General features: G+C 51.2%; 88 protein-coding genes (1 of these 88 only partly in view). 10 read left to right on the plus strand and 78 right to left on the minus strand.

Going from position 1 to position 115343, the window contains the following annotated elements:
* The 20 genes from tnpA to ACFWUL_RS06400 all read right to left on the minus strand — a co-directional run.
* Positions 1-219: the 5' portion of an IS200/IS605 family transposase gene (tnpA, locus tag ACFWUL_RS06305; protein ID WP_416176733.1), read on the minus strand. It extends 201 nt beyond the left edge of the window; the window shows 219 of its 420 coding nt (coding positions 1-219); it begins with the start codon at positions 217-219; its stop codon lies off the left edge, out of view.
* 281 nt (positions 220-500) lie between these two features.
* The gene (locus ACFWUL_RS06310; protein WP_416178118.1) at positions 501-1673 is read right to left on the minus strand and encodes an MFS transporter; all 1173 of its coding nucleotides are present in this window, start codon (positions 1671-1673) and stop codon (positions 501-503) included.
* A gap of 409 nt (positions 1674-2082) precedes the next feature.
* Positions 2083-2814: an alpha/beta hydrolase family protein gene (locus tag ACFWUL_RS06315; RefSeq protein ID WP_416176734.1), complete on the minus strand. Its 732-nt coding sequence runs from the start codon at positions 2812-2814 to the stop codon at positions 2083-2085.
* Positions 2795-3709, minus strand: coding sequence for a lysophospholipid acyltransferase family protein (locus ACFWUL_RS06320; protein WP_416176735.1), 915 nt, complete (start codon positions 3707-3709; stop codon positions 2795-2797). Before ACFWUL_RS06320 ends, ACFWUL_RS06315 begins: the two co-directional genes overlap by 20 nt.
* A gap of 704 nt (positions 3710-4413) precedes the next feature.
* Entirely contained in the window at positions 4414-5436 is a 1023-nt protein-coding gene (lpxD, locus tag ACFWUL_RS06325; RefSeq protein ID WP_416176736.1) for a UDP-3-O-(3-hydroxymyristoyl)glucosamine N-acyltransferase, read from the minus strand.
* Positions 5437-5444: 8 nt separating this feature from the next.
* Positions 5445-5903 carry an OmpH family outer membrane protein gene (locus ACFWUL_RS06330; protein ID WP_416176737.1) on the minus strand — a complete coding sequence of 153 codons (459 nt, stop codon included), beginning with the start codon at positions 5901-5903 and terminating at the stop codon, positions 5445-5447.
* Between the two features lie 34 nt (positions 5904-5937).
* On the minus strand, positions 5938-6891 hold the full coding sequence (locus ACFWUL_RS06335) for a hypothetical protein (protein WP_416176738.1): 954 nt from the start codon (positions 6889-6891) through the stop codon (positions 5938-5940).
* A gap of 12 nt (positions 6892-6903) precedes the next feature.
* Complete coding sequence (locus ACFWUL_RS06340; RefSeq protein WP_296096075.1) at positions 6904-7419, minus strand: OmpH family outer membrane protein; 516 nt, start codon at positions 7417-7419, stop codon at positions 6904-6906.
* Positions 7420-7435: 16 nt separating this feature from the next.
* Positions 7436-8731 (minus strand): Tat pathway signal sequence, encoded by a 1296-nt coding sequence (locus tag ACFWUL_RS06345; protein ID WP_416176739.1) that lies wholly within the window; start codon positions 8729-8731, stop codon positions 7436-7438.
* An 18-nt stretch (positions 8732-8749) separates the two neighbouring features.
* Positions 8750-10735: a BamA/OMP85 family outer membrane protein gene (locus ACFWUL_RS06350; RefSeq protein WP_416176740.1), complete on the minus strand. Its 1986-nt coding sequence runs from the start codon at positions 10733-10735 to the stop codon at positions 8750-8752.
* Positions 10736-10992: 257 nt separating this feature from the next.
* On the minus strand, positions 10993-11574 hold the full coding sequence (locus tag ACFWUL_RS06355) for a hypothetical protein (protein WP_416176741.1): 582 nt from the start codon (positions 11572-11574) through the stop codon (positions 10993-10995).
* A gap of 161 nt (positions 11575-11735) precedes the next feature.
* Positions 11736-12350 (minus strand): sigma-70 family RNA polymerase sigma factor, encoded by a 615-nt coding sequence (locus ACFWUL_RS06360; protein ID WP_297020213.1) that lies wholly within the window; start codon positions 12348-12350, stop codon positions 11736-11738.
* A gap of 11 nt (positions 12351-12361) precedes the next feature.
* A complete protein-coding gene (locus ACFWUL_RS06365; RefSeq protein ID WP_416176742.1) occupies positions 12362-16759 on the minus strand; it encodes a translocation/assembly module TamB domain-containing protein in 4398 nt (1465 codons plus the stop codon).
* A gap of 216 nt (positions 16760-16975) precedes the next feature.
* The gene (locus tag ACFWUL_RS06370) at positions 16976-18505 is read right to left on the minus strand and encodes a TolC family protein (protein WP_416176743.1); all 1530 of its coding nucleotides are present in this window, start codon (positions 18503-18505) and stop codon (positions 16976-16978) included.
* A gap of 31 nt (positions 18506-18536) precedes the next feature.
* A complete protein-coding gene (locus tag ACFWUL_RS06375; RefSeq protein ID WP_416176744.1) occupies positions 18537-19694 on the minus strand; it encodes an MlaD family protein in 1158 nt (385 codons plus the stop codon).
* Positions 19691-20452 (minus strand): ABC transporter ATP-binding protein, encoded by a 762-nt coding sequence (locus tag ACFWUL_RS06380; protein WP_416176745.1) that lies wholly within the window; start codon positions 20450-20452, stop codon positions 19691-19693. The genes ACFWUL_RS06375 and ACFWUL_RS06380 overlap by 4 nt, the downstream gene beginning before the upstream one ends.
* 8 nt (positions 20453-20460) lie before the next feature.
* Complete coding sequence (locus ACFWUL_RS06385) at positions 20461-21222, minus strand: MlaE family ABC transporter permease (protein ID WP_297020224.1); 762 nt, start codon at positions 21220-21222, stop codon at positions 20461-20463.
* Between the two features lie 395 nt (positions 21223-21617).
* Positions 21618-23594, minus strand: a complete 1977-nt coding sequence (locus tag ACFWUL_RS06390) for a SpoIVB peptidase S55 domain-containing protein (RefSeq protein WP_416176746.1) — start codon at positions 23592-23594, stop codon at positions 21618-21620.
* Between the two features lie 9 nt (positions 23595-23603).
* Complete coding sequence (locus ACFWUL_RS06395; protein ID WP_297020230.1) at positions 23604-23897, minus strand: hypothetical protein; 294 nt, start codon at positions 23895-23897, stop codon at positions 23604-23606.
* 397 nt (positions 23898-24294) lie between these two features.
* Positions 24295-24945, minus strand: coding sequence for a ComF family protein (locus ACFWUL_RS06400; RefSeq protein ID WP_416176747.1), 651 nt, complete (start codon positions 24943-24945; stop codon positions 24295-24297).
* A 362-nt stretch (positions 24946-25307) separates the two neighbouring features.
* On the opposite strand from ACFWUL_RS06400, the gene ACFWUL_RS06405 reads away from it, so the two are divergent.
* Complete coding sequence (locus tag ACFWUL_RS06405) at positions 25308-26801, plus strand: ISLre2 family transposase (RefSeq protein WP_416176748.1); 1494 nt, start codon at positions 25308-25310, stop codon at positions 26799-26801.
* Here ACFWUL_RS06405 and ACFWUL_RS06410 read toward each other — a convergent pair.
* The 13 genes from ACFWUL_RS06410 to ACFWUL_RS06470 form a co-directional block, all read right to left on the minus strand.
* A complete protein-coding gene (locus tag ACFWUL_RS06410; RefSeq protein ID WP_416176749.1) occupies positions 26795-28888 on the minus strand; it encodes an ATP-dependent RecD-like DNA helicase in 2094 nt (697 codons plus the stop codon). The two genes, ACFWUL_RS06405 and ACFWUL_RS06410, sit on opposite strands and share 7 nt — an antisense overlap.
* Positions 28885-29172, minus strand: a complete 288-nt coding sequence (locus ACFWUL_RS06415; RefSeq protein ID WP_297020238.1) for a chorismate mutase — start codon at positions 29170-29172, stop codon at positions 28885-28887. The genes ACFWUL_RS06410 and ACFWUL_RS06415 overlap by 4 nt, the downstream gene beginning before the upstream one ends.
* A gap of 844 nt (positions 29173-30016) precedes the next feature.
* On the minus strand, positions 30017-31741 hold the full coding sequence (locus ACFWUL_RS06420) for a proline--tRNA ligase (RefSeq protein WP_416176750.1): 1725 nt from the start codon (positions 31739-31741) through the stop codon (positions 30017-30019).
* Positions 31741-32808, minus strand: coding sequence for a flavodoxin-dependent (E)-4-hydroxy-3-methylbut-2-enyl-diphosphate synthase (gene ispG, locus ACFWUL_RS06425; RefSeq protein ID WP_416176751.1), 1068 nt, complete (start codon positions 32806-32808; stop codon positions 31741-31743). The genes ACFWUL_RS06420 and ispG overlap by 1 nt, the downstream gene beginning before the upstream one ends.
* A 541-nt stretch (positions 32809-33349) precedes the next feature.
* Complete coding sequence (gene rseP / locus ACFWUL_RS06430) at positions 33350-34372, minus strand: RIP metalloprotease RseP (RefSeq protein WP_416176752.1); 1023 nt, start codon at positions 34370-34372, stop codon at positions 33350-33352.
* The gene (locus tag ACFWUL_RS06435; protein ID WP_416176753.1) at positions 34369-35529 is read right to left on the minus strand and encodes a 1-deoxy-D-xylulose-5-phosphate reductoisomerase; all 1161 of its coding nucleotides are present in this window, start codon (positions 35527-35529) and stop codon (positions 34369-34371) included. The genes rseP and ACFWUL_RS06435 overlap by 4 nt, the downstream gene beginning before the upstream one ends.
* A gap of 545 nt (positions 35530-36074) precedes the next feature.
* Complete coding sequence (locus ACFWUL_RS06440) at positions 36075-36884, minus strand: phosphatidate cytidylyltransferase (protein ID WP_416176754.1); 810 nt, start codon at positions 36882-36884, stop codon at positions 36075-36077.
* Positions 36885-36893: 9 nt separating this feature from the next.
* Positions 36894-37619, minus strand: coding sequence for an isoprenyl transferase (locus tag ACFWUL_RS06445; RefSeq protein WP_297020904.1), 726 nt, complete (start codon positions 37617-37619; stop codon positions 36894-36896).
* 1105 nt (positions 37620-38724) lie between these two features.
* Positions 38725-39282, minus strand: coding sequence for a ribosome recycling factor (gene frr, locus ACFWUL_RS06450; RefSeq protein WP_297020906.1), 558 nt, complete (start codon positions 39280-39282; stop codon positions 38725-38727).
* A 2-nt stretch (positions 39283-39284) separates the two neighbouring features.
* Positions 39285-40013, minus strand: coding sequence for a UMP kinase (pyrH, locus tag ACFWUL_RS06455; RefSeq protein ID WP_297020908.1), 729 nt, complete (start codon positions 40011-40013; stop codon positions 39285-39287).
* 113 nt (positions 40014-40126) lie between these two features.
* Entirely contained in the window at positions 40127-41005 is an 879-nt protein-coding gene (gene tsf, locus ACFWUL_RS06460; protein ID WP_297020911.1) for a translation elongation factor Ts, read from the minus strand.
* A gap of 95 nt (positions 41006-41100) precedes the next feature.
* Positions 41101-41874, minus strand: a complete 774-nt coding sequence (gene rpsB, locus ACFWUL_RS06465; RefSeq protein ID WP_416176755.1) for a 30S ribosomal protein S2 — start codon at positions 41872-41874, stop codon at positions 41101-41103.
* Between the two features lie 218 nt (positions 41875-42092).
* Positions 42093-43586 carry an ISLre2 family transposase gene (locus tag ACFWUL_RS06470; protein WP_416176756.1) on the minus strand — a complete coding sequence of 498 codons (1494 nt, stop codon included), beginning with the start codon at positions 43584-43586 and terminating at the stop codon, positions 42093-42095.
* 217 nt (positions 43587-43803) lie between these two features.
* Between ACFWUL_RS06470 and ACFWUL_RS06475 the strand changes: the two genes are divergently transcribed.
* The gene (locus ACFWUL_RS06475) at positions 43804-44103 is read left to right on the plus strand and encodes a hypothetical protein (protein ID WP_416176757.1); all 300 of its coding nucleotides are present in this window, start codon (positions 43804-43806) and stop codon (positions 44101-44103) included.
* Positions 44104-44122: 19 nt separating this feature from the next.
* Here the strand turns inward: ACFWUL_RS06475 and ACFWUL_RS06480 are convergent, their stop codons facing one another.
* Complete coding sequence (locus ACFWUL_RS06480; RefSeq protein ID WP_416176758.1) at positions 44123-45343, minus strand: ISAzo13 family transposase; 1221 nt, start codon at positions 45341-45343, stop codon at positions 44123-44125.
* A gap of 68 nt (positions 45344-45411) precedes the next feature.
* Here ACFWUL_RS06480 and ACFWUL_RS06485 point away from each other — a divergent pair, with 68 nt between their 5' ends.
* On the plus strand, positions 45412-45738 hold the full coding sequence (locus ACFWUL_RS06485) for an HTH domain-containing protein (RefSeq protein WP_416176759.1): 327 nt from the start codon (positions 45412-45414) through the stop codon (positions 45736-45738).
* 593 nt (positions 45739-46331) lie between these two features.
* Here the strand turns inward: ACFWUL_RS06485 and ACFWUL_RS06490 are convergent.
* The 4 genes from ACFWUL_RS06490 to ACFWUL_RS06505 form a co-directional block, all read right to left on the minus strand.
* Positions 46332-47441 carry an acyltransferase gene (locus ACFWUL_RS06490; protein ID WP_416176760.1) on the minus strand — a complete coding sequence of 370 codons (1110 nt, stop codon included), beginning with the start codon at positions 47439-47441 and terminating at the stop codon, positions 46332-46334.
* Between the two features lie 252 nt (positions 47442-47693).
* Positions 47694-49265, minus strand: coding sequence for a ribonuclease Y (gene rny, locus ACFWUL_RS06495; protein ID WP_416178119.1), 1572 nt, complete (start codon positions 49263-49265; stop codon positions 47694-47696).
* 1262 nt (positions 49266-50527) lie between these two features.
* Positions 50528-50830 carry a hypothetical protein gene (locus tag ACFWUL_RS06500; RefSeq protein ID WP_416176761.1) on the minus strand — a complete coding sequence of 101 codons (303 nt, stop codon included), beginning with the start codon at positions 50828-50830 and terminating at the stop codon, positions 50528-50530.
* Entirely contained in the window at positions 50830-51528 is a 699-nt protein-coding gene (locus ACFWUL_RS06505) for an MBL fold metallo-hydrolase (RefSeq protein ID WP_416176762.1), read from the minus strand. Before ACFWUL_RS06505 ends, ACFWUL_RS06500 begins: the two co-directional genes overlap by 1 nt.
* 550 nt (positions 51529-52078) lie before the next feature.
* Here ACFWUL_RS06505 and ACFWUL_RS06510 point away from each other — a divergent pair.
* Positions 52079-52333 (plus strand): GNAT family N-acetyltransferase, encoded by a 255-nt coding sequence (locus ACFWUL_RS06510; protein ID WP_297021904.1) that lies wholly within the window; start codon positions 52079-52081, stop codon positions 52331-52333.
* 68 nt (positions 52334-52401) lie between these two features.
* Entirely contained in the window at positions 52402-53025 is a 624-nt protein-coding gene (locus ACFWUL_RS06515; protein WP_416176763.1) for an HD-GYP domain-containing protein, read from the plus strand.
* A 77-nt stretch (positions 53026-53102) separates the two neighbouring features.
* Here ACFWUL_RS06515 and ACFWUL_RS06520 read toward each other — a convergent pair whose 3' ends face one another.
* From ACFWUL_RS06520 to ACFWUL_RS06535, 4 genes are all read right to left on the minus strand, one after another.
* Positions 53103-53270 (minus strand): hypothetical protein, encoded by a 168-nt coding sequence (locus ACFWUL_RS06520; protein WP_297041640.1) that lies wholly within the window; start codon positions 53268-53270, stop codon positions 53103-53105.
* 885 nt (positions 53271-54155) lie between these two features.
* Positions 54156-55526, minus strand: coding sequence for a glycosyl hydrolase family 18 protein (locus ACFWUL_RS06525; protein WP_416176764.1), 1371 nt, complete (start codon positions 55524-55526; stop codon positions 54156-54158).
* A gap of 33 nt (positions 55527-55559) precedes the next feature.
* Entirely contained in the window at positions 55560-56753 is a 1194-nt protein-coding gene (locus ACFWUL_RS06530; protein ID WP_416176765.1) for a hypothetical protein, read from the minus strand.
* Between the two features lie 365 nt (positions 56754-57118).
* Positions 57119-58609 carry an ISNCY family transposase gene (locus ACFWUL_RS06535; protein WP_416176766.1) on the minus strand — a complete coding sequence of 497 codons (1491 nt, stop codon included), beginning with the start codon at positions 58607-58609 and terminating at the stop codon, positions 57119-57121.
* A 409-nt stretch (positions 58610-59018) separates the two neighbouring features.
* Between ACFWUL_RS06535 and ACFWUL_RS06540 the strand changes: the two genes are divergently transcribed.
* Complete coding sequence (locus tag ACFWUL_RS06540; protein WP_416176767.1) at positions 59019-60791, plus strand: DUF4127 family protein; 1773 nt, start codon at positions 59019-59021, stop codon at positions 60789-60791.
* Positions 60792-61128: 337 nt separating this feature from the next.
* Here ACFWUL_RS06540 and recN read toward each other — a convergent pair whose 3' ends face one another.
* Both recN and argR read right to left on the minus strand, forming a co-directional pair.
* Complete coding sequence (recN, locus tag ACFWUL_RS06545) at positions 61129-62793, minus strand: DNA repair protein RecN (protein WP_416176768.1); 1665 nt, start codon at positions 62791-62793, stop codon at positions 61129-61131.
* 12 nt (positions 62794-62805) lie between these two features.
* On the minus strand, positions 62806-63261 hold the full coding sequence (gene argR / locus ACFWUL_RS06550) for an arginine repressor (protein ID WP_297023921.1): 456 nt from the start codon (positions 63259-63261) through the stop codon (positions 62806-62808).
* 279 nt (positions 63262-63540) lie between these two features.
* Between argR and ACFWUL_RS06555 the strand changes: the two genes are divergently transcribed.
* A complete protein-coding gene (locus ACFWUL_RS06555) occupies positions 63541-64035 on the plus strand; it encodes an S-adenosylmethionine decarboxylase family protein (protein WP_297023924.1) in 495 nt (164 codons plus the stop codon).
* Positions 64036-64462: 427 nt separating this feature from the next.
* Here ACFWUL_RS06555 and pheT read toward each other — a convergent pair whose 3' ends face one another.
* The 16 genes from pheT to ACFWUL_RS06635 form a co-directional block, all read right to left on the minus strand.
* Positions 64463-66934 carry a phenylalanine--tRNA ligase subunit beta gene (gene pheT, locus ACFWUL_RS06560; protein WP_416176769.1) on the minus strand — a complete coding sequence of 824 codons (2472 nt, stop codon included), beginning with the start codon at positions 66932-66934 and terminating at the stop codon, positions 64463-64465.
* Between the two features lie 19 nt (positions 66935-66953).
* The gene (pheS, locus tag ACFWUL_RS06565; RefSeq protein WP_297023948.1) at positions 66954-67967 is read right to left on the minus strand and encodes a phenylalanine--tRNA ligase subunit alpha; all 1014 of its coding nucleotides are present in this window, start codon (positions 67965-67967) and stop codon (positions 66954-66956) included.
* Positions 67968-68609: 642 nt separating this feature from the next.
* Positions 68610-69683, minus strand: coding sequence for an IS630 family transposase (locus ACFWUL_RS06570; RefSeq protein ID WP_416176725.1), 1074 nt, complete (start codon positions 69681-69683; stop codon positions 68610-68612).
* Positions 69684-69793: 110 nt separating this feature from the next.
* The gene (locus ACFWUL_RS06575) at positions 69794-70867 is read right to left on the minus strand and encodes an IS630 family transposase (RefSeq protein WP_416176770.1); all 1074 of its coding nucleotides are present in this window, start codon (positions 70865-70867) and stop codon (positions 69794-69796) included.
* A gap of 931 nt (positions 70868-71798) precedes the next feature.
* Positions 71799-72935 carry an acyl-CoA dehydrogenase family protein gene (locus ACFWUL_RS06580; protein ID WP_416176771.1) on the minus strand — a complete coding sequence of 379 codons (1137 nt, stop codon included), beginning with the start codon at positions 72933-72935 and terminating at the stop codon, positions 71799-71801.
* A gap of 338 nt (positions 72936-73273) precedes the next feature.
* Positions 73274-74488 carry an ABC transporter permease gene (locus ACFWUL_RS06585; RefSeq protein ID WP_416176772.1) on the minus strand — a complete coding sequence of 405 codons (1215 nt, stop codon included), beginning with the start codon at positions 74486-74488 and terminating at the stop codon, positions 73274-73276.
* Positions 74485-75195, minus strand: coding sequence for an ABC transporter ATP-binding protein (locus tag ACFWUL_RS06590; protein ID WP_416176773.1), 711 nt, complete (start codon positions 75193-75195; stop codon positions 74485-74487). The genes ACFWUL_RS06585 and ACFWUL_RS06590 overlap by 4 nt, the downstream gene beginning before the upstream one ends.
* A gap of 2 nt (positions 75196-75197) precedes the next feature.
* A complete protein-coding gene (locus tag ACFWUL_RS06595) occupies positions 75198-76304 on the minus strand; it encodes an efflux RND transporter periplasmic adaptor subunit (RefSeq protein ID WP_416176774.1) in 1107 nt (368 codons plus the stop codon).
* A 332-nt stretch (positions 76305-76636) separates the two neighbouring features.
* Entirely contained in the window at positions 76637-77887 is a 1251-nt protein-coding gene (locus ACFWUL_RS06600) for an IS256 family transposase (protein ID WP_416176775.1), read from the minus strand.
* A gap of 604 nt (positions 77888-78491) precedes the next feature.
* The gene (gene glyA / locus ACFWUL_RS06605) at positions 78492-79730 is read right to left on the minus strand and encodes a serine hydroxymethyltransferase (RefSeq protein ID WP_416176776.1); all 1239 of its coding nucleotides are present in this window, start codon (positions 79728-79730) and stop codon (positions 78492-78494) included.
* A gap of 281 nt (positions 79731-80011) precedes the next feature.
* Positions 80012-80566: a TIGR01440 family protein gene (locus ACFWUL_RS06610; protein WP_297023009.1), complete on the minus strand. Its 555-nt coding sequence runs from the start codon at positions 80564-80566 to the stop codon at positions 80012-80014.
* On the minus strand, positions 80559-81011 hold the full coding sequence (gene rpiB / locus ACFWUL_RS06615; protein ID WP_416176777.1) for a ribose 5-phosphate isomerase B: 453 nt from the start codon (positions 81009-81011) through the stop codon (positions 80559-80561). The genes ACFWUL_RS06610 and rpiB overlap by 8 nt, the downstream gene beginning before the upstream one ends.
* 625 nt (positions 81012-81636) lie before the next feature.
* A complete protein-coding gene (locus tag ACFWUL_RS06620; protein ID WP_416176778.1) occupies positions 81637-82689 on the minus strand; it encodes an L-threonylcarbamoyladenylate synthase in 1053 nt (350 codons plus the stop codon).
* Positions 82686-83561 (minus strand): peptide chain release factor N(5)-glutamine methyltransferase, encoded by an 876-nt coding sequence (gene prmC, locus ACFWUL_RS06625; RefSeq protein ID WP_416176779.1) that lies wholly within the window; start codon positions 83559-83561, stop codon positions 82686-82688. Before prmC ends, ACFWUL_RS06620 begins: the two co-directional genes overlap by 4 nt.
* On the minus strand, positions 83551-84633 hold the full coding sequence (gene prfA / locus ACFWUL_RS06630; protein WP_416176780.1) for a peptide chain release factor 1: 1083 nt from the start codon (positions 84631-84633) through the stop codon (positions 83551-83553). Before prfA ends, prmC begins: the two co-directional genes overlap by 11 nt.
* A 484-nt stretch (positions 84634-85117) precedes the next feature.
* On the minus strand, positions 85118-85369 hold the full coding sequence (locus ACFWUL_RS06635; RefSeq protein ID WP_008858969.1) for a type B 50S ribosomal protein L31: 252 nt from the start codon (positions 85367-85369) through the stop codon (positions 85118-85120).
* Positions 85370-85725: 356 nt separating this feature from the next.
* Here ACFWUL_RS06635 and ACFWUL_RS06640 point away from each other — a divergent pair, with 356 nt between their 5' ends.
* Complete coding sequence (locus ACFWUL_RS06640) at positions 85726-86700, plus strand: hypothetical protein (protein ID WP_416178120.1); 975 nt, start codon at positions 85726-85728, stop codon at positions 86698-86700.
* Between the two features lie 905 nt (positions 86701-87605).
* Here the strand turns inward: ACFWUL_RS06640 and nth are convergent.
* The 4 genes from nth to leuS form a co-directional block, all read right to left on the minus strand.
* Positions 87606-88262: an endonuclease III gene (nth, locus tag ACFWUL_RS06645; RefSeq protein ID WP_416176781.1), complete on the minus strand. Its 657-nt coding sequence runs from the start codon at positions 88260-88262 to the stop codon at positions 87606-87608.
* Entirely contained in the window at positions 88259-89179 is a 921-nt protein-coding gene (locus tag ACFWUL_RS06650; protein ID WP_297022281.1) for an NAD(P)/FAD-dependent oxidoreductase, read from the minus strand. Before ACFWUL_RS06650 ends, nth begins: the two co-directional genes overlap by 4 nt.
* 503 nt (positions 89180-89682) lie before the next feature.
* Complete coding sequence (locus ACFWUL_RS06655; RefSeq protein ID WP_416176782.1) at positions 89683-91332, minus strand: nucleoside kinase; 1650 nt, start codon at positions 91330-91332, stop codon at positions 89683-89685.
* A 263-nt stretch (positions 91333-91595) separates the two neighbouring features.
* A complete protein-coding gene (leuS, locus tag ACFWUL_RS06660; protein ID WP_416176783.1) occupies positions 91596-94064 on the minus strand; it encodes a leucine--tRNA ligase in 2469 nt (822 codons plus the stop codon).
* A 182-nt stretch (positions 94065-94246) separates the two neighbouring features.
* Between leuS and ACFWUL_RS06665 the strand changes: the two genes are divergently transcribed.
* A complete protein-coding gene (locus ACFWUL_RS06665; RefSeq protein WP_416176784.1) occupies positions 94247-94417 on the plus strand; it encodes a hypothetical protein in 171 nt (56 codons plus the stop codon).
* A 476-nt stretch (positions 94418-94893) separates the two neighbouring features.
* Here ACFWUL_RS06665 and ACFWUL_RS06670 read toward each other — a convergent pair whose 3' ends face one another.
* The 13 genes from ACFWUL_RS06670 to hslV form a co-directional block, all read right to left on the minus strand.
* Entirely contained in the window at positions 94894-96384 is a 1491-nt protein-coding gene (locus tag ACFWUL_RS06670) for an IS1182 family transposase (protein WP_416176785.1), read from the minus strand.
* A 425-nt stretch (positions 96385-96809) separates the two neighbouring features.
* Positions 96810-97367, minus strand: a complete 558-nt coding sequence (locus tag ACFWUL_RS06675; protein ID WP_297022270.1) for a gamma carbonic anhydrase family protein — start codon at positions 97365-97367, stop codon at positions 96810-96812.
* 362 nt (positions 97368-97729) lie between these two features.
* Entirely contained in the window at positions 97730-99010 is a 1281-nt protein-coding gene (locus tag ACFWUL_RS06680; RefSeq protein WP_416176786.1) for a diaminopimelate decarboxylase family protein, read from the minus strand.
* A 957-nt stretch (positions 99011-99967) separates the two neighbouring features.
* On the minus strand, positions 99968-101230 hold the full coding sequence (ltrA, locus tag ACFWUL_RS06685; RefSeq protein ID WP_416176787.1) for a group II intron reverse transcriptase/maturase: 1263 nt from the start codon (positions 101228-101230) through the stop codon (positions 99968-99970).
* 1142 nt (positions 101231-102372) lie between these two features.
* Positions 102373-103239 carry a transporter substrate-binding domain-containing protein gene (locus ACFWUL_RS06690; RefSeq protein WP_416176788.1) on the minus strand — a complete coding sequence of 289 codons (867 nt, stop codon included), beginning with the start codon at positions 103237-103239 and terminating at the stop codon, positions 102373-102375.
* Positions 103240-103581: 342 nt separating this feature from the next.
* The gene (locus ACFWUL_RS06695) at positions 103582-103749 is read right to left on the minus strand and encodes a hypothetical protein (protein ID WP_297041640.1); all 168 of its coding nucleotides are present in this window, start codon (positions 103747-103749) and stop codon (positions 103582-103584) included.
* A 793-nt stretch (positions 103750-104542) separates the two neighbouring features.
* Positions 104543-105391, minus strand: a complete 849-nt coding sequence (locus tag ACFWUL_RS06700; protein WP_416176789.1) for a transporter substrate-binding domain-containing protein — start codon at positions 105389-105391, stop codon at positions 104543-104545.
* A 44-nt stretch (positions 105392-105435) separates the two neighbouring features.
* Positions 105436-106296, minus strand: a complete 861-nt coding sequence (locus ACFWUL_RS06705; protein WP_416176790.1) for a transporter substrate-binding domain-containing protein — start codon at positions 106294-106296, stop codon at positions 105436-105438.
* Between the two features lie 298 nt (positions 106297-106594).
* Positions 106595-107374, minus strand: a complete 780-nt coding sequence (locus ACFWUL_RS06710; RefSeq protein WP_297023242.1) for a type III pantothenate kinase — start codon at positions 107372-107374, stop codon at positions 106595-106597.
* Between the two features lie 635 nt (positions 107375-108009).
* The gene (locus tag ACFWUL_RS06715; protein WP_416176791.1) at positions 108010-108561 is read right to left on the minus strand and encodes a biotin transporter BioY; all 552 of its coding nucleotides are present in this window, start codon (positions 108559-108561) and stop codon (positions 108010-108012) included.
* Positions 108562-108720: 159 nt separating this feature from the next.
* The gene (locus tag ACFWUL_RS06720; protein ID WP_297023248.1) at positions 108721-109710 is read right to left on the minus strand and encodes a biotin--[acetyl-CoA-carboxylase] ligase; all 990 of its coding nucleotides are present in this window, start codon (positions 109708-109710) and stop codon (positions 108721-108723) included.
* Positions 109711-110215: 505 nt separating this feature from the next.
* The gene (gene hslU, locus ACFWUL_RS06725) at positions 110216-111571 is read right to left on the minus strand and encodes an ATP-dependent protease ATPase subunit HslU (protein ID WP_297023250.1); all 1356 of its coding nucleotides are present in this window, start codon (positions 111569-111571) and stop codon (positions 110216-110218) included.
* Positions 111571-112101 carry an ATP-dependent protease subunit HslV gene (gene hslV, locus ACFWUL_RS06730; RefSeq protein ID WP_296097209.1) on the minus strand — a complete coding sequence of 177 codons (531 nt, stop codon included), beginning with the start codon at positions 112099-112101 and terminating at the stop codon, positions 111571-111573. Before hslV ends, hslU begins: the two co-directional genes overlap by 1 nt.
* 547 nt (positions 112102-112648) lie before the next feature.
* Here hslV and ACFWUL_RS06735 point away from each other — a divergent pair.
* A complete protein-coding gene (locus ACFWUL_RS06735; protein WP_416176792.1) occupies positions 112649-113116 on the plus strand; it encodes a PaaI family thioesterase in 468 nt (155 codons plus the stop codon).
* A gap of 261 nt (positions 113117-113377) precedes the next feature.
* Here ACFWUL_RS06735 and ACFWUL_RS06740 read toward each other — a convergent pair whose 3' ends face one another.
* Positions 113378-114664: an O-acetylhomoserine aminocarboxypropyltransferase/cysteine synthase family protein gene (locus ACFWUL_RS06740; RefSeq protein ID WP_416176793.1), complete on the minus strand. Its 1287-nt coding sequence runs from the start codon at positions 114662-114664 to the stop codon at positions 113378-113380.
* Between the last annotated feature and the right edge of the window lie 679 nt (positions 114665-115343).

Consider the following 115343-nt stretch of genomic DNA (forward strand, 5'->3'; position numbering starts at 1 on the left):
TACCGAAAGTTTTGGCGGGATTGCAATATACATATGAACGTGGTCAATGCAGACTGCGCCACCCAAGAGCTGGACTTTCTTCATCTCACACGACTTTCTAAGAATATCGATTAATTCCAAACGAATTTTGCTATACAGAATTTTCTTGCGATATTTTGGAATAAATACAATGTGATACGTGCAATTCCATCTCGTATGAGATATACTTTGGTTATCCATCTTGGATACCTCCTGTGTTTTATAAAGCGGATTTGCTAGACCCACTTTATTCTAACATAGGAGGTTTTTTGGTACTTTGGGTAACGCTACGGCTCCGCCGGTTCCCCCGTCTCAGACGGGGGGTTAGTATTTGGGGCAATTAAATTTTATGAATATGCTAAACAGTTTTTGCATTAAGTCCAAAATTATAAGTTCTATGCAGGGCTTCCAATTCTAAGGGCACGCAGACCTATGGGTATATAAATATTGCGGCGCTCCCAAATTTTGATGCGCCGCCACATTCACTCCTCCCTTCTCACTCTTCCCTCCTCACTTTTTCTCACTCTGCTCCCATATACGATAATTCCCAAAGCCAGCTGGATGAGCCCGGCTGCTGCATAGACTTCCCAAATGCCCATGGCCATGGAGATGGCGGAGGAAAGCAGAGGGCCCCACATATTTCCGAATTGCTGGGCCGTATTGGAGAGGCCGAAGACCCGCCCCCGGAAATCGGAGGGTGTGTACTTCACGAGGGCTGCATTAATGGAAGGGTTAGCACCGATAACGAAGCAGCCTGCCAAGAACTGGCAGAGTCCAAATCCTATGACCGAATCCGGCAGGGACTGGAGAATAGTAATACAGCCTGCCAGGGAAAGGGTGACGGTAATGGCCTTGTAGTACCCCTTCGATTGTCCAAATTTCCCCCAGAGAGTGGTGGTCAATGCACCGGCTACACCGCCGCTGGACATGATGATGCCGGAGACCAGCTCTATATTTCCTCTATGATTCATGAGGTCACTCACATAGAGAGCCGTCACCGGCTGGATCATGAGAAGTGTGGTCTGCAGGAAAAAGGTAATAAGCAGGAGGCCACGAACATGACCATTGCCAAAGGCATACTTCAGATCCGCCGTGATGGATGTCTTTTCTACCGGTCTTTCTACTTTCCCCTCTTTCTTTTCTTTGACGAGGAAAATCACTGCTGCTGCCACAATCCAGAGAAAAAGGGCAGACAGGTAAAAGGTATTTTTCATCCCCGCCACATGGGACAGGGCGCCTCCCATAAGGGGACCGCAGATTCCCCCTACCACCAGGGAAGTCTGGGCCATACCAAGAGTGCCTCCCAGTTTCTTTGGGTCCGCGCTGTCTGAAATAATAGCCATAGCCGCCGCTACAAAGCCATTGGCAAATCCCTGAAAAGCCCGGGCTGCCATGAGCTGGTACTGGTCCTGGCAAAGGCCACAGAAAAGGTAGGAAAATCCGAGCAGCACCGCTGCCCGGATGGCCATTTTCTTCTTTCCCCCTGTGTCCGCCAGTTTCCCCCACACCGGTCCCATGACCGCAGCCACCAGGAAGCAGCTGGAGAATACGAGCCCAGTCCAGAGGGAAATCTCATTATACGGCACTCCCATTTCCTCCAGGTACAGAGGCAGGAAGGGAATGACCATTGTGTATCCCGAGGATACAAGAAACATGCTGGCAATGAGGGTAATAATGTTTTTGTTGAGGCTCAGATGGCTCCCCTCCTTTGGAGAATAATGTTTGACCAATGTATATGAATAAAGAACGTTGGAGGATATAGAATATCACGTAGCAGTGAATGGGGCTGAGGGTTGTGGGTCGGGCGTCGCTTCGCTGGCTCGATCGGGTGGTGGGTTGACATCGCTGACGCTCGTCAACCAGGTGGGATGTTTCGCTCAAGTAGAAGAGAAAACTTATATAATAAACGCGGCTCCGCTACTCAAAGAAATTTGCCGCCACCGGCAGCAATACCACCTTATGCCCCCGGTGCGAAGCACCTACAACCCGGTGAACAAGCGAAGCGTAGTTCACCCGCCACCTTTAGCCCCTTTCACGCATATGTGGCCGTCTACTAACCAGAATCTACCTTACCCTTTCCATCCACTTCATAGCGTCATCCAGCATGTTGGTGGTCACAAAATGGCCAAGAAGAGGATAGGTAATGCGGGTCACGTTACCGCCTGCCTTTTCCATGACAGAAAAGAAATGGGCCTGGGCCCTGGGGTCGATGGAAATATCACTTTCCCCGTTTGTCATGAAAATGGGGATATTCTTCATGACCTCCACGTGGTTAATGGGCGATTTCTTTTCAATTTCATCATACATATCCCAGTCTTTGGGCACATAAAGGCCAAAACGGGCCTGAATGAAGAGATGGGTCAGAAGCCAGTCACCGGAGCCGTTGAAGGATACGATACCCTTCAGCCGTTCTCCATGGACACTGCCAATACCAAGAACAGACATACCGCCCATGGAATGGCCCAGGATGAATGGCTTTTCGTCGTAATCTTCATGGATACGGTCCGACAAAAGTGGAAATTCTTCCATATTGTGAAAAATAGTATTCCAGAAAATAGGATAGTCTTCCACTTTGTAATAATCATCAAGAGCTCCCCGCTCCCCATGGCTCTGGGCCTCCGGAATATAGACGGTGTAGCCATTCACCGCAAAAATGGCGGCCTTGGAATACTGGAAATCCGCCTCACTGCTCCAGCCGTGGTATAAAATCACCGGATTTCCTGTATCTTCAATGGGATGGACAACGGTGACCGGGATATCCCCTACCCTGATTTTTTCAGTCTTCAACTGCCCCATTTTTTACTCCTTTCAATTCCGGATAATATTTATCGGTCCATTTCCAACGGTTATGGAGCCAGAACCATTCTTCCGGATATTTGTAAATCCATGCTTCCAGACGCTTATTGATTTTGTCTGTAATATTCTGGATGGCCTCTTTCTTCTTCAGCCCTTCATCGGCGGTGATGGGATCATCGATGATGATTTCGTAATGCCAGGGCGACGTTTCATGGATAAAGGCGGTCATCACCGGCAGCTTCGTGAGAAGTGCAAAATGGGCAGGACCTGTGGCAGTCAGTGTACGCTGTCCGAGGAAATCAGAAAGGATGCCCGTGTCGCCCGGGTCCTGGTCACAGAGAAGACCTACGAAATAGCCCTGTTTGAGGCGTCTCAGCATATCCCGAACACCGGTCTTGTATTCTACTGTCTGTCCGGGAATGGATCGATATTCACAGAGGAACTTATCGAAATCCTTGTTCTTCTGTTTCATGGCTACCGAAAGAAGGGGATACCCATAGAGGGCCAGTGCCGCACCTTCTACCTCCCAGTTTCCGCAGTGGGTAGCCGCCAGAATACAGCCTTTCCCCTCTTCCTTAAGTCGGTCCAGCTTTTCCCTGCCCTTCACGGTGACATAGGAGTGGATATTGTCTTTATTGAGAAGAGGAAACCGGAACATGGAAATGCCAAGGGGTCCAAAGCGGAGGGAAGAATTCTTTGCAATTTCCTTCGCCCGTTTTTTGTCCTTCGTGACTCCCGCACGGAGAATGTTATTCACTGCCAGTACCTTCCGTTTTGGCGGCACAAAGGTCCAGAAAAAGTGGCCCAGCCCCCGACCGAAGGCCTGAGCATGGTCCGGAGACATATGGCAAGCCGCCCATCCCAGTATTTTCAGAAGTCTGTAAGTAGCACCCATAATAAAACCTCAAACAGAATGTATAAATAAAATAAAAGAAAAGACAAGGCCCATTCTAGAATAGATAAACCTTGTACATGGTGTGTAAATGTGAAATATGGAAAAGTTAGAAGTGAGGAGTGGTGGGGCGCCGCATAATATTTACAGAGCGGCGCGATTTTTATTGGAATGGTATGAACCACTCCGTGTGAATATGTTTGCCGCTAAAGACGAGAAGATAGAAGATAGTTGAAAGAATATGTTATCAGCTATCCACTTTCCGAAAGTCAGCCGCTTCGCGGCCACCCACATACAACTACACATTTTTTCCCCTCTGACGAGGGCGGACATGTGGGTACTGACACAACCTCCACCATCTATGGAGGAGGTGCCCGAAGGGCGGAAGGGGGCTCCCGCTGGAGTCGCTGCGCACATGCCCGGCCACAAGTCCTTGATACACGCCTTCACAGACTCTGCCTCTGCGAGGCAGATCCATCCTGCGGCTTTGCCGCGGCCCTTCTTCAAGGGCCTGCATGATTGGGGATAGATTTGAGAATTGAGTGAAGAGAATTGAGTTCCAGCGGCTTCGCCGCAAAATATGCAATCCACGGCGCCATATCATTTGTGCGTCGCACCTTCAGCCCTGGCCGAAGGCCATAGCCTTGCCGGAGGCAGAGCCATGACGAAGTCACAGCATCGGCCTAAGGCCGATGCCCGCTCCTCCTTTACTTTCCTTCCAGCTCCTTCAGTCTCTTTTCGAGCTGCCGGACTTTTTTCAACAGTTCCGGCAGATGAGTGTTAGCCACTTCTACCCTGCCCCACTGGGCGTGGGTGCGGGTGGGGTAGCCCATATAAACGCCCGGTTCTTTGATACTGCCTACTACGCCGGACTTGCCGCCCAGGATGACGTTATCCGTAATAGAAATATGACCATTCACACCGGTCTGTCCTGCAAGGATGCAGTGGTTTCCGACAGTGGTGCTTCCGGCAATGCCGGTCTGGGCGCAGAGGAAGCAGTCCGTGCCCACCTGTACGTTATGGCCCAGGTGGACAAGATTATCAATTTTCGTACCATTGCCCACGGTTGTATCGTTCAGGGCACCGTTGTCTACGGTGGAGCAGGCGCCGATTTCCACGTCGTCTCCAATCACCGCACGGCCAAGCTGGCGGATATGGTGGTGATGACCATTTTCATCCGTAGAGAAGCCAAAGCCCTGTCCACCAATGACTGCATGGGCACGAAGGACTACCCGGTCTCCGAGCACGCTGTTTTCATGGACCACGGATCCCGGATTCAGTTCGCAGTCTTTGCCGATTTTTGCATTTTTACCGATGTAGGTATAAGGATAAATGACGGTACCATCACCGATTTCTGCTCCCTCTTCAATGACGGCATAGGCCATGATGCATACATCCTTGCCGATAACCGCCTTGTCACTGACGATGGCAGTGGGATGGATGCCGGGGGTAAAGCGATTCTCCGGATGGTACAGGTCTACGAGATCCCCGAAGGAACGGCGGCAGTCCGGCACTACGATGAGATTTTTCGTGTAAGTCTTTGGCAGTTCATCCACCAGGATAACTCCTGCCTTCATTTCTTCAATGTGTTCCGCATAAATGCCTCGGGCAAAGGTAATGTGGGAAGGTCCCGCACTTTCAGCGCTTCGTACATCATCAATAACAACACTGCCGTCACCATACAGGGTGCCGCCTACGATTTTCGCCAGTTCGCCTGCTGTTTTTTTCATAGAATGCCTCACTTGGACTGAGATGCGGCAGCTTTCGATGCGCCGCCATCCATTTTAGCCAGTACTTCGTCCGTAATATCTACAGCTCCTGTGGGTACGGCCATCTTATTCATAACGATGCCGATATTCTTTTCCTTGGCAATAGCCCCAGCCTGGGACTGGACCATGGATTCAATCTGCTTCTGCTTGCTCTGGATGAAAATCATCCGTTCCTGCTGGGCAGACTGTACTTTCTTCTGTATTTCGTCATCGGACAGTCCGCTCTTCTGGGCTTCTGCCAGACGATTGCTGATTTCCTTGTCCTTATCCGTAATTTCCTGCTGGATGGCTTTGATCTTTGGGGACTGGTCTTCCAGTTTCTGGTAGTCCACCACTGCCACCTTATGTTCACTGCCGCAGCCGCTGAATACGGCGGCCAGGGCAATCATTCCTACACAGGCCAGTTTTTTCCACGCAGCCTTTTCCATTTCGTTCCTCCTCAATCTATGTTGAAGTGATTTCTTACTTCTTTATATTTACAATCCGATTGACCAGATCTCCGGTCACATCGTCTGCATTGATATTGGCTTTGTACTTGGAGAATATCATGTCCAGGTTCTTTTCGGAAGCCACCCTTGCCGCTTCCTGTTCGATGTCTGCCATGATTTCCTTCTTCACCGCAGCCATCTGTTTCTGCTTGTCATCAATTCGGGCCTGCCAGTTTTCATCCCATTCCTTGTGGGTTTCGGCAAAATCCGCTTCTTCTGCGGATATGTCTGCCTTCGTTTCCTGGGACAGGCTGTTTTTGATTTCCTCTGCCACGCTGTTCGAATAGTCTTCCAGTTCCGTCTGGGCCTTAGCCTTGGCGTCGGTCATCTGTTTGACTTCTTCGTCGGTCCAGCCGCCCATATCCGCCTTTTCCCGGGACGTGCGGAGATCCATGAGCTTGTGAAGTTCATCCTTCACCTGCTCCTTTTCTTCTCCCGTCACACCGAGGACGGTGAGCTTCATCTGGAGATTGGCCATCTTGGCCCGCTCTTCAGGAGTCAAGGTTTCCAGATTCATAGTTCCCGCCGCAGTGGTATGTTTTTTCTCAATATCCTTGTAAATCTTCTGGAGACCATCATTCAGTTCGTCCTCTTTAGCCTTCACTTTGGCCTGAAGCTCATTCTGGGCGTCTACCCGCCGGGATGTATCGGCCAGGGCGGCAGCTATCTGTTTCTGCTTCGAGGAAGACTGGATGAGCTTATTCCGCTCCGTCTGGTACTGCTCCAGCATATGGTTATATTCAGTTTCCAGTTTGAAATACTCACTGTACTTCGGATGGGCTTTCACCAGCGTTTCCAGATCTGCCACACCGTAGTGGACAGCAGGCGGCGGTGTTTCTTCTTTCTTCGTGCCGCAGCCGGAAAGGGCAAAGGAAAAAGCAATCATCACGGCGCAGGCAGCAGCGAGCAAGGGGCTGCGGTGCATCATGACAAGCCTCCGTTACTTGCTCTGGGAAGCGGCAGCGGACTGGGAAGCGGTGAGTGTCTTATTCAGGGAATCGGACACTTCCTTCGTAATATCGGTGCCACCATAAATGACAGCGGACTTATCCACCACCAGGGACAGACCTTTCTTGGAAGCCACAGATTTCACAGCGCCGGTGACCTGGTCTTCCATGTCCTTTTCAATGGCTGTCCGTTTCTGGTTGAACTGCTGCTGCATGTCGTTGAAGAGCTTTTCCTTATCCGCATCGCTCATGCCCTGGGACTTGGCATCGAAGTCCTTCTGCATTTCATCGGCGGTGTCCTTCATTTTCTGCTGGTAGTTCAGGGCCAGCTGGCTGTTATTGGAAATCACTTCCCGCTGGTCCACCACGCCGATATCGGACGTAGGAGCCGCATTGGCCGTATCCCCCATGGATACCACTGCCATCACCGCAACGGAGGCAATGAATACGCCAGCCAGGGCGAAGGAAAAAATCTTCACATTTTTCTTGTTTCCAAGAGTTGTCATCATAATAAAATCCACTCCTTTATAAATTGGCAATGATTCTCAGCCACTTGCCATCTTCATCATTATACACGTATTCCAGGGTCATGTAATTATGAATTTTATAGGAAAAGCCAAATTCATTGTCCCTTTTCTTGAAATCCCGGTCGTATCGCAGGGCAAACCGTTCACCAAAGGGAATGACACCGAATACATGGTTTGCATTATTCGTGAAATTGTACTTGTACCCCAGATCCAGAACAGAGCCGAAGTGATGGTACCAGCCACCGTAGATATCCCAGTCCATGGGGCCCGGGTAAAAACGGGCTTCCCCGAAAATCGTATCCCTTTTGCCCACATAGTGGCCCAGGAGACCTTCGAAGGCCGTATTCTTATTGCCGTCCCTGCCGGCATCGAGCCATACTTCAGTCCGTATGATCCAATGGTCCGTCAAAGCATTGATTTTTAATTCCGTCATCTCACCGGGAATCAGTCTTGTCTCTGTGGCTATGCCGTATTTCTTAATGAATGAATCTTCCTGGAGAATCCGGTTCATTTCTGCGGAAATCTCTCCCTGTTTGCGGGTGACAAAGTTCACCGGCAGCCCCTGCAAATGCTCCAGGGCAAACTCTGTTTCTTCAGAGGCCCTGAGCATAAGAAGCCGGGGTACCGTAGTCTTTTCAAAGGTCACTGCGGAAGACCGTACAATTTGTCCCTGGGGAATAAGATAAATCTTTACCTTTGTCTCTTCCCCTGAAGATACTTCGAAATTTGCCGTAAATTCGGGCAGCAGCTGGTGGAGCATATCCCTGCCCGCCGACTGGGATACGCTTTCCGCCCAACCCACGGAATCTACGGGAAGACCGATGAGGAGATTGCTCATAAGCCCTGGAATATCCTTTGTTTCCTCTTCCACGTACCGCCTGGCTTCAGGAGACAGGTTGCCGTAGTCGATTTCCGTGTCCACCTTATGGATCATGCGGCCCACGGGGGCCAAAGTCACGGACAGGGATGTATCACCGCCGTAATTCACGGTGAGATCAGATACCACATAGCCAATGACCACCCGGTTGATGATGTCCGCAAGTACTTTATTATACTCGCTGCTGTTCAGCCGGAAAAGGTCTTCTTCCTTTCCTACAAGAATCCGGTTGCCGATGGAAGAAATGCTGGATACAATCCGTTTTTCCACTGCCGGTGGCAGGTCCCCCTCCGTAACTCCCACATGGACGTCCACCTGCCTGATAGGCGCAGCTTCCGCGGAAAAAGGGAATGAAAAGGATGAAACGAGCAGGATAAACCCTGCCCGCATCATCCACTGTTTCAAGGAAGAATGCATGGTTCCTCCTCTCTGTTATCAGAACTGAGTACCAAAGCTGAAATGGAACTTATTCTGGTCACCGTGGCCGTAGTCCAGACGAATCGGTCCGATGGGCGTCTGGAGACGGAGTCCTACGCCTACGGACCAGTTCAGGGAATCATCGTCGTCATACCACGGAATCTTGCCCCTGTCCAAGCCCCATGCACTGCCGGCATCGGTGAAGAGGACGCCCTGTACCTTCTTCGCAATGGGGAAGCGGTATTCCAGGGTAGCGGCGTACATCTTCTTGCCTTTGAACTGGTCATCTTCGTAGCCGCGGAGGGTATTGGAACCGCCGAGGTCAAAGAGGTTGCCGTAGGATACATCGCCGTCGATATAGCCGCCCATGAGACGGAGAGCCAGGATATGGCCGTTGCCGAGACCCTTGTAGAAACGGCCTTCTGCGGTGAACTTGTAGAAGTCATAGTCCCCGCCCAGTCCGTGGCCGCCCCACTGGGCAGCGAAGGAAATCCGGCGGCCCTTGCTGGCATTGAAGTAGTTATCCCGGTTATCAAAGACATGGGTAAAAGTGAAGCTGTTGGTGGTGCCAAAGTTATCCATAATAGCTCTATACCAATCATCACTTCTATCCTTAGCATGATGCCCTTTATCTTCTGCTGTGCCACCCCAATCGAATCCGTCATGGTCATCATAGGATTCCTTGGTGCTGTCGAAGTTGAAGTAGTTGGTCCGATAGTCGTCGCTTACATGGCCCCAGGTGAGATTCCAGCCCTTTCTTCTCTTATCGTATTCCGCGATTTCATGGCCCTTGGCATCGTAGTCATCGTAGGTATAGATACGATTGAAAATGGAAGCACCCAGGGAATCGCCGTTGGAATTGATCCAGGGACGGGTATAGGAAATGGTGTAGTTCTTGCCGTCACCGGCGCCGCCGAATTCCCAGTGGAAGTTCACCTTATCGCCGGTGCCCCGAAAGTTCGTATCCCCCAGTTCCACGATACCTACGGTACCGTCGGAGTCGGAGTAACCGGCGCCTACAGTGACGATACCGGTCTTCTGTTCAATCACGTCGATTTCGATGATGACGTTGTGTTCATTTTCTTTGCCCGGCAGGAGCTTCATGTTCACATCTTCAAAGTAGCCGGTGTTGTAGAGACGTTCCATGCTGCGGCTGGCCAGGAATTTATTGAAGGGCTTACCCTTCTTCAGTTTCATTTCACGGAGAATGACCTTATCCTTGGTCTTATCGTTACCTACAATGGTGAAGTCTTCCACGATACCTTCGGAAATATTGACATGGAGAATGCCGTCAGAGCTGACCTGCACATCAGGAATGGAAACGAGCATGTATCCCTGCTTCAGGTACATGTCCTCGATTTCCTTCAGTTTCTGGTTCACCAAGACGAAGTTCAACACGCTGTCCTGGGGAATATTCATGACGGACTTCAGGTAATCACTGGTAAAGATCGTATTTCCCGTAAAAGATACATCGTGGACCACGGGGTTCGAAGCCAGCTGGTACGTAATGCCTACGCCTTCGGGCACTTCGGAGAAAGCCGGGGTAATCTGGGAGAACACGCCGGTGGAGCCGAGAGATGCCACATCGTTACGGACGCCCTCTTCCGTGAGCTGTGTACCGGGCTTGCTCTGGATCAGAGGAGAAAGCTTTGTCTTTACCGGTTCCGGAATGCCGGAAAAATCGACGGAGGTAATGGTCTTCCCAACCTCCGCTTCAATGGCATCGTTATCGGCCTTGGAGAGATACAGGGACGCATCGCCCACCGCCACGGTCTGCTGGGACTGCTGCACCGCCACCGACGGAGTTTCAGCGGTTTTTGCGGTCTCATCAGAAATGGAACCGCTGCCTACGGTCTGCCCATTTTTTACGCTGATCATGGAGCTCTGGGACATGCCGTTCGATCCTCCAGCAATAGTTGGAGCATCCGCAAAAACAGAAACCCCGGAAAGTGATGCAAGTACTGCTGTGAGCAGCAGCACTTTCTTGCTTTTCTTTGTAATCATAAAATCCTCCTCTTAATTGGCTTCAGGTAACAGGATTGTTATTTACCGGTTTGAATGGCCGACCTCCTCGAATTCATCGAGTAAAATCAGCACTTCTTTATATTATATGAAGAATGCCTCTATTTCACAAGGAAAAAAGGCATTCTTCATGAATAATTTATGAAAAAAATCTAATACCAAAGGCTGTAACTCCATCAGGGCTTGCAAAAGGTGGCTGAGGGGTAATGCCTTCAGCCACCTTCCCACTACCGGTTCACTTATCCCTGCCCACGAAGGGCCCGTCCGGCTTCTCCGACCACGCTCTGGATTTCTTTATCCGACAGGGCGGGCTTTGGCACTGCGGCAGCGGCCGTCCTCACCGGCGGCGCTGTTGGCTGAGATGCCGTCACTGCCGGCTGGGGAGCTGCTGCTTGGGGCGTCACTTCCGCCGGAGCTGTATAAACCGGTTCAGCCGATACTGAAGATGCCGGAGCTGTCGTTTTTACTGCTTCTGCCGCCAGGGCTGGATGTTCCGGTTCTTCCTGTTTTACGGCAGGTACGGTTTCCTTTTCCTGTACCACCTGCACAGGGACAACCGTTTTCTCTGAGGACGGTTCCAGCACCTGCCAGATGGCATTGAGCCCCAGAAATACGCCAAAAGCCGCAATGAGTGCCCCTATCTGCAATACCCGTTTCCGGCTTTTTGAATTTCCATGGGTTTCTTTCAGACGCTCCATTTCCGCCTGGGCCATGATGAGATTAATTTCACCGGTAATCTCTTTATGGCTGGAATAGGAATTTTCCGCTTTTTCCAGCCATTTCCGTACAGCCCGCAGCCGTTTGACTTTATCTCCTGACATAATACCTCCCAATAGGGATCCGGCAGGGAACCCCTATTCCCTTCGGTATCCTTTATTACATAATCATAAAAAGAGAAGTATAAGAAAACATCAGTAAATAAGAATTATTTCAATTTTTCGGCGTTTCTCGCCGGCTATTCCCTTTTTTCTAGGGTATCCTGCTACTTCCTGTCATGGATCAGTTTTGATAGCATGCCTCGGAGCCGACGGATTCCTCTCTTCTCAAGGCGGTACACATAGGCTGTGCTCACATCCATGGCAGCAGCGGTCTCCTGGGCGCTCTGCTCCTTAAGGTATACCATGCGCAGCACGTCCTGTTCCCGTTCCGGAAGGCGGCTCATGGCCCGATCTATGGTGGAATGGAGGACACTTTTGTCAGCCGATTCAAAGGCCGTATCCGGCACCGTCTCTGTGAGGTAGGCCTCTTCCTCCCCCTTGTCCAACAAAAGGTCTTTCCCGTTTTCCTGCAAGAAATCCACCATTCTTCCCCGCACCCGGTGAAGGGCGTAGAGCGAAAAGGCGACTCCCAGGGAGGGGTCATACTTTTCCACCGCCTCCATGAGGCCCACGGTGCCCTCCTGGATAAGATCCAACGTCACCGTTTCCTGGAGACCGTATTTCATGGCTTCCCGGAAGACCAGAGGCTGGTAGTGCTCAATGAGCGACTGCCTGGCTTCCAATAGGCCCTCTTCTTTATATTGTTTCCACAGGGCTGCTTCCTCTTCCCTCGTCAGTTTCCTGATGGTGGAAAGGAAGGCTTTATATTCGTCCAGCATATACACTGCTCCTAGAATTTGAAACTCCAGTCCGTCCCTACGTAACTGTCATGGTTACTATTATACCACGAGGAGAGCCCTACCCGCGAGTCCAGGTCGTAGTGGGCACCGACGCTCTTTTCATCATTGTTCATCCCCATGGTGGCGGTGAGCATGAAATCGTTGAACAGGTATTTCCCGATCTTGATATAGTAGTAGCTGTCGTTGTTATCATCCACATTATCGTAGTAATCGGTGAGGCTGGAAGTAATGGAGATGAGGTCCAGCCCGATCTTATCCTGCAGGAAATCCTGGATACCATTGCCGAAAATCATGGTGAGTCCCGCATTGAAGAGAGCCCCTTCCATGGCACCGTTATTATCCTTATTGTTTGGGTCCTGGTGCAGGGTAAGCAGCATGAGAATCTGGGAATCATTCAAGGCCGGATCACTGTGGAAGGTGGTCTTCATATTTCCCACCGGGCCTTCCAGTTGGGCCGTAATTTCATAGTGCCCCACCTTCGTGAAGGCTTTGGCATGGATCGAAGGCAGGAGGGAGCCCGGTTCTTCTCCCCATACAGCATTGGCCTGGTCCATTTTGAATTCGGAGGTATTGATCTTTACCGTGCCCTTATCCACGTTCACGCGCCCGCTCATGACGGGATCCGAGAAGGGACCCATCATACCGATATTTCCATGAATGGTCATATCATAAAGGGCACTGTTGTAAAGGCGTACATTCTCACCCACCTGCACATTGATTTTTGTAAGGAAATCCAGGGAAGAAGTCCCGGAATCGCCGAGGAGGGAAAAAGGAATATCAATGACGGCGTCCTGAATTTTCAGGGTTCCTTCCACGCCGGGTTTATTAAACCCGGCCACTTCCCCCAGCGTGAAATCCCCATCCAGACTGCCTTTGTAGTAGGTATCATCAATGGCAGGCGTATGGATATGGAGTTCCCCATTATACTGGCCCAGTTTGTAATGGTCCCAGGACAGGTTTCCTTTCGTAGTAAGGCTGCCACCGCCAAAGGAGGCGCTGCCATCCAGTGCGGCCGTATAGCCGGACAGGGTCAGAGAAAGGTTAATGGGCTGTACCGATTCATTCAGGGTCTTCACTGTCAAGACTCCATCCTTCACCGTAATGCCGCCCAGAAGCATGGGGTTATCCCAGCTCCCGGCCACCTTCACATGACCCTGGATAGGGCCGCTGGCAGAGGTGACCGGCTTTGCAAAGAGAGCCAGCATGTTCATATCTGCCTGGTCCAGGTTGATATCCAGATCCATGGGGACTGCCTTGTCTTCCGTATTGCGGGTAAAGAAATTTACCGGCATGGTCCCCTTCATGCTGGCCCGATAGGTACCTCTCTGGAGCAGGGCATTCTGCAGGGTCACCACATTATTGGACGCATTGGCCATAAGGGAGAAATTGTCAAAGGTAATATCTCCATACCGGGGATGGTCCAGACCCACAGACAGGTCAGCCACCGGATTGTCACGGGTGCCGGAGAGATTGAGGGCTGCCGTCAGCTTTCCCCCGATGGACATGTCCTTTTTCCCCAGGGCCTGGGGAATCCAGGAAACATCCATATCCCTGGCCGCCGCCTGGATATTGAGGCTGCCGTCTGTGGTCATCTGACCCTGGGCAGCGAGAACGCCATCACCGATAGGGATATAGAACTTACGAATGGAAAGGGCCTTGTTCATATAGGAGAAATCGATATTTCCCTCTCCCAACACCGCATCTCCCAGATGACCACCAAGGAGGTGGGCCCTGAAATCAACATTCGGATTGTCCAAGGTACCCGAAATCCGCATGCCCCCTTCCACAGTGCCATCGACGCCGTCGGCGGGCTGCTTCAGGAGAGTCATAATATTTTTTATGTTCCAGCCATTGAAATCGAGATAACCACTCAGGGCACCATCAGAAAGGTTATAGCTTCCCTTCCACAGGAAGGTCCCCTGTTTCTGCCGGAAAGAGCCTTCATCCAGGCTCACCACGTTGTCCCGGTAATGGATACCGGTAGATACATCCCGAAGTGTATTGTCACCGATGGTAATGGACCTGGTAGAGGCGGTGCCATCAAAGCGGGGGCTGTCAAAGGTATCGGAAACTTTTCCGTTCAGTGATACGATGCCCTTCACACCTTTGCCGGGCAGCAGCTGCTCGATACTGATATCCGTCAGGGATACCGTAAAATCAAGACCATTGGCCTCGCCGGCCTTTCCGCTCACCACGACTGTGCCATCATAGATATATCCAAGACCATCGGTCAGGGTAAGCTCATGGTTTTTATAGGTATACCTGCCGGAAATGCTCTGGAAGAGTTGTCCCATGACAGAACCGCTCCAGGCAGAGAAGTCACCTGTCACTTCCGGGTCATCCAGGGTACCGGTAAGGGTGAGTTCATTATTCATCCAACCGGTCACCGGATAGTGAAGATCTGCCAGAGAGAGAAGGCTTTCAATCCTTGTCTTATTCGTCTTTACAGAAAGGTTCATGCTGTGAGGCGCTGCCATACCAATGGTGCCGGTGATTTCATAATTCCCGGAAGCTCCCTGCCATTTCATGGACTCAATATTGAGATTTCCACTTCCAAAGGAAACCTTTCCATCGACACTGTCAAAGGATGCATTTCTTACATGACCATTCCGGGCGCGAAGTGCACCCTGCCCTTCCGGATGGTCTAACGTACCCGTGACATGGCCGCTGAAGGATGCATTGCCAGCCAGATCTTCCCCAACGATTCCGGATAAGGTGGAAAGATCAATATCCGATGCCATGGCGTCCAAATCCATACCGCCATGGCTGTAGAATCCTTTCACAAAGAAGGCGCCATCTCCCACAAGGCCGCTGGCATAGGGGATATGGATGACCTCTCCTTCCTTATCCAGGGAGAAGGCACCGTGATCCAATGTCATACCGCTATAGGACAGGTCCTGTCCATAGCCTGTGACGCTCCAGTTTCCATCAGTATAGCTGCCAAAACCGCTGAAAGAACCGGCAGACATGCCATCATAAGAGAATCCGGATAGGTCGCCGTTCCCGGAAGCCCGGTGGAGGGTAAGACTGCCGTCCAGATAATTTCCTTCCGCTACGCAGAAGCCGCTCAATGTGCCGCTGACAGCCGTGGAAAGAGGCATCTGTGCAAGATCAACCCCGTCTGCTTCCGCCTGCAGGGAGAAATCGCCACTGTTTTTATCGTAGGATCCCTGTCCCAGCACATGGCCGCCGGCAGCGTCAGCCTCCAGATAGGGAACAGAGAGGGCGCCATCGGTATAGGAGAAGGTAACGACTCCCTTCTTCACCTGGAGCCCCTGGTAACTGCCATCTTTCAGGGTTACGGTACCGGAGGCCGATGGATGGTCCGTGGTTCCAGAAAAGGAAATACTGCCATCCACCGTACCGGCTGCATCATAGTCCGGCAGAAGGGATGGAATATCCAGGGAATGGAGTTCTGCCTGTCCACGGAAGTAAGGGGTATCCCCTGATGCATTCACATGGATTTCACCGGTTACCTTCTGGCCATTCACTTTGGCAGAAAGTTTTGTGACATCCACATTTCCATTTTCTATATTAAAAAAAGCTGCCCCATCAGTTAAAACGTAATCGTCATAACCAAGAGCAGCATGATTAAAAGAACCGGTCACCCGGTAGGCGACGGTACCGTCACTTTTCCAGATTTTGGCATCCGTCACCTGGGTTGTCCCCTCTTTCAAGGTTAGTTTCTGCTCCACCTGGGGGAATTGCTTCAGCAGAGGCTGCAGGGAAGAAAGAGAAAGAGGATCGGTCTTTACATTGACTTCCAGATTGTTACTGTCAGTATATTTCAGATTTCCGGTAAAGGAGGTATCCAGGAACGTTCCGGACAAATCCCCCTTGATATGGGAATCTGCATCCCAGGCAAAGGAGCCCTGGAGACCAGAGAAATCAAAATCCCCCACAGATGTAGTCTTCACGGAAGCCTTACCGTCGTGAATAACAACCTTTCCGGTAAATACGCCGTTGTTTGAATCGGAGGATGGCTTTATGAGATCCGCCGCATTCCAGGTGCCGTCACTTTTCTGGGTCAGTGTAAGAACAGGGGTATCCACAGTCACCGTCTTTACCACAGAAGCCACGCCCTTGTGGCGCATGAGATAATCGGAAAGAGAAGACATGGTCCAGCCCACGGTTAAAGAAGGGGTCGTCAAAACTTCATTCCCCTTTTCATCCTTCAGTACGAGATTCGTAAAAGAAAGATCCAGACTGGGGTCCAGGTCCATGGCGTCCCAGGAAAGGGACCCATTGATATGACTCCCTGCCTGTTCCTGAAGGACCGGCTCCAGATTCTGTACCACGATAGGACGAATGAGCAGATAAATGGCACAGAGAATTATAAAAATAACCCCTGCAATGCCATTGATCCACCATTTCACTTTACTGTTCAATGTCATCTCTCCAATAGTATGTAATAGATTTAATATTTGAGGCAATAGGGACGGAGGACCTTAATGCCTAGATTTAGACCTGGATCTAAGACTACAGCTTCGCTCCGATAGTGCCCTATCCTACCCACTCCTTCGCAGCTGATCATCGATCATCAATCAACAGAAAACGGATAGCTGACTGCCGATATCTGTAAGCCGTAAACTGTCTGCCGTCTGTTACTTTCCTGCCTTTGCAAATTCCGGATGGATCACTGCCGGAATACCCATGGCATGTTCGAGGGTAGCCAGGCCAATGTTGTAATTATAGAGAGCCGTAATGTAGTTGGTACGAGCTGTATTGAGCTGCAGTTCTGCATCCAGCACATCCAGGTTGATACCTACGCCGCTCTGGTAACGGACGGTAGCGATCTTGTAAGCTTCTTCTGCCTGTGCCACAGATGCTTCCGTAGCACGGATCTGTTCTTTATAGGCAAGAATATTCAGATAATCCTGACGGACTTCCAGTTCCACCGATTCTCTCGCCTGAAGAAGCTGTTCTTGGGCCACTTTGATGGCTTCCTTAGCAGACTTGATCTTAGCCTGTGTAGCTCCCCCATCCCATGGATTCCAGCTAATTGTTCCTTTTGCAGACCAATCATCCTTATCAAACCCAGAAAGTCCCGCTGTATTCCAGCTATATCCTCCACCTAAAGCAATCGTCGGCATATAACCGGCTTTAGCAATTCTCAAGTTTTCGTTTGCTATTTTAACAGCGTAATCTTTTTCAATCAGTTCCCAACGATACTTCTGTGCCATGAGAATAGCCTGGTCCATGGTAATATCAAAGTCCGGTTCAGGAAAATCTTTATCCAATGGGTTGAGCTTTGTATTCATGGGAATCCGCATGATATTCTTCAGATTCGCTTCCGCCATATCCCGTGCGTTATGGGCCGCAATGCTGGACTGCTTTGCATTGGCCAGAGATACGTTAGATGTAAGCACATCGAGTTTGGCCACGATGCCCGCATCAAACTGCTGCTGTACATTATTCAGATGGCTGGCATAGTCTGCTACCGACTGATCCTGTACTTCGGCCAGCTTGATATTTTCCAGCCATGTATAGTAAGCCTTCACAGCAGATAATTTTGTATCCGCTTCTTTCATATAGTAATTCACATCAGAAACATTCTTCTGATATCTGGCAGAGTCAATCTGTCCTTCTACCGCTCCACCCGTCCAAATTGGCCAGGATACACTTACAGAATTCTGGTAAGAATGAGTACTGGAAGGCCCCATTCCTGCAATAGTAGAAACAGGATACCCATCAATATTTACTACTTTGGTCACTGGGGAACTTGCTGCTTTGTGGTCGCTACGAGTCCAACCATAACTTACGCTTGGATTCTTAGCTGCTGCCGCCTGGCTGACCGCCGCTTCCGCTTCTTTCCGCTGGAGATCCGCAATGGTGATATCCCGGTTATTCTTGATAGCCGTAGTCACGGCGCCGTGAAGGTCGATATCAAGGTTCGATGCTTCCGGTGCTGCCACATTTCCCAGGGAATCGGACAGGTTCTTCTGGACCAGCATGTTATTGAAATTAACGGTCTTATCTTTACTTACCTGGTTCATCTGGGCAGCCAGTGCCTTTTCTGTGATGGAAGGGTCAGTGGTTGTTCTTGTGACAGAGCCCTTCGCTTCGGCGCCCACCCCTAAAGAAAGCGCCAGTACAACAGTTGCTGCCAAAATACGGTAGGTATATTTATTCATAAATTTCATCCCTTCTAAGACAGATGTCTTATTAATAGTTGTATCCAAGACCGATATATTCTCCTCCGCCTCTGCGGCTGTGTGGGAAAATAGACTGGCCCGTGATAAAGAAGTTGTCATCCAGAGCGTAGCTTCCACGAATCCGCATGGTCAGATCATCCGGATTGAAAAGGTCTGCATTAAACTTCCACCTGTTTTCTTCATAGCTTACGCCGCCGCCGAGCTTATTCCGCATGATTCCTGCATAGACGCCGTAATTCCCTCTCATCCTACCAAACAGGGCATCATATACAGGGTCATTGGTCAGGGATTCAATCCCCAGAATCCCAAACCGGTCTTTGCCGACACGAAGAAACAGATTCGGTGAAAATTCATCCTTCTTAGTATTATATAACAATTCCCCCGAAACAGATACACCAAAATCATGATTCCCGGTCATTATTCCGTTAATTTTTCCGGAAATCTGTTTCGCATTGCTGGAAATATCCTTCGCATTTTGGGACGCCACAACAAGGTTATCCATAATCTGCCGGGCATCGGACGTAGCTTTTCCATCGCCGTTCAGCTGGTAAAGCATGGAATTAATTTGGGACGTGATGCCCTCAATTTCATTGGCAGTCTGTATACCCTGGGATGTGAGAATCGCCAGGTTCTGGGATACGGCATCAAAGTTGCTGATACTGTTTTTTACATTCTTCTGGGATGCCGGATCCGCTACCACCGTATTGATGCCGTCAAGCATGGTCTGGGCAGAGTTGATAAGCTTATCCATCTTATCCATGGCCTGGTCAATGCCCGGTGCTGCCTTGCCCTGCACCGTCATACCATCGGATAAATAGCCCCGGTCCTGATGCCCACCGGCCGCCTTGACGAACCGGCCTCCCATAACGCTGGAGGTCTGAATGGAAAAATCCGCATCCTTCGGTACTTTTGCATCTTTATAGAACCGAAGGTTCAGCACAGCTTCCCCATTTTCCACGGAAATCTTATCCACCATGCCCACTTCCACGCCGGCGTAGTGAATAGGATTGCCCGGTTCGATGCCCTCAGCTTCTTTAAAATAGCCTGTTACATGGAAACCGCTCTTACCGAAGAGCACCACGTTACTGAGTTCAATAATAATGGCAGCAAAAACAATAATCCCCAAAAGGGAAAAAGCCCCTACCTTCGCTTCTGTAGACCATTTCACAGGGCATCACCTTCTTTCAGAAAATCAGGATCCGACGGTTCCCCTTCCATAAACTGACGGACCCGGGGATCCGTGGAACGATACAAATCTTCCGGCTTTCCTATAGCCAGAAAGGAGCCTTTATAAAGAAAAGCCATTCTGTCTGCAATCATATCCGCTGAACGGAGATCATGGGTCACCACCACGCTGGTGGCATGCATGACTTTCTGTGTATGCTTGATGAGGAGACTGATATCGGTGGAACGGATAGGGTCCAGCCCCGCCGTAGGCTCATCATATAGAATGATTTGGGGTTCCAGGGCAATGGCCCTGGCCAGGCTTACCCGTTTTTTCATGCCACCGGACAGATTGGCAGGCATCAGGTTTTCAATGCCATCCAATCCCACCAGGTGAAGCTTCTCCTTTACAATCCGATCGATTTCCTCCTCCGGAAATTTCGTATGCATCCGGAGACCAAAAGCCACATTTTCCTTCACATTCATGGAATCGAAGAGAGCGGAATACTGGAATACAAACCCCATGTGCCGCCGCTCCCTGTTCAGTTCCTTTTCTGAAAGCTTTGCCATATCCTTACCATCCACCATGACCTCGCCGGACGTGGGCCGAAGGAGCCCGATAATGAGTTTCAGAAGCGTCGATTTCCCGCTGCCCGAAGCTCCGAGAATGACCATGGTTTCCCCGTCCCCTACGGTAAGGCTCACGTCATTCAGTATCCGTCTCGTACCGAATGTCTGGTACACATGCCTGATATCTATCATAGGACTCCTCAGAATAGAATGGACGACAAAAGATAATTAGCTGCAAAAAGCATGATAATGGAATACACCACGGACTGGGTGGTGGCTTTGCCGACCCCTTCAGCACCGGCGGTGCAGGTCATGCCCCGGTCGCAGCCTACAAGGGCAACGATCATGCCGAATATGACGGACTTAAACACGCCGATGTAGAGGTCCGAAGGCACGCAGAATGTATGGATAGAATGGAGAAATACATAAGAAGAAACGCCATGGGACAGGGATGCCACAATCATGCCGCCTCCCACGCCAATGGTCACACCGAATACATCAAGAATGGGAAGCATGCACATGCACGCTACGAGCCGGGGTACCACGAGGTACCCCACCGGACTTACAGCCATGCAGCGAAGTGCATCAATCTGTTCCGTCACCCGCATGGTTCCGATTTCCGCCGTAATCGCAGCTCCTACCCGACCGGCCAGTACTACGCCGCAAAGCACAGGGCCCAGTTCCCGTCCGATGCCGATGGCCACGATACCGCCTACGGTAAAATCAGCACCGTACTTCGTCAGTTCTCCCGCAATCTGCACGGAAAGAACCATACCCGTAAACAGGAGGGTCAGCGCCACGATGGGAAAAGACAGTACCCCAAGAGAAAGGCACTGATGGAATGTCTCCCTGCCACGAATGGCGGAAATCTCTTTCACCGCCTGGAAAAGGAGCAGAATCACCGCTCCCAGCTGGTGAAATATGGAAAGTGTCTGCCTTCCCAAAGATTCCAGAAATTCCATGGTCTTCCCTCCTTTCGGAATGCAATATTACAAATACTACACATACAGGTAAATATACTACGGTTGAATCGGATATAAGATCGAGATTAAGGAAATCAGCCGATGTTACGGTGATCCAAGGCTGCCGCCCCATGGTGCTGTATGGTTTTAAGGGTTGTGGATTGGCATCGCTGACGTTTGCCAACCAGGTGAGACGCCGAGCTTAAAAGGAAACCCCTTATTTATAACACCGATAAAGTCGGCTTAGAATTCTTGCAGGAAAGCATCTGATGAACCTTATGCCCCCGCTTCAACGAGCGTAGCGATGTTGAAGCCACAACCCGGTGAACAAGCAAAGCGACGTTCACCCACAACCCCTAGTCCCATCCACCTGAGATGACCATATGGTCATCGAATCACAGCGGATAATAGGAAGAACTGTACACAACGTCCGCTGTTTTCTTATTATCCGGCTTGTTTTCATCCTTTTTTCCGGTGCCATCATCTTTCTTGCCCTGGCCGCCGGAAATAGACTCCTTCCCTTCATTCTTCATTTCTGCCATGAGCTGCTTATTGGTTTTCGCCAGTTTCTTCAGTGCCCGGTCCCGGTCTGCCGGAGCCATAACTTTGAATGTAAACTGTCCGTCCCCATAAACCACGTAATCCGTATCTACGCTGCTCTTTGGTGTATCTTCTTCTTTGTCTCCCGCCTTTTCACTCTTGCTCTTATCCTTCAGATAATCAGGAGAATTGGACGGACGCTTGTCCTGGATTTCCGCCTTCACCCCGTTATCCTCGTCTTTGGCTATCATGCTGACATTGGGATCCAGGATTTCCACCACCACCTGGTTATTCTTATCTTCCTTTTCCAGCTTGTCAAAGAGATCGTCGAAGTCCTTGTACGTGCGCAGACGCTGGAGAATTTCGTCGGTGAGATTGAATTTCTGCTGCTGGATAAGGTAAGGAAGGGGCACTACACCGCCACCGCGAACCTCCAGAATCATATCTCCATAGGGCTGGTCTTTCGGTACGGTGAATGCCAGATCCTTGTAGAACACATCGCCCCGATAGGGAGCAAGCCTTGCCCGCACATAAATGGTATCTCCCGGGCTCACCACCGTAGGAGAAGCCGCAGCATCCAGGAGCTGGGCTGTCTTCCTTTCTCCTGTAACCTTCATGTCCACTGAAATATCCCGAAGCGTATAGGGTTCGAACCGGTTCTGCTCCAGAATACGGATGACATTGTACATTTCATCCACGCTGCGTTCTGCTATATCCTTGGAAGACCAGTACATGTTGGTCCGGGTGAAAGGTCTCTTCTTCATGTCCTCAGGGAACAGGGTGTAAGAGAAAGATACAGTTCCTTTTCCGCTACGATCCAGCACGTTGCTCATATTATTGTAGACGGAAGTAACTGAAAGCATGGGCAGCATCTGTTCATTCCGGATCATCCGGACGTTGAGGCTACCCACGTGGCCCGTGTCTTCATCGGTAACGGTGGAATGGAGACGTACAGATTCCGGTACCTTTCCGGAAAGACCGCTGATACCGGTTCCCCGGTCTTCATTCACTTCCCCGATTTCCGCACCCACGCTTCCCAGTTTAAAGGGAATATTATGGCTGGGCACTACGGTGAAAATATAGGAGTTATGCATGAAATAACTGCTGCTTCCTTTATCCATGAAAGGATGTCCAAAAGCCACCATATGGTCCCCATCCACATAGGTCACCGTACCGATAGCCCCCAGTTTCAGGTCCCCCGTCACAAGGGTAGCAGATACGGAACCACCAGCCTCCAGGGGCCGCGGTATTTCATCGGAACCATTGGAGACAGCAGCATAGGGGACCATGTGGAAATCTTTCATTTTATCCGCAAGAAATTCCATTCCCGCCGGCGTATAGCCGGAAGCCATGAGCGGCGTGGACAGAGGAATCAGATCCTTATTGTCTACTGTTCCTCCTGCCTCACTTTTAGTGTTGTCAATAGTCCAAAGACGAAGCATATCGGAAATGGGGGTTACCATGCCGATGCGTCCATTGGACTGGGGAAAGCCGTAAGCAATAGCCCCCAGCAGTTTGCCGTTGATATAAACCGGGCTTCCGCTCATGCCCTGGGCAATACCGTTAGTCTCATCTATGAGAGGCCCCGATACCTTAACAAGCACCAGATCTCCTCCGGTGGCTCCTTTGTGTTTCATAATACCAAGTACGTCTACATTAAAAGTATCAATCTTTGTACCATGGACTACGGTCTTGGCATATCCATGCATCCCTTCCTGTACCTCGGAAACAGGAAGGAAATCCTGGGCAGCCATGACCGGAGACACACACCCCACTGCCAGACAGAGGGACAACACCATCTTTTTCAGTTTACCCTTAGAAATTGCAAACATGAAATCTCCTTATTTTGTCTCAATAACCGCTACGACATCCTGTTTTGTAATCTTCTGTCCCTTTACTACGAGGACTTTCGTCACCACGCCATCAGAATCAGCCCGGGCAGCAGGCACCGGCCCTACCAGAGAATCTACCGTAGCCAGTACCTCTCCTTCCTTCACCGGCGTATTTTCTGCCACCACCGATGTTACAGTACCGGATAAGACAGCAGTCTGTGAAACTTCTGCTGCTTCTGCCGGCATAACTGCTGCAGCTGCCAGTACAGCAGCTGCCAGTCCCGCTTTTTTCCATGTATTCATTGCAATCCCTCATTTCAAAAGCATATAAAATTCGAAAGTATTTGGCTTTATTGTACCACGAGTCAAAAATTTTTGCTCCAAACCATGAGAAGAAATTAAAAATGGACATATCCCTTTGCAGGACTATGTCCAAAAACAAAGCCATTACACATGTCACCTTACTTGTCCAATTGTATTTTTGCAGACGCCACCCTCTGTATTCGCAACCGTAAAGACCCACTGTCCTTTTCTCGAAAGAGCCAACAGGATTATATGGTTCAATAAATAGTAAGATTCAGTTGTTTAAATGATTTTTTAAAAGCCAACAATTAAAACCATTCCCATTCATTTACTATTTTGCTGTTGTAAGTGAAAAGTACACCGTTCTCTGGCTGTTAGCCCGTAAATTTCATAACCATTATGTTGCCCCGCTGGCTATGGTGAGACCCATGACTTTTCCAGCCCCTGCCCGCATGAGTTCGTGGGCACAGGATTCCATAGTAGCCCCGGTGGTATACACATCATCCACTATGAGGATGGTTTTTCCGGTAATGGAAAGACCTTTTTGAATATGGAAAAGACCTTTGATATTTTCAAATCGTTCCGTCCGGGAAAGAAGGGACTGGGTCTCGGCACTGCGGATTCGGACAAGACCATTTTTCATATAACTTTTATGATGCCTTTCCATCCAGTCTTCAAACATCAGGTCCACCTGGTTGTACCCTCTTTTTTCCATTTTCTGTTTAGACAGGGGCACGGGAATGACATAATCAAAGGAACCCATTCTATCCCAGTAAGGAAACCGATCCAAAAGCGGCGGGAAGGCCCGCTTTTTCTCTTTTCGGCTGCTGTATTTGAGACCGATGATACACTCCCGAATTCCCCCTTCATAGCGGCAGAGGGTATAGCAGCCTTTGAGATGGCCGGTGTTAGAAGAATTGATCAACCGGGGGTCCCAAAGATGTTTGAGACAGTCTTCACACCAGAGGCCGCCGGATTCCATGACTTTCCCGCAGCCCGGGCAGGTAGAGGGGTAGATGATATCGATGAGATCCTCAAAAAGTCCCATGGAAGCCTCCTTTCGGCGGAAAATTGAAAAGCGGAAATAACTGTTCCTCTATACCGCAAGTTATGTATTCATGACTCTCCTGCGAGTTCTCTGTTTTCTGTGAACCCTAATCCTTACTCTTTCACTTCCCCTTTGAGGAGAGGCAGGAAAAGGGTATACCGATTTTTCATATCTCCCCGGGATACGGCTCTATCGATGGCATCTTCGGTAGAAATGAGAATCGTCCTTTTCTTGGCCCTGGCTTAGTGTAAAATGTTTCTCGGTAGAGGATTTCTCCCCTGCTGGATAGAAAAGGGAAGAGTCCCCTTTGATGGAAATGTTATAATTTCCTTGCAACAAATCAAAAGAAAGGACTCTTCCCAATGAGCATTTTATCAGAGAATATCGAACTTTTCAAACCTTTTATTCAGGAGGAAATTCTCAAGAGTATCAAGGACTCCAAGGATTCACTGGCCATGGAGCAGGTTCTCTGGCACCTCTTCACGGAACTCTTTGGCCTTCTTGTGGCGACGGCCTTCGAAATGATCGATGGGGAGCTGTATGAGAGGGTCTACAAGCCTCAGGGGTGGCGGATTTCCCGGCGGGATTCCAGAACCATATACTGCCTGTTTGGTCCTGTCACCTACAAGCGGAGGCGGCTGGAGATGGCCGGAAAGCAGGGATTTTACCCATTAGATAAGAAATTTGGATTTCTGCCTTCCCGTCACTATAGCATGGGAGTGATTCTGCGCATTGCCCAGGCTGCCCAGGTTACCCAGTTCCGTAATGTGAGCCATATCGTGAAAACTCTGACCCAGACGGATATTTCACATCAGACAGTTTCAAATCTCAGCCGCACTGCCGCCCAAATGGTTAGAAAATACGAAGCAGCAGATGCAGCCATGGAGCAGGCCGAGAAGAGAGTACCGGAGGACGGGCTGCTGGCTATTGAGGGCGATGGGATTGTAATGAAGCAGCAGGCGGACCCCGTCACCGATACCAAAGGCGGCCAGAACATAGAACTTCACCGAATCCAGGTCTATGAGGGCGTCGAGAAGAATGGAAAACGTTCGAGACTGACAGGGTACCACTGCTTCTCTGGAACGGATAGGAAAAGGCTGTTTGAACTCGTCAAGGTGTGGGTGCATGGCCGGTACAATCTGAGCGAGATTACAGTACTTTCCAACGGGGATGGCGGAGCAGGATATAATTTCGATGACTTCGACAATATTGTCGAGGGATGCAAGACACATTACCATTTCCGGGACAGATACCATGTGAATGAGAAAGTGCGGACCCGCCTCAGCTTCTGCCCACGTGGATTCATCGATAAATTCGTGCTTGAACTGAATAAGAGCAGAAATGTCATCACAGATATGAAGCCATATCTGGATACGGCTGCCAGCTACGCAGAAACAGAAGAACAGGCCGAGCAGGTACGGAGACTGGCAGACTATCTGAGCCGCAACGCCGACTATATCCCGGGCATCCGGGAGCGCGGAATCCGAACCGATATCCACCTGGGGGCAGCTGAAAGCGACCACCGACGCTATAGCTACCGTCTGAAAAAGCAGGGGCGCAGCTGGTGCAGGATAGGTATGGATTCAATAGGCACGCTGATTACTGCTACCCAGAATGACACTTTGGAAAAAGCCCTGATTTACTGTGCTGCAGGCAAAGCCTACAAGAAGATGGACCGGCAGATGCATAAGGCGGTCGTAGCAGCCGTAAAAACGAACCGCAAAGCCGCCAGGGACGCTAAATGGCACAGGAACGCACGGAATTACCGTCCCGGGTGCCTGGAAGGCCGTATAGGCGTATACGGAGCGACTTCAACTCCGATGGGCCAGCTTGCTAAAGCGATACAGATTTATTGAGAAAGCAGAGGCTGGGAAACCTGATAACATCGACTGTCAAATAAAGTACCGAGAAAACCTTGACACATACTGGCCCTGGTGACACCGGTGTAGAGCAGGTTCCTTTGCAGCATAATGTTCTGGGTGGGCAGGAGAATAAGGATCACTGTATCGTATTCGCTCCCCTGGCTTTTGTGGACTGTGGTGGCGTAAGCCAGCTGGAGACTGGCCCGTTCGTCGCCTTCAAAGGAAACATCTTTCCCGTCAAACCGGACGAAAACTTTATTTTTTTCTACGGACCACACGATTCCAAGGTCCCCATTGTAGATGCCCTTTTCGTAATCATTTTTCTTCTGCATCACTTTGTCCCCCACCATGAAATGGGAAGGCCCTTCAGGGATGGAACACTGGTGGATCCGTTCCTGGATGGCATGGTTCAGATGGTCCACTCCGCAGAGGCCTTTGTACATGGGGGAAAGAACCTGCATGGCCATTTTCATTTTTTCACTGCCGTAGTCGAAACCATCGCAGAGGTCCATGACCCGCTCAAAGGCATCCTGCTCGGACTGAGCATAGTAAATGGTGAAATCCTCTCTTTCATCGGGAATGCAGGGAGCTCCATCCCGGATGCGGGCCGCATTCTCAATGATACCGCTCCCCTCTTCCTGCCGGAAAATATGGAGGAGCCGCACCACCGGCACTTTACCCCACCGGATCAGGTCCCGGAGCGGAGAGCCGGGGCCCACCGGAGGCAGCTGGTCTACGTCCCCCACCAGAATAAGCCGAGCCAATGGTTTCAGGGCGGAGAGGAGATGATGGAACAGGGAAATGTCCATCATCGATGCTTCGTCCACGATGATGAGGTCTTCACTGAGCTGGTCTGATTCATTCTTATTGAAGAAGGTGCTGCCGCCATCATGCATTTCTGCTTCCAGGGCTTTATGAATGGTGTCCGCCTCCACGCCGCTGGCCAGGGACAGCCTTTTCGCTGCCCGTCCGGTGGGAGCCATGAGACGGACTTTCAGCTGGTTTTGGAGGGCAGCAGTGATGATGGCCCGAACGATGGTTGTTTTCCCGGTACCCGGACCGCCGGTAATAACAAGAAGTCCCGACTCCATGGCCTTCACCACCGCTTCCTTCTGCTCCTCAGCCATGGAAATCCCGTTTTCCCGTTCAAATTTTTCGATAGCCAGTTTCGGATTTCCCAGTTTTTCCGCGGAAAGCAGACTTTTCACCCGGCCTGCAGCTTCTGTCTCCGCTTCATAGAGAGGAAGGAGGTAGAGGTACCGTTCTTCCCCGACTACAAGAGAAGGGAGGATACCGGCAGCCACCGCCTCTTCCCCCGCCCTCCGAACGAGGTCCTCCGACACCCCCACGGCAAGGGCCGTATTCCGGTACACAGACCTGGCTGGGGCGCAGGCATGTCCCTGCCCCAAGGCGAGGGAGAGCATGTACTCGATGCCTTCGTCAATCCGGTCTTCATCGTCCGGGGCCACACCCTTGGCCAGGGCCATGCGGTCCACCTGCCGAAAGCCCAGGCCAGGAATTTCAGAAATCATACGATAGGGATCATGGAGAAGCACGTCTTCCGCATCGTCGCCATAAAATTTCCGGATTTCCAGGGCGAAGTGGTCCGGAATACCCAGGGACTGGAGAAAGAGAATAAGCTCCTGCTGCCCGGCGATTTCTGCATAGGAAGCTTTGATTTTCTCCAGTATCTTTGCCCCGATGCCCGATACTTCGGTCAGGGCGTCGATGTTGTGCTCGAAAATATCCAGCGTCTTCTTACCGAAGTGGTCCACAATCCGCTCTGCCATGGAAGGTCCGATACCATCGATGAGGCCGGAAGCCAGGAACTGTTTGGTTTCCTCAATTCCGTCGGGTTTCACATTTTCGATGCTGTCGCATTTAAACTGCATGCCAAAACGGGGATGCCGATTCCAGCATCCCCGAAGGAGAAGACTCTGACCGCCATAGGGCGCACTACCCCTGTAGGCAGCGGTGGCAATCTTCCCGGTTTCTTTATTTTCAAAGAGAAATACACAGAACCTGCCATCATCGCTGGAAAAAATAATTTTTCTGACGGTGCCATGCAGTTCTTCTGTCATTTCTTTACTCCCTGTATGAACTCGGTCTGTACTTTCTTGCTGATGTCCATGAGCATCCGATACCAGCGGATAAAATCCGGACGGAGGGATACTTCTTCAATCAGGGAAGAAAGGGCTTCAATATTCTTCTTTTCCCTTTCTCCGTCAAAAATCGGAATCTCCGCCGCCAGCTTCCGCTGGGCAATGGACCGGGACAGGGCCAGCCGCTTTTCGAAAAGGGCAGCCATATCTTTATCGATATTGCGGATCGAATCCCGCAGGACTTCCAGTTCTTTGTCTTCCATGGGTACCTCCTGATGGTGGATGAAGGATGACCAAAATGACGCCAAAAGTGAAATGGGAAAAGTTAGGAGTCAGGAATGAGGAGTGGTGGTGCGGCGCTCAAATTATATGGCGCAGCGGATTATTTATTTTTCTGCCTACAGCTATCCGCTTACAGCTTACCGAAAGTCAGCCTGCGGCAGGGCTGCGGCCTTCTCAACGCTTTCTTTGTAACACCGTCAGGGTCAACTATCTGATAGATCTCTCGACTCATCGAAGCTGTAGCGATTCTTAACGGCTCAGATATTACCATGCCTGCCACCGCTCGAGATGATGATATACGGATGCCGTCAACAGATAGGATACGGTAAGCGATTAGATGCAAGCCGCCGGAGACGGCGTTATATAAGGTCTCCCTTCCTTTTAAGCGAAGCGCTCCACCCGGTTGGCGAGCGCAGCGACGTGAAAGCCACAACCCTTACGAACCATTCACAGGCTTGGAACAACGGCTACGCAGTTACCGCCTCTCCGAGGCAGATCCATCCTGCGGCTTTGCCGCGGACCGTTTGGCCAAAAAGGAAGGCGCTTTTATGGGCAGGCTAAGCGCCTTTTATATTTCAGGCCAAACTTGGAAGTCCTCTGTGGGCATCCTGCAGAGGATGCCCAAGCCGGGCTCTTTTGCGAGCCGTTCCTGCACACTAAGCGAGCACCTTAGAGCCCGGCCGTAGCACTTCCATCTCCAAGGGCCTGCATGATTGGGGATAGATTTAAGAATTGAGTTAAGAGAATTGAGGCCCAGCGGCTTCGCCGCCATTGCTCTCGATCTCGGTCTCGACCTCGATTTCATCTCCCCTCAGCCACTTTTTATTACATATTCTTCTCGTGCAGTTCTTTCAGGATTTCCATAACTTTGTCATGGCATTCTTCCAGGGGCACTTCGATGACTTCGCCGGTGCGGCGGAGGCGGATTTCCACATTTCCTGTCTGCTGCCATTTCTTGCCGATGGTCACGCGGACAGGGTAGCCGATGAGGTCGGCATCTTTGAACTTGATACCTGCCCGTTCGTTCCGGTCATCCAGCACCACTTCGTCTGCCTTGTCTTCCATTTCGTCATAGAGTTTCTTTGCCGCTCCCATGACTTCTTCGCTCTTGTTGTTGGCAGGAACGATGACAACTTCATAGGGCGCAATGGCAACGGGCCAGATAATTCCGTCGTCGTCGTGGTTCTGTTCAATGGAAGCAGCCACGGTTCTTGTGACGCCGATGCCGTAGCAGCCCATGACCATGGGGTGGGATTTTCCGTTGCTGTCCAGATAGGTAGCTCCCAACTTTTCACTGTACTTGGTACCCAGTTTGAAGACCTGGCCCACTTCGATGCCTTTGGTAAGGACGATTTCGCCGCCGCATTCAGGGCATACGTCGTTGGCATCGATCTGTCGAATGGTGTCCACCCGGACGTCTCCAAAGTCTCTCTTCGGGTTCACGTGGATGTAGTGCTTATCCTTTTCGTTGGCACCACAGCAGGCATCCTGCATTTCCATGACCGTGGCATCGCAGATGATGTCAAAGTCCTTTGTCCTCTTGAGGCCGATGGGGCTGATGTAGCCGGCAGTAAGACCTACCTTCTCCAGGTCTTCGTCAGTAGCCATGCCTACGTTGATGGCGCCGTAAATGTTCTGGAGCCGTACTTCATTCACTTCATGGTCGCCGCGGACCATGGCGAGAACCACTTTATCGTCCAGTTTATAAACCACAGCCTTCACAGACTGTTTAATGGGGGCATGGAGGAAATTGCATACCATTTCAATGGTGTGCTGCCCTGGGGTTTCTACGATTTCCTTTTCTTTGTCATTTTTGATATCACAGGAAATGGTATTCGGTTCTACGGCTTCAATATTGGCAGCGAAGTCGCAGTGCTTGCAATATACGATATCTGCTTCCCCGGAGTCCGCAAGGACTTCGAATTCATGGGATGCGTTGCCGCCGATGGCGCCGGAATCTGCAATGACAGGGCGGAATTTCAGGCCGCACCGGGTAAAAATGCGAGTGTATGCATCGTACATGAGCTTGTACTGCTTATCCAGGCCTTCCTGGTCAGCATCGAAGGTGTAGCCATCTTTCATAATGAATTCCCGGCTTCTCATGAGGCCGAACCGGGGACGTTTTTCATCTCTGTATTTATTCTGGATCTGGTATACGGAAACAGGGAGCTGCTTGTAGGAGGTGGTATCCATCTGGATCAGGGTGGTTACCAGTTCTTCATGGGTAGGCGCCAGGCAGTAGTCCCGACCATGGCGGTCCTTCAGCTTGAACATTTCTTCTCCGTATACAGCCCAGCGGCCGGTTTTCTGCCAGATTTCCGCAGGCTGCACAATGGGCATCAGGATTTCCTGGGCACCGGTCTTATTGATTTCCTCCCGGATGATTTTTTCTACTTTCTGGATGGAGCGGAAAGCCAGGGGCAGGTAGGCATAGGTGCCGTTGGCGATTTTTCTCATCATCCCTGCCTTCAGCATGTACTTATGGCTCATTACCACCGCATCGGAAGGTAATTCTCTAAGGGTCGGGCTGTATAATCTGGATGCTAACATTATAATGATTCTCCTTCATTCTCAAATTTTTCAATTTCTTCCATGAGCGCGTCAATCAGCTCTGCTTCCGGGACGCTGCGGATGACCTTTCCCTTCCGGAAAAGAAGGCCGCTGCCTTTGCCGCCGGCAATACCGAAATCCGCTTCCCTGGCTTCTCCGGGCCCATTCACGGCGCAGCCCATGACGGCCACCCGGATAGGCTTCTTGAATTTCTGTATCTTTTCTTCCACTTCCCGGGCCATGTCAATGAGGTCCACCTGGGTCCTGCCGCAGGTAGGGCAGGAAACAAGGACCGGACCGTACTGGGCAATGCCCACGGAGCTCAGAATTTCTTTGGCCGCCTTCACTTCTTTCAAGGGGTCGTCTGTCAGAGATACTCTTATAGTATCACCAATGCCGTCCAAAAGCAGGGAGCCGATGCCGATGGCGGACTTAATAGTTCCCCTGTACAGGGTGCCCGCTTCTGTGACGCCCAGGTGAAGGGGGTAATTGACTTTCTCATGGAGCAGTCGGTTTGCTTTCACCATCATGGGGACATCGGTGGATTTCACAGAAATCACGATATCATGGAACCCTTCTTCCTCCAGGATCTTCACATGGGTCATAGCGCCTTCCACCATGCCCTCTGCCGTCGGATGACCGCCGTAGCGGTCCAGAATCTCCATGGGCAGGGATCCCGCATTGATGCCAATGCGGATGGGGATATGTTTTTCTTTGGCCATATCCACCACCTTCACCACATTTTCCCGTTTCCCGATGTTTCCCGGATTGATGCGGAGAGCGTCGATGCCCTGTTCCATAGCAGTCAGGGCCAGACGGTAATCAAAGTGGATGTCCGCCACAAGGGGTACGTCCACCAGCCGCCGAAGATCCCCAAGGGCCTCCACTGCCTTTCTGTCCGGTACTGCTACCCGCACAATGTCCGCTCCCGCTTTATGGAGGGCATTGATCTGGGCCGCTGCGTATTCCGTGTCTATGGGACTGAATGTACTCATGGACTGGATGGCCACCGGAGCTCCGCCACCGACAGCCACGCCACCCACGTTCACCTGTCTCGTTTTATCCATAGTGTCACCTGTTTCATTGAAAGAATTTTATTACATAGTATCATTATATGCTATTTGCGATGATTTGGGAAAGAAATAAAGTAGGGAGTCAGGAGTGAGGAGTGGTGGTGCGGCGCACAAAATATATGACGCCGAGAATTTTTGATTTCTTCCCCATCTCTTGACGATGTGCCGACGGATCCCACAATGATTTACTGATTTAACACCGTCAGAGATAACTATCTGATAGATCTCTCGACTCATCGAAGCTGTAGCGATTATTAACTGAAAAGACATTACTATGCTTACCACCGCTCGAGATGACGTTATATGGTTAGTGTCAACAAATTAGATGCGGTAAGCGATTGGAAGTAAGCCGCCGGAGGCGGCGTTATATAAGGTCTCCCTTCCTATTAAGCGAAGCGCCCCCCACCCGGTTGGCGAGCGCAGCGATGGGAAAGCCACAACCCTTACGAACCATTCACAGGCCTGGGCTCACTGCGCCGCAGTTACCGCCTCTTCCAGGCAGAGCCATAATCGCAGACCAGTACCCCCCCCTTTTTCACTTCATCAATCCACTGATATCATTGCACATGGCAAAGATGAAAAGTCCCAGAAGGATGCTGATGCCTACGGCCTGGATGTAGTACAGCGCTTTTTCCGGCAGTTCCTTTCCCCGGATACCTTCGATGATGGTCATCACCAGCACACCTCCATCAAGGAGGGGAATGGGGAGAAGATTCAGGAATCCCAGATTCAGGCTGAGGAGGGCAATGAAAAGAAACAGGGGAAGAATACCCGTATCCGCCACCTGGGCGCTCATGCGGGCTACGCCGATGGGGCCTGCCACATCGGCTTCATGGCCGGAAATCATCTGGTACAGTCCCACCACCATCATCTTTAAAAGGTAACCGCAACGGTCAAGGCTCAGGGAAATGGCCTTGAAGAAACCGGCTTTGTGGGTTTCCAGTTTCGGTGAAATCCCGATAATCGGCCGTCCTTCTTCATTGTTCTGGAGAAGAATGGTCAGCGTCTTTTCTTCCCCATTGTGCTCAATGGTGACCGGAATAATCCGCTTATCCAAAGAGCTGGTGGTTTTCCCGATATCCGTCCAGGTACCCACGGCTTTTCCATCCACCGAAAGGATCCGATCCCCAGGGGAGATGCCCTCTTTGTCTGCGGACGTTCCTTTCAGCACAGCCCCTACCACCGGCTCATCGGGAAAGGTCTGGTAACCGGAAATCATAAAGGCTCCCCAGAAAATGACAATTGCCAGCAGTACATTAAAAATGGAACCCGCAGAAATCACAAGGAGCCTGGCCCACACAGGACGATGGGAAAAGGCCCGGGGATCATCGGATTCGGAAGCATCCATCCCCAGAATCCGGTTAAAGCCGCCCAGAGGAATAGCCCGGAGGGAATACTCGGTTTCTCCCTTCCGGACAGACCCCAGCTTGGGACCGAAGCCTACGGAGAATTCTTCCACCTTCATGCCCGTAAGCTTGGCCGTAAGAAAATGGCCCCCTTCGTGAATGAGGACAATCACCGCAAACACGAAGATAGGTGCCAGTATACTCAATATCATACAGAAAACCTCCGAATAGCATCCTTCGCCATTTCCCTGGCATTCCAGTCTCCTTCCACCACATCTTCATAGCATGTAATGGGAGAAACCTGCCATTTATCAAGCACATCCTCTACTACATCAAAAATGGAAAGGAAAGACAGTCGGCCGGCAATGAACGCGCGAATGGCTTCTTCATTGGACGCATTGAAAGCAGCGGTCTCATCGCCTCCTGCTTTCCCAGCCTCATAGGCCATCTTCAGGGAACGGAATACATGAAGGTCCGGCTTTTCGATAAGAATAGATGCAATCCGGCTCCAGTCCACAAATTCATGGGACGGCGATGGAAGCCTTTCGGGATAGGTCAGCGCAAACTGGATGGGAAGGCGCATGTCCGGATTTCCGAGCTGGGCAATAATGGAGCCATCATTGTATTCCACCATGGAATGGATGAGGCTCTGGGGCTGCACAATGACTTCGATATCATCGTAATCGACATCAAAGAGCCAGTGGGCTTCAATCACTTCCAGTCCCTTATTGAACATGGTGGCAGAATCAAGGGTCACTTTCATGCCCATATTCCAGGTGGGATGCTTCATGGCATCGGCCACGGTGACCTTGGCCAGCTCTTCCCGGGATTTTCCCCGGAACGGACCACCGGATGCGGTGAGCAGGATCTTGTGGATTCCCTTCCTGTCCTGCCCCAGCATGGACTGGAAAATGGCACTGTGCTCGCTGTCTACCGGGCGGATGAGAATGTGATTCTTTTTTGCCGCTTCCAGTACCAGGGCACCACCGGCTACCAGAGTTTCCTTATTGGCCAGGGCCAGCTCTTTTCCTGCTTCTATGGCTTTTAAGGTAGGAAGGAGCCCTGCCGTGCCTACCACGGACACAAGGACCAGGTCCACATCATCCCGAACGGCAGCTTCGCAGAGGCCATCCTTTCCGATAATGACTTCCGCCGGTCCATGGTAAATCTCCCGGAATTTCTGCCCCGACTCTTCGTCACTGATGACAATAGCCTTCGGATGAAATTCCTCCGCCTGAGCCAGAAGTTTATCTACACTGCGGCTTGCCGCAATCACCTGGGCATGGAACAGGTCCGGATGGCACCGGATGACATCCAGTGTCTGGGTACCGATGGATCCTGTACTTCCCAGGACTGCTATTTCTTTCATAGAATCTCCTTTGCTATAAGACTGGGATTGTCCCCCAAGCAGATGAATGGGGCTTGTAAAAAGTGGCTGAGGGGTAACGCCTGACGGCGAAGTGGCTCAGGTGGCTAAGGGGATGGAGCGACGCATAAGATCAGGAAGCGCCGCGAATTTTGTATTTCGGCTGGCCGCTATCGCTTACAGCTTACCGTGGGGCAGCCGCTTCGCAGCGCCTCACCCGGTTGGCGAGCGATGCAATACTAACCCACAACCCTTACGAACCTTCCGCACGCTTGGGATAACGGTTTCACAGATTCCGCCTCTTCGAGGCGGATCCATCCTGCGCCTTTGGCGCGGCCCTTCTCCAAGGGCCTGCATGTTTTTGGGGGTATCTCCCATTGTGACAATTCCCTATACGATGACACTGTCACTCTGTAAGCAGTAAGCTGATAGCTGTAAACAGAATAAATACGCGGCGCTATATAATCTGTGCGCCGCACCACCCCCTCGGGCGAAGCCCGTCACCCTTCAGCCACCTTGCCCGCAGGGCATTACCCCTCAGCCACCTTTCAATTCAATATCGCCAATACCGCCGCTAAAGATGGTGCCACGAAGAGGAGGCTGTCGAAGCGGTCCATCATGCCACCGTGTCCGGGCAGGATATTTCCGGAATCTTTGATGTCACAGGCCCGTTTTATATAGGATTCAAAGAGGTCCCCCACCGGTGCCATGACAGCAGCAATAAGAGAAAGAAGAAATCCGTGGGTAAGGTTGTACTTGAATGCAAAAGACAGGATCATGCCCAGCACCACACAGCCCATGGCCCCGCCGATGAGACCTTCCACCGTCTTATTGGGGCTGATGTGGGGCGCCATCTTGTGCTTTCCCAGACTTCTCCCGGCCAGGTAGGCAAAGGAATCGCTGGCCCAGGTAGTGACAAGGGCAAGAAGAATGAGGAAAATACCGGGGTCCACGTTTACTGCAGCCGGCGGCAGAAGTTCATGGCTTCCCCGGAGAAGGGCCAGGGTGCCAAAGCCTATGCCGAAGTAAGCCGTGCCGAAGGATGTATAGATGAGGTTGGTCATCTCTTCCTTCTTAATGGCAAGAATCAGGAAAAGAAGGAGGCAGAAGCAGAGGAAAAAGGCCGCGATAAAAATCTTCACCGAATAGAAGCCCGCCGCCAGTATGGGTATGACCAGGGCCAGTGCTGCCGGTTTCTTGTAGACATGAATGGAAATATGGTCAAGCATCCGTACATATTCCCAAAGGGCAATGAGGGAAACGATAGCCACCGCTCCCGTCAGGAACCATCCACCCAGCCATACAAGGGCCAGGACGGCGATAATTCCCACTACCGCAGTAATTACACGAACTTTCATAATTCCTCCTTAGTGGTCCTTCTCCGTGAGACCGCCAAACCGACGGTCCCGGCCGGTGAACCAGTCCACCGCTTTTCTGAGCTCCTCCACCGTAAAGTCCGGCCACAATACTGGTGTAAAGTAGAGTTCACTATAGGAAATCTGCCAGATAAGGAAATTGGAGATTCTGGATTCTCCGCCGGTACGAATGAGAAGATCCACATCTTCCGCATCGGAGGGATACAGATGGGATGTAATGGTCTCTTCCGTAATAGCAGAAGGATCCAGCTTCCCTTCCTTCACTTCATTGGCGATTTCCCGCATGCCGTGAACAAGTTCCATGCGGCCGCCATAATTGATGGCCACATTCAGCACCATACCATCGTTAGCGGCTGTATCCTTTTCGCAGGCGGCGATTTCCTTACGAAGACCTTCGGAAAGGACAGACACATCCCCTACGATATGGACCTGTACATTATCTGCTACCAGCTCACGAAGCTGGCTGATGAGGTAATTTTTAAAAAGCTTCATGAGAAAACGGACTTCCAGGGACGGGCGCTTCCAATTTTCCGTGGAAAAGGCATAGAGCGTGAGCACTTTGATGCCCATATGGCCCGCAGCCCGGACAATGGTTTTCACATTGGCCGCCCCTTCCTGGTGGCCAAAAGTTCTTTCCCTCCCCCGCTGCCGGGCCCACCGGCCATTGCCATCGAGAATGATGGCTACATGCTGGGGAAAGGATTTTTTATCTGACATAGGTGACTCCTTAAGCGGCTGAGCCGCTGGAATTAGGAATTAGGAATTAGGAATTAGGAATTAGGAATTAGGAATTAGGAATTAGGAATGGTGGTGCGGCGCACAAATTATATAGCGCCGCGGATTATTTGAAAGCCGCTTCGCGGCCACCCACCCACCTGAAGGGAAGCGTGTCACTGGATTCTCAGTCACCTTCGGCTCCCTACGAAATCAGTTCGCTTACTTTTCCCTCTAAAGAGGGAGGGTTGGATGTCTGTTGTAACCTCCCCCATCTATGGGGGAAGCTGCTGACGAATACCATTTCGGCCGTATAACTATACAAATACATGCATTTGGAAATGCACCCCCTCAGTCGCCTTCGGCGCCAGCTCCCCCAGAGGGGGAGCCAAGTTACTTGCTGCCCCCTTTGGGGGAAGTCCCGCGAAGCGGGCAAGGGGGTGTATTGGGTGGCAGAGCCACCTGTTCAGCTTTTACGGCGAAGCTAAGATGATTAGCAAAACATAATTATTCATAATTTTGCCATTCGTCAGCAGCTTCCTATGGGGGAGGTTTAGGGTGATCGTACGGAGGATTCACGGCACTCTCAACGCTTTCTTTGTAACACCGCCAGAGTCATTCACCAGAAAGATCTCTCGACTCATCGAAGCTTCAGCGATTCTTAGCTGCAAAGACATTACCATGCTGACCACCGCTCGAGATGACGATATACGGATGGCGTCAACAGATAGGATACGGTAAGCGATTGGAAATAGGCCGCCGGAGGCGGCGTTACATACTGTCCCTTTCCTTGTAAGCGAAGCGCCCCACCCGGTTGGCGAGCGCAGCGATGCCAACCCACCACCCGCTTTCACGAGCGCAGCGACGTGAAAGCCACAACCCTTACAAACCATTCACACGCCTGGAACAACGGCTACGCAGTTACCGCCTCGCCGAAGGCGTTCCCTTTAAGCCATCTCGCCCGCAGGGCGTTACCCTTCAGCCACTTCTCACCAGCCTTGACACCAAGCCAAGTGCCCTCACCTTTTCGGTTACGAGTGAAAACGCGCCAATCGGAATCATGGAACCAATCGGCGCGTTTTTGCGAGAGCCTTCCGGCCTCCAGTCATTATACAGACATGATTTCCTTAATCTTCTTGTCTGTTACTGCTTCCACTTCTTTAATTTTCTTATCCGTCAGCTTCTGGATCTTATCTTCCGTATCCTTGATAACATCCTTGGATACGTCGCTATTCTTTTCTTCCTTTTTCAGGAATATATTTCCGTCCCTGCGGATATTGCGGACTGCCACTTTGGCTTCTTCCGACTTTTTGTTTACGATCTTTACCAGTTCCTTGCGCCGTTCTTCCGTAAGCTGGGGAATGGCCATGCGGATCAGGTTGCCATCGTTCATAGGTACCAGACCCAGATCAGACTGGAGAATCGCTTTTTCAATATCCTTCAGCAGCGATTTATCCCAGGGCTGGACGACGAGCATTCTTGCTTCCGGTACAGTCACCGAAGCCACCTGGGTCACAGGGGTACGGGTTCCGTAATATTCTACAAATACCCGGTCCAAGAGGCTTGCATTGGCCTGCCCCGTACGGATGGAGGTAAATTCATTTCTCAGGGCATTAATGGACTTATCCATTTTTTCAGACAGGGTCTTCAGTTCGTCTTCGTACATGATTATTTCCTTTCAATTAAAGTGCCCAGGGTCTCTCCCCTGCAGGCTTTTACAATATTGCCGGGAACGTCGATATTGAAAACGACAATGGGAATGTTATTGTTCATGCAGAGGGTGATGGCCGTATTGTCCATGACAGCCAGCTGTTTCTGCAGCACATCATTATAAGTGAGATGGGTAAACATCTTGGCTTCCGGATGGTATTTGGGGTCCGCATCGTAGACGCCATCGGTCTGTTTCTTGGCCATCAGCATCACATCAGCTTCAATTTCCGCGCTCCGGAGAGCTGCGGTGGTATCAGTAGTGAAATAAGGATTCCCTGTGCCGGCGCCAAAAATAACGACCCGACCCTTTTCCAGATGACGGATAGCGCGGCGGCGGATATAGGGTTCTGCAATCTGCCGCATTTCGATTGCTGTCTGTACGCGGGTAGAAACGCCCAGTTTTTCCAGGGCATCCTGAAGAGCTACCGAATTGATGACCGTAGCCAGCATACCCATGTAGTCTGCCGAAGCGCGGTCCATGCCGCCCTGACTGCCCTTCAGGCCCCGCCAGATATTGCCGCCGCCAACGACTACGGCGATTTCCACGCCGGACTCACAGGCTTCCTTGATTTCCCGGGCAAGACGGTAAACCACTTCAGGATCAATACCGAATCCCTTATCATTGGCCAGCGCTTCACCGGATAATTTTAACATGACTCTTTTATAGTGTTTCGTTTCAGCTGCCATTGTACACCCCCAAAAAAGAAAAATGACCTCATCATAATCCACATCTATTATATAGTAATTTTCGCCCATTTACAAAATAAGAGAACACTAAATAGTGTCCTCTTATATGTAAATTACTGATTCAGCTGTTTAGCAACTTCTGCAGCCAGGTCATCCTGTTTCTTTTCAATGCCTTCACCGAGCTGGTAACGGGTGAACCGGAGAACTTCCGCATTCTTGGACTTCAGCAGTTTGGAAATGGTGAGATCTCCATCCTTAATGAATTCCTGGTCTACAAGGCAGACTTCCTTGTAGAACTTGTTGATACGGCCGATAACCATCTTTTCGATGATCTTTTCCGGCTTGCCTTCGTTTCTTGCTTCCACAGCAAGAACTTCTTTTTCATGGTCGATTTCAGCCTGCGGAACCTGGGTACGGTCCAGGTAAGAAGGATTAGCAGCAGCTACCTGCATGGCAATATCCTTGCCCAGCTGGTCATCGCCGCCCTTCATTTCTACGAGAACGCCGATCTTGCCGCCGCCATGGATGTAGCTGTAAACCTTTCCTTCTGCGCTTTCGTAGCGAACAAAGCGGCGAACGGAAATGTTTTCACCGATCTTGGCAACTGCTTCCGTAACGGTGTCTTTTACAGACTTGCCGTTCATATCGGAAGCAAGGAGAGCTTCCACATCAGCCGGATTGGTTGCAAGAATCTGGTTTGCAATGGAAGAAGCCAGTGCTTTGAAATCGTCGTTGCTGCCTACGAAGTCGGTTTCGCAATTTACTTCTACGAGAGCGCCGGTCTTGCCGTCAGCGGAAATGGCAGAAACTACAGCACCTTCAGCAGCTACGCGGCTTGCTTTCTTGGCAGCCTGGGACAGTCCCTTTTCACGGAGAATATCCACAGCCTTTTCCATATCGCCGTCAGCTTCAACGAGTGCCTTTTTGCAGTCCATCATGCCGGCGCCGGTTTTGGTACGCAGATCTTTTACCATACTAGCTGTAATTTTCATCTTATGACCTCCATCATAAAACAAGGTGTTTGTCAAAAAATACAGGAGTCCCCCACGGGAACTCCCGTGGGAAATCCTTTATGTATGATTATGTATTATTCCTTTGCTTCTTCCTGTGCTTCTTCAGCCGGAGCTTCTTCGCCTTCAGCAGCAGCTTCTTCAGCGGCAGCAGCTTCAGCTTCCTGCTGGCCCTGGCGGCCTTCGAGGACAGCGTCAGCCATCTTGCTGGTGAGCAGTCTTACGGCGCGGATAGCGTCATCGTTGGCAGGAATCGGGAAATCGATCACATCAGGATCGCAGTTGGTATCAACGGTAGCAACAACGGGGATGTGGAGCTTGTGAGCTTCGGAAACAGCGATTTCTTCTTTCTTGGAATCAATGATGAACAGTGCGCCAGGCAGCTTCTTCATGTCTTTAATACCGCCAAGGTTCTTTTCCAGTTTTTCCAGTTCCCGCTTCATGAGGATAACTTCTTTCTTCGGATACTGGTCGGTGGTGCCTTCTTCAAACATCTTTTCCAGTTCCTTCAGACGGTTGATACGGGTCTGGATGGTGCGGAAGTTGGTGAGCATGCCGCCGAGCCAACGTTCGTTAACGTAGAACTGGTTGCAGCGGGTAGCTTCTTCCTTCACGGAATTCTGGGCCTGTTTCTTGGTTCCTACGAAGAGAATGGGTTCGCCCTTTTCTGCTACTTCACGGATGAAAGCGTAAGCTTCATCAACTTTCTTTACAGTCTTCTGCAGGTCGATGATATAAATGCCGTTCCGTTCGGTGAAAATGAACCGAGCCATTTTCGGGTTCCAGCGACGGGTCTGGTGACCGAAATGAACGCCTGCTTCTAACAACTGTTTCATGGATACTACTGACATAATAAAACCTCCTGTTAATAACCTCTGCCTGTTTCGTCTCCTGCATACACCCCCTGGGGGCACAGATACAGAATCCGCAGACATGTGTACTCAAGCTTTTTTATTGTATCAAAAAGAAATCCCCCATGCAAGGGGGAAGATGGGGAAAGTATGTGTCAAGGTTTTCTCGGTACTTTATTTGACAGTCGACGTTATCAGGTTTCCCAGCCTCTGCTTTCTCAATAAATCTGTATCGCTTTAGCAAGCTGGCCCATCGGAGTTGAAGTCGCTCCATATACGCCTATACGGCCTTCCAGGCACCCGGGACGGTAATTCCGTGCGTTCCTGTGCCATTTAGCGTCCCTGGCGGCTTTGCGGTTCGTTTTTACGGCTGCTACGACCGCCTTATGCATCTGCCGGTCCATCTTCTTGTAGGCTTTGCCTGCAGCACAGTAAATCAGGGCTTTTTCCAAAGTGTCATTCTGGGTAGCAGTAATCAGCGTGCCTATTGAATCCATACCTATCCTGCACCAGCTGCGCCCCTGCTTTTTCAGACGGTAGCTATAGCGTCGGTGGTTGCTTTCAGCTGCCCCCAGGTGGATATCGGTTCGGATTCCGCGCTCCCGGATGCCCGGGATATAGTCGGCGTTGCGACTCAGATAGTCTGCCAGTCTCCGTACCTGCTCGGCCTGTTCTTCTGTTTCTGCGTAGCTGGCAGCCGCATCCAGATATGGCTTCATATCTGTGATGACATTTCTGCTCTTATTCAGTTCAAGCACGAATTTATCGATGAATCCACGTGGGCAGAAGCTGAGGCGGGTCCGCACTTTCTCATTCACATGGTATCTGTCCCGGAAATGGTAATGTGTCTTGCATCCCTCGACTATATCGTCGAAGTCACCGAAATTATATCCTGCTCCGCCATCCCCGTTGGAAAGTACTGTAATCTCGCTCAGATTGTACCGGCCATGCACCCACACCTTGACGAGTTCAACCAGCCTTTTCCTATCCGTTCCAGAGAAGCAGTGGTACCCTGTCAGTCTCGAACGTTTCCCATTCTTCTCGACGCCCTCATAGACCTGGATTCGGTGAAGTTCTATGTTCTGGCCGCCTTTGGTATCGGTGACGGGGTCCGCCTGCTGCTTCATTACAATCCCATCGCCCTCAATAGCCAGCAGCCCGTCCTCCGGTACTCTCTTCTCGGCCTGCTCCATGGCTGCATCTGCTGCTTCGTATTTTCTAACCATTTGGGCGGCAGCGCGGCTGAGATTTGAAACTGTCTGATGTGAAATATCCGTCTGGGTCAGAGTTTTCACGATATGGCTCACATTACGGAACTGGGTAACCTGGGCAGCCTGGGCAATGCGCAGAATCACTCCCATGCTATAGTGACGGGAAGGCAGAAATCCAAATTTCTTATCTAATGGGTAAAATCCCTGCTTTCCGGCCATCTCCAGCCGCCTCCGCTTGTAGGTGACAGGACCAAACAGGCAGTATATGGTTCTGGAATCCCGCCGGGAAATCCGCCACCCCTGAGGCTTGTAGACCCTATCGTACAGCTCGCCATCGATCATTTCGAAGGCCGTCGCCACAAGAAGGCCAAAGAGTTCCGTGAAGAGGTGCCAGAGAACCTGCTCCATGGCCAGTGAATCCTTGGAATCCTTGATACTCTTGAGAATTTCCTCCTGAATAAAAGGTTTGAAAAGTTCGATATTCTCTGATAAAATGCTCATTGGGAAGAGTCCTTTCTTTTGATTTTGTCGCAAGGAAATTATAACATTTCCATCAAAGGGGACTCTTCCCTTTTCTATCCAGCAGGGGAGAAATCCTCTACCGAGAAACATTTTACACTAAGATGGGGAAATTTGCCAAATCGAATGGGGAGCAATTTCGAAATCGAATGGGGAAGTGGGAAGTGAGAAAGGAGTGAGGAGTGAGGAGTGAGGAGTGTTGGTTAAACTGGATCCCGAGGAGTGGACACGTCCGAAAGTGAGGCCCCCATATTTTGGACACGTCCTCACAGTTTTCCTCCCCACTCCAGGCGCCTTTAGGCGTGACGCAGGTCTGGATGGCGCGCCAACCATGGTCCGGCCTGTTAGACACAACCTCGGTGCCTATGGTATGCTCAATCTACATCATTTCAAGGAGGATGCACATGAGCAAACAACTATTTACCGACAAACAGATAGCCAATTTAATCCTGAACCCCAACGTTTTCAGCGTTACAAGGTCAACATTGATGCTGACTAAGGATCTGTGCATTATTAAGCTATTCATATGATGGCCTGATGACATAATTCCAATCAGGATGAAATTCATTTCTTAGCAGATTAATGCCAGCAAATTCCTTGTCAGAAACTTTAGTGCCTTTAGGGTAGACTGCGGTATCCGCTTTACACCGAACCACAAGCCCATTATCGGTAGTTGTTGAAGCGATCAGATTAACGATAATTTCAAGCGTTTCCAAAGGACGGCCTCGCCAGTTCTTTGTAATTTGGCTGAATAGTCGATGCTCTATTTTATTCCATTTGGATGTTCCGGGCGGGAAGTGGCAGACTTCGATTTCAAGGCCACTTTCATCAGCAAATTTTTGCAGCTCAAATTTCCAAAGCCGGCTATGGCTTCCATTGCTTCCACCACCATCTGCCGTAATTAACAGACGGGTTGCTTCAGGATATCGTGGTTTACCCATCTCATCCCACCAGGAGCGGATCGAATTCACTGCGAACTGCGCAGTATCTGAGCCTACTCCCACATTCACAAACCCTTCATTGGCTGCAATATCGTAAACGCCGTAAGGAGCAGCTTTTCCCTTGTCAGGAAGAGGAAAGTCATGGTCAAGAACGTTTACCGGATTTCCTTTTTTGGCATATTCGGCTCCGCTATTTTTGAAATTTCCAATGTTTTCCTTTTTCTTACAGTCTATGGAAATAACAGGAAACCCGTTTTCCATGTATTCTTCAGCAGTTTCGTTGATGTGCCGGAACTGTGCGTCCCTGTCTGGGTGCTGACTTCCAACCTGGTTCATTTTTTGATTGATTTGGAGGCTGTAACCCATATCTTTCAAGAGGTATCCGATTTTACGATATTTAATCTTATAACCACGGGCATTCATTTCCGCTTCGAGGTTACGCAGGCTCTTTGTCGTCCAACGCAAAGGTCCTTGGGGATCTCCAAAAGTGGAATTTTCCATAAGGCTTTCAAGTGCTTCTATAATTCCCGGCTGAGTAACCTCTATGGGCTTACGACCGCCGCCTTCCCTTCGGATACGAGGGGAAGGTGCATCTTGAGATAAATAGGGATGTTCAGAATTCAGATCTTTTATGCCATTCGTTATGGTTACCCGGGATACGCCAGTGGCTTTGCTGATAGCAGTAATTCCACCGTGGCCGAGTGCTTCGGCTTCAGAGGCCAGATATACTCGTTTCTGCGCCTCGTTAAGCAGTGGAAGCATCTTATTGATTTTATCTACAGGGACTTCTTTAACCATGCTGATTTCCTCCTTGGCATCAGCATAGCATTTTTTACACTTTTAATCAATTAAAATGTAAATATTGTTTGTGCACAATTCCTAAGAGTTTCAAAGAAAAATTCTATGCCGAGTACCAAAAGGGCGCATTGCCAAGGGACATTCTGAAGCACCATGGCTTTTCAGCCGACGTCATTGGGCAGAGAAGGATTTGGAGTATTACTCAGCACATCAAGGATGAGTACGCCAAATACGGCGAATTCCACGAGGGGCGCAAGCCGCCGGGCCCCTCCAAAGGCCCGGCGGCTGTCAGCGGGCAAGATCCTCTAAGCCGTCTCGAAAGCAGGGTGGAATACCTGCAGCAACAGGTGGAGTTTTTAAAAAAAATTACATCTGTAGGGATTTCGAGAAAATAGGTGCAGTGCTCATGAATGACTCCTCCAGTATATTTGAAATCATCTACGAAACTACGCAGGCGTCGGGGAATCGGCTCAACATCAAAGATCTCTGCAATATAGCCGGTGTCTCCCGCAGCGGATACTATGCATGGCTGAACGCCGCACCACTCCGTGCAGCCCGTGAAGAAAAAGACCGTCGGGACTTTGACCTCATTCTGCGTGCATACAACATGGATGGATATCCCAAGGGGGCCCGGGAAATCCATATGACCCTGCTGCATATGACCCCGCCGATCATTATGAACCGGAAGAAAGTTTTACGGCTGATGAACAAGTACAATCTCATATGCCCTCTCAGAAAGCTGAACCCACGAAGAAAGATTCTGCGGGATTTGCAGACAGGAAATGTGGTTGCAAACCTGTTGAAGAGACGGTTTGAGGAATTTGGCCCCAGAACGGTTCTACTGACGGACATTACCTACCTGCCATACAATGGAATTGACGCTTCCAAATTTTGCGCGCCGCACCACCCCCTCAGCCACCTGAGCCACTTCGCCGAAGGCGTTCCCCTTCAGCCACTTTTCACCAGTCCCAGCCGCTGCCCTCCCCCATCATATGAGCCGATTAAAGTATGGTATCTTCTTCAGGAGCCAGGTGATGATGATACCGAGACAATAGGCGATACAGATCCAGATGACCGCATCGATGAAAGGAATGCGATAGAGGTACTTCAGAAGGACATGGGTATAAATGATATGGGTCAGGTTTCTGGTGATTTCTTCAAAGAGCATGACACCGAAGGACATGCTGCCCAGGAAGATGAGAACTTTTCTTGCACTTTCCGATACCCGGTGATGGGCAAACCACCAGCGGCAGGTACAGAAAATGAAGGAGGTGTTCAGAAAGAGGAAGCAGTCGTAAAACCGTTCCGATATGGCTTCAGTCATACCGCCGGCCACCACGCCATGGTACCAGGTCATGCCGCCGGCAATGGCTGTACCAAGGATGGCAAGGCACCCCAGTTTCACAAGGTTCTTCTTCGTAAGCCAGCTCATAGGAAGCACATTCTCGATCCAGTAGCCCATGAGGAAATAGAATGTCGGTTCACTCACTGCCAAAAGGGGGTTCAGGAAATAATTCATTTCCGCTGTCCCCTTGAAAATAAGGAAGGAAATGACCGGGATGCAGCCCACGAAGAAAAGATTGAGACCGATCAGATAAAGGTACAGGTTCTCCCCCATCACCTTCACCAGCTTTCGCCAGATGGGAAGCATAAGGAGGAAAGATATATATATGTATAAGAAATAATAGGCTGTAGCCAGGTCCGAGGTATAGAGCATGGTGAAGAACTTGGCGATATGGCCGGGAATGGTGAGAGGCAGGTTATGGTAGAACCACACGTAGTTAATGAGAGAAAATATAAAGATCACCTGAAGGAACCGCCAGATCCGCTTCTTCCATATTTGGGAAAGGGGCTCTTCCCTGCCCAGGAGCAGGGCTCCGGAAATCATGAAGAAAATCGGTACCGCCGTTTTCACCCAGAACGGCACTGCCAGATATAAAGGATAAAACAGGGATGCCGGACGAGCGATATACAAAGAGAAACCTGCAGTGGATGTATGGGTAAACATGACCAGCCAGATACAGAGGGCCCGAAGGAACTCGATATGCAGTTTCTTCGTCTTCGGCCGCTTCTCTCCCACTTTTTCCGTGGATTCCATGATAAAACCTTCTTTCAGAAAATATACAGGTTTATCATACCACAGGAAGGAGGAGAGAAAAAGGGGGCCAAGGCCGGGGCTGTGCCCCTCGGACAAGGCTCTACCTGCGGCATAGCTGCGGCCTCTGGCCGGGGCTAAGGCTTCGCCTGGGCTTGAGGAAGGGGATATGGGATGCTCGACAAACCTTCCATACAAAAAGCTGTGAATCAGCGGTTTCCCACTTCTTCACAGCTTTTGGTTCAACCATATTTATTAGGCAAAGTCCGTAGCCCTTGTTTCGCGGATGACCACCACTTTGACCTGTCCCGGATACTGGAGTTCTTTCTCGATTCTCTGGGAAATATCGTGGGCCAGGATAGTCGTCTGATCTTCGGAAATCTTTTCCGGTTTTACAATGACCCGAAGTTCACGACCCGCCTGGATAGCATAGCAGTTATCCACACCGGGGAAGGATTTCGCAATGTCTTCCAGCTTCGTAAGCCGTTTGATATAGTTCTCCAAGGTCTCCCTGCGGGCACCGGGGCGGGCAGCAGAAATGGCATCGGCTGCAGCTACGAGGACCGATTCCACGCAAGTCGGTTCCGTATCGCCGTGATGGGATGCGATGGCATTCACCACTTCCGGCGGTTCATGGTATTTCTGGGCCAGTTCTACACCCAGTTCCACATGGGTCCCTTCCTGTTCCCGATCCACCGCCTTGCCGATATCATGGAGGAGACCGGCCCGTTTGGCCAGATCCACATTGGCGCCGATTTCAGCAGCCATATTGCCGGCAAAGTAAGAGGTATCAATGCAGTGCTGCAGTACATTCTGTCCGTAGCTGGTCCGGTATTTCAGACGGCCCAGAATTTTGACAAGATCCGGATGGATACCGCGGATACCGCATTCCATGACAGCCTGTTCTCCGGCTTCCCGGATGGCCTTATCCACGTCCTTCTTTGTCTTTGCCACCACTTCTTCAATGCGTGCCGGATGGATACGGCCATCTTTGACGAGGCTTTCCAGTGCCAGCCGCGCCACTTCACGGCGGATAGGATCAAAGCAAGACAGGATAACCGCTTCCGGCGTATCATCGATAATCAGGTCTACACCGGTCAGGGTTTCCAGTGCTCTGATGTTCCGGCCTTCCCGGCCGATAATGCGGCCTTTCATTTCTTCATTTGGCAAAGATACCACGGAAACTGTAGTTTCGGAAACTGTATCTGCCGCATTTCTCTGAATGGCGGAAGCAATGATTTCCCTGGCCTTGGTATCCGCCGTATTTTTGGCTTCTTCCAAGGCACTCCGAATGCGGACTGCCTTTTCATGGGTCAGTTCTTCATCCACCCGGGATAAAATCATATCTTTGGCCTGTTCGCTGGAAAGTTGGGAGATTTCTTCCAGTTTCTTCTGCTGTTTCTCGTAGAGACCGTCCAATTTCTCTTTCTGTGCTTTTACCTGGCCTTCCTTTTTGTCCAGCTGGGATTCCCGCTGTTCCAGGTTTCCGCTTCTCCAGTCCAGGTTATTTTCTTTCTGCACCAGCCGTTCTTCATACTTCTGCAGTTCATCACGGCGCTGTTTGTTTTCCTGTTCCACCACATCCCGAAGTTTGTGGATTTCTTCCCAGGTCTGTACCATGGATTCCTTTTTCAGGGTTTCCGCTTCCCTGGATGCATTGTCCAGCAGTTTCTTGGCATCTTCAGCAATCTGCTTTGCCTTTTCTTCTGCTGATCCGATCCGGGCTTCTGCAATCCGTTTACGAAGCATGTAACCGATTCCGGCACCTACGGCAGCCGCTATAATGCATCCCACGATGACATAGAGTAAAACTTCATCCAGTGTCAAATCATTCACCTCTCTCTTTCTTTTTTGTTATTATGCAGGATTATACTATAAAAAAAGCACCCCCATGAGGAGATGCGAAGGCCGAAGCAGATGGATTTCCTTTGATTGAAAACTCTTCTGTTCAATACAATGAAAGCCTCCCGGGTATACAAAAAGCCCGGGATACAGCTATACCGTCGTTACGATTTATTCCGCTTTTCCACGGTTCCCTGGCGCAGCCGGCATGGGATGCACCTTAAGATAGGCATTGGTAAAAAACGAAATCCGAATATGCGAAGGAATCAGCTTCCTTTATTATATAAATCAGAATCAATCCATGAAAGGAATGTTCACTTGGTCCAGCATCTGATTCCATTCTAAAATCTTTACATTTTATTGTCAAGAGAATGTATGGAATTGGGACTGGGGCCAGGGTTATGGGTATGGAGTGGCTTCGCAGCTGCCACTCCATCCGTGTATATGGGGCTAAAGGTGGTGGGTGAACATCGCTTCACTCGTTCACCGGTGCGCAGCGAACTGCAGTCACAGCAGCGAACGCAAGTTGCACCAGCGAACATGATTTGAAGGAGCGTTAGCGACGCACAAATCATCGTGAGTCGGTGACAGCCGTAGCGGAGGAGCGAAGCGACGCTCAAATTGTTGTGAGTCGCTGATAGCCGTGCTGTAGGGAGCCGCCAGGCGATCGAGAATGCAATGAGTCGCTTTCCCCGTGGGGTTGTGGCTTTGCCGGGGCAAAGCGGGGGCCGTTGGTACATAAGTCGACGGAGGCGGCGTTATATGAGGTCTCTCTTTCCTTTTAAGCGCAGCGCCCCCACCAGCTTCAACAAGCGAAGCGGCGTTGAAGCTACAACCCGGTGAACAAGCGTAGCGATGTTCACCCACAACCCTTATGAACCATTCACAGGCCTGGGCTCATTGCTTCGCAGTTAACGCCTCTTCGAGGCGGATCCATCCTGCGCTTTGCCGCGGACCGTTTGTCCGAAAAGGAAGGTGCTTTTATGGACAGGCTAAGCGCCTTTTATTTTCAGGCCAAACCTGGAAATCCTCTACAGGACTTTCATCTCCAATGGCCTGCATACTTTGGGAATATCTCACAATTATCTTACGATGATGCTGATGCCCTGTCAGCTGTAAGCGGATAGCTGTAAGCAAATGAATAGATAACCCGCGGCGCTATATAATTTGTGCGCCGCGCCTCCCCCTCAGGCGAAGCCCGTTCCCCCTGAGCCACCTTGCCACAGGAATTAACCCTCAGCCACTTTTCATTTTCCCCTTCCCCCGCCGAAGAAGGACCAGACCAGTAGGGCGATGAACGCAGCCCAGGACATATGGTAGGAAAGGATATCCAGGGCCGTAAGGATATTGATTACCGTCAGTCCTCCAAGGAAAAGGATATTCGGCCGGTCTTCTACCCGTCCGTCATGTCGGATCAGGTAGGCGCCGATACCAAAAATCAGGAGATTCACAATAAATACAGCAGGAAAATAAATAAGAAGGGGCATCATCTGCAGCACGAATCCCCCCACCAGAAGAAGGAGGGTAATATAGATCCAGGTCATGGACATCAGGTATTTCCTCCATAGCTGTCTCCCTCTTCCTGAGGAATCCAGATATTCTGGTCCGGATAGAGCCAGCGGAATTCATAGGACGGGCTCCAGCGCTGTCCAAAGGCATGCATGGGCACCAGAAGGTCCACCGTGAAATGGGACAGGTACTGCTTTACCCCCCATTCCCGGGCCACCTGCTGCCGGGCATCTACAGGAATAAAGGCGATGTCCACCTTCTTTTCCCGGATTTTGGACAATTCTGAAAAGAACTCATCCCGGGCCTCCCGGTTATCCCGGTCATCCTCCCCGGCCCAGTGCCACCAGTTCAGATCGCCGGCATGGAAAATAGTGAGGCCCTCTGCCTCCACCATAAACGATCCACCGGCATCGGTGGATCCATACATGTGGACCTTGAGATTTCCTTCGGCCACCGTATCTCCCACATCCATCTCATGGAGGAGAGATGGATTCCGGAGAAGAAGGCGGCAGTCCCGATGGAGAAAGTATCCCTTCGCTCTTCCCTCAAAGCCGGCAATGGCAGGATTGAAGTGATCCCCGTGCACGTGGCTGACTAAAAAATAAAAGGGCTTATCCGAGGATTTCATGAGTTTCTCCACCGTCCCCGCCGGATCCAGATAGTAGTCAAATACAAGAAACATGGATTCCATTTCCACCAGAAATCCGCTGTGATGAAGAAAATAAAGCATCGGTTTCATACTGCTCTCCCCTGTCCTCTTTCGAACTGATATTTGTGAAATATAATTTTATGATGGTCTTATAAATTTTACCTTTACTGTGTCTTTCCCAAAGACACTGTATAATGATTATAGCATATGAGGTAGAAAGGTGGCTGAGGGGTAATGCCTGCGGCAAGGTGGATTAAGGGGAATGGCCTGCGGCCAGGGGGAAAGTGCGGCGCAGACAATTAGAAAGCGCCGCCAATTATATTTTCTGTCAGTGGTTTCGCCACTGATTCGGTCTGAAACCTGACCATATGACGCCTGAGATTTCCATCCTGCAGCCGCGAGAATTCTATCAACCGTAAGCAGATAGCTTCAGTATCAAAAACTCGTGCCGCTCTATAATTATTGTTGCGGCACACCTTCCCTTCGGGCGTAGCCTGTTACCCTTGAGACACTTCGCCATCACGCGTTACCCTTCGGCTGCTTTCTTCATCCCCAAACTGATTATCCCCAAATATATATTCCTTTGACCTTTCCGGAAAGAATAGGTAAAATAGCATTGTATATTTTAACGAGGTACATCATGATTACACATAACACAAAGACCCATCGATTTGAAATTGAATATCCTGAAGGAACCGCCTACCTGGAATATGAAGACAAAGACGGTGTTGTTACCGTGCTCCACACCATCGTTCCCGACGCCCTTTCGGGACAGGGAATCGCCGCGAAACTGGCCAAAGCCTTTTATGACTGGGTTTCGGAAAACCACTATCCCATGAAATCGGACTGCTCCTATATGACGGCCTGGCTGAAGCGGAATAAAATCAAAATCTGAAGGCTCCTTTGACATAACCCAAGCAGCCTCGGAGGCTGCTTTTTTATTCGTGCTCGGATAGGAGTAATATGTACAGTTCATCACTCTTTCAAAGTCCTGGCACATTCCAGGATACACAAAATACACTCGATATGATTACCAGCCATTTTACGGAATTACTGCGTTTGAAATCAAAAGAACTCTATGAACACTCGGTGCGGGTCTCCAACTACGCCGGTGCCACTGCCGTCTACATGCGGCTGCCGGCCAATGAAATCACCCTCATCCGGTATGCCGGCCTTCTTCACGACATCGGCCTTCTTTCGATTCCAAACCAGATTCTTTCCAAGGTCCCCTACCTTTCCCGGCGGGAACTTTCCCTCTACAAGAAACACCCGGAACTGGGTGCCAACATGCTGGAATCCATACCGGGCTGCCAGGACCTGCTTCCCTATATCCGCTGCCACCATGAGCGCTGGGATGGCACCGGCTATCCGAAGCACCTGAAGAATGTAAACATTCCCCTGGGAGCACGAATCATATCGGTAGTCACCTACTACGATGACACCATCTACTCCGCTCCTGACTTCAAGACAAAGACCACCGCCGAAGTTTCTAGAGACGTTATGACGGGCTCCGGCATCCTCTTCGATCCGGAAGTGGTCTCCGCTTTTTTGAAAGTCCTGTTTCATAGCAGCACCATACCGAGATAACATATCGAGTAGGAGGCGGGCTTCGGCCCGCCGACCTCTCACACCACCGTACGTACCGTTCGGTATACGGCGGTTCTTTAGTTTTCGCATTCCTGCTTATGCAAGTCTGCGATGATGTTGTTGTTTTCAGCAATCCTCACATGGATGGGCACTCCGGCATATCCTTGCTGTTCTGCAGCTGCTTTCTGCCAGTAGTCTTCTTTCTGAAGTTGTCTGCCTTTAAGCCCATGGTTGGTTACTTTCATTGACTAACATCTCCTAAAGTTCGGCCCTTCCCAGATGCCTATGAGCCATCTGGTACTATGGCCTCTGCTGACTTCTCACGGCAAATCTTATTTCAACCACAGCACAGCCCAGTAAATACAGCCTTATTCTGCTGTGTCCGTGAGACCTCCCCAGGTAAGAACGCACTCTTTCTCTCCATATATCCGCCACATGTACTCTGCAGGATTCCGTACAGCTATGGGACTTCAGTTTGTCATGCAACCTTATCCATCCTGCCGTAGCCTTATGTGGTTCTTGTACATCGGACCGGAGATTTGCCTGCACCTTCCTTCAGATTCCACCTCACGATGGACACCCTTGGTGTTCGGCTATGACCTTCCCGCTGTCGGGCGGTCTAGGGACTTTCACCCTTAAGAGTGCGCCCATGCTGGGCGCACATGAAGATAAAAAAGACACCATCCGGTGTCTTTTTTAGTGGATAATGCGCATCCCCAGGCAAATGTATGGGGCTGAGGATGGTGGATGAACTTGCTTCGCTCGTTCGCCGGGTGGCAGCTTTGCCAAGGGCAAAGCGGGGGCATAAGGCTGCACTGCCGCCTCCCGTGGCTAATGACCTTACGTCCCCTTCAGTGAGCGCAGCAATGCTGAAGCCACAACCCTTAAGAACCATCCACACGCTTGGACCAGCTGCTATGCAGTTACTGCCTCTTCGCGGCGGATCTATCCTGCGTCTTTGGCGCGGACCATTTGGCCTGAAGGATGAGGGATAGAGAAATATTGGGAGTCAAGTTCTGTGATTACTACTGATACTCTGTCAGTTGTAAGTCGAAAGCCGAAAGCCAAATTAATCATCCGCGGCGCTATATAATTTCTACGCCGCCACTCCCCCCAGCCACCTCAGCCACTTAAGTCCTCCCAGCCACTTTTCCCCCTTCCATCTTCCCATAGATATCATCCGTCTCAAACCCATGACGCCAGAAGGCGAGGCCAGCCAGGTTATATTTCGAGAGGAGTTCCACCTTAGCGGCAAGGGATTTTTCTTCTTCCAGGTATACCCGATGGAGAATTCCCTGCTCCCGCCAGGTGAGGGTGTACTGCCGGGCGTCAGGCTGCCATACAGGCTTTGCATGGGTCTTTCGAAGAAGGCTGTCCTCATCTTTCATGGCCAGTGTTTTCGATGTCATATACCCCGGGTTTCCGGAATAGATGCGGGTATAGAAAGGAAGGCCCAGGATAAGCTTTTCCGGAGGTACCATGGCTGTGAGGACCGGGATATTTTTATCAAGCCAGGAGCAGGAGGAAACGGAGCCCGCATATTTGCTGGTACGGGGCGTTTCATCGTAGCCCATGATGATTTCATAATCGCAGTATTCGGAAAGGGCAGTCCGGTCATAGCAGAGACTCCAGGTGGGAGAGCCCGCGTTGTATACCGTGATATCGGCAGTGAGCTTCATACCGTTATCATGGAGCGGTATAGAAAGTTTTTTCATGAATACGGTGTAGAGGTCCTTATCCTTCGGATCCATATTTTCGAAATCCATATTGTATCCATAGAGGCCATACACTTCCCCCAGAGCCGCCATGGTGGAAATAACCCGATCCTGCCGCTTTTCGTCCCTCATGAAGGCCGCTGTCTTTTTCACTTCAAAATCATTATGGATGAGGGGCATCACAGAAAGGCCATGGTCTTTGGCTTTCTTCAGATAGGAAAAATCCCACTTGTATGTCCCCTTTTCCATGTCCCCATAGCTGCCTATGGAGGGGGAAAGGATATGGTTTCCCTCAAGACTGTCAAAGCCCCCTTTGTCGGGGTCATAAAGAAAATTCACATCCCAGAGTACCAGGGGCCGGGAAGACAGGTCCATGGCGTTGTCTTTTTTATGGTTCTTCTCCTTTTTGGCCGGTTTCTTCTTCTGTATGGTCAACTCTTTTTTCTTGTCTTTATAGGTATACGTCAATCCGGCAGCATCACCGAAGTAAGAAAGGTCTACATACTTTCCCCCGTTAATTTCGGTATAGGGAATTTCTACCCTCTCTTCAGCAGAAAGGCCCTTCGGCGTCACATAGACATAGAGACGGTCTTTTTCCCAGGACAGTTTCCAGGTGCCCCCTTTTGTCAGCACCACCGGTGCCGTATAGAAGGATCCATCCATTTCATAGGCAGAAAAATCCTTCAGTCCATCTCCCTTGAGCTTTACAGGGACAGGGGACTGTGCCAGGGACACAGAAGAAACAGCCATCAGGGCCGCCAGGGCAGCGGCAATTTTTTTCAGCAAAACAGACTCCTTTCCAAAGGACAAAACGATTGATTAACGACCACCGTGAACAGCAAAGCGGCGCATAAGGGGCACCAGGTTCTCCGTTTTGAGAAGAGCCATCATATCCCTTCCCCTTTCCAGAGCCCCAGGTTCTCCGGAGAGAAAACGGAGGAACCCGTCCATAACCCTTCTTTCCTTTTTCGGAAAACCGGGCAGCCGGATATTCTTTCCCATGACCTCTTCCATGATCCATTCCATGAGAGCCGGTCGGAAATAATATTCAGCCATGTAATTTTCAATCCAGTAATCGTGGACAGTCTTACGGAACCGGGCCGTGCGGGGCATGAAATCCATGTACAGCCGAAGGCCATCATGGATGCCGGCCCAGAAATCGCTGAATCCGTAATCAAAATCCCCATCTTTCTGGGAGTCCACATAACGGAGAGCATCGCCGGAGATGATATGGATTTTATGGTTGTGGGGAAACTGGGGCAGCAGTTTCTCCTGAAAGAGTGAAATTACATGGGGATTCAGCTCCACCACCGTCACAGAATCCACATCCTCCTTTTCCGAAGCCATGAATGCATAGTATCCCAGACCGAGACCATAGGTAATGACCCGGCCCTTTGCCTTCGCAATGGCGTCCCTCATGGATTCGATTTCGCTGAGTACCAGGCTCATCCATACTTCCCCATTTTCCAGGAGCACCGGGAATTTGACTTTCCCATCAAAAAAGCCCGCCGTCTGGGCCCTGAAAGGGTCATCCTCCGAGAATCCTTCATGGTAGGTCTGGATAAATTCGCCTGGAAAGTAATCATTCACCGTAAGCGCCAGGTGGTGGGCCGCCGTCTTCCCTTCCACCCGGATATGGCGGAAATAGGGATTATCCACAATTTCCCGGGGAGAATGACAGGTGATGCGGGAAGAAATCATGCCAAACAGGGCATCCCCCAGTTCTTCCTCTCCCATATATTGGGACAGGTCCGACCAGGGCCGGTATTCACCGGCTCTTTCAGACAGGTCATAGGCCGCTTCGTCCACCAGGTCCCCAAAGGCGGTCTCCGTCACCGAGGAAATCAGGTAGTCCTCCCCCTCTGCCGAGAGCGCTTTGAAATCCATATCCGACAGATACAGGTGGTCCGCCACCTCCCCCATCAGCATATCTTCCGCCACGGCGGAAAGGAGAAACTTCTTCCAGAGCTCCCCTGCCGTCTGCCTTGTATCCTTATTTTTGCGTATTTCCATATGTCACCGGTCCTGCTTGTAAATGTATTGAACAGTTTTATTGTATCAGCAGTTCCCCCTGTATCTCAAGGGGCAGTGAACAACCTATGTGTCCAACTGATTGCTCACACCTATAAACGAGACTAATGGTTGTGGGTTGGGCGCCATTTGACTGGTCCAACCACTGCGCACCGGTGAATGAGCGAAGCGACGTTCACTTACTACCGTTAGCTCCATTCATACATATGGGCAAATGCAAGTGGGGTACAAGTGGCAAATACAAGTTTCCCCACTGCCTGTCAAGCATTTTTGAAAATGTCCCGAGAATTGTCATTTAATAGCCCCGCAATAGTGGGGCTATTTTGAGTGGTTAGGCCAGTATGTTACTAAAATATGTTACGCGATGCAAGTTCTTCTGGATCTTGTCTGGAATGATGCGGTCTTGTAAGGACGTAATGACGGAAAGATGCCTGCTTCCATGGGTGACTCATCGGTGGAATCCAGTGTTTCTGAGGCTTTGGTTTGGTATAGTCAGCATCAAGCTCAGGAGATTTCTTCTGGCGCAAAGGGATGGCTTCCAGCGCGTAGATACTGGTATCGTTAACACTGCAGTAGAGTTCGCCGTTGAAAGCCCGTATGACTAGTACTTTGGTTCCGCTGGCATAATGCACCTGATGGCCTTCTGAATCAAGCATACGATAGTACTGACGCTGGAAACGGATGCAGTGGCCTCTGTCTACCGTACGGCCTGTAAGTACAGCCAGTATCAGGTTGATCCTCTCATCTGACGGTTGCGTCACAAAAGCTGATTTGGTACTATTGGGAGGAAGTGCAAACTTCGCATTGAATTCTTTTAGGTAGGACTTGAGGAATTCATTGGCGTCTGCAATAGTCGTGATGCCTGCCTGTCTCAGCTCAATCGGCAGGCGCGACTGCAGCGTCTCATTGAGCCGCTCAACCCGGCCTTTGGCCTGTGGTACGCTGCTTGACTCAAGGTGTATCCCCAGTTGCCTGCAAGCGTAACCGAACTGCGTATAGGTATCCTCGTCGATGGACGGGGATCCTTTTTGTTTGTAAATGAACACAGTGCGTTTATCCGTGAAGATTTCCACAGGGATTCCGTAATCTTTGAGAGTCTGCCAGAGGACATGGTAATAGCCGTTCAGGGTCTCCTGGGTGTCAAAATAGCCGCCAGTCACGATGCCAGTAGCATCATCAATGAAGAGGTGGAGATGCCAGATCTTCCCGGGAACCCATTCATATGGAGTGGCATCACCCTGCAGCTGTTCCCCAAAGTAAGCATGCCGTGGACGCCGGCTGTGGGCATCTTCAGCAGCCACAAGATTGACTTGTATTTCCATCTGCTTTTTCTTGGATTTCGTGTTGCTTTTCATTGCTTCCAATTTTCTCCTGATCCGTTTTCTTTTGGCCCGTGTAGCCTTAGGAGAGAGAATAAAGGCTGCCTCAAGAATGGAGGCTACAGAGGAAACGGAGACATGGATATTCTCATGTCTGTCCAGAAGTTCGGTAAAGTGGGTAAAATTGGCGCCATAGTACTCATTCTGGTAAAGGGCCACAATTTTTTCTCTGAGTGAGGCTGGAAGTGTTGTTACGGGCTGTCTACCCCTGTTCCCGTGGACAAATGCTGCTTTACCTTCCTGACGATAGCGCAGGATTAACCGGTTCACGGTGCGGACAGTGCACCCCAGCCGGACAGCTGCTGCGAGCTTGTTGCCATCTGGATGATTAACAAGAGATTTGATTGTTTCATATTTGAACTGCTCGTCCATCGTTAATTCAACCTTTCTGATAAAAATTCCTCCCATCACTTGCGTTAAGATTGTGATGAGATTATACCATGACTGGGACATTTTCATTTGTGGTTACTTGAGACAATATCACTTGTGGTTCATAGTGGCAAATACAAGTTTCCCCACTGCCTTTAGACCCATTCATGGGTATGATATAATAAAGATTATTGAGTACAAAAAGAACAGTCCATCATCTACTGTTTCTAAGGAAGCACTGATTAAATCGTTGTCAGATTTTATTCTTGGATTTTTATGCAATGCGAGGAATAATTCGACGCGAATAGCGAGCTATTTAAGGCAGCAGTCCTGCATAGGACTGCTGAGCCAAGGTAAGTTGGCGCTTTCTCTGCACATAAAAGCGCCTTCCTTTTATCCTTGGCCGGATTATGACGAAGCAGTGCATAAAAATCTTTATGAAATCTGACTCTGCGATTTAATCAGCGCTTCCTTAAACCATAAAGGGAGGGATATACCATTGCGTTTCCATAAAAAAATCTGTGCCCTGGCAGCAGCGGCCTTTCTATCCGCCTTTGCGTCCACCGTATCTGCCAGGACGATTCTTCTTGTTCCCCAGGATGACCGGCCGGTCAGTCTGGACTATACGGTAAATACAGCTGAAAGAGCCGGATATACGGTACTGACACCGCCAAGAGCCTACCTTTCGGGGAAGAATTTCCGGGGCAGCCCTGACCTCATCTGGCATTGGGTGGAGCAGAACATGGTCCGTGCCGATGCGGCTGTCCTTTCCACAGATACCCTGATTTACGGCGGTCTCGTGGATTCCAGAAAACACAATGAACCCCTTTCTACACTCATGGCCAGGGAAAATAAAATCCGTACCCTCCATGCCCAGTATCCGAAGATTCCTATTTACGGATTCGGCACCATCATGCGGACTCCCTATGCCTCCAGCGGCGGCGTAGAACCCTACTACTACAGCAAATACGGCAATGACCTGTACCGGCTCTCCGGGCTTCAGGATAAGATGGATGCCGGAAAAATTACCCCCGACGAAACGGCAGAACTCCTGTCCCTGAAGCTGTCCATTCCCTCCGAATACCTGCAGGACTGGTTCAAACGGCGTACAAAAAACAACACCATAAACCGTATGCTCATCAAAGATACGAAGAGCGGCGTCTTTACCTATTACAGTGAAGGCCACGATGACAACAGCAAGAATTCCCAGTCCACCCTGGAATCCCGGTACCTTGCAATAGATGCCAAAGGATTGCCGGAAAGCCGGTACGGTTCCTTCCCCGGCGCCGACCAGCTGGCGCTCCTCCTCATCGCCCGCTACCACGACGATGTGAACCACCTGAAACCATCGTTCTCCGTCATTTACCCCCTGGGCCGGGCAGAAAATACGGTACCCAGCTATGAAAACCAGTCCATTGGGAAGACCATCAGCGAACATATCACCGCTGTCGGCGGCGTCATGGCAGGCAAAAATGTGCCGGACATCGTGCTGGCTGTCAATACACCCATCGCCTCCACCGGCGAGTCGGGACAGTTCAGCAACTTCGGCATGATGAAACAGAGCACCACGGATTTCATGAATGAGGTCAAAAGTGTGATTGGCCGGGGTATCCCTGTGTCCATGGTGGATGTATACTTCGCCAATGGTTCCGACAATACCCTTATGAACCTCATGATTAAAGACGACCTGCTCTACAAAGTAGCCGCTTACAACGGCTGGAATACGGCATCCAACACCATCGGCTACGCCATCGCCCAGGCCATCCTGGCGCCGAAGATGTCGGAAGCAGACCACAGGAATATGCTTACCGAGCAGTACATCGATAACTGGGCTTACCAGGCAAACGTCCGGAAAAATATCACTCGCATGACTGAGTTGGAAACGAACAGCACCACCCCAAATGCTGCCATAAAGCAGGAAATGATTGCGGAAATCCAGGAATTTGCGAAAAAGAAAATGGGCCTTGACCCGGCCACGGTATCTGCCGACTTCCCCTGGAACCGGCTCTTTGAAATCAATGCCCTCGTTTCCACAAAGCCAAAGTACCCCGTATACCTTACCAGAGCAGAACAGCAGCGGATAGCGGAAGAAAAGGCAAAGGCCGAAGCAGAGGCCAAAGCGAAGGCAGAAGCGGAAGCAAAGAAAAAAGCGGGCCAGCAGGCAGCATCCGCCGGACAGCCCGCACCGACGGACCAGGCTGCCCCTGACCAGGGGACTGATGCCCCATCCGATGACGGCGGTGACATCTCAACGATTGTAATCAATAAGTGAATAAGCTTCGCTGGATAGGGGGCTTAAGTGACTTAAGTGACTTAAGTGACTTAAGTGACTAAGGTGGCTGAGGGGGCTCTCGCTGAAGTCGCTCTGCTTGTGCTTCGCCATACCCCCAATTCCTTCGAGGCCACCCCTCCACCGCTGACGCGGTTCCCCTCCCCTCTAAAGAGGCGAGGTTGGGTATTTAACAGCGAAACCGCCATCGGATATAAACCGCTGAAGGCTGGCCTGCTCAAGGCCCAAGTCTGAAGGCTCAAATCACCGCCCCATTCATACGCCTATTCACCCACGCAAAAAACGCCATGAAAAGAACTTTCCTTTTCATGGCGTTTTCTTATACACCTTTCACTTTCTTCTTCATTTCCGCCGCCGACTTCAGGGCACTTTCTGAGCTGTCGCTGCCGGAAATCATGAGGGCTATATCCCGGAGATGTTCCTCCGGATCCAGGAGTACCGCCTTTGTAGCCGTCCGCCCCTTGGATACGGTCTTCACGATCTTGTAGTGCCTGTCTGCAGCGCAGGCGGTCTGGGGCAGATGGGTAATGCAGAGGACCTGGATAGAATGGGACAGGAGGGCAATTTTCCTGGCCACCTGGAGACCCACTTTACCGCTGATGCCCACATCGATTTCATCGAATATGAGCGTCTGCTGCCGGAGAAGGTTGGAAATCACCATCTCAATGGACAGGGCAATCCTCGATATTTCACCGCCGGAAGCAGTATCCTTCATGCTGCGGAGTGGTTCCCCCAGATTGGCGGAAAAGTAGAATTCCATTTCCGCCGCCCCATTGGGAAGGGGCGTCTTCTGGGGCAGGAGATGCAGTTTCATCCTGGCGTTTTCCATGCCCATGTCCTTCAGGGAAGCCACTACTTTCTCCAGAATGGTTTCAGAAGACCGGATCCGCGCCGCATTGAGGACTTCTGCCTTTTTCATGAGCGTTTCCGTGAGGTCCTCATAATTTTTCTGGAGTGCTTTATTGTCGTAGATAATTTCCTTCAGGGAATCGTATTCCTTCTGTGCCTTCTCTGCGTAAGAAAGGACATCGGACAGTTCCGGTCCATACTTCCGTTTCAGTTCCTGGATCACTTCATTCCTGTCCTGCAGGGCTGCCAGATCTTCTTCCGAAAAATCGCTGGTGGACAGGTAATCTTCCATGCTGCTCACCGCATCTTCCAGTGCAAAAGAAGCACTGCGGACCGATTCGAGGACTGGATTCAGGGTCTCGTCGTACCGGGACGCCGTGGACAGTTCCTTATCCGCCTCCGCCATGGCATCCTGGGGTCCCCCGTCAGCGGTAATGGTATCCAGGGCATTATGGATGGAGCGGATGATTTTTTCATGGTTCTGGAGGACCTGAAGCTTCCGCTCCACTTCCTCGTCCTCTCCCTCCTGGAGACCGGCCTCACGGATCTGGTTCAATTCCCATTCGAGTATGTCCAGCCGCCGTTCCCGTTCCTGCTTCCGCTCCTTGTAATCTTCCATGGCATCCTTCAGCTTTTTCCATTCCCCATAGGATTCACGGTAAGACTGATAGGCCTTTGCTGCCTCTTCGGTACCGGAATCCACCATCCGTTCACAGAAGGGAATAGACAGGAGTTCCATATTATCATTCTGTTCATGGAGGCGGACCAGTTTCTTTCCCAGTTTCTGCAGCTGCTTCACGGTACAGAAATTACCGTTGATCGTGCAGAGTCCCCTCCCGGAACGGTTCAGCTTCCGGGAAAGGATGACCTGGCTCCCCTCTCCTTCAAGGCCCTCTTCCCGGAGCTCTTCCACCGTTTTCTTGTCCGCGTAGAAGACTCCTTCCACCTTGAAGAAATCGGCCCCCGTGCGGATGAGGTCCGTCCGGGCTCTTCGCCCCGTAAGCACGGCCAGCGCATCGATAAGAATGGATTTCCCTGCCCCCGTTTCACCGGTAAAGACAGTGACCCCCGAGCCGAATTCTATGACCGTATCCTCAATGATGGCAAAATTGACGATATGCAGACTTTGAAGCATGGCTCCCCCTCATCAGGACTTCAGCATGCCCTGGATCCGTTCAAGAAGCACTGGTACATCTTCCGGCTTCCTCAGGATGATGAGAACCGTATCATCCCCTGCCAGGGTGCCAATAATGACATCGTTCTTGGAATGGTCAATGGCGAAGGCCACGGAAGACGCGGATCCCGGAATCGTATGAAGTACCACCATATTCATGGCAGAATCGATCTTCACCACCGCCTCCTGGAACAGGATGGCCGTATGGCTCTTAGACATGACGCTCTGTTTCTCATTGGACAGGGCATACCGGTAATGGCCATTCTTATAGGGGATTTTAATGAGCATGAGATCCTTGATATCCCGGGACACCGTAGCCTGGGTTACGGCGATGCCCTCCTTCCGGAGAGCCGCCGCCAGCTCCTCCTGGGTCTCAATGACCTGGTTCTGGATGATTTCCTTAATTTTCATGACTCTATATCGTTTCATGGAACTGCTCCTTTTGAAATATAAATATGCATAATTGGAATAAAATCATTGTATATTTTCTCAATTCTATAGCATTTTCGCCGTTTGGTCAATTGATTTCCTGCATAAAAATAAATATTATTCAATTAAACGGCTAATTCTTGCAATTCTCCGATTATTTATTCATCATCTGCAGCAAGAAGTCGATCTGATGCAAATGGATTGCATTAAAGTTAATGCATAAAAAGGGGAACTCTGTTATAATGAGGAAAACATATTAATCAAAGAGGGACATTCAGTATGGATAATTACATCGGAAAACATTTACTCATTGACTGCTATAACTGTGACTCCGACAATATGGAATCACCCCAGAAAGTACAGGCCGCCATCCACGATGCTGCTGACAAGATTGGAATGGTGGTAAACGACACCTTCTACCTGGACGGAGAAGATGAAATCATTGCTGCTGCCTACGGCCCGAAATCCCACATCTGCATCCACTCCTACCCCAAGTTGGGGTATGCAGCCGTAGACATCTACAGCTTCGACCAGGACCTGAAGCCAGCCCGCACCATGGCGGTCCTCCGGGCTTCCCTGCATCCGGAAAAAATCCGGGCCACCTCCGTGAAACGGGGCAACATCAATCCGGACATGAAGCCAAATATCAAGTCCAAGTCCACTACGCTCCACAAGTTCAAGAATACAAGAAACCAGATGAAAAACGCCGGCCAGAAAGTGGCGAATTATATGCGCCATAAAAATGAAAAACGGGATACCCTGGGACCGGAGTAAGAATGACGAAAGCCGTGAAAGAAAAATCTTTCACGGCTTTTTATGTGAATGAGCGTCGTACGGACGGATGGGGCTTTGAGCCTTCAGCAGGACGGGTCCTTCAGGCCTGGTGGATGTATGGATGTGTGTGCGTAGGAACAGGCGGGGCTTCCAGATATTAGCTTTCAGAAAAACCAGCCCGCCTGCGGCGCTTCCTTCACCATTTCTCAGTCCATTGGCCCTTTATCCCTATGTGCCCTCTCCCCCTGTGCATGCAGGCCCATAGAGAAATGGCGCGCCAAAGGCGCAGAATGGATTGATGGATGTGCCGCAGGCTGGTCACATTTCCCAGGAGCTGGAAGCCCCATCCGTTCAAACGACATTTAGACATATTTCCACAGCAAAAAACCTCCTGCAGAGACAGGAGGTTTTCGCGTATTTCGAAGTCTTACGCTCTCAGCGTAATGCCTTCTTTATCCAATGCTTTCACGATGTTCTCGATCCAGCCGTCCACTTCTTTATCTGTCAGGGTACGGTCTTCCGCACGGAATGTGAGGTTATAGGCCATGCTCTTATAGCCTTCCTTCACCTGTTCGCCCTGGTAGAGGTCGAAGAGTCGGAGGAGTTCCAGATGTTTGCCGCCGGCCTTACGGATGATGGCTTCCACTTCATCGTTGGTCAGTTTCGCCGGCACCAGGAGGGAGAGGTCCCGGGTGGATGCCGGGAATTTTGGGATTCTGGTGTAATCGATGGTTTCATCCATGATAGACATCACATGGGGCATGAAGATAACGAAGCCGTAGACTTCTCTCTTGATATCCCACTTGTCCAGTACCGCCGGATGGAGCTGGCCGAAGGACATGAGGACCTTGCCGTCTTTCACGAAGTCCGCGGAAATACCGGGGTGGAATACGGGGTACGTGGATCGGCGGATTTCGTAGTCCCTTACGCCCAGGGCGGAGAGTACGTCTTCCATAATAGCCTTCACGTCGAAGAAATCATATTTTCTTCCTTTGTTCGGGTAGCCCGCTTCTTCAGGGCTTCCACAGAGGAGGCCGGAGAAGAGGAGGTATTCATAGGGCAGCTCTTTCAGGGGCAGTTCCCTGGGCTGATATACGTGGCCGGACTCGAAGACCGCCACTTCGTCGTTCTTCTGGGACAGGTTGTACACCAGGGTATGCATGAGGCCCGGGAGAAGGGTGGTCCGCATATCCGGATATTCTTCGGAAATGGGGTTCATAATGGGAATGGCATTGTACACCTTGTGTCCCCAGGGGAAATTCAGCTTTTCCAGGTCCTTGGGATCCATAAAGCTGTAGTTCACCACTTCCGACAGACCGTCAGCTACAAGGGCATCGGTGACCCGGAAAATGGCGTCCTGGTCAGTGGTCATGGCGCCTTTGGCGATGGCGCTCCAGGGGGTGGTGATGGGGATATTCTTATAGCCGTACACCCGTGCCACTTCTTCTGCCAGATCCGGCATGCCCTCCAGGTCCAGACGGAATTCCGGTACTGTAACCGTGAGGTTTCCATTGTCCTCGTCCACCTTGAAATAGAGGTCTTCCAGGATTTGGATCATCTGGTCCTTCGGCATGCTGATGCCGATGTATTTATTGATTTTATCTACTGTAGTTTTAATGATCTGGGGTTCTGCCTTTACGGGGTATTCATCCAGCATACCTTTAGCAGTGGTAGCAGCGCCTTCGTCTTCCAGAATCTGGCAGATCCGGTTGATGGCCATTTCCGTGCGGGCCGGGTTGATGCCCTTTTCATAGCGGCCGGAAGCTTCACTGCGGAGGCCCAGGCGGCGGGATGTACGGCGGATAGAAGCAGAATCAAAGACCGCTGCTTCCAGGAAGACATTCTTTGTGTTTTCAGTAACTTCCGAATCCAGTCCTCCCATGACACCGGCTACGCAGGCTGCCTTGTCATCACCATCGGCAATGACCAGATCCGCCGGAGTGAGATCCCGTTCCTGTCCGTCCAGGGTTACCATGGTTTCCCCTTCATGGGCGAAACGGCAGGTCAGGGAATGGCCGGCTACCTTGTCGTAGTCATAGGTATGAAGAGGCTGGCCGATTTCCAGCATCACGTAGTTTGCCGCATCCACTACATTATTGATAGGACGGATGCCGTTGCTGCGGAGACGGTTCTCGATCCATTCCGGGGACCGGCCGATCTTCACGTTTTCCAGGAGCCGGCCGCAGAACCGTTTGCAGAACTTCGGATTATCGATATGGACAGAAGCCCTTCCTTCAATGGGAGCCCCTTCTTCTTTCACTCTGATTTCCGGAAGGGTTACTTTCCGCCGGAAAATAGCGCCGGTTTCCAGAGCCATGCCGATCATGCTGAAGCAGTCCGCCCGGTTTGCGGTGAGTTCCATTTCATAGACCACATCGTCCAGGTCGTAAAGCTTATGGATATCCTCTCCCACCGGTGTATCTTCCGGAAGAATGAGGATGCCCTCTTTATTGAGGCTGGGGAACAGGTTATCATCCATGCCCAGTTCGCCAAGGGAGCACATCATGCCGGCGGACTTTACACCCCGAAGTTTTCCAGCCTTGATTTTGATATCCCCGTAACGGAGGCCGCCGGGAGCTTTGTTATCATGGGCTGCCGGCACATGGGCACCGTGAAGGGCACAGGGAACGCTCTGTCCCACCTTCACATTGGAAGCGCTGGTGACAATCTGAACCGGTTCTTCCTCTCCCACATCCAGCTGGCAAATGAGGAGGTGGTCAGCGTCAGGATGTTTTTCCACGGACAGGATTCTGCCTGTCACCACACCCTTGATGCCGCTGCCCGGGCGAATGACATGCTCCACAGGGATGCCGTCCACCGTCAGGGTTTCCGCCATGTCATCGGGATTCATGCCTGTAATATCGACTAAGGTGCTTAACCATTTCAAAGATACGTTCATCTATGTATTCTCCCTTCCATTAGAACTGCTTCAGGAACCGCACGTCATTTTCATAGAAATTACGGAGGTCATCAATTCCATAAAGCAGCATGGCGATACGTTCAATACCCATGCCGAAAGCAAAGCCGCTCACCTTTTCCGGATCGTAGCCATTAAGCTTCAGCACCATGGGATGGACCATGCCGCATCCCAGGATTTCCAGCCAGTCCGGATCTCCGTCTTCCTCACCGGTCCTGGCGGCAAAGGAAATATCCACTTCCGCCGACGGTTCGGTGAATGGGAAATAGCTGGCCCGGAAACGGATCTTCGTATCAGAGCCGAAGAGGTCCTTCAGGAAGATTTCCAGTGTCCCCTTGAGGTCTGCAAAGCTGATGTCCTTATCCACCACAAGGCCTTCGACCTGATGGAATACGGGAGAATGGGTGGCATCGTTATCCCAGCGGAATACCTTGCCCGGCGCAATCATGCGGATCGGGGAATTGGGAGTATGCTTCCGAAGAGTTCTTGCCTGTACCGGAGAGGTGTGGGTACGGAGAAGAATTTCCGGCGTAATGTAGAAGGAATCCTGCATATCCCTCGCCGGATGGTCCTTCGGCAGGTTCAGGCATTCGAAATTGTAGTAATCCTGCTCGATTTCCGGTCCCTCTTCTACAGAGTAACCCATACGGATGAAGGACTTCATGATTTCCCGGAGCGCCTTGTCCAGGGGATGGAGATGGCCGATCTTCTGGTGACGGGCAGGAAGGGTGATATCCACGGTTTCGTGCTTGATTTTCTCTTCCAGCCGTTTGGCCTTCAGTTCTTCCATCTTGGCGGCCAGCGCCTCTTCCAGATCAGTCCTTACCTGGTTTGCGAGAGCACCGATTACCGGCCGCTGGGCAGCAGACAGGTCCTTCATACCCCGGAGTATAGCGGTGAGCCGGCCCTTCTTGCCCAGGAAAGAAACGCGGGTATCCTGGAGAGCCTTTTCATCCGAGGAAGCAGCGATTTTCTCCTTCGCGTCGGCCTCCAGGGATTCCAGATCACCTTTCATAAAAGAAACGATTTTATTCCGTACTTCCTCTGCCAGGCCGTCCAGCGCCTTTTTGTCATCGCCATCCAGCTTCTTCATATCGTTCAGGAAACCGGCGAGCTTTCCCTTCACCGATTCATAGGCTTCCTGCTTCCTGCTGTCATCACTGCAGATTGTAAGCATTTCCTGAGCTTTGGCTTTCAGCTCATCCAACTTATTGTCCATTACTGTACCTCCTGTATATTCTACAAGTCCCGTTATGCCTTGGTGAAATCGGGAAATAAAAAAAAGACCCCGCCCCGAAGGGGCGAAGTCATATCCGCGGTACCACCCTGATTTGTACTCAAAAGCCATAACGCAGCCCTGCGTCCGACCTACTCCGTTCAGCCGGCAGCTCAGAAGTGAACTAAGCTCACCCGATTCTTTCCGGTGTTCCACTATCGCCGGATCCCTGCGTAGAATCAAAAGAAAGCTCTTTCTTCCTCATTGCTTCATGTATAGGACTATTTTAAAATCTCCCATGATATTTGTCAATGGGGAAATAAAGAGGCTGCTGAGTGCACGTGCGAACGGCTGAAGCCTTGAGCCTTGAGCCTTGAGCTCATCAGCCTGCGGCGCTTATGTGGTTGAGTTTGCGTGCGAACGTATGGGGGCTTCTAGTGTCTAATTTCGTAAGTTTCCGATTGTATCCCTAAGTTGCGAACCCTTGACCTCACGTTTTTTCCAGCGGAACGGTTCTGCATGCTCATTGTAGGCAGCAATAAACTTTTTAATCGCTGACACAAGATCCGAAACAGAGTCAAAACTTGCCCCTCGGAGCACTTTTCGCGACATAATGTTAAACCATATTTCCACTTCATTCAGCCAGCTTGCTGACGTTGGTGTGTAATGAAAATGGACATTAGGATGCTTTTCCAGCCAGTCGTTTAAGCGCTTGTGCGTGCAGTAATTATCGACAATAATATGATATTGCACTTTGTCTCCACCCGGCTCACTTTTCAATAAGTCATCTAAAAATTCTTCAAAGTCCTCTCTGGTTTTTCTCTTTGTTGTCTTTCCATAAATTTGTCCGGTAGCTACCTCCAGTGCACCGAATAAATTTATTGTTCCATTCCTCCGATATGTGCTTTTCAACCCGCGCACAATTTTCTTGTTATGAGTAAGTACATATCCTTGGGCTCTACTTAAGGCCTGTATCGATGGTTTCTCATCAACGCTGATTACGACAGCATTCTCTGGCGGGTTCAAGTAAAGTCCCACGATATCAGCAGACTTTTTAGTAAACTCCGGATCAGTACTGACACACCAGGAACGCTGCCTTGCCAGCTGTATTCCTTCCTTTCTCATAAGTCGCCAAATGGCAGCCTTTGAGACATTCAGAACTCTTGCCAGTGTAGGACCATCCCAGTGTGCTAGCCCGTCTGGAGGCGCTTCCTTCAGCTTATTTAACACCATTTCGCGGAATTCCGGTCCATATTGAGCAGTACGGCCCCGCCTTTTCTTATCCTGTAGTCCAGGGATGCCCTGTTCAGCGAAACGATTCCGCCAAAGGCTAACGGTATTGGGGCGTTCCCCCAACTTAGCCGCGATATCCTTGATTTGCATTCCATCAAGACATAGAAGAACCATTTTTGCACGTCTTACAATGCGATGCTCTGTTTTTTGAGAGTTTACGATTTTATGCAGTTCTATGCGTTCGCTTTCGGAGCAGCGTATTTGCTTAGCAACTTTTGGCATAACGTTATCCCCCCCTGCAATTTGCATTTATCTGGAATAAGTATACCATTATTTGCTGTGTCCGGCAATACAATCTATTATTTATGAAATTAGACACTAGCTGCTAGTGTCTAATTTCGTAAGTTTCCGATTGTATCCCTAAGTTGCGAACCCTTGACCTCACGTTTTTTCCAGCGGAACGGTTCTGCATGCTCATTGTAGGCAGCAATAAACTTTTTAATCGCTGACACGAGATCCGAAACAGAGTCAAAACTTGCCCCTCGGAGCACTTTTCGCGACATAATGTTAAACCATATTTCCACTTCATTCAGCCAGCTCGCTGACGTTGGTGTGTAATGAAAATGGACATTAGGATGCTTTTCCAGCCAGTCGTTTAAGCGCTTGTGCGTGCAGTAATTATCGACAATAACATGATATTGCACTTTGTCTCCACCCGGCTCACTTTTCAATAAGTCATTTAAAAATTCTTCAAAGTCCTCTCTGGTTTTTCTCTTTGTTGCCTTTCCATAAATTTGTCCGGTAGCTACCTCCAGTGCACCGAATAAATTTATTGTTCCATTCCTCCGGTATGTGCTTTTCAACCCGCGCACAATTTTCTTGTTATGAGTAAGTACATATCCTTGGGCTCTACTTAAGGCCTGTATCGATGGTTTCTCATCAACGCTGATTACGACAGCATTCTCTGGCGGGTCCAAGTAAAGCCCCACGATATCAGCAGACTTTTTAGTAAACTCCGGATCAGTACTGACACACCAGGAACGCTGCCTTGCCAGCTGTATTCCTTCCTTTCTCATAAGTCGCCAAATGGCAGCCTTTGAGACATTCAGAACTCTTGCCAGTGTAGGACCATCCCAGTGTGCTAACCCGTCTGGAGGCGCTTCCTTCAGCTTATTTAACACCATTTCGCGGAATTCCGGTCCATATTGAGCAGTACGGCCCCGCCTTTTCTTATCCTGTAGCCCAGGGATGCCCTGTTCAGCGAAACGATTCCGCCAAAGGCTAACGGTATTGGGGCGTTCCCCCAACTTAGCCGCGATATCCTTGATTTGCATTCCATCAAGACATAGAAGAACCATTTTTGCACGTCTTACAATGCGATGCTCTGTTTTTTGAGAGTTTACGATTTTATGCAGTTCTATGCGTTCGCTTTCGGAGCAGCGTATTTGCTTAGCAACTTTTGGCATAACGTTATCCCCCCCTGCAATTTGCATTTATCTGGAATAAGTATACCATTATTTGCTGTGTCCGGCAATACAATCTATTATTTATGAAATTAGACACTAGCTGTTAGCCTCCAGGAAAACTGGTCCGCCTTCGGCGCTTCTTACTGGTGAAGCCACCAGCTTCCTCAAGCCGTAGGCTGTCGAGCCATCCTAGAAGCTAGTAGCTAGAAGCCCCATATGGACGCATGCCGCTTATCCACACACACCAAGAAGACCCGGTGTCCGTAGGATGCAGGAATTTGTCCAGTGAATCAGGCGCCGGCGTAAGGATGAAAACCGAAGTTTTCCCAAAAGCCGAACTAGTCGTCAAAGAGGCAAAAGCATGAGCTATCAAAAAGTCCTTGGGCCTTCTATTGGTATTGGATTGTGAAATTTTTCCGATATACGGACGGTGAAGCATTGCGTGAGGATCGAGGTCGAGGAAATTTGCGGCTTCGCCGCTGGCCAACTCGATCTCGGTCTCGCCACTCGGTCTCACACCTCGCTGGCCATCGAGCCGAGGGACTCAAGTGGACATCCATGGCTGTATCCATCTCCATAGAACCTTCCCGTAGCTAGCAGTTGGGAAATATGAAATTGGATTTGCCATTCCTGGAACTTTTTTGTCCCTCTACTATATACATTGCAAAAAGTGTGATTTTGTGAACATGGAAAGAAAAATTTTTTCAAAAAAGTGTTGGAGTGACTGGCCATGTGCGGGTAACCGATGGAGATCGAGGTCGAGATTGAGGGAAACAGAGCCTTCAGCCATCCACATATAACTTACTGCTTACCGTGGTTTAACTGCTTCCTGGCTAGACGGCTAAATGCTCAAGGCCCTCATACGCTCACGCCTGCAATCGACTGCCTTTGCCACTTAAAAACGGCGCTGAAGCGCCGTTTTTCTGTTTTCTCAATAAATAGCCGCATTGGCGATGACGAGCCGCTGGACCTGGTTTGTTCCTTCGTAGATCTGCATGATCTTGGCATCCCGCATGTATTTTTCGTTCGGATTTTCCCGGGAGTATCCGTTGCCGCCCATGACCTGGACAGCGGTAGTGGTGACTTCCATGGCTGCGTCGGAGGCGAAGCACTTGGACATGGCGGAGAAGAGGGCCGCCTTTTTGTCTCCGGTCATCTGCATGATGCAGGCTTTATGCACAAGGGCCCTTGCCGCTTCAGTCTTCATGACCATGTCCGCAATCATTTCCTGTACCATTTCAAAGGAAGCAATTTTCTGGCCGAACTGTTTTCTCTGGTGGGCATAGTGGATGGCATTTTCCAGGGCTGCCTGGGCGATGCCTACGGAGATGGCCCCCACCACGGGGCGGGATTTCTGCAGTGTTTCCATGGCGATACGGAATCCCATACCTTCCCTGCCTACCCGGCATTCGGCGGGAATAAAGCAGTCGTCGAAAATGATTTCCGACGTAGCGGAAGCGCGGATGCCCATCTTATCTTCTTCCTTGCCGATGGAAACGCCCTTGGTGTTCCGGTCTACGATGAATACCGTAAGGCCCCGGATGCCGCCGGATTCTCTTGTATTGGCGAAAAGGGTAATCTTGTCTGCAATGGGGGCGTTCGTAATGAAGCACTTGGTGCCATTCAGCACATAGCCGCCGTCCACTTTCTTTGCCCGGCATGAAACGGCGCCGGCATCGGAGCCGGCCCCCGGTTCGGTCAGTGCGAAGCAGGACATACCGCCCTTATTCAGGCAGTCAAAGTAGGATTTTTTCTGTTCGTCACTGCCGGCGATGAGAACCGGGAAGGAAGCCAGGGAATTGGCAGCACACACGGTGGCTACACCGGCGCAGCCTTTGGCCAGCTCTTCAGCGATGAGGGCCACGGTGAGAAGGTCCAGGCCTGCGCCGCCGTATTCCTTCGGCACCGACAGCTGGGTCATGCCGGACTGTTTCAGGATGTGGAGCAGTTCCTCGTCCATAATGCCGCTTTTATCAATATCCAAAGCTCTGGGCGCAATTTCTTTCTGTGCAATTTCCCGGGCCAGGGCTACCAGTTCTTTCTGCTGATCTGTCAAGTTAAAATCCATGTTCGTCCCCCTTGCAGTAATATAATGACCCTGCGGTCTATCTGTTGGCTGTACATTATCTTCTTTATTATACCAAAAAACCGGTGGATGACCACCGGTTGTGATAGGAAAATATGGTTTGATGGCTATTTGGCTCATAAGAGTGAATGGGGCTAAAGGTTGTGGATGAACATCGCTTCGCCCGTTCACTGGGTGGTGGGCGCTTCGTGCCGGGGCCGTTGGTGGGTCCGCCACCGAAGGCAGCCATAAAATCTTATGCCACCGCTGCGCCAAGGCTTATGCCTTGGCATGCAGTCACAAACCATACGAACTCTTTACACCCTTGGGTCACCGCTCAATCACTCGTAATGCAGTGCGTCAATCGGATTCAGTTTTGCCGCTTTCTGGGCGGGGTAGAGGCCAAAGACGAGGCCGATGAATACGGAGAATAGGAAGGAGCCCAGGATCGGCGTTACCGAGAGAACGGTGGTGAGGGTGCTCACGTGGGGAATGACCTTGGATATACCGATGCCAAGGAGTACCCCGATGAGGCCCCCTGCCACGCTGACGGTGACGGATTCGATGAGGAACTGCACCACGATCATGGAGTAGGTCGCTCCCAAAGCTTTGCGGATACCGATTTCCCTTGTCCGTTCGGTGACGGAGACCAGCATGATGTTCATGATGCCGATACCGCCGACCAGGAGGGAAATGGCGGCGATGCTTCCGAGGAATATGGTAAGGGTCTGGGTGGTGGATTTCATGGTTTCCATGATTTCCTGGGAGTTCTGGATGGAGAAATCATCTTCTTTCCCCGCCTGGATGCGGTGGCGGGTGCGGAGAAGGTTTGTCACGTCCGACTCGATCTGGGTGAGGTCATCGGCGTTGTCGGCGGAGATGACCACGTTATTCACATAGGTAATGTGGAGCATCCGTTCCTGGACTGTGGTGAAGGGAATGAGAATCCGGTCATCCTGGTCCATGAAGGAGTACCCCTTCTCGTCCAGCACCCCGATGACTGTGAAAGGGTCCCCGTGGATGCGGACTTTCTGTCCCACCGGCGATTCATCGCCGAAGAGGTTCGTGGCCACGGTTTTCCCGATGACGCAGACCCGGGACCGGTTATTGTATTCCTTCTCTGTCCAGAACCGGCCTTCCGCCACGTCAAGGCTGGAGAGGGTGGCATAGTCCCTGGTACAGCCGTAGATGCGGGTGGTCCAGTTCTTATTGCCGTTCACGATGAGGTAGCTCGTATTCACAAGGGGCGCTGCGAAATTGATATTCGGCAGGTTCTTGATGGCCAGGTAATCCTTATAGGTCAAGGTCTGCATGGATCCTGCCGCCGGACGGACCCCCGGTTTCCTGCCAGTGCCTGGGGTGACGGTGATGGTATTGGAGCCGAGACTGGAAATATTGCTTTCAATCTGGTACTGCACCCCGTAGCCGATGGACATGAGGGCGATGACGGCGGCCACGCCGATGATGATGCCCAGCATGGTCAGAAGGGACCGCATTTTGTTGCTCACAATGGAGCCCCAGGCCATGAGGACGCTTTCGAAGTAAATGTTTGTCATGGCAGGGGCCCCCTTATATCCTTACTGATATGGCCGTCGGACAGGATGACATGGCGGGATGCATAGCCTGCCACATCGATTTCATGGGTGACGAGGATAATGGTCTTCCCCTCCTTATAGAGGCGGGAAAAGATTTCCATTACTTCCCTGGTGGACTTGCTGTCCAGGTTCCCCGTCGGTTCATCGGCCATGATGATGGCGGGGTTATTGATAAGGGCCCGGGCAATGGCCACCCGCTGCCGCTGGCCGCCGGACATTTCCGCCGGCATGTGGTGGATGCGGTCGCCAAGGCCCACGGATTCCAGCATTTTCGTGGCCCTTTCTTTCCGTTCGTTTTTGTAGAGGTTCCCGTAGATCATGGGAAGGATCACGTTATCCAATGCGGAAAGCCGGGGAAGAAGATTGAAACTCTGGAATACGAAGCCGATTTTCCTGTTTCTTGTATAGGCCAGTTCGCTGTCCGAGAGGTTGGCCACTTCATGGCCATCGAGCTCGTAGGAGCCCCTGGTGGGACGATCCAGACATCCCAGGATATTCATCAGTGTGGACTTCCCGGCACCGGAAGGCCCCATGATGGATACAAATTCTCCCTTGTGGATGTCCAGGTCAATATGAGTCAGCACCGGCACTTCTTCCTTGCCGATGTAGTAGCTCTTGCCTATGCCCCGGAGTCTGAGGACTACGGGGCTTTTTTCTTCAGCAGCCATGATTACATGGGTCCCGGGCCGCCACGGTTGATCTTATTGGTGGGCGTGGACTTTTCCGAAGAAACGGTGCCGCTGACTACGATTTTACTGCCTTCCTTGAGACCGCTCAGCACTTCCACTTCCTTGTCCGTGGTAATGCCGGTGGTGATATAGGTCTTCTTTACGCCGTTCCCGTCTTTTTCATAGACATAGGAGCCTTCCGTATCGCTTCTGACGGCGGTAACCGGAATGACGAGGGCATTATCGCTTTCCCGGCCTTTGATGGTGGCCCGGGCAGTCATAGACGGATAGAGACCATCGAGCTCGTCCTTATTGATTTCTACATACACCGTGTAGTACACCACGGAGCTGGAAGAGGAACTGCTGGAACTGGAAGAGGAACTGGAGGAATACTGTTTCTTGGAAATATCGGTCACAATGCCGTGGAATGTCTTATTCGGATAGGCGTCTACCGTAAATTCTACGCCTTGTCCCACTTTCACTTCACCAATATCCGTTTCATCTACCAGGAGTTCAATGCGCATGGAAGAAAGGTCTGCCACCTTCACGATGACCATCTGGCTGGACAGGCCCTGGGAAACGGTCTCCCCTTCTTTCATGGGTTCCCCGATGACAGTGCCATCCATAGGCGATGTAATGACCGTATCGTTTACGTCGGCCTGGGCCTTGTCGTAGGCAGCCTGGGCATTCAGGTAATCGAGGCGGGCGTTATCCATGGTCTGGTAGGAAATGGCGCCCTGCTGGTACAGGGAATTCAGCCGTTCATAGTAGGATTCCTTGTTTTCCAGGGTATTCTGGGTCTGCTTCATGGTGGACGTGAGGGCCTTGGACTCGATGGTAGCCAGGACCTCCCCCTTCGTCACCTTTTCATTCTGCTTCACGTATACTTTTTCCAGGGTACCGGAGGCGGTGGCGGACAGGTCGACGCTGTTATCCGGCTCAATGGTTCCGGTGGCATCGATGGTGAGGGCAATATTGTCCCTGCCTACGGTGCCCAGGGTATAATTATCCTTCTTTGTCTGGTGGGTCTGGTGGTACCAGTACCATCCCCCGCCGCAGGCAAGGATCAGTATGATGATAATGGCAATGAGTGCCTTGTGTTTTCCCAATGGTATAGTCTCCTTTATGGCTGAGCAAATCCAATCTCCCTTTGGATTGCATTTATTATAACACGCCATGGGGATTCTAAGAATAGTTACGAGCAATAAATATACTGGAGGCTGGTGCAGGGGCAGAGTGAGCAGGGTAAGTGGCCCAAACCGGTGAATGGGGCTAAGGGTGGTGGGTTGGCATCGCTGCGCTCGCCAACCGGTGCGCAACGAACTGCAGTCACAGCAGCGAACACAATTTGGAGGAGCGAAGCGACGCTCAAATTGTCGTGAGTCGCGGGACTGTCAAGTACTTTGTGTAAATTTTTTCCACTAAGTTAAAATTATTCTAATCAAATAGATTCCAAATCCCTCGGCTGGATACGATCAGGGTAGTAAATCACCAACTGATTGAGGATTGTATTCCAATTGTTTACCCTTCCGGTCCATTTCTTCGTAATATTCTTCATGGCCAGGTACAGCGCTTTCTCCAAGGCTATTTCATTGGGGAAAATGCACTTGGCCTTGGTATATTTCCGAAGGCCCCGGTTGTAGGCTTCAATGGCATTGGTGGTATAAATGAGCTTCCTGAGTTCCACAGGCAGGTCGTAGTATGTTGAAAGCTCTGCCCAGTTGTCTCTCCAAAGCTTGATGACGCTGGGATAGCGCTTTCCCCACTGCTTCTCGAATTCATCTAAAGCCAGTTCCGCTTCTTCGCGGGTCGCAGCATTATAAATTGGCTTCATGTCTCTTGCGACGGCCCTGCGGTCTTTGTAGGGAACCAGCTTGAAGCAGTTCCGCAGCTGGTGGACGATGCACCGCTGGATTTTGGCATTTGGGTAAACTGCCTTGATGGCCTCAGGCAGTCCTTTCAAACCATCTACGGCAAAGAGTAATACATCCTCTACTCCTCTGGACTTGAGCGAGTTTAAGATCCGCCCCCAGTAGCTGGCACTTTCAGCATCTCCAACCCACATGCCCAGGACTTCACGCTGCCCAAAAAGGTTGACCCAAATAGCTGAGTAATTGGCCTTCTGTGCTATGCGACCGTCTTCACGGACGTTAAAGTAAGCTGCATCCATATAGATGTAGGCATAAATACGCAGCAGGGGACGGTTCTGCCATTCTTTGATCAGCGGGATGATAGCATCGGTAATCTCAGAGATGGTCTGGGCGGACATTTCAATGCCGTACAATTCGCGGATATGATTGGAGATGTCCCGGTCAGTCATCCCAATGCCATAGAGGGATATGATCTTGTCATCAAGACCTGAAACATCCACTTGGTTTTTCTTCACAATCTTGGGATCAAAGGTCCCATCCCGATCTCTCGGAATATCCAGCTTAATTGGGCCATACTGGGATTTGACGGTTTTCTTGCTGTATCCGTTGCGGCTGTTGCTGGTGGACTTTTCCTCTCTATTGTATTTGCTGTATCCAAGGTGGTCGTCTCTTTCCGCTTCCAGAGCCCGGCTCATGATAGCCCTGCACATTTCTCCAAGTACGTCCTGGGGAATGGGTGGCTTTCCTTCCGCTCTAAGCTGCTCAATGATAAGATCGGCAGCTTTGTCGAATACAGTGGGTACATGGTTTCTTCTGGGCATGGTAAATTCCTCCGTGTAGTGTTCTGAATAAAGATTCTATCATAAAACAGCTTGTCCCCACTACCGTAGTGGAAGGGTTTACAGGGAGGGGCAATGTGGTAGCCTTGCGGGCCCGCAGCTGCCTTCAGGCATTGCTGCCTAGAGGCAAAGGAACCACATTGCCGGAGGCTCCCTGTCAACCCTGCAACGGTTTCTTTACAGGGGTCAAAATACTGGGCTTTATTAATGGAATTTTTATTTACACAAAGGATTTTACACTCTCTGAGTCGCTGATAGCCGTGCTGCAAGGAGCCGCAGGCGACTGAGAATGCAGTGAGTCGCTTTCCCCGTGGGGTTGTGGCTGCATGCCAAGGCATACGCCTTGGCGCAGCGGGGGCATAAGGTTCTATGGCCGCCTTTGGCGGCGGATCCACCTCATGCCCCCGGCGCGAAGCGCCCACAACCCGGTGAACAAGCGCAACGGCGTTCACCCACAACCCTTAGCCCCATTCACCTGCTCAAGCCGCTGTCCATCCCACAGCCTTAGCCCCATTCACCTGTTTAAGCAGCTGCCCATGCCAAGCAAAAAGAGCCATGATGGCTCATGGCTCTTTTCCGGCATCTCTTACAGATCTTCATAAAGCGGATACTTCTTGCAGAGGACAGCTACTCTCTTTGCGCAGTCCGCCTTGATGGCAGCGTCTTCAGGATTCTTCACAACGGAAGCGATGATGTCGGCGATTTCCTTGAAATCGTCTTCCTTGAGGCCCCTGGTGGTGAGAGCCGGGGAACCGAGGCGGATGCCGCTGGTAACGAAGGGAGACAGGGTTTCGAAGGGGATGGTGTTCCTGTTGGCGGTGATGCCGATTTCATCAAGCACGTTCTGGGCTACCTTGCCGGTGATGCCGATGGCTTTCATGTCGGCCAGGAGCACATGGGTATCGGTGCCGCCGGAAACAACGCGGATGCCCTGTTTCTGCAGTTCATCGGACAGGACTTTTTCGTTCTTTTTGATCTGCTTTGCGTACTGCTTGAAATCATCGGACAGGTCTTCACCGAAAGCGACAGCCTTGGCTGCGATGACGTGCATGAGCGGACCGCCCTGCATGCCCGGGAATACGGCCTTATCAATGGCTTTGGCATATTTTTCTTTGCACATGATGATGCCGCCACGGGGTCCGCGGAGGGTCTTGTGGGTGGTGGTGGTGACGATGTCCGCATAGGGCACAGGGCTCGGATATTCCCCGCCTGCCACGAGGCCGGCAAAGTGGGCCATATCCACCATGAACAGGGCTCCCACTTCATGGGCAATGGCTGCCATCCGTTCGAAGTCGATAATCCGGGAATAGGCACTGGTACCACCGATAATCAGCTTCGGATGCACTTCTTTGGCAGTCTTTTCCATGGCTTCGTAGTCCAGGAGTTCATCGTCCCTGCGAACACCATAGGGAACGACATTGAAGTAGTTGCCGGAAATATTGACGGGGCTGCCGTGGGACAGGTGGCCGCCGTCGGTGAGGTTCATGCCCATCATGGTATCTCCCGGCTTCAGGAGGCCGTAGTATACAGCGAAATTGGCCTGGGATCCGGAATGGGGCTGTACATTCACATGGTCTGCGCCGAAAAGTTCCTTGGCCCGGTCAATGGCCAGCTGTTCGACTTTATCCACAAATTCGCAGCCGCCGTAGTATCTCTTTCCCGGATATCCTTCGGCGTATTTATTGGTGAGTACGCTCCCCTGGGCTTCCATGACAGCGTAGCTGACAATATTTTCGGAGGCAATCATTTCCAGTTTGTTTCTCTGCCGGTTCAGTTCTTCCTGGATGGCTTCATAAACTGCTTTGTCGTCTTTTAAATGGTTCATACAATAAACTCCCTTCCTGCACAACGGGCCCTGCCTTCCAGGCAGCGCCAAAACTCCCTTATATTCGATACCTGAAATACTTCAGACCATCGACCCATTTTTAGTGTCACTCTTTAAGTGGCAAGTATGATGTATATGTATCCATTATATACAAAAGAGGTCCACTATTCCACTGATTTCGTAGAAATAATGAACCTCTTCTTTGAGTCTGTATAAATTTGGAAAACCATCAATGCACATAGTATACCACAGGCAAGCCCAAATGGACAGGGCCGGGAATATTACTTTCCCTCTTCCCGGTGGTAATGGGCCCGTTCTCCGCCGATCAGGGGCGGACGGGTGCGGGCACCGGTGACGATGGCTTCCCCGATGCGGTTATGGGTAAGGTGGATAGGCACGGCCACCCGTTTCAGGTGCATGCCGATCATGGTGAGGCCGATATCAAGGCCCCCATCAGCTTTGATCTCCTCCACTGCCACGGGATCTTTGAAATGGTAGTAGGCATTGGTGGCAAAAGCGCCGCCTCCATGGAGCCAGGGTACTACAGTGACTTCCTGGTATCCATATTTCTCCATGGTTTCCCGCTCCACGATAAGGGCCCGGTTCAGGTGTTCACAGCACTGGAAGGCCAGGCGGAGATGATGCTTTGCTGCCAGCTCCATCAGTGTCTCCACCACCGCCGTCCCCACTTCGTAGGAACTGTCTTTCCCGATCTTACCACCCCGGATTTCACTGGAAGAACCGCCGATGACAAGAAGGCTGCCTTCCCTGAAATGGGCGGTGTCCAGCAGTTCTTCAAAGGCTGCTGCCGCTTCTTTCTTTAAATCCTCATACATGAGACTCCGCTTCCTCTATTTTTGCAATTTTACCGATCCTCCGGGCGTGACGGCCACCTTCGAAGGGGGTCTTCAGGAATTCGTCCAGAATGAATTCCGCCAGCCCCGGCCCGATGACCCGGGCGCCCATGGTAATCACATTGGCATCGTTGTGGGCCCTGGTGAAATGGGCAGAGAACGTATCTCCGCAGAGAGCGGCCCGGATGCCTCTCATTTTGTTGGCTGTAATTTCCATACCGATGCCGGTGCCGCAGATGAGTACGCCGTAGGTGACTTCCCCCTTCTGCACCAGCCGGCAGGCCTTTTCTGCAAAGTCCGGATAATCGCAGGACTCTGTGGAATCGGTACCGCAGTCAATATACTCGATCTTTTCTTCGTCCAGATGTTTCTTCAGGGATTTCTTCAGTTCAAATCCCCCGTGGTCACTGGCAATGGCAATTTTCATAAAGGTCCGTCCTTTCCTTTACCAACGATACTATCGTACAAATGTAGTATACATCACAGAATGAGGGGATGTAAAGGAAAGTGACAGGTGGCTGAGGGGTAACGCCCGGATGCAAAAGGAAAGCGCCTTAGTGTGCAGTATAGGCGCCAACTTAATCCGAGCTCAGAGGTCCTATGCAGGACACTCTGCCTGACAGCGATGTGGCTCAAGGGAAATGGACTGCGGCCAAGGGGCAGGTGCGGCGCAAAAATTGTATAGCGCCGCTTTTTGATTCCCAATAGCGGCAAAGCCGCAAATGAAAAGTCCCCCTTTTCCAAAGGGGGATGTCACGCAGTGACAGAGGGATTCTGATGGGTTCTCTCGCTATCGATAGTAACGGTCTGTGCGAAGAACCCATAACCATCTCTCAGCCCGGTGGGCAGCTCTCTTCTGGGAAGAGAGCCTAGTGTAGAGTCAATTGCACGTTTTTGGGACAGAGTATTTAGGATTCCATCCGCGGCGAAGCCGCTATCGTGTATCATAAGGCGACGCTATATATTCTGTGCGCCGCTACCACCCCCTCGGGCGAAGCCCGTTCCCCCTGAGCCACTGCGCCAAAGGCGTTACCCCTCAGCCACTTTTAACATCAATCCTTCTTCTCCACCACGATGTGGTAGCCGGAAGCTTTCGTGAGGCGGTTCATGATGGCCAGTCCCAGGCCTTTGGAGTCTGTTCCTTCGCCGATGATCTGGTCCACCGGGTGTTTATTGAAGTACAGGAGTCCGGAAAAGAGGTTATGGGCAAAGCTTTCTTTGTCTTCCCGGCTTCCCCAGATGAAAAGGGGCAGCCCCTCCGGCAGCCTGTCCGCCGTTTCCCGGCTCACGAAGAAGCCGTATTTCTTATCCTTCTTTTCCACAAAGGAGAGGATTTCCTTTTCCACCTTATCCCTGTTTCCGGTATACACCGTAAGAGGCGCACTGGGGGCGTAATGGCGGTATTTCATGCCCGGCGCTTTTGGGTGTTCTCCCGCTTTGACGCCGCCGGAAAGGATAGCTTTGTCCACCACCGTGGGGGCATAGGCAGAGAGCATTTCCAGCGTAATGCCGCCAGGACGGTAGATGATGATGGTCCCCTTTTCGATGCCGATGACCGTGGATTCCAGGCCCACTTCACAGGGACCGCCATCCACAATAGCCGGGATGCGGCCATCCATGTCGTGGAGCACGTCTTCCGCCGTGGTGGGGCTGGGGCGGGTGGAAATATTGGCACTGGGCCCGGCCAGGGGCACCCCGGCCGCCCGGATCAGGGCCCGGGTGGCTTCATTTCTGGGGCAGCGGATGGCAATGGTCGAAAGGCCGCCGGATGTTTCCAGGGGAATGATATCCTTTTTGGGGAATACGATGGTCAATGGTCCCGGCCAGAAGGCGTCCATGAGCTTCTTTTCCAGGGGCGTCACTTCTTTCACATATTTTTCTACCTCCGAAGGTTCCGATACATGGACGATGAGGGGATTATCCGAAGGCCGTCCTTTGGCGGCATAAATCCGCTTTGCCGCTTCTGCGTCCAATGCATTGCCGCCAAGGCCATACACCGTTTCCGTAGGAAAGGCGACGAGGCCGCCGGCACGGATGATTTCTCCCAGGGCGAAGACCTTATTCTTATAGTAGTCTTCGTCCACCTTTACCATTTCTGTGTTCATTCGTTTTCCTTCTTCCTGCAGTACAGGGCCCGTTCAATGCCGCCGTAGTCTTTAATAATCTCAAAGGAGTCGTACTTCCCGGTTTCTTTGAAAAGGGTAAGCACCGGCTCTGCCTGGTGGATGCCAAATTCCATGGCCAGGAAGCCTCCCTCCTTCAGGTGGCTGTCGGCAGATTCCGCCAGTTTTCGGTAGAAATCAAGGCCATCTTCGCCGCCGTCCAGGGCCAGCGCCGGCTCATGCTGCACTTCCTTCTGGAGCCCCGGAATGTCACCGGAGGGAATGTATGGAGGATTGGAAAGAATCCCATCGAACTGTTCCCCCTCTTCCAGAGTGGTGAGGTAGTCCCCCTGCCGCCAGACCACCCGGTCATCCAGATCCAGGTTCTTTCCATTTTCCTTCGCCACCGCCAGGGCTTCTTCAGAAATGTCTACCCCCACACCGGTGTCCTCTTTGCAGTAATAGAGGAAACTCAAAAGGATGGCGCCGCTTCCGGTTCCCAGGTCCGCCACCTTGAGGCCCGGTTCACTCCTGTGGTACTGGATCACCTTTTCCAGCCATGTCTCCGTATCGGGACGGGGAATCAGTACATGTTCATTCACCCGGAATGTGAGGCCCATGAAGTCCTTCTCCCCGATGATGGCAGCCGTAGAAAAGCCGCCCACCCGCTTCTTAATGTATTCCCGGTACTGTGCCAGCTCCGACGGTTCTACGATTTCATCAAAATCGGTATAAAGATAAATCCGGGACTTGTGGAGTACATGGGCCAGCAGCAGTTCCGTATCCAGCCGGGGGGACTCGAGGCCGTGGTTTTTGAAATACTGGGTGGTCCAGATGATGAGCTTCTTGATGGTCCAGATGGTGTTACCGGCCATTGGCTTCTCCTTCTTTCATGCGGCGCGCCAGGTCTTCTTCCATGAGCCGGTCCAGGATGGGATCCATATTGCCGTTCATGAAATCGTCGAGCTGGTAAATACTCATATTAATGCGGTGGTCCGTCACCCGGCCCTGGGGGTAATTGTAGGTACGGATCCGTTCACTCCGGTCCCCGGAGCCTACCTGGCTCTTCCGGTCCGCCGCTTCTTTGCTCAAGGATTCCCTCATGGCCTTGTCGTAGAGACGGGACTTCAGGATCTGCAGGGCCTTTTCTTTGTTCTGCCGCTGGCTCCGTTCATTCTGGCAGGTCACCACCATGCCCGTGGGGAGGTGGGTAATACGGATGGCAGAGGAGGTTTTATTGATGTGCTGGCCGCCGGCGCCGGAGGAGCGGTACACGTCGATGCGCAGGTCTTCCCTCTTAATATCGATATCCACGTCTTCCGCCTCCGGCAGCACAGCCACCGTCACCGCCGACGTATGGACCCGGCCCTGACTTTCGGTTTCCGGAATCCGCTGCACCCGGTGCACGCCGCTTTCAAACTTCAGGATGGAATAGGCATTCTTCCCTTCAATGGTGCAGGTCACTTCCTTGAAGCCGCCGAGGTCCGTTTCATTGGCATTGGCGATTTCCAGCTTCCAGCCCTTCCGCTCGGCGAATTTAATGTACATCTTCAGGAGATCCGCCGCAAAGAGGGCCGCCTCTTCCCCGCCGGTGCCGGCACGGATTTCCAGAATCACGTTCTTGCCGTCATTGGGGTCTTTAGGAATGAGCATCTTATGGATAGCAAGATCCAGGTCTTCCTTCTTCTTCTCGTTCTCCTTCAGGTCTTCCTTTGCCAGCTCATGGAGATCTTCCTGGGACTTGTCCTCCAGGATATCCAGGGCATCCTTGCAGGCTTTGTCAGCCTCCTTGTATTCACTGTACTTGGAAACGATTTCTCCCAGTTCCGCATGTTCCTTGGAAAGGGCTCTCCATTTATTCTGGTCCGCAATGACCGAAGGATCGCTGAGCTGGTCCTCCAGCGTGATATAACGGGCCTCCATGCTGTCCAATTTATCAGTCTGCATTGTATCACCTTTTTGTTATTTATATATATGAGGATTAAGACCAAGTAGGTATATGGGGGTAAGGGTTTTGGGTGAACGGCGCTTCGCCTGTTCACCGGTGCGCAGCGAACATGAGTTGCACTAGCGAACACAATTTGGAGGAGCAAAGCGACGCTCAAATTGTTGTGAGTCAGTGACAGCCGTAGCGAAGGAGCGTCAGCGACGCCCAAATCATCGTGAGTCGCTTTCCCCGTGGGGTGGTGGCTTTGCCAAGGCAAAGCGGGGGCATAAAGGGGGGCGCCAGTCGCCGCAGGCGGCGTTACATAAGGTACCCTTTCCCTGTAAGCACGGCGCCACAACCCGGTTGGCAAGCGCAGCAGCGCTAAACTGCAGCCCGACCCACAACCTTTACGAACCCTCCATATGCCTGGGCCCTACGCCCTGGGCTGCCTATCTGCCCCACCCTCCGGCAGGGCAGAAAAAAACAGGGCTGCTGCCCTGTTTCTCAGTCGGATGTTTTTCCGTAACGTTTGTTGAACTTTTCGATACGGCCGCGAGCCTTTCCGAAACGCTGCTGTCCTGTATAGAACGGATGGGATTTGCTGCTGATATCAATATTGATCAGCGGATATTCATTACCATCTTCCCATTTTACAGTCTGGTTGGAAGTTGCTGTAGAACGGGTCAGGAAAGAGTAGTCAGCACCGATATCACGGAAAACGACTGGATGATAATCCGGATGGATTCCCTTCTTCACTTCTTGCACCTCATTTCAATACCAAAGATAATTCTTTGCTATTATAACAAACTGTGTCCTCCATTGCAAGGAAATATTTTAGGAAATAAATGAATGGACTTTGACCAGGGTTTTGGCCTACGTCCAAAACAAAGTCTATCTCCTGGGCTCAAGAAAATATATGTTTACTCCTTTAAGGCCAATCGAAGCTTTCGTCCTGGACATAGATTGCCTTGACGCAGTCACAATTCTGACGAACCTTCCGCCCGTTCAGGGTAATATCCATCCCACACAGTCTCGATTTCCCCTGACTCCTCTCTCTTGCGCCATTTCTTTTTAACAGGTATACTAGTAGGGAATTGTTTTATTTAAAGGAGATGGATGTTTTGAATTTTGGTGACGCACTCGTGGCCTTTTTGAATATCGGCCTTTTCAGTTCCCTGATCAGCCGTTTTACGGGAGCCAATACGGCAATCCTTGTTTTCTGCTCCCTGCTTTACCTGGGAAGCACGCCCCTGGAAACGGTGGGGATCATGCTGACGTACCTGGTCTTTATGCGGCTCACGATTTATACCCAGAAAAAGAAGCTGAATTTCAAGCGTATGCATGTATTTAAGGGGTACCGGGTCATTCTTCCGATTGTCCTCATTATCATTTCCCTCTTTATCTATCCCTTTGCGGCACTGGCTATTTTCCTCCTTCTTTTCATGACGGAAATCCTTTACCAGATGTGGCAGGATGTGCCTGAGGAGCACCGGGCTTCCCGGGGGCAGCTGACGGGCTGGATCATTGCGGGCGCTGTCCTTACCACCATCGGTATGGTGGCTGTGAAGTTCATCCCCGGAAGCATTTACTACATCATCGGCGGCGTTGTGGCCCTGCTGGTGTGCGTCTTCTTCTGGTGGCTCGGCCAGGACCGGGAGCGGCTGGAAGGGGCCTGGGACAAGGTTGTGCTCTTTTCCTTCCTCTTCCTCGGTCTCTTCGGCTTCGATACGGCGGACTGGCTGGACGATATGCGGCGCCAGGTGAACAGGACCCCCATTGCCTACAACCTGCCCTTCGTTTTCCTGCCGGTATTCTTCATCGGCTTCCTGATGGCCAATGTGCTCTTCGGCATTTTCTCCCTGTCCGGTCTGGTGATCACCTTCTTCGGTGCCATTTCCATGCGCCTCTTCGGTTACTACGAAGTATCCCGCAAGGGCAAGGCAAACCTGGTGTCCCTGGGCTTCACGGTACTGGCTATCCTGCTGCTCCTCATCACGGCTCCGGAACCTGCCGGCATTTCCCAGGCAGTGGATGCTTTCCTGCCGGCCAATACCTATGGATTTCATGGAATTCTGAATATGTTCTGATCATGAATTGGATAGGCTCTGTCCTGCGGACAGGGCTCTGCCTGCGGCATGGCTGTGGCCTGGCGGCCAGGGCTGAGGCTGCCGCCTGGGCTTAAGATTGAATGTTATATAATAAAAAACTCCCGGTACGGGAGTTTTTTATGTCCATAATCCGGTGAACGGAATCCGGCTAATAGAAGTCAGACGGTCAGACGTCAGGGGGCAGACAGAATCAGCCCCTTTACGGCGGGGACTGTGGCGAGTGGGATTGAGGGGATTCGCCTGCGGCGAATCAGTAGCTAGTGGCTGGATCTAATAGCCAGGTGACCAGGCCCTTTGGGCAAAATCCATCAATTCCCATCAGCCAACCCCACCCCGTTGGGGAGCTCCGGCCGGGCGATAAAAGGAAGGCTCTTTAATGTGCAGTATAAGAGCCAACTTGCGCCCGGCTCAGAGGTCCTCTGCAGGACCTCTGCCTTCCCGGGGAAGGGGACTCGGGTTGAGTCATTTTCACGTTTTGGGGACAGAGTCGTTAGAACCCGCTCCGCGGCGAAGCCGCGGAGCCTCAACTCTCACCCCTCAAATCTGCCTTTTTCCCGTCACAGTCATTTACCAGGGAGATCTCTCGACTCTTCGTAGCTGTAGCGATTTTTACAGACAACATCACCAAGCATGCTACCACCGCTCGAGATGCAGCAGTCCTGCATAGGGACTGCTGAGCCGGGCCCAAGTTGGTGCCTTTACTGCACACTAAGGCACCTTCCTTTCAGGGCCCGGCGGTGGCGCCGTAGGCGACGGATGTTAGCCAATGGGTACGCCACAGGCTGATTCTCTGCGGCGAAGCCGCTTTTCGCCTCGATCTCGGTCTTGACCTCGATCTCACCTGCGCCGCCACCACCATTCCTCATTTCCTGATTCCTGACTTCTCATTCCCCTTTCCAGGGTGTCACTTTCACTGTACAGGAGGGACAGACGTTCTGGAGGAAGCAGGTCTCGCAGTCCGGTTTCCTGGCGTGGCATACTCTTCTTCCATGCCAGATGAGCCAATGGTGGGCAGCGGACCAGTCTTTTTCGGGAATGGCCTTGTGAAGTCCCATTTCCACTTCCAGTAGGGTCTTCCCTACCGCCAGTTTCAGACGGTTTGAGACGCGGAATACGTGGGTGTCCACGGCAATGGCGGGGTGGCCGAATCCTACGCTCCACACTACGTTCGCTGTTTTCCTGCCTACGCCGGGGAGTTTCACCAGTTCGTCGAAATCTTCCGGCACTTCTCCATGGTACTTTTCCAGAAGCATGTGGCTCATGGCCAGGATATGCTTTGCCTTGGAATGGTAAAGGCCGCAGTCATGGATTTCCGTTTCCAGCTGGGGCAGGGTGAGGGCTGCCATTTTGGCCGGCGTGTCGAGGCGGGGAAAGAGGCGCTGGGTCACCACATTCACCCTTTTATCGGTGCACTGGGCAGAGAGGATCACCGCCACCAGCAGGGTAAATGGACTGGAAAAATGGAGCATGGGACCGTCATTTTTATAGACCTCCGCCAGCCGGCGGAGCTGTTCGTCCTTTACTTTCTTTGTGACTCTCATGGTTCCGTGCGGAGCAGGTATTCATGTGCTGCCAGCGCCGCTGCTGCCCCCTCTCCCGCTGCTATGATGATCTGTTTGTTTCTGGTGTCTGTTACATCGCCTGCTGCAAAGAGGCCATCCACCGTGGTTTCTCCTTCCTTATCGGTCATGATTTCTCCCAAGGAATTGGTCTTCACTTCTTTGGGCAGGTAGGAGTTGTTCGGGATGCCGCCGGCCTCAACGAAGACGCCATCCACGGAAATATCGTGAAGGGTTCCGTCGGCCTTATTTCTTACGGTGAGGGCGGTTACTTTCTTTTCGCCCTTCACTTCTTCCGGTGTGTAGCCGAGGAGCACTTCCACGTGGTCTTCCGCCTTCATCCGTTTCACCAGGATTTCCTGGGCCCGGATGCGGCTTCTCACCACCAGGTACACCCTGGGGCAGAGCTTTGCCAGTTCGATGGCCGCCTGTACGGCACTGTCCCCGCCGCCGACGATGGCCACCGTTTTATTCCGGTAAAACAGGGCATCGCAGGTGGCGCAGTAGCTGACGCCCCGGCCGGTATATTCCTTTTCTCCCGGGATATCCAGTGTACGGCTGTGTTTTCCGGCTGTCACAATGCAGGTCTTTCCCCGAAGTTCTTTTCCATCATCCAGATGGGCGGTAAAATATCCATCTTCATCCTTTGTCAGGGATTTCACGCCGGCATAGACGAAATCCACGGGATACTGTTTCACTTGGGCTTCCATCTTATCGGCAAGATCAAAGCCGGAAATGGAAGAAAAACCGAGGTAATTTTCAATCTTTCCGGTGAGAAGCATCTGGCCGCCGATATCGGTGGTCACCACTTTCACGGTCAGTTCTTTTCTTGCCGCATAGAGAGCCGCATTCAGCCCCGCCGGTCCGGCACCAATAATCAGTACATCTGTCAAATCCATGGGGATTCCTCCTTTAGCATATCGATATTCATCGTTTCATATATTCATTATATACGATAGGTCAAGGAGATGCAAATGGGCTGCGGCCGGAGTATGTGGTCCGGGTTTCTCCCTATACGTATGTATGGGGCTAAAGGTGGTGGGCGAACTGCAGTCACAGCAGCGAACACAATTTGGAGGAGCGAAGCGACGCTCAAATTGTTGTGAGTCGCTGATAGCCGTGCTGTAAGGAGCCGTCAGACGACTGAGAATGCAGTGATCCCTTTCTCCGTGGGGTGGCAGGTGCTTCGCGCCGGAGGGCCGTTGGTGGAACAGGCTGCGGCCTTTTGCCTCTGACCATGGGCAGGACTCCCCCACTACCTTGGTATCCCCATACACAGAGAAGGCGGGCAGTAATTCGCTTACCATTGACAAGCCGCTTTGCGGCACACCTCCCCTTCTCCCGAATGGCGTTACCCTTGCGTCACTTTGGGCGGAGCCCATTCCCCTTGCGCCGCCTTTCATTATCTATTCAAAAAGGACTTCCCTATCCCCTTATATCCCACGAATTCCCGCAGCAGGGATTCTCCGGGGACGATGGAGGCGTCCAGTTCCCTGAATGGCCGGAGAAACCGGAGCATCCGCAGTGCTTCTCCGTAGGCGGGACTGTCAGGCGATATGCTCTCCAGAAGGGGACGGGCCAGTTTTTTCAGTACCGGGATTTCATAGAGAAGGGCCGTATTGAAGACCACATTGGCCCGGTTCTGGTACTGGAAAATATTCCGTTCTTCCCCTTTCCGCACGTTGTCCCAGGTGAGGAGGGTGTGTTCCGGTCCGTTTCCCCGGAACTGGAAATCCCGGACCAGCCGCCGGAGGAGCCGGCTGTCGGAGGTGGAAATCCGGTTATGGTCATTGATGGTGAGCTGGGTCAGGGCGGACAGATACACCCGAAGGCACTGGTATCCTGGCACGAAGTAGGTAAGCTTCGGGTTCAGGGCATGGAGTCCTTCCACCAGGATGGGCTGCCCCTTCCCCAGCTGTACTTCTTTCTCTTCCCATTCCTTCTTGCCAGTGATGAAATTGAAATGGGGCAGGTGCACTTTTCTCCCCTCCAGGAGGGCGGACACGGTATTTTCAAAGAGTGTAAGGTCCAGGGCCTCCAGGTTCTCCCAGTTTTCATTCCCCATTTCGTCCCGGTTCCGGAAATAATCGTCCAGGGACAGCATCACCGGCCGCACTCCATTCACCCAAAGATGGACAATGAGGCGCTTCATAAATGTGGTTTTTCCGGAAGACGATGGCCCTGCCATGCATACGAGGCGGATCGGCGGTTTCTGGCCGCAGATGGTGTCTGCCAGCTGGGCCATCTTCTTTTCCTGCAGCGCTTCTGCCGTAGCTACGATGTCATAGATCCTTCCATCATCGATGGACCGGTTCAGTTCCTCCAGGTTATGGCAGCCGATGAGTTCGCTCCAGTCCTGAGTTTCCAAAAATACCCGGGCATAAAGAGGATCATCTTCCTGGGGCGTGAGTTCTGTCTCCCCGGGGCCGGGAATCTGCAGTAGGAATCCGGGGGCATAGGAATGGAGGGCAAAGGCCCGGATAAATCCCATATCCGGAAGCATGGGGCCGAAATAGTAATCGATGAGGCTGCCGCACTGGTCTACATTGAGCTCGGAAACGTCAAGCTGGGAAAGGAGCTCCGCATCCTCCATGCGCCCTTTCATGCGGAGAAAGGCAATGGCCCGGTTTCTCCCCACCATGAGCTTCGTGATTTTCCGGTGTTCCGAAACAATGGATGCCATCCGTTTTTCCAGGGATGCCAGTTCTTTGGAAAGGGGGGTATGACCATCCTTGAATTCGCAGTAAATCGATTTTCCCAAAGAATGTTTGACTTTAATATCTGCCTTTTCCCCGTATACTTCTTTGACTGCACAGACGAGGAGCATAATGGCGGTTCTCCGATAGGCCTGGTATGCCTGCTTCGAGGAGAGGGGAATCCATTTGACATCACAGTCTTTAGTGAAGGGTGTCTGGAAATCCAGGATTTCTCCGCCGCAGTCGGCCAGTACCGCTTCTTCCCTGTCCCGGCTGCCCCGGACGATATTCCACAAATTCTGGGGAGAAGCGCCGTCAAACAAATCAAAGCTTCTTCCTTCACAGGTTATATGCATAGGATTGCCTCCTTACAGGTTCAAATTGAACTGGGTTGATTAGCACCCCAAATGGAGTGAAAGGAGCTAAAAGTTGTGGGCCTTCCGACGCTGCGGCGGCTTATGAACCTCATGCCCCCGCTTTGCCTTGGCAAAGCCACAACCCTTATGCCCCATCCATTTGAATAGCCCACCAGCCAACTCCCATTGATCTATATTTCCTATTCTAGCACACCGGAAAGGAGGCAAACAAAAAGAGCCCGGAGGCTCTTTTTGTTTGTTCTTTATTTCACTACGATATTGACGATTCTCTTGGGAACTACGATGACCTTTACGATGGTCTTTCCATCGGTGAATTTCTTCACTTCCGGCAGTTCCTTCGCCTTTTCGCCGATTTCTTCGCGGCTCATGGATACGGGAACTGTAACGGTGCCGCGGACCTTGCCGTTCACCTGTACACCCAGTTCCACGGTGTCTACAACGAGGGCAGAAGCATCGCAGGCCGGCCAGGACGCTTCGTGAACGCTCTTTTCCGATTCACCGAGGCCCTGCCACAGTTCTTCGGTAATGTGGGGAACGAAGGGCGCCAGCACGAGGAGGAGGTTTCTCAGCAGTTCATGGGACAGGCTCTTTTCAATGACATCATGGCTTTCTACGAAGCGGTACATGTCATTCACCAGTTCCATGATGGAGGAAATGGCGGTATTGAAGGCAAACTTGCCGTCCAGGTCTTCCGTCACTTTCCGGATGGTCTGGTGAAGCCGTCTTCTCAGGGCAAATTCATCAGGAGAGAGTTTTCCTTTTTCTTCCTTCTTGAAGTCCTGGTACTTTCCTACAATCGCCCAGACTCTCTTCAGGAAGCGGTAGGATCCTTCCACGCCCTGGTCGGACCATTCCAGGTCCTTTTCCGGAGGCGCTGCGAAGAGGATGAAGAGGCGGGCCGTATCGGCGCCGTACTTTCCGACAATTTCTTCCGGGGAAACGACGTTGCCCACGGACTTACTCATCTTGCCGCCATCCTTCAGCACCATACCCTGGCAGAGCAGGTTTGTGAAGGGTTCCGGATAATCCACCATGCCCGCATCCTGGAGGACTTTCATGAAGAACCGGGAATAGAGGAGGTGGAGGATGGCATGTTCAATGCCGCCAATGTACTGGTCCACAGGCATCCAGTAGTTGGCTTTCTTCTTGTCGAAGGGTTCATTTTCGTTGTGGGGATCGCAGTACCGGAGGAAGTACCAGGAAGAATCGATGAAGGTATCCATAGTATCGGTTTCCCGGGTAGCATCTGCGCCGCACTGGGGGCACTTCACGTGGAGGAAGGTCTCACTGGTTTCCAGAGGGGACGTAGCGCCGGCTACGAAATTGACATCTGTCGGCAGTTTGACGGGCAGGTCCTTTTCCGGTACCAGCACATTGCCGCAATGGGGACAGTGGATAATCGGAATGGGGCAGCCCCAGTAGCGCTGGCGGGAAATCAGCCAATCCCGGAGACGGTAATTGACTTTGCCCTTGCCGATACCCATGTCTTCAAATTTCTTTGTAATGGCTTCCCTGCCCTCTTTGGAGGTGAGGCCGTCGAATTCGCCGGAGTTCACCAGGTAACCGTCGGCATCATAGGCCTTGTCCATATCTTCCAGGACCAGGGTCTTTGCTTTGTTCTGGACAACCAGTTTCATGGGAAGGTGGTATTTCTTTGCGAAATCCCAGTCGCGCTGGTCGTGGGTCGGAACGGCCATGACGGCGCCGGTGCCGTATTCATAGAGGACATAGTTCGCAATCCAGATGGGCACCCGTTCCCCTGTAAGCGGATGGATAGCATAGCTGCCGGTGAACATGCCCAGTTTCGGTGCATCTTCTGCGGTGCGGACAATATCGTTCTGGTTTCTCATTTCCGTAATGAAGGCTTCCAGCTTATCCTTTTCCGGGTTATTGGCAATCAGCTTTTCCACCAGCGGATGTTCCGGAGCCAGTACCATGTAAGTGACACCGTAAACCGTATCAACACGGGTGGTATATACGGGGATGGTATCATCCATGCCTTCTACCTTGAAGGAGAACTGGGTGCCCGTGGAACGGCCGATCCAGTTCCGCTGCATGGTCTTTACCCTTTCCGGCCAGCCCGGCATATGGTCCAGGTCTGCCAGGAGACGGTCAGCGTAGTCCGTAATCTTCAGGAACCACTGGGACAGGTCTTTCTTCACCACCGGGTTCTTGCAGCGCCAGCAACGGCCTTCTTCTACCTGTTCATTGGCCAGTACGGTGTGGCAGGTATTGCACCAGTTCACCTTGGCTTCCTTTTTATAAGCGAGTCCTCTCTTATAGAAAAGTTCGAAGAGTTTCTGGGTGTGTTTGTAATAATCTTCCCGGCAGGTCAGGACCTTCCTGTCCCAGTCATAGGACAGGCCCAGTTCCTTCTGCTGGCGGGTCATATTATCGATATTGGAATAGGTCCAGTCAGCCGGCGGTGTACCGTGTTTAATGGCTGCGTTTTCTGCAGGCATGCCGAAGGCATCAAAGCCCATGGGATGGATCACGTTAAAGCCCTGCATCTTCTTGAACCGGGCCACCACATCGCCGATGGAATAGTTTCTTACATGGCCCATGTGAAGGTTCCCGGAGGGGTATGGGAACATTTCCAGGACGTAATATTTCTTCTTATTCGGATCATAATGAGTCTCAAATGCCTTAGTATCCTCCCAGATCTTCTGCCATTTCTTTTCAATCTGCTGAGGAACATACTTTTCTCGCATAGCGTCACCTTCCATAAATCATGATTTCTGCCATTATCTTATTTATATAATAGTTGTTCTTTATTATATAGCCCCTTGAGGGGAATAGTCAAATACTGTATAGGGTTCAGGGCCTTTGGCCCGGGGAAGCTGAAAGGGGGCTGAGAGGAAGGTGAGAAAAAATCAGGAATGAGGAATTAGGAATGAAGAATGAATGTGGCGGCGCAGGTGAGATCGAGGTCGAGACCGAGATCGAGGTGGAAAGCGGCTTCGCCGCGGATTGGGTCCTAACGACTCTGTCCCTAAAACGTGAAATTGACTCAGCACAAGGCTCTCTTCCCAGAAGAGAGCTGCCAACGGCTGAGAGATGGTGATGGGATTGTGCACAAACACGTTTCTGCATGAAATGTGTATAAACCCATCAGAATCCCTCTGTCACTGCGTGACATCCCCCTTTGAAAAAGGGGGACTACTCATCAGCCTGCAGCGCCACCCATCAGCTAACCTCCGTCGCCTACGGCGCCACCGCCGGGCCCTGAAAGGAAGGTGCCTTAGTGTGCAGTAAAGGCACCAACTTGGGCCCGGCTCGAGGGTCCTATGCAGGACACCTCGCCTTCCCGAGGAAGGAGGCTATCCATTCGCGGCTCCGCCGCAGATGGGTCCCTGAAGACTCTGCACCAATAACGTGAAATTGCCTCTGCACGAGGCCCCTTCCCTGGGAGAGGCCGCTGAAGAACCCCCCTCAAAAATAATTTGGGAACCAACTGATTAGCAATGTGACAACATTTTCGGACAAGTGTTACCCCAAAATATGGGATAAAAAAAGAAAAAAGGGGATTCCCCCCTTTTTTCACTTTTCTTTTTGGGCTATGAGAGTCATTATTCTTTTCATATTCGCTACAAACATGGCTGTAGCTCCTTGCAACGACATGGCAATAAGACGGGTGGATTCCGCTTTGTTCAATCCATACCGGTATTTAAGTTCACTATTTTTTGCTTCAATCTTGTACCGATGGTTCATCAGTTCTTTAAACTCATCTGACTCTTGGAATGCTTGTTGTTTTTGATTCAGCTCGGAAGGAATCACAACGGTATACACACGAGATTTCGTTCCGGGTTTATGGCATTTCCCATCGAGTGGACATCCAACGCATCCTGAAGCATCGAAACGGTAGGAACGTCTGCGGCTATCGTTATTTTTGGAAGCACTTTCTGTCCCTTTTTCAGACATTCGGCCACGAGGGCAGATAAACCGCCTTGCGTCCTTGTTGTACGTGAATCCATCACGCTCCTGATTCAACATAGCTGCAGAGATAACCGGATTTAATTTGCCAACCAGTTTGATGCCTTCCGCATCTGTAAACTCAAGGTTTTGCTTGCTTGCGTAAGCCATATCCCCAATAACAGAGTGTATGCTCAACCCGTTATTTTGGGCTTTTTTAACGAGTAACGGCAGTTGCCCACCGTCATTAATATGACCTGCGGTAAAAACCGCTGCAATAATGATTCTATTAAGGGTTAAGAGGTAATGATCTTTATATCCATAAAACGGGTTATATGCGGATTTGTATCCAATGCTGGCATCGGGATCCATCGGCGTTAAATATGTATGTTCTTCAGTTTCAGGCTGCTCAGCTTCAGCCAGAACTTCCGCCAGTAAATTCAGGTTTTCATGCACTTTAGCCTGGAATTTTAAAGACTCATCATTTTTGATTATGTCAATCAACTGGTAACAATACTGAATCAGTGCATCCAGCCCTTTTTTATCTGCCTTAGCCGGAAAGCGCTTTTTCCACTTTTCTGCATCCCCACTGTTGTAAACGCTTCGACGAACATTTCTGGCAAGCTCGGCAATGATCATTTCCGGAGTTTTCTGATTGTGTCTGGCGCCGATGTGCATGGAGTCGATAATAGTGTCAACTTCATCCTTTATAATGCCATTGGCTTTAGCGATATTGACAGACTCATTTAGAAGCAGGTCCAGGATATTGACATCCTTTAAGCGCTGCGTCCTAAACTTGGAGAGTGTGGATGGATGAATTACTTCGTCTTCCGGGCGATAGCCAAGAAACATTTTGAAGGACATGTCATACTTGCTTCTTTCAACAACATCGACATCAGAGAGGTGATACATGGCTTTCAGGATCAGATATTTGAAAAGAAGCACAGGAGAAATAGCTCCGGCGCCATTGTCAGGGCAGTACTTATCTTTAAGCTCATCATAAATTTTTGAAAAGTCACAAAGCTCCAGCATCTGGCGAAGGGGATGATCCTTTGGAACAACTACATAATAAATCCCTTCAAAGAGAGAAAGCTGCGTCTGGGTGTATTGGTATAACATAAGCATTACCTCTGATGAATCTAATTGATAATTTACATACTTACATTATACCATAATATGATGAATTATTCGATAAATACTGAGTATTTTCGTTCTCATTTACTGGCGGTTATTGGCTCTGCTGCAGGTAGAGAGCTCTCTGAGAAAAATAAGAGCGAATATCCATTTGGACTTTTTCAGTGGCCTCTCCCTGGGAAGGGGCTCCCCAACGGGGTGGGGTTAGCTGATGGAAACGGATAGGTTTGGCCCGCAGGGCCTAACCACCTAGACCTGGATCTAGATCTAGACCAACAGGGGCCTCCGGCCCCATTTCCCTCCATTTCGTCCGCACCACGCTCCGCCACCGTCACTCCGATTTTCAATCGGTAAACCAAAAAGGCACCCTGCCAAAAGCGGGATGCCTTTCTATGCATGATGTGCTTCAATTACACAATCTTTTCTCCATGGTACAGTTCACCGTCAATATCCGGTTTCACGCCGTAGCCGATGGACCATTCGCATTTATACTTAATCGCCTGGGCATGGATATTCTTCATGGCATCAATGGTCTTTACCACTTTGGCCGGAACGCCCATGACGAGGGAGTTCGGCGGAATGACGGTATTCTTTGTCACCAGGGCGCCGGCAGCGATGATGGAGCCTCTGCCGATTTTCGCACCGTCAAGGATGGTGGCGTGCATGCCGACCAGTACATGGTCTTCAATCTGGCAGGCATGGATAACAGCGCTGTGGCCGATGGTTACATAATCACCGATAATGCAGGGATTATCATCTGCCACATGGAGGCAGCAGAGGTCCTGCACATTGGAACATTCGCCGATAGAAATATAGTTTACATCACCCCGGGCAACAACGCCTGGCCAGATGCTGGCATACTTGCCGACCCGGACATCGCCGGAGAGGAATGTATGGGGAGCTACGAAAGCATTCTCATCAATCTGCGGCAGCTTGCCGTTGAATGCATTGGTGGATAAAGTATACATAACGATACCTCCTATAAATTTTTGCCAAATACATTTCGATATTTCGATGTATCCATTATACACCACCCTGTCCAGTTTTGCTATGATGTTTTTGGATTTTAATAGGTAATTATCACTTTTCTGCATAAGTTGTGTGCTCATCGGCCTGCCCCATGCGTTTGAATGGGGCTAAAGGTTGTGAGTGAACACCGCTTCGCTCGTTCACCGGGTGGTGGCTTTGCCAAGGCAAAGCCACCACCCGGTCGGGCCAGCGCAGCGGCGGAAGGCCCACAACCCTTATGTACCCTCCACCCATCTGGACCGCACACCCATCGGCATGCAAAAAAGCTGTGAAAGGGCATATCCTTTCACAGCTTCATTCATTATTTTACAACTTTCGCCGTATTTTCTTTCAGGTTCGGGAAATCGAGGGTAGCGAAGAGATCGAAGAGGGTTTCATTTCTCCGGATCTGCTGGATGCTGCCGTCCGCATGAACCATGATTTCCTGGTGCCGGAGGCGGCCATTGTAGTTATAGCCCATGCTGTGGCCGTGGGCGCCGGTGTCATGGATGACGATGAGGTCGCCGGTCCTGATTTCCGGCAGGGGCCGCTGGATGGCAAACTTATCGCAGTTTTCGCAGAGGGAGCCTACCACGTCGTATACATGGTCCTTCGGCGCATCGGCTTTACCAAGGACAGTGATGTGATGGTAAGCGCCATAGATGCCGGGGCGCATGAGGTCGGCCATGCAGGCATCGACACCGATATAATCCCTGTAAATGTGTTTGTAATGGATGGCCTTTGTAACGAGGAAACCGTAGGGTCCTGTGATGGCACGGCCGCATTCGAAGCAGATGCTGGTATGGTCGAAACCTTTGCCTGCCATCTTTTCGTCGAACAGCTTCTTTGCCCCCTCACCGAGGCCTTCAATATCTACGGGGTCCTGTTCCGGACGGTAAGGGATGCCGATGCCGCCGCCAAAGTCGATGAAGTCCACGGTGACGCCTTTCTTTTCGCGGATATCATTGGCCAGGTCAAACATCATATCAATGGTGCCAAGGAGGCCCGGCAGTTCCAGTTCAGCAGAAATCACCATGGTGTGGATGCCGATGTAGCCGATGCCTTTTTTCTTAGCCCAGTCTACGCAGGTCATGAGCTGGTCATAGGTCATGCCGTATTTCGCTTCTTCCGGCTTGCCGATAATGGCATTGCCCCTTGCCAGTTCGGGACCCGGGTTGTAACGGAAGCAGATTCTTTCCGGAACGATGTGGAGCCGTTCCAGGTCGTCCAGGTTGGACACGTCATCGAGATTAATAATGGCCCCCAGTTCATGGGCTTTGATAAATTCTTCATCCGGCGTATCGTTGGAAGAAAATACGATTTCTTCCCCTTTGATACCTACGGTTTCGGAAAGAACCAGTTCTGCCATGGAACTGCAGTCGGAGCCTACATTGAGGGTTTTCAGGCTCTTCATGATCCAGGGATTCGGTGTAGCTTTCACAGCAAAGTATTCATGGAAATTGGGATTCCAGGAAAAGGCTTTCTGCAGCCGCTTTACATTTTCAAGGATACCCTTTTCATCGTAAATATGAAAAGGTGTGCCATATTTAGCAGCTATATCACGGATTAATTCATCAGAAAATGGAATGGTCTTTTTATTCATATAAGGGGACCTTCTTTCTCTACTATACTTCTAAATCATCGAGAGTTAGTTTATTATAACATAGCCGCATAGTCTTTACTACTAAAAATCTCTATATTTTAATCGGAACAGATGAGACGGAGACCGAGGGGAATGGGACCGGAGGTCCTGAGGTCTAGATCTAGGTCTAGATGGTTGGGCCCTGCGGGCCGATTCCATCAGTTTCCATCAGCTAACCCCACCCCGTTGGGGTGGCAAGCGAACGGTGTTCGCAGGGAGCCGAAGGCGACTGAGAATACCGTGAGACGCTTCCCACCGGGCGCCCCTGCCCGACTTCGCTGGGAAAGTGTCTCACTGATTTTTCGCTCGCTTGCGCTCACTACAAAATCAGTTCGCTTACTTCCCCGAGGAAGGGGCCTCGGGCAGAGGCAATTTCACGTTCTTGGGGACAGAGTCTTCAGGGACCCATCTGCGGCGGAGCCGCGAATGGATAGCCTCCTTCCTCGGGAAGGCGAGGTGTCCTGCATAGGACCCTCGAGCCGGGCCCAAGTTGGTGCCTTTACTGCACACTAAGGCACCTTCCTTTCAGGGCCCGGCGGTGGCGCCGTAGGCGACGGAGGTTAGCCGATGGGTGAGCCGCAGGCTGATTCTTAGCTGCGCCAGCAGCTATTGGGTAGTCCCCCTTTCCCAAAGGGGGATGTCTGCGCAGCAGACAGAGGGATTCTGATGGTTTTTCTCACTTTCGATTTAAATGGCCTGTACGGCAGAACCCATCACCATCTCTCAGCCGTTGGCAGCTCTCTTCTGGGAAGAGAGCCTGCTGTAGAGTCAATCGCCTGTTTCATGGACAGAGTCGTCAGGATTCCATCTGCGGCGGAGCCGCTTATCGCGTCGAGTAGACGGAATCAGATTTCTCTGTCCGCCCCTCACGGAACCGTACGTGCGGTTTTCCCGCATACGGCTCTTCAAATAGTCTTTTCAATTCCATATCTGCACCATGATTCTTGGAGGGGATACATGTTCCGCCCATATTTCGCGAAACTTTTCCCATCCTAAGCTCTTACGTTGGCTTCTCTTATTCAGATATTTATGTGTCATGTACTTGGTAAACCGTACAAAGCCGGATATTCCTTCATAGTTTCCATTAACACCGTAATAACTGTAGTGCCCTCTGAGCTTTGCATTGAGATGGTCCACCATTTCGTGTACTGGCATATGCATATTTGCTTTCAGCCATTCCTTGACATTCTTCTTCTTTGTTTTCAGTTTCTTCTTGCTAGAGCGCACGCCAAGTCGGTATGTTCCGGTCCGAGTCCGAGTGTCATAGAACGTGAAGCCAAGAAAGTCAAATTCCTTGCCTCCCTCGCTATTTCTCCCAATGGGCAGTATCCGTGTCTTGTCTTTAGCAAGCTCAAGGCTATATCTGTCCAGTCTCTTTCCCAACACATCATAGACCTTTCGTGCATCCTCTTCGTATTCGAAGAGAACGAGAAAATCATCTGCATATCTGACATAGTACATTTCACCTTTCATACGAGGCTTTACAGTCTCCATCATCCAGGTATCCAGCACGTAGTGCAGATATACGTTGGCCAGTATGGGCGATATAAGCCCGCCCTGCGGCGTTCCTTTATCGCTCTCATAATATTTGCCTTCTTCCATAATCCCGCTTTTAAGAAATCTGACGGTGTACCGCAGAAAATTCTTGTCGGCTATGTCTCGGCTCAGGAATTCCATGAGCTGCTTTTGGTCCACGTTGTCAAAGAATCCTTTGATGTCTGCTTCCAATACCCAGTTCACGTTTCCTCGCATAATGGCCCGGTCAATCACACGGATTACGTCATGAGCACTCCGTTTCGGTCTGAATCCAAAGGAACAGTCCAGAAATCTTGGCTCGTAAACGGCTTCCAGTAAGTAAGCCATGACATACTGTACCAGCCTGTCTTCATAAGCCGGTATTCCCAATGGACGGCGTTTGCCATTTCCTTTTGGTATATATACCCTCTTTACTGGTTTGGGCCTGTACTGGAATTTCTTCATGGATTCCACCAGTTTACTGATGTTTTCCGTGACATTCCTGTCATAATCTTCCCTACTGACTCCATCAACTCCTGTAGCCTTGCCTTTTCTCTGTTTGAGATGGGCCGCATACAGTGTTTCTGCATTGACTCGATGCATCAGCCCTTCCACTCTTTCGTGGCCTGCTGATAGGAATCTAATCTCTTGTACATGTTTTGGCATTCTTTTGCAACCTCTTGTGTCTGAATGTTCTGCACAATAAGCACAACTATTTGCTGTTCCCTTCGCTCCATCCGCTTTCACAGACTTCCTTACTACTATGGAACAGTCCGACTCCTGCCGAAGTATTTGGGTCTCTCCTCTTCGTAGGATTCAATTCCCATACCTTGCGGACCTCGGCAGGTCTCCCAGGTACATACATAGTATCTTGCACACTCGCCATGCCCTTGGACCCCGGTGGCACCTGCATGTTTCTCGCTTAACGAACCATGCATTACAGTCTGCGTCCATCGAGAGAGAATCGACTGCCACTCATCATCGTTACGGGGCTGAATAAGCTTCACACTCACGGAGTCACCGCTTTGCATTACGGCTCTTGTGCTCCCCTGTCTACGCTTAGACTGCAACCTCACGATTGCAATCCCAAGACTAGGTACCAGCTGCCTGCTAAGCTTTGCTGGGTCATGGACTTGCACCACGGCTATACTATGTACGCCGAACTGGCGCACCTCGATCTCGATCTCGACCTCGATCTCACCTGTGCCGCCACCACCCCCTCAGTCACCTCAGCCACCTTTCATCCCCCCGCCGCAGGCCATTGCCCTTTCCTCTGCCCCTCTATGACGTTGTAACACCGTCATTGTCATTCACCAGAGAGATCTCTCGACTCATCGCAGCTGTAGCGATTTTTACAGACAACATCACTAAGCATGATGCCACCGCTCGAGATGACGATAAACGTATGGATTCAACCGGATGATAGCGGTTTTACGGAGGGAAAATCAAAAGGCGGCGCTGTATAAATTGTGCGCCGCCACCTTCCCCTCGGGCGAAGCCCGTTCCCCCTGAGCCACATTGCCCGCAGGGCATTACCCCTTAGCCACTTCTCACCATTCATGACTTACACTCAGCCATCAGAACGGCCTTAGAACCCTTTACCATCTCTCAGCCGTTGGCAGCTCTCTTCTGGGAAGAGAGCCTGCTGTAGAGTCAATTGCTCGTTTCAGGAACAGAGTCGTCAGGATTCCATCTGCGCCGCCAGCCGCTTTCCACGTCGATTTCGGCCTCGACCTCGATCTCATCTGCATCGCCGATTTTGCATAGAAAAAGCGGCGTCCGAAGACTCCGCTTTCTCTCCGTCTCTCTTATTTATTATCCGCATTGGATACGGCTTTCTTGCTGTATTCGTCGGTCCATTTCTGGAAATTGCCGTTGTCCGTATTTTCTTTGATCACTTCGTTGATCACAGCCAGCACATCTTCATTGCCCTTCTGCACGGCGGCGGCTGAATTCTTTACGGCATTCGGGAATTTCACATCAGAGAACATGAGGTCATCGTTGAAAACGAGGTACTGCTGTCCTACTATGCCTTCCACCACAAGGCCGTCCACTTTGCCCTGTTTCAGTTCCAGCACCACTTCCGGTACATGGGCGAGGCCTACGATTTTGGCATCTTTGATTTTTTCCTTGGCCAGGGCTTCCTGGGTGGTGGACTTCTGTACGCCGATAGTCTTGCCGTAGAGATCCTCGATGGTCTTATACTTATCGGCATCGGCCTTACGGATAATGACCTTCTGTTCTGTGGGCAGGTAATCCGCGGAGAAATCCATAGACTTCTTCCGCTCGTCCGTAGGATTGATGCCGGCAATGGCCACATCCACCTTGCCGCCGGTGAGAGAAGACAGGAGGGCCTGGAAATTCATATCCTGCACTTCCAGTTTTACGCCCAGTTTATCTGCCACCTTCTGGGCCAGTTCCATATCAATGCCGATGACCTTCTTTTCACCGGAAGAGGTATCTACGAATTCATAGGGGGGATAGCCGGAAGCGGTCCCCACCACCAGTTTTCCGCTCTTCTTGATCTTCTGCATCAGGGGGCTTTCCTTCTGGGTCTGCTGGGAAGAAGATTGGGAAGAAGAAGATCCACCGCAGCCGGCCAGTCCGATGGCAGCTGCCGCACAAAGGCCAAGGGCCAGGATTTTCAGTACTTTCTTATTTTTCATCATGTTCATGCACCTCTCCATATGGTTGAAATCGTTTTCTGTATTAACTTGGATAGATAATAGCATATTTATACAGTTATGTCAATAAATATTCATGAATTTTATTGAGCTTTAGGTGAGGTTGGCGAGCAGTCCAAACGGGGTGAATGGGGCTAAAGGTGGTGGGTTGGCATCGCTGCGCTCGCCAACCGGGTTGTAGCTTCAACGTCGCTACGCTCGTTGAAGCGGGGGCCGTTGGTTGGACAGCGGCTTTGCCGCTATTGATTAGCCTCCTTCCATCGAGTAGGAGGCGGGCTTCGGCCCGCCGACCTCTCACACCACCGTACGTACCGTTCGGTATACGGCGGTTCTTTAGTTTTCGCATTCCTGCTTATGCAAGTCTGCGATGATGTTGTTGTTTTCAGCAATCCTCACATGGATGGGCACTCCGGCATATCCTTGCTGTTCCGCAGCTGCTTTCTGCCAGTAGTCTTCTTTCTGAAGTTGTCTGCCTTTAAGCCCATGGTTGGTTACTTTCATTGACTAACATCTCCTAAAGTTCGGCCCTTCCCAGATGCCTATGAGCCATCTGGTACTATGGCCTCTGCTGACTTCTCACGGCAAATCTTATTTCAACCACAGCACAGCCCAGTAAATACAGCCTTATTCTGCTGTGTCCGTGAGATCTCCCCAGGTAAGAACGCACTCTTTCTCTCCATATATCCGCCACATGTACTCTGCAGGATTCCGTACAGCTATGGGACTTCAGTTTGTCATGCAACCTTATCCATCCTGCCGTAGCCTTATGTGGTTCTTGTACATCGGACCGGAGATTTGCCTGCACCTTCCTTCAGATTCCACCTCACGATGGACACCCTTGGTGTTCGGCTATGACCTTCCCGCTGTCGGGCGGTCTAGGGACTTTCACCCTTAAGAGTGCGCCCATGCTGGGCACAATCGGAAGGCGAAGGTCCTGCAGAGGACCTTCGAGCCGGGCCCACATTGGCGCCTTTACTGCACACTAAGGCGCCTTCCTCTTGAGGCCCGGCGGTGGCGCCGTAGGCGACGGAGGTTCGCTGTAGAAAGCGCCGCAGGCTGGTCTACCTCACGTCCCCGCTTTGGGAAGGCGTCGCCTTCCCAAAGCCACAACCCGGTCGGGCCAGCGAAGCGGCGCCCGACCCACAACCCTTAGCCCCATCCATCCGAGTGGCCCGCCGGCCCACCACCGTCACCATCAGCTCACCGCAATGGTCCAAATTCGGCCAGCACATAAAAATCCGGGAGTCATGCATAAACTTGCATGACTCCCGGATTAATCGATTACTCTAATTCCTTACTTGCTTGCTTTCTCCACGGCGATACGGCTGTATTCATCCACCCACTTGTCAAACTGTCCGGATTCCGTATCCTGTTTGATGATGTCATTGATGATTTTCACCACATCGTCATTTCCCTTCTGCAGGGCCACGGCGGAAACCTTTTTGGCCCCATCGAACTGTACATCCGCCAGTGCCAGGTCATCGTTGAAGATGAGGTACTGCTTCGTAACGACCCCTTCCAGTACAATGCCGTCAAGCTTGCCGTTCTTCAGCTGGAGGATGGCATCGGGCACGCTGGAAAGGCCGATGGCCTTTGCCCCTTCGATTTTCTGGGCTGTAGCTTCCTGTGTCGTCGACTTTTCGGCGCCGATGACCTTCCCCTTCAGATCGGCCATGGACTTGTATTCATGCTGGTTTTCCTTCCGCACCAGCAGTTTCTGTTCCGTCGGCAGGTAAATATCGGAGAAGGCCATGGCCTTTTCCCGTTCCGGTGTCGGCGATACGCCGCCCACTGCAATATCCACCTTTCCGGAGGTAACCGAAGAAAGGAGGGCAGAGAAGCTCATGTCCTGCACTTCCAGTTTCACGCCCAGTTTGTCAGCGATCTGCTTGCACATTTCCATGTCCAGGCCGATGACCTTCTTGTCCGGCGATTCCGCATCCACAAACACATAGGGCGGATAACCGGAGGACGTGCCTACAATCAGTTTTCCCCTCTGCTTGATGGTCTGCATCAGTTTACTCTGCTGCTGGCCTCCGGTGCTGCCGCTTTTGGCAGGCTCATTGCTGCTGCCGCAGCCCGCCATGGCCAGGGACCCCAGAAGGGCCGCCCCCAGAAGCATGAGTTTCATGGATTTTTTCATTATACTCTCCCTCTTTCTTCTCCATTACCCCTATGGGCAGGAAATCACTTGGACTGTGCGTTTTCGACGGCTTTCTTCGTCATTTCATCCACCCATTTATCGATGTTGCCGTTTTCCTGGTTTTCTTTGATCACTTCATTAATCACCGCAATCACATCATCGCTTCCCTTGGGAACAGCCACAGCGGAACCGCCGGAATATTTATCGAAATAAATATTCGTGGCCGCCAGGTCATCGTTGGTCACCAGGTACTGGCCACCTACGATGTTCTGTACCGGCACCGCATCCACCTTGCCCTGCTTCAGCTCCAGCAGTGCGTCCGGTACTTTGGCCAGCGCCACGATCTGGGCATTGGGGATCTGGGATGTGGCCAGCTTTTCCTGGATCGTAGATTTCTGTACAGCGATTTTCTTTCCGGAGAAATCGGCCAGGGTCTTATACTTTCCTGCATCTTCCTTACGGACCAGAAGTGTCTGCTTTCCTTCCAGATAGTTATTAGAGAAATCAACGGTCTTTTTCCGTTCCTCCGTAGGGTTGATGGCAGAAATGGCGATATCCACCTTCCCCGTGGTGATGGAGGACAGGAGAGACTGGAAAGTCATATCCTGGACCTCCAGCTTTACTCCCAGTTTCCGGGCCACAGCCTCCGCAATCTTCATATCGATGCCATCGATTTTCTTCTGGTCCTTCACCGATGTATCCAGGAATTCATAGGGTGGAAAACCGGAAGCCGTACCTACCACCAGTTTACCATCTTTCTTGATTTTCTGCATAAGGGCGCTCTGGGAAGAGCTGCCTGCCGGAGAGGAAGCTGCCTTCTGGCTTCCGCTGCCTCCGCAGCCTCCCATAAGAATGACCCCTGCCGCTGCCAGTCCAAGAACTGCTGCTTTCATTACTCTATTCATAGTGCCGCCTCCTGTATAAAATTGCATCGATTTCTTATAAATATACATCTATATGAAATAAAATGCAACTAGTGAAAAGTGACTGAGGTGAGGGGCGCACCAATCACATAGAGCAGTGAATTATATAGTTGGCGGCAAAGACGCAGGAAGGCTCTACCTCGAAGAAGCAGAATCTGCTAAGTGAATGATGGAGCAGCAATCGGTGCTGTCTGAAGTCTGGTTGTCTCACGTCTATCAGCTGACCCTCCTCCACCAATTCACTGCATAAAAAAAACCGTCCCGAAGGACGGTTTTTTATTTATTTTCTATCATTTTTATTCTTGTCATACAGTACCAGGAGGCCTTTCAGCGTCAGCATGGGATCCACCACATCGATGGTACGGGAAGACTTGGCGATGAGGGTAGCCAGGCCGCCGGTGGCAATGACTTTTACATTCGGTTCATTCAGTTCTACCTTGATGCGGTTTACGATTTCATCGATCTGCCCTACGAAGCCGTAGTATATGCCGGCCTGCATGGCGGAGACCGTGTTGCGGCAGATGATTTTCGGCGTCTTCACCAGTTCGATACGGGGCAGCTTCGATGCTCTCTGGAACAGGGCTTCCATGGAAATGCCAATGCCCGGTGCCACAGCGCCGCCCAGGTAATTGCCTTTGGTATCCACTACGCAGAACGTGGTGGCCGTACCCATGTCGATAATGATGAGGGGGCAGTCATATTCGGCAATCGCTGCCACCGCATTGACGATACGGTCGGCACCCAGTTCTTTTGGGTTATCGTAAAGGATATTCAGACCGGTCTTGATGCCGGGGCCCACCATGATGGGTTTCGTATGGAAATACCGCTGGCACATGGTTTCCAGAATCGGAATAATTGGCGGTACAACGGTGGAAATGATGACATCTTCCACATCTTTGAATTCCAAACCGTTCAGATGAAACAGGGTTCCCAGAAGGGCAGCATAGCCATCAGCGGTCTGCAGGGTATCCGTCGCCACCCGCCAGTGGCGGATAAGCTTTCTTTCCTTGTATACACCACAGACAATATTCGTATTCCCTACATCAAAAGCAAGAAGCATCTGAATCTCCTCCGAATCAATGACAGAATGTCACAGTTTTGTTCTCATCAAGTGTATAATGCACGTCCCGTTCTGTCAAGGGAATCCATAACAAATTGCATAAATTCTCGCAAAGTTTTATATCATTTCGAAAAGTCATAGATTATATGATATGTATCAGCTATGACGCTGGCGCGGTCAAGCGGTACGACGTTTGGGGCCCTGGGCTGATCAGGCCCTGCGGGGAAATAAGATCGAGATTGAGACCGAGATTGAGGGGAATGGGGCCAGAGGCCCTAGGGGGATAGATTCAGGTCCAGGTCTAGATCTTCAGCGGCTCCGCCGCGGATTTCATGTGACAGACCAGCGTGCGACCCTGTGGAGCTTTTAGCTGCCGGATCCAGTGGCCAGGTGACCAGGCCCTTCGGGCAAATGAGACCGAGATCGAGGCCGAGATCGAGGGGAATGGGGCCGGAGGCCCCGGGAATCCGGATTCGGACCATCGGCGGTGAAGCCGCTAACGTCAATACATAAGGCGGCGCTATAGTATTTACGCGGCGCCACCGCCATTCCTCATTCCTGTTATTTCTCATTTCCCAACAAAAAAGGCCGCAGGCTGCGGTCTTTTTTTCGTACTATCAATGTTCCGTAGATGCCTAGTAGCCGGCCTGGTTCAGGGACTGGCGGATCCGGGTGCCCAGGATGACACCCAGTACCACTTTGATCAGGTCAAACGCTACGAAGGGGAATACGGTGAGAGTCAGTGCTGTCCACAGGGGCATTTCTTTTCCCAGGCCGAAATGGAAGTATCCCATGAACCATACAAGGCCCAGAAGATAGCAGCAGATGAGTCCCAGCACCGCGGCGGAAACCTGGCGGAGGAAGTGGCCCTTTTCAGCAAGCCGGAATCCGGAAACCCATGCCATCACCACGAACCCCAGGTAGTAGCCGCCTACAGGGGAAAGGAAAATGCCGGCTCCTGCTTTGCCCATGGTGAGAATCGGAACGCCCATAAGCCCCAGGAGGAGCCAGAGCCCTATGGAAATGGCCCCCCATTTCCGGCCCAGTACACCACCGGCCAGGGCACAGACGAAACTTTGGAGAGTAATCGGCACCGGACCGATGGGGAACGTGAACTGGGACAGAATCGCCATAATTCCCGCAAATATGGCGGCACTGATCATATTATGCATTTTTTCTTTTTCCATAGGAATCCTCTTCTCCTTCTTTGGCTTACCGTCCGTGATTCAGACATGAAGAGTGAAATGCCCGGAACGGCTGCTGCTTACGTCAATCCCAAACTCTAAAAACTGGGACCTCTTCTTAACAGGGCACCAGCCCGGTGCCCTTCTTTGAATATGCAGTTTTTACCGTTTTGGTATCGGTGCATCAATGGGGCGGATGGATACATCCCCCGCCAGCACTCGGGTCACCGCCTTACCGGTATCCACGAGAAGGCATCCGTCCTTATCGATGCCTACAGCCTTTCCGGTATAGCTGTCATCGCCGAAAATGACCCGTACTTCCTGGCCGATCGTAACAGAAAGGGATTTCCAGTCTTCCAGAACCTTGTCAAATCCCTCTTCCTGGGCCACTTTGTACTCTTTTTCCAGTTCATAAAGGACCGCAGCCAGGAGATCTTTCCGGGATACATCGATGCCTTCATTCAGGAAGGAAGTCGCCGTTTCCCGTGCTTCTTCCGGGAAATCGTTCTTCTTCATGCCCGTATTGATGCCGATGCCGATGATGATGTAATCAATTTTTTCCATGGAAGCTGACATTTCCGTCAGGATGCCCACCATCTTCTTGCCGTGGTACAGGATATCGTTAGGCCACTTGATGCCCGCATCCTTCAGACCCATGCGGCGGATACCCCGGCATACGCCAATGGCAGCCAGCAGCGTACATTTGGCTGCTTCCATGGGGAAGAACTTCGGACGAAGGATGAGGGAGAACCAGATGCCCTTGGCGAAGGGGCAGTTAAATTTCCGTGTCAGCCGGCCATGGCCATTTGTCTGTTCTTCGGCAATGACGATGGTCCCCTCTTCCGCCCCTTTCCTGGCGATTTCCTTGGCTTCATCGTTGGTGGATGAAGTCGTTTCCAGGTACACCACATGGCGTCCGAAGGTTTCAGTATGAAGGGCACTCTCGATTTCCAGGGGTGTCAGGAGATTGGGTGCATAAATGAGCCGGTACCCCTTTCGGGTGCTGGATTCAAAAATATAGCCCCTCTCTTTCAATACGTTAATATGTTTCCAGATGGCTGTGCGGGAAACATGCAGGTCCCTGGAAATCTGCTGTCCCGATACAAATTGTCCATTTGCCTTTCTGAAATACTCCAGAATCTCGTTTCTCATAAAACGCCTCCTATATCTGTATAGATGATACCAGCAGCGCCGGAAATACTTTCTTTCCTGGCTGTACTATTTTCTCTAATTATAGTCAGTTGTAAACCATTAGTCAACCTCATTTATCATGTGCATTGACATTGTTTAAGATCGAGATTGAGTCAGTCAGCCTGCGGCGCAGATAGAGTACGGTTGGAGTCACTGAGAGCAAGGCCTTGAGCCTTGGGCATTGAGCTGGTCAGGCCCTTTGGGCCACAACCTTCTCCGCGGTTCTCGCCGTAAATGCACCCCTATTCCCGCTTCGCGGGAATTTCCCCCGGAGGGGAAAGCATGTTTCAGGAAAGCCAGGGAAGCGAAAAGTTCCCGCCGTTCAAACGCCCGCTCATTCATTTATCCCCTGGCTCGCAGGGCCTGATCAGCTCAAGGCTCAAGGCTGAATGCTCAAGGCCCTTATACGTTCGCACGCTGCATAATAAAAAGCTCCGGAGATGGATTTATCTCCGGAGCTGCCTTGTCACAGGATATAGTTTGAAATATCGATATTTTCCGTAATCTGTCCCAGCTTTTCCTTTACATAGGTACTGTCAATGGTAACTTCTTTATTTTCCAGGTCCGGCGCATCGAAGGAGAGATCCTCCAGCACCCGTTCCAGGATGGTATAGAGTCTTCTGGCTCCGATATCTTCCGTTTCTGAATTGACCCGGGATGCGATTTCTGCAATCGTATCCAGCGCGTCTTCCCGGAATGTCACCTTCACCCCTTCTGTTTCCAGAAGCGCCGTGTACTGGCGGATGAGCGCCTGTCTCGGTTCTGTCAGGATCCGGCGCAGGTCTTCCTTCGTGAGGCTGGAAAGTTCTACGCGGATAGGGAAACGGCCCTGCAATTCCGGAATGAGGTCACTGGGTTTAGAAACGTGGAAAGCGCCGGCAGCCATGAAGAGGATGTGATCCGTCTTCACCTGGCCGTACTTTGTCTTCACCGTAGCCCCTTCCACGATGGGGAGGATGTCCCGCTGCACCCCTTCCCGGGATACATCGGGACCGCCGGATGAACCGTGGCGTCCGGCGATTTTATCGATTTCATCAATGAAAATGATGCCCCGTTCCTCCGCATAATGGATGGCCCGGTCCTTCACCACTTCCATATCCACCATTTCGTCCGCCGCCTCTTCAGCCAGGATTTTCTTTGCATCCCGGACGGTGACTTTTTTCTTCTTCATCTTTTTCGGCATCATGCTGGTGATCATGATGGAAATCTGGTTGGCCTGCTCATTGTCAGACTGGGGAGCGCTCCCTCGGTCTTCCACTTCGATTTCAATCTGCCGGTCATCGAGTTCGCCGCTCCTGATCCGCCGCAGGAGGTCAGAGCGCCGTTCCTTTTCTCCTTCATCCTGGGGCGCTTCCTGTTTCTTCTCGCCGAAAATGATATCCATGGGACTTCTGGTCTCCGGTTTTTTCGATGGCCACATGGCTTCCCCGATGCGGCGCACCGCTTCTTCCTCCGCATCCCGGCCATGGCGGGAGGATTCTTCTTTTTTCACAAGCCGAACCGCTTCTTCTACCAGGTCCCGTACCATGGATTCCACATCCCGGCCTACATAGCCCACTTCCGTGTACTTTGTGGCTTCCACCTTCACAAAGGGGGCATGGGTGAGAGAGGCTATGCGGCGGGCAATCTCTGTCTTGCCCACTCCCGTAGGCCCGATGAGAAGGATGTTCTTCGGGCTGATTTCCTTTGCAATCTCCGGGGAAAGGCGGCTCGCCCGCCAGCGGTTTCGAAGGGCCACAGCCACAGAACGCTTTGCTTCTTTCTGTCCCACAATGTACTGGTCCAGATATTCTACAATTTTACGAGGTGTCAGTTCATCCATCAGATTTCCTCCACAATTACATTATGGTTTGTATATACACAGATATCCGCCGCAATATGGAGCGACTTCTCCGCAATCTCCCGGGCCGAGAGATTTGTGGACTGGGCCAGGGCCCGGGCTGCGGCCAGGGCATAGTTGCCGCCGCTTCCGATGGCCAGAATGCCATCGTCCGGCTCAATGACTTCCCCACTGCCGGAAACGAGGAACAGGTGCTCCCCATCTGTAAGAATCAGGAGAGCTTCCAGTTTCTGAAGCACCCGGTCACTGCGCCAATCCTTGGCAAATTCCACTGCCGCCCGGACCAGGTTCCCATTACAGTCACGGAGCTTGGATTCGAATTTATCAAAAAGGGAAAATGCATCGGCCACGGAGCCCGCAAAACCGGCAATGATTTTCCCATGGTACAGACGCCGTACCTTACGGGCTGTATTCTTCATGATCACCGCATTGCCCATGGTTACCTGTCCATCGCCGGCCATGGCGGTGTGGCCATCTTTCTTCACCGCCAGAATCGTTGTCGCTGTAAACATAGTACCTCCTGTCATGAATATAACAAATACTCTATGGTTCACTGCCAGAGGGCAGCTTGATTGTCATACCTTTATCTATTATACGTTACGGGGGTAGAAAATGACAGGAGGCTATAATGAGATCGAGGTCGAGACTGAGGGGATCCGCCTGCGGCGCTGTCATTTGGCTGAGAACCGTGCGAACGGACAGAGGCTTCTAGCTGTTAGCTGCTAGCTTCTAGGAAAATGGCCAGCCTGCAGCGCTTTCGTTTGAATATGAGTCGTACGAACATATGCGGGCATTGAGCCTTTAGCCTTGAGCATTGAGCTGGTCAGATCCTTTGGGCGGGAACCTGCTCTGCGGCTCTTGCCGTAAATGCACCCCTATTCCCTCTTCGCGGGACTTTCCCCAGAGGGGAATGCAGGTTTTAGTTTTCTGGCCCCCACTGTAGGAACTGCCGAAGGCTGATTATCTCGGTCTCGACCTCGACCTCATCGCCCCCACCTTGCATTCCCTATGCCCGTCGAGTAAGATAGAAAGGACATAGTAAAAAAGGATGGGATCCATATGGCAGACGAAATTGTTCAGATTACAGATCCGGAGAAAATCCGGCAGCATATACGGGATATTTACAGCAAGAACCATTTCATGGCTGATTATTTCCACATTCACATCGATGAAATTCACTGCGGCAGTGTAACAGTAAGCCTGAAGACAGACCCGTCAAAGCACAATAACCACACCGGCCGCCTCCATGGCGGGGTCCTTGTGGCCCTGGCCGATTCGGTTACCGGCGTCACCAGTGCCTCTGTGGGCGCTTCGGTGGTCACCGTATCCATGACCATGAATTTTATCCGTAACGCGAAATCCGGAGAAACGATACGGGTCACCAGCCACATCACCCACCGCGGCAGAAAGACCATTGTCATTGAAGCCAATATGTACGATGAGGAAAATCACCTCATGGCCAATATCCTGGCCACCATGATGGTGATGAAGCCTTTCCCGGAAATTCCGGAACACTGGGAAGGATGAGAGAAGCCTGCGGCGAAAAAAGATTTGAGAATTGAGTGCTGAGAATTGAGGCCAGGCGGCTTCACCGCAACCCGGTCTCATAAGGCGGCGCTTCCTGATTTGTGCGCCGCCGCCACCACTCCTCACTTCTCACTTCTCGCTTTTCCTTCACTCATCTGTACGACACTTATCCACATAGAAAAAACACCCAAAACGGCTTTCCCGTTTCGGGTGTTTTTTTGGTGCCATCTCCCCAGGAGTACAGCCCTTATCTATGACGTATCAGATTTTAGCCAGTGCCTGTTCCACGTCTTCCAGGAGGTCATCGATATTTTCGATGCCCACGGAAATACGGACCGTGCCCGGGGTGATGCCGGCAGCTCTCTGGGCTGCTTCATCCAGCTGCTGGTGGGTAGTGGATGCCGGATGGACTACGAGGGACTTGGAATCCCCTACGTTGGCCAGATCCGAGAAAATATCCAGGTTGTCGATAAATTTCCGGGCTGCCTGGAAGCCGTCTTTCAGTTCAATGGAGAAGATGGACCCTGCGCCTTTAGGCAGGTATTTCTGCTGGAGCTTGTGGTACGGGGAAGATTCGAGGCCCGGATAATTGACCTTGGCCACCTTCGGATGTTTTTCCAGGTATTCCGCCAGCTTCTGGGCGTTCGATACATGCCGTTCTACGCGGAGAGACAGAGTTTCCAGGCCCTGGATGAAGAACCATGCGGAAATGGGGGAAATGGCAGCGCCCGTATCCCTAAGGACTTTCGCCCGGATGCGGGTAACAAAGCCGGCCCCCGGTACGTCTTTGGCGAAGTTAATGCCGTGATAGGAAGCATCGGGATTGGCGAAATGGGGATACCGCTCCGGCTGGTTCCAGTCGAACTCACCATTTTCAATGATGGCGCCGCCCAGTGTGGTTCCATGGCCGCCGATGAATTTCGTGGTAGAGTGGATGACGATATCCAGTCCATGTTCCAGTGGCCGGAAGAGGTAAGGGGTGGCAAAGGTATTATCGATGAGAACCGGCAGATTGTGGGCATGGGCGATATCGCGGATGGCATCGAAGTCAGGGATATTGATGGCCGGGTTTCCCAGGGTTTCGATGTAAACGGCCTTTGTCTTCTCTGTGATGGCAGCTTCGATTTCTTCCGGATGGTCCGGGTTCACGAAACGGGTATGAATGCCCAGCTGGGGCAGGGTGTCTGTGAACAGTTCATAGGTGCCGCCGTAAAGGGTGGAAGCGGAAACGATCTCGTCACCGGCACCGGCAATATTCAGGATGGAATAGGTCACTGCCGCAGCGCCACTGGCTACAGCAAGGCCTGCTGTGCCCCCTTCCAGTGCTGCCAGCCGCTTTTCCAGTACATCCTGGGTGGGGTTCGTAAGGCGGCCATAGATAAATCCCGGTTTCCGAAGGGCGAAGAGGTCCTCCCCTTCCTGGGCATCATGGAATACGTAGGAAGTGGTCTGGTAAATAGGCACTGCCCGGGCTCCTGTGGTGGGATCCGGTACCTGTCCTGCATGCTGCTGAAGTGTTTCGAAACGATATTTCTTTGCGTCTGCCATAATTGATTCCTCCAATGATTGTAAATTGTATTTTATCTGCTCACTGCCTGTGTATCATTCCGTAAATCAATCAAAGTCCTACATCGGAAACCCACTGTCATATCCTGCTCCTCCTCTGTCTTAAGGTTTTTACTGCCAGACCGGAGTCCGGCGGTCTCAAGGCATTTCCTGTATGCCCCTGCGCTGTAACGGGCGTCTCCCGGATATTACACACTTTTATTTTCCATTGAATTTGAAAGGAAAATAAAAAACTCCCATCCTTTACCAGGACGAGAGACTCGTGTTTCCACCTAATATTCATGCCATTGTCACCAAAGGCACCTTATGGGGTACTTGATTGCCGCATACCCTGACCCTGTATCGGGAGTCCCCGGGAAAGCCTACTCTTCTTTCGGCCTTCCAAACTCAGAAATGCACTTCAGTCCCCTATCCATATCCGCTTCCACTCTCCGGACTCGCTAAGCTGTTTTCAGGAACCTACTCTTTTCTTCCTCGTTTGAAGTTGAGTTAACTGTATCATGGGATAGAAAGATTGTCAAGAAGAAATTCAAAAATAACCTGCGGCGCGAGTAAGAAGTGGCTGAAGGGTAACGCCTGGCGGCGAAGTGGCTTAAGGGGAATGGCCTGCGACCAAGGGGGTGGTGCGGCGCACAATTCATATAACGCCGCATTATGAATT

Source organism: Dialister sp. (assembly GCF_047832375.1).
GTDB lineage: Bacteria > Bacillota > Negativicutes > Veillonellales > Dialisteraceae > Dialister.

What these genes read in the sequence shown, in the direction of transcription:
- ACFWUL_RS06310 (WP_416178118.1), bottom strand. Translation starts at nt 1,673, where the DNA reads ATGTTTCTTGTATCCTCGGGATACACAATGGTCATTCCCTTCCTGCCT.
- ACFWUL_RS06315 (WP_416176734.1), bottom strand. Translation starts at nt 2,814, where the DNA reads ATGGGGCAGTTGAAGACTGAAAAAATCAGGGTAGGGGATATCCCGGTC.
- ACFWUL_RS06320 (WP_416176735.1), bottom strand. Translation starts at nt 3,709, where the DNA reads ATGGGTGCTACTTACAGACTTCTGAAAATACTGGGATGGGCGGCTTGC.
- lpxD (WP_416176736.1), bottom strand. Translation starts at nt 5,436, where the DNA reads ATGAAAAAAACAGCAGGCGAACTGGCGAAAATCGTAGGCGGCACCCTG.
- ACFWUL_RS06330 (WP_416176737.1), bottom strand. Translation starts at nt 5,903, where the DNA reads ATGGAAAAGGCTGCGTGGAAAAAACTGGCCTGTGTAGGAATGATTGCC.
- ACFWUL_RS06335 (WP_416176738.1), bottom strand. Translation starts at nt 6,891, where the DNA reads ATGATGCACCGCAGCCCCTTGCTCGCTGCTGCCTGCGCCGTGATGATT.
- ACFWUL_RS06340 (WP_296096075.1), bottom strand. Translation starts at nt 7,419, where the DNA reads ATGATGACAACTCTTGGAAACAAGAAAAATGTGAAGATTTTTTCCTTC.
- ACFWUL_RS06345 (WP_416176739.1), bottom strand. Translation starts at nt 8,731, where the DNA reads ATGCATTCTTCCTTGAAACAGTGGATGATGCGGGCAGGGTTTATCCTG.
- ACFWUL_RS06350 (WP_416176740.1), bottom strand. Translation starts at nt 10,735, where the DNA reads ATGATTACAAAGAAAAGCAAGAAAGTGCTGCTGCTCACAGCAGTACTT.
- ACFWUL_RS06355 (WP_416176741.1), bottom strand. Translation starts at nt 11,574, where the DNA reads ATGTCAGGAGATAAAGTCAAACGGCTGCGGGCTGTACGGAAATGGCTG.
- ACFWUL_RS06360 (WP_297020213.1), bottom strand. Translation starts at nt 12,350, where the DNA reads ATGCTGGACGAATATAAAGCCTTCCTTTCCACCATCAGGAAACTGACG.
- ACFWUL_RS06370 (WP_416176743.1), bottom strand. Translation starts at nt 18,505, where the DNA reads ATGAATAAATATACCTACCGTATTTTGGCAGCAACTGTTGTACTGGCG.
- ACFWUL_RS06380 (WP_416176745.1), bottom strand. Translation starts at nt 20,452, where the DNA reads ATGATAGATATCAGGCATGTGTACCAGACATTCGGTACGAGACGGATA.
- ACFWUL_RS06385 (WP_297020224.1), bottom strand. Translation starts at nt 21,222, where the DNA reads ATGGAATTTCTGGAATCTTTGGGAAGGCAGACACTTTCCATATTTCAC.
- ACFWUL_RS06390 (WP_416176746.1), bottom strand. Translation starts at nt 23,594, where the DNA reads ATGTTTGCAATTTCTAAGGGTAAACTGAAAAAGATGGTGTTGTCCCTC.
- ACFWUL_RS06395 (WP_297020230.1), bottom strand. Translation starts at nt 23,897, where the DNA reads ATGAATACATGGAAAAAAGCGGGACTGGCAGCTGCTGTACTGGCAGCT.
- ACFWUL_RS06400 (WP_416176747.1), bottom strand. Translation starts at nt 24,945, where the DNA reads ATGGGACTTTTTGAGGATCTCATCGATATCATCTACCCCTCTACCTGC.
- ACFWUL_RS06405 (WP_416176748.1), top strand. Translation starts at nt 25,308, where the DNA reads ATGAGCATTTTATCAGAGAATATCGAACTTTTCAAACCTTTTATTCAG.
- ACFWUL_RS06410 (WP_416176749.1), bottom strand. Translation starts at nt 28,888, where the DNA reads ATGACAGAAGAACTGCATGGCACCGTCAGAAAAATTATTTTTTCCAGC.
- ACFWUL_RS06415 (WP_297020238.1), bottom strand. Translation starts at nt 29,172, where the DNA reads ATGGAAGACAAAGAACTGGAAGTCCTGCGGGATTCGATCCGCAATATC.
- ACFWUL_RS06420 (WP_416176750.1), bottom strand. Translation starts at nt 31,741, where the DNA reads ATGTTAGCATCCAGATTATACAGCCCGACCCTTAGAGAATTACCTTCC.
- ispG (WP_416176751.1), bottom strand. Translation starts at nt 32,808, where the DNA reads ATGGATAAAACGAGACAGGTGAACGTGGGTGGCGTGGCTGTCGGTGGC.
- rseP (WP_416176752.1), bottom strand. Translation starts at nt 34,372, where the DNA reads ATGATATTGAGTATACTGGCACCTATCTTCGTGTTTGCGGTGATTGTC.
- ACFWUL_RS06435 (WP_416176753.1), bottom strand. Translation starts at nt 35,529, where the DNA reads ATGAAAGAAATAGCAGTCCTGGGAAGTACAGGATCCATCGGTACCCAG.
- ACFWUL_RS06440 (WP_416176754.1), bottom strand. Translation starts at nt 36,884, where the DNA reads ATGAAAGTTCGTGTAATTACTGCGGTAGTGGGAATTATCGCCGTCCTG.
- ACFWUL_RS06445 (WP_297020904.1), bottom strand. Translation starts at nt 37,619, where the DNA reads ATGTCAGATAAAAAATCCTTTCCCCAGCATGTAGCCATCATTCTCGAT.
- frr (WP_297020906.1), bottom strand. Translation starts at nt 39,282, where the DNA reads ATGTACGAAGACGAACTGAAGACCCTGTCTGAAAAAATGGATAAGTCC.
- pyrH (WP_297020908.1), bottom strand. Translation starts at nt 40,013, where the DNA reads ATGGCAGCTGAAACGAAACACTATAAAAGAGTCATGTTAAAATTATCC.
- tsf (WP_297020911.1), bottom strand. Translation starts at nt 41,005, where the DNA reads ATGAAAATTACAGCTAGTATGGTAAAAGATCTGCGTACCAAAACCGGC.
- rpsB (WP_416176755.1), bottom strand. Translation starts at nt 41,874, where the DNA reads ATGTCAGTAGTATCCATGAAACAGTTGTTAGAAGCAGGCGTTCATTTC.
- ACFWUL_RS06470 (WP_416176756.1), bottom strand. Translation starts at nt 43,586, where the DNA reads ATGAGCATTTTATCAGAGAATATCGAACTTTTCAAACCTTTTATTCAG.
- ACFWUL_RS06480 (WP_416176758.1), bottom strand. Translation starts at nt 45,343, where the DNA reads ATGGTTAAAGAAGTCCCTGTAGATAAAATCAATAAGATGCTTCCACTG.
- ACFWUL_RS06490 (WP_416176760.1), bottom strand. Translation starts at nt 47,441, where the DNA reads ATGGAATCCACGGAAAAAGTGGGAGAGAAGCGGCCGAAGACGAAGAAA.
- ACFWUL_RS06500 (WP_416176761.1), bottom strand. Translation starts at nt 50,830, where the DNA reads ATGTCCATGACCTGGATCTATATTACCCTCCTTCTTCTGGTGGGGGGA.
- ACFWUL_RS06505 (WP_416176762.1), bottom strand. Translation starts at nt 51,528, where the DNA reads ATGAAACCGATGCTTTATTTTCTTCATCACAGCGGATTTCTGGTGGAA.
- ACFWUL_RS06510 (WP_297021904.1), top strand. Translation starts at nt 52,079, where the DNA reads ATGATTACACATAACACAAAGACCCATCGATTTGAAATTGAATATCCT.
- ACFWUL_RS06515 (WP_416176763.1), top strand. Translation starts at nt 52,402, where the DNA reads ATGTACAGTTCATCACTCTTTCAAAGTCCTGGCACATTCCAGGATACA.
- ACFWUL_RS06520 (WP_297041640.1), bottom strand. Translation starts at nt 53,270, where the DNA reads ATGAAAGTAACCAACCATGGGCTTAAAGGCAGACAACTTCAGAAAGAA.
- ACFWUL_RS06530 (WP_416176765.1), bottom strand. Translation starts at nt 56,753, where the DNA reads ATGGAAATACGCAAAAATAAGGATACAAGGCAGACGGCAGGGGAGCTC.
- ACFWUL_RS06535 (WP_416176766.1), bottom strand. Translation starts at nt 58,609, where the DNA reads ATGAAAATGTCCCAGTCATGGTATAATCTCATCACAATCTTAACGCAA.
- recN (WP_416176768.1), bottom strand. Translation starts at nt 62,793, where the DNA reads ATGCTTCAAAGTCTGCATATCGTCAATTTTGCCATCATTGAGGATACG.
- argR (WP_297023921.1), bottom strand. Translation starts at nt 63,261, where the DNA reads ATGAAACGATATAGAGTCATGAAAATTAAGGAAATCATCCAGAACCAG.
- ACFWUL_RS06555 (WP_297023924.1), top strand. Translation starts at nt 63,541, where the DNA reads ATGGATAATTACATCGGAAAACATTTACTCATTGACTGCTATAACTGT.
- pheT (WP_416176769.1), bottom strand. Translation starts at nt 66,934, where the DNA reads ATGAACGTATCTTTGAAATGGTTAAGCACCTTAGTCGATATTACAGGC.
- pheS (WP_297023948.1), bottom strand. Translation starts at nt 67,967, where the DNA reads ATGAAAGGTGATCTGGAATCCCTGGAGGCCGACGCGAAGGAGAAAATC.
- ACFWUL_RS06570 (WP_416176725.1), bottom strand. Translation starts at nt 69,683, where the DNA reads ATGCCAAAAGTTGCTAAGCAAATACGCTGCTCCGAAAGCGAACGCATA.
- ACFWUL_RS06575 (WP_416176770.1), bottom strand. Translation starts at nt 70,867, where the DNA reads ATGCCAAAAGTTGCTAAGCAAATACGCTGCTCCGAAAGCGAACGCATA.
- ACFWUL_RS06580 (WP_416176771.1), bottom strand. Translation starts at nt 72,935, where the DNA reads ATGGATTTTAACTTGACAGATCAGCAGAAAGAACTGGTAGCCCTGGCC.
- ACFWUL_RS06585 (WP_416176772.1), bottom strand. Translation starts at nt 74,488, where the DNA reads ATGACAAACATTTACTTCGAAAGCGTCCTCATGGCCTGGGGCTCCATT.
- ACFWUL_RS06590 (WP_416176773.1), bottom strand. Translation starts at nt 75,195, where the DNA reads ATGGCTGCTGAAGAAAAAAGCCCCGTAGTCCTCAGACTCCGGGGCATA.
- ACFWUL_RS06600 (WP_416176775.1), bottom strand. Translation starts at nt 77,887, where the DNA reads ATGCCCAGAAGAAACCATGTACCCACTGTATTCGACAAAGCTGCCGAT.
- glyA (WP_416176776.1), bottom strand. Translation starts at nt 79,730, where the DNA reads ATGAACCATTTAAAAGACGACAAAGCAGTTTATGAAGCCATCCAGGAA.
- ACFWUL_RS06610 (WP_297023009.1), bottom strand. Translation starts at nt 80,566, where the DNA reads ATGTATGAGGATTTAAAGAAAGAAGCGGCAGCAGCCTTTGAAGAACTG.
- rpiB (WP_416176777.1), bottom strand. Translation starts at nt 81,011, where the DNA reads ATGAAAATTGCCATTGCCAGTGACCACGGGGGATTTGAACTGAAGAAA.
- ACFWUL_RS06620 (WP_416176778.1), bottom strand. Translation starts at nt 82,689, where the DNA reads ATGAACACAGAAATGGTAAAGGTGGACGAAGACTACTATAAGAATAAG.
- prmC (WP_416176779.1), bottom strand. Translation starts at nt 83,561, where the DNA reads ATGGCCGGTAACACCATCTGGACCATCAAGAAGCTCATCATCTGGACC.
- prfA (WP_416176780.1), bottom strand. Translation starts at nt 84,633, where the DNA reads ATGCAGACTGATAAATTGGACAGCATGGAGGCCCGTTATATCACGCTG.
- ACFWUL_RS06640 (WP_416178120.1), top strand. Translation starts at nt 85,726, where the DNA reads ATGGATGTTTTGAATTTTGGTGACGCACTCGTGGCCTTTTTGAATATC.
- nth (WP_416176781.1), bottom strand. Translation starts at nt 88,262, where the DNA reads ATGAGAGTCACAAAGAAAGTAAAGGACGAACAGCTCCGCCGGCTGGCG.
- ACFWUL_RS06650 (WP_297022281.1), bottom strand. Translation starts at nt 89,179, where the DNA reads ATGGATTTGACAGATGTACTGATTATTGGTGCCGGACCGGCGGGGCTG.
- ACFWUL_RS06655 (WP_416176782.1), bottom strand. Translation starts at nt 91,332, where the DNA reads ATGCATATAACCTGTGAAGGAAGAAGCTTTGATTTGTTTGACGGCGCT.
- leuS (WP_416176783.1), bottom strand. Translation starts at nt 94,064, where the DNA reads ATGCGAGAAAAGTATGTTCCTCAGCAGATTGAAAAGAAATGGCAGAAG.
- ACFWUL_RS06665 (WP_416176784.1), top strand. Translation starts at nt 94,247, where the DNA reads ATGAAGAATGAATGTGGCGGCGCAGGTGAGATCGAGGTCGAGACCGAG.
- ACFWUL_RS06670 (WP_416176785.1), bottom strand. Translation starts at nt 96,384, where the DNA reads ATGTTATACCAATACACCCAGACGCAGCTTTCTCTCTTTGAAGGGATT.
- ACFWUL_RS06675 (WP_297022270.1), bottom strand. Translation starts at nt 97,367, where the DNA reads ATGTATACTTTATCCACCAATGCATTCAACGGCAAGCTGCCGCAGATT.
- ACFWUL_RS06680 (WP_416176786.1), bottom strand. Translation starts at nt 99,010, where the DNA reads ATGAATAAAAAGACCATTCCATTTTCTGATGAATTAATCCGTGATATA.
- ltrA (WP_416176787.1), bottom strand. Translation starts at nt 101,230, where the DNA reads ATGCCAAAACATGTACAAGAGATTAGATTCCTATCAGCAGGCCACGAA.
- ACFWUL_RS06690 (WP_416176788.1), bottom strand. Translation starts at nt 103,239, where the DNA reads ATGAACATGATGAAAAATAAGAAAGTACTGAAAATCCTGGCCCTTGGC.
- ACFWUL_RS06695 (WP_297041640.1), bottom strand. Translation starts at nt 103,749, where the DNA reads ATGAAAGTAACCAACCATGGGCTTAAAGGCAGACAACTTCAGAAAGAA.
- ACFWUL_RS06700 (WP_416176789.1), bottom strand. Translation starts at nt 105,391, where the DNA reads ATGAAAAAATCCATGAAACTCATGCTTCTGGGGGCGGCCCTTCTGGGG.
- ACFWUL_RS06705 (WP_416176790.1), bottom strand. Translation starts at nt 106,296, where the DNA reads ATGAATAGAGTAATGAAAGCAGCAGTTCTTGGACTGGCAGCGGCAGGG.
- ACFWUL_RS06710 (WP_297023242.1), bottom strand. Translation starts at nt 107,374, where the DNA reads ATGCTTCTTGCTTTTGATGTAGGGAATACGAATATTGTCTGTGGTGTA.
- ACFWUL_RS06715 (WP_416176791.1), bottom strand. Translation starts at nt 108,561, where the DNA reads ATGGAAAAAGAAAAAATGCATAATATGATCAGTGCCGCCATATTTGCG.
- ACFWUL_RS06720 (WP_297023248.1), bottom strand. Translation starts at nt 109,710, where the DNA reads ATGAGAAACGAGATTCTGGAGTATTTCAGAAAGGCAAATGGACAATTT.
- hslU (WP_297023250.1), bottom strand. Translation starts at nt 111,571, where the DNA reads ATGGATGAACTGACACCTCGTAAAATTGTAGAATATCTGGACCAGTAC.
- hslV (WP_296097209.1), bottom strand. Translation starts at nt 112,101, where the DNA reads ATGTTTACAGCGACAACGATTCTGGCGGTGAAGAAAGATGGCCACACC.
- ACFWUL_RS06735 (WP_416176792.1), top strand. Translation starts at nt 112,649, where the DNA reads ATGGCAGACGAAATTGTTCAGATTACAGATCCGGAGAAAATCCGGCAG.
- ACFWUL_RS06740 (WP_416176793.1), bottom strand. Translation starts at nt 114,664, where the DNA reads ATGGCAGACGCAAAGAAATATCGTTTCGAAACACTTCAGCAGCATGCA.